Annotated in this window: 88 protein-coding genes and 2 riboswitches; of the genes, 55 read left to right on the top strand and 33 right to left on the bottom strand. The window is 63.6% G+C overall.

The window, feature by feature from the left end; all coding sequences use genetic code 11:
* The first annotated feature begins 205 nt into the window (after positions 1–205).
* On the top strand, positions 206–643 hold the full coding sequence (locus IAE33_RS15415) for a carboxymuconolactone decarboxylase family protein (RefSeq protein WP_201164142.1): 438 nt from the start codon (positions 206–208) through the stop codon (positions 641–643).
* 16 nt (positions 644–659) lie between these two features.
* Here IAE33_RS15415 and IAE33_RS15410 read toward each other — a convergent pair whose 3' ends face one another.
* Positions 660–1,670 (bottom strand): AraC family transcriptional regulator, encoded by a 1,011-nt coding sequence (locus tag IAE33_RS15410; protein WP_201164141.1) that lies wholly within the window; start codon positions 1,668–1,670, stop codon positions 660–662.
* Positions 1,671–1,838: 168 nt separating this feature from the next.
* On the opposite strand from IAE33_RS15410, the gene IAE33_RS15405 reads away from it, so the two are divergent.
* From IAE33_RS15405 to IAE33_RS15395, 3 genes are read left to right on the top strand one after another with little or no spacing between them, the layout of a single operon-like run.
* Positions 1,839–3,023 carry an acetyl-CoA C-acyltransferase family protein gene (locus tag IAE33_RS15405; RefSeq protein ID WP_201164140.1) on the top strand — a complete coding sequence of 395 codons (1,185 nt, stop codon included), beginning with the start codon at positions 1,839–1,841 and terminating at the stop codon, positions 3,021–3,023.
* A gap of 13 nt (positions 3,024–3,036) precedes the next feature.
* Positions 3,037–3,885 carry a 3-hydroxybutyryl-CoA dehydrogenase gene (locus tag IAE33_RS15400; RefSeq protein WP_201164139.1) on the top strand — a complete coding sequence of 283 codons (849 nt, stop codon included), beginning with the start codon at positions 3,037–3,039 and terminating at the stop codon, positions 3,883–3,885.
* 11 nt (positions 3,886–3,896) lie between these two features.
* Positions 3,897–4,478, top strand: a complete 582-nt coding sequence (locus IAE33_RS15395; RefSeq protein ID WP_201164138.1) for a TetR/AcrR family transcriptional regulator — start codon at positions 3,897–3,899, stop codon at positions 4,476–4,478.
* A 37-nt stretch (positions 4,479–4,515) separates the two neighbouring features.
* Here IAE33_RS15395 and IAE33_RS15390 read toward each other — a convergent pair whose 3' ends face one another.
* Genes IAE33_RS15390 through IAE33_RS15370 form a run of 5 tightly spaced genes read right to left on the bottom strand, consistent with a single transcriptional unit; the run spans position 4,516 to position 11,012 of the window.
* Positions 4,516–4,893 carry a response regulator gene (locus IAE33_RS15390; RefSeq protein ID WP_028634402.1) on the bottom strand — a complete coding sequence of 126 codons (378 nt, stop codon included), beginning with the start codon at positions 4,891–4,893 and terminating at the stop codon, positions 4,516–4,518.
* 44 nt (positions 4,894–4,937) lie between these two features.
* A complete protein-coding gene (locus IAE33_RS15385) occupies positions 4,938–6,164 on the bottom strand; it encodes a hybrid sensor histidine kinase/response regulator (RefSeq protein WP_201164137.1) in 1,227 nt (408 codons plus the stop codon).
* Positions 6,158–6,733 carry a chemotaxis protein CheB gene (locus IAE33_RS15380; RefSeq protein ID WP_201164136.1) on the bottom strand — a complete coding sequence of 192 codons (576 nt, stop codon included), beginning with the start codon at positions 6,731–6,733 and terminating at the stop codon, positions 6,158–6,160. Before IAE33_RS15380 ends, IAE33_RS15385 begins: the two co-directional genes overlap by 7 nt.
* Positions 6,730–7,551: a CheR family methyltransferase gene (locus IAE33_RS15375; protein WP_201164135.1), complete on the bottom strand. Its 822-nt coding sequence runs from the start codon at positions 7,549–7,551 to the stop codon at positions 6,730–6,732. Before IAE33_RS15375 ends, IAE33_RS15380 begins: the two co-directional genes overlap by 4 nt.
* Positions 7,548–11,012, bottom strand: coding sequence for a response regulator (locus IAE33_RS15370; protein ID WP_201164134.1), 3,465 nt, complete (start codon positions 11,010–11,012; stop codon positions 7,548–7,550). The genes IAE33_RS15375 and IAE33_RS15370 overlap by 4 nt, the downstream gene beginning before the upstream one ends.
* 236 nt (positions 11,013–11,248) lie before the next feature.
* On the opposite strand from IAE33_RS15370, the gene IAE33_RS15365 reads away from it, so the two are divergent.
* Entirely contained in the window at positions 11,249–11,614 is a 366-nt protein-coding gene (locus tag IAE33_RS15365; protein ID WP_060481248.1) for a response regulator, read from the top strand.
* A gap of 5 nt (positions 11,615–11,619) precedes the next feature.
* Here IAE33_RS15365 and cobF read toward each other — a convergent pair whose 3' ends face one another.
* Complete coding sequence (gene cobF / locus IAE33_RS15360) at positions 11,620–12,375, bottom strand: precorrin-6A synthase (deacetylating) (protein WP_201164133.1); 756 nt, start codon at positions 12,373–12,375, stop codon at positions 11,620–11,622.
* 308 nt (positions 12,376–12,683) lie between these two features.
* Here cobF and gloA point away from each other — a divergent pair, with 308 nt between their 5' ends.
* Both gloA and IAE33_RS15350 read left to right on the top strand, forming a co-directional pair.
* The gene (gene gloA / locus IAE33_RS15355) at positions 12,684–13,211 is read left to right on the top strand and encodes a lactoylglutathione lyase (RefSeq protein WP_028634409.1); all 528 of its coding nucleotides are present in this window, start codon (positions 12,684–12,686) and stop codon (positions 13,209–13,211) included.
* Positions 13,212–13,306: 95 nt separating this feature from the next.
* Positions 13,307–13,549, top strand: coding sequence for a hypothetical protein (locus IAE33_RS15350; protein WP_060481246.1), 243 nt, complete (start codon positions 13,307–13,309; stop codon positions 13,547–13,549).
* Between the two features lie 17 nt (positions 13,550–13,566).
* Here IAE33_RS15350 and IAE33_RS15345 read toward each other — a convergent pair whose 3' ends face one another.
* Positions 13,567–14,388 (bottom strand): shikimate 5-dehydrogenase, encoded by an 822-nt coding sequence (locus IAE33_RS15345; protein WP_201164132.1) that lies wholly within the window; start codon positions 14,386–14,388, stop codon positions 13,567–13,569.
* 158 nt (positions 14,389–14,546) lie between these two features.
* On the opposite strand from IAE33_RS15345, the gene IAE33_RS15340 reads away from it, so the two are divergent.
* The 4 genes from IAE33_RS15340 (at position 14,547) to pbpG (ending at position 17,568) form a co-directional block, all read left to right on the top strand.
* On the top strand, positions 14,547–14,885 hold the full coding sequence (locus IAE33_RS15340; RefSeq protein WP_060481244.1) for a hypothetical protein: 339 nt from the start codon (positions 14,547–14,549) through the stop codon (positions 14,883–14,885).
* A 93-nt stretch (positions 14,886–14,978) separates the two neighbouring features.
* Positions 14,979–15,161: a hypothetical protein gene (locus IAE33_RS15335; RefSeq protein WP_201164131.1), complete on the top strand. Its 183-nt coding sequence runs from the start codon at positions 14,979–14,981 to the stop codon at positions 15,159–15,161.
* Between the two features lie 187 nt (positions 15,162–15,348).
* The gene (locus IAE33_RS15330; protein WP_201164130.1) at positions 15,349–16,482 is read left to right on the top strand and encodes an HWE histidine kinase domain-containing protein; all 1,134 of its coding nucleotides are present in this window, start codon (positions 15,349–15,351) and stop codon (positions 16,480–16,482) included.
* A 156-nt stretch (positions 16,483–16,638) separates the two neighbouring features.
* The gene (gene pbpG, locus IAE33_RS15325; RefSeq protein WP_201164129.1) at positions 16,639–17,568 is read left to right on the top strand and encodes a D-alanyl-D-alanine endopeptidase; all 930 of its coding nucleotides are present in this window, start codon (positions 16,639–16,641) and stop codon (positions 17,566–17,568) included.
* A gap of 13 nt (positions 17,569–17,581) precedes the next feature.
* Here the strand turns inward: pbpG and IAE33_RS15320 are convergent, their stop codons facing one another.
* On the bottom strand, positions 17,582–18,013 hold the full coding sequence (locus tag IAE33_RS15320) for a hypothetical protein (RefSeq protein WP_201164128.1): 432 nt from the start codon (positions 18,011–18,013) through the stop codon (positions 17,582–17,584).
* A 153-nt stretch (positions 18,014–18,166) separates the two neighbouring features.
* Between IAE33_RS15320 and IAE33_RS15315 the strand changes: the two genes are divergently transcribed.
* From IAE33_RS15315 to IAE33_RS15275, 9 genes are all read left to right on the top strand, one after another.
* Positions 18,167–19,501 (top strand): lysine N(6)-hydroxylase/L-ornithine N(5)-oxygenase family protein, encoded by a 1,335-nt coding sequence (locus IAE33_RS15315; RefSeq protein WP_201164127.1) that lies wholly within the window; start codon positions 18,167–18,169, stop codon positions 19,499–19,501.
* Positions 19,502–19,667: 166 nt separating this feature from the next.
* Entirely contained in the window at positions 19,668–20,861 is a 1,194-nt protein-coding gene (locus IAE33_RS15310; protein ID WP_201164126.1) for a PepSY-associated TM helix domain-containing protein, read from the top strand.
* Positions 20,858–21,397, top strand: coding sequence for a thiamine pyrophosphate-binding protein (locus tag IAE33_RS15305; RefSeq protein WP_201164125.1), 540 nt, complete (start codon positions 20,858–20,860; stop codon positions 21,395–21,397). The genes IAE33_RS15310 and IAE33_RS15305 overlap by 4 nt, the downstream gene beginning before the upstream one ends.
* On the top strand, positions 21,394–21,714 hold the full coding sequence (locus IAE33_RS15300) for a hypothetical protein (RefSeq protein ID WP_060481237.1): 321 nt from the start codon (positions 21,394–21,396) through the stop codon (positions 21,712–21,714). The genes IAE33_RS15305 and IAE33_RS15300 overlap by 4 nt, the downstream gene beginning before the upstream one ends.
* Positions 21,711–22,280, top strand: a complete 570-nt coding sequence (locus IAE33_RS15295; RefSeq protein WP_201164124.1) for a DUF6162 family protein — start codon at positions 21,711–21,713, stop codon at positions 22,278–22,280. Before IAE33_RS15300 ends, IAE33_RS15295 begins: the two co-directional genes overlap by 4 nt.
* Before the next feature lie 17 nt (positions 22,281–22,297).
* The gene (locus IAE33_RS15290; protein ID WP_201164123.1) at positions 22,298–23,200 is read left to right on the top strand and encodes a metal ABC transporter substrate-binding protein; all 903 of its coding nucleotides are present in this window, start codon (positions 22,298–22,300) and stop codon (positions 23,198–23,200) included.
* A complete protein-coding gene (locus IAE33_RS15285; RefSeq protein ID WP_201164122.1) occupies positions 23,197–23,943 on the top strand; it encodes a metal ABC transporter ATP-binding protein in 747 nt (248 codons plus the stop codon). Before IAE33_RS15290 ends, IAE33_RS15285 begins: the two co-directional genes overlap by 4 nt.
* Complete coding sequence (locus tag IAE33_RS15280) at positions 23,943–24,842, top strand: metal ABC transporter permease (RefSeq protein ID WP_060481235.1); 900 nt, start codon at positions 23,943–23,945, stop codon at positions 24,840–24,842. Before IAE33_RS15285 ends, IAE33_RS15280 begins: the two co-directional genes overlap by 1 nt.
* Positions 24,839–25,702, top strand: a complete 864-nt coding sequence (locus IAE33_RS15275; RefSeq protein WP_201164121.1) for a metal ABC transporter solute-binding protein, Zn/Mn family — start codon at positions 24,839–24,841, stop codon at positions 25,700–25,702. Before IAE33_RS15280 ends, IAE33_RS15275 begins: the two co-directional genes overlap by 4 nt.
* A 73-nt stretch (positions 25,703–25,775) precedes the next feature.
* Here IAE33_RS15275 and IAE33_RS15270 read toward each other — a convergent pair whose 3' ends face one another.
* The 6 genes from IAE33_RS15270 to IAE33_RS15245 form a co-directional block, all read right to left on the bottom strand.
* Positions 25,776–26,840, bottom strand: coding sequence for a DUF1615 domain-containing protein (locus IAE33_RS15270; protein WP_201164120.1), 1,065 nt, complete (start codon positions 26,838–26,840; stop codon positions 25,776–25,778).
* Between the two features lie 14 nt (positions 26,841–26,854).
* Positions 26,855–27,406 carry a hydrolase gene (locus tag IAE33_RS15265; RefSeq protein WP_201164119.1) on the bottom strand — a complete coding sequence of 184 codons (552 nt, stop codon included), beginning with the start codon at positions 27,404–27,406 and terminating at the stop codon, positions 26,855–26,857.
* Positions 27,407–27,463: 57 nt separating this feature from the next.
* Positions 27,464–28,183 carry a thioesterase II family protein gene (locus IAE33_RS15260; protein ID WP_201164118.1) on the bottom strand — a complete coding sequence of 240 codons (720 nt, stop codon included), beginning with the start codon at positions 28,181–28,183 and terminating at the stop codon, positions 27,464–27,466.
* The gene (locus tag IAE33_RS15255; protein ID WP_016711157.1) at positions 28,180–28,401 is read right to left on the bottom strand and encodes an MbtH family protein; all 222 of its coding nucleotides are present in this window, start codon (positions 28,399–28,401) and stop codon (positions 28,180–28,182) included. The genes IAE33_RS15260 and IAE33_RS15255 overlap by 4 nt, the downstream gene beginning before the upstream one ends.
* A gap of 110 nt (positions 28,402–28,511) precedes the next feature.
* On the bottom strand, positions 28,512–28,913 hold the full coding sequence (locus IAE33_RS15250) for a hypothetical protein (RefSeq protein WP_028634430.1): 402 nt from the start codon (positions 28,911–28,913) through the stop codon (positions 28,512–28,514).
* 48 nt (positions 28,914–28,961) lie between these two features.
* On the bottom strand, positions 28,962–29,255 hold the full coding sequence (locus IAE33_RS15245; RefSeq protein ID WP_201164117.1) for a DUF1330 domain-containing protein: 294 nt from the start codon (positions 29,253–29,255) through the stop codon (positions 28,962–28,964).
* 77 nt (positions 29,256–29,332) lie between these two features.
* Between IAE33_RS15245 and ribBA the strand changes: the two genes are divergently transcribed.
* The 7 genes from ribBA (at position 29,333) to IAE33_RS15210 (ending at position 37,165) form a co-directional block, all read left to right on the top strand.
* The gene (gene ribBA / locus IAE33_RS15240) at positions 29,333–30,454 is read left to right on the top strand and encodes a bifunctional 3,4-dihydroxy-2-butanone-4-phosphate synthase/GTP cyclohydrolase II (RefSeq protein ID WP_201164116.1); all 1,122 of its coding nucleotides are present in this window, start codon (positions 29,333–29,335) and stop codon (positions 30,452–30,454) included.
* Positions 30,455–30,635: 181 nt separating this feature from the next.
* On the top strand, positions 30,636–31,661 hold the full coding sequence (locus tag IAE33_RS15235) for a polyamine ABC transporter substrate-binding protein (RefSeq protein ID WP_201164115.1): 1,026 nt from the start codon (positions 30,636–30,638) through the stop codon (positions 31,659–31,661).
* Positions 31,658–32,575, top strand: coding sequence for an ABC transporter permease (locus IAE33_RS15230; RefSeq protein WP_201164114.1), 918 nt, complete (start codon positions 31,658–31,660; stop codon positions 32,573–32,575). Before IAE33_RS15235 ends, IAE33_RS15230 begins: the two co-directional genes overlap by 4 nt.
* A gap of 6 nt (positions 32,576–32,581) precedes the next feature.
* Positions 32,582–33,391 (top strand): ABC transporter permease, encoded by an 810-nt coding sequence (locus IAE33_RS15225; RefSeq protein ID WP_028634435.1) that lies wholly within the window; start codon positions 32,582–32,584, stop codon positions 33,389–33,391.
* Positions 33,392–33,411: 20 nt separating this feature from the next.
* Entirely contained in the window at positions 33,412–34,560 is a 1,149-nt protein-coding gene (locus tag IAE33_RS15220) for an ABC transporter ATP-binding protein (protein ID WP_201164113.1), read from the top strand.
* Between the two features lie 110 nt (positions 34,561–34,670).
* Entirely contained in the window at positions 34,671–35,978 is a 1,308-nt protein-coding gene (locus IAE33_RS15215) for a substrate-binding domain-containing protein (RefSeq protein ID WP_201164112.1), read from the top strand.
* A gap of 155 nt (positions 35,979–36,133) precedes the next feature.
* Positions 36,134–37,165 carry a TerC family protein gene (locus IAE33_RS15210; RefSeq protein ID WP_201164111.1) on the top strand — a complete coding sequence of 344 codons (1,032 nt, stop codon included), beginning with the start codon at positions 36,134–36,136 and terminating at the stop codon, positions 37,163–37,165.
* On the opposite strand, the gene IAE33_RS24625 is transcribed toward IAE33_RS15210, so the two are convergent.
* The 3 genes from IAE33_RS24625 to IAE33_RS15200 all read right to left on the bottom strand — a co-directional run bounded on the left by IAE33_RS24625 (position 37,089) and on the right by IAE33_RS15200 (position 39,247).
* Positions 37,089–37,448, bottom strand: a complete 360-nt coding sequence (locus tag IAE33_RS24625) for a hypothetical protein (RefSeq protein WP_236406614.1) — start codon at positions 37,446–37,448, stop codon at positions 37,089–37,091. The genes IAE33_RS15210 and IAE33_RS24625 overlap by 77 nt on opposite strands.
* Complete coding sequence (locus tag IAE33_RS15205) at positions 37,448–37,816, bottom strand: histone-like nucleoid-structuring protein, MvaT/MvaU family (protein ID WP_201164110.1); 369 nt, start codon at positions 37,814–37,816, stop codon at positions 37,448–37,450. Before IAE33_RS15205 ends, IAE33_RS24625 begins: the two co-directional genes overlap by 1 nt.
* Before the next feature lie 210 nt (positions 37,817–38,026).
* Complete coding sequence (locus tag IAE33_RS15200; RefSeq protein WP_201164109.1) at positions 38,027–39,247, bottom strand: acyl-CoA dehydrogenase; 1,221 nt, start codon at positions 39,245–39,247, stop codon at positions 38,027–38,029.
* 139 nt (positions 39,248–39,386) lie between these two features.
* On the opposite strand from IAE33_RS15200, the gene IAE33_RS15195 reads away from it, so the two are divergent.
* Positions 39,387–40,310: a LysR family transcriptional regulator gene (locus IAE33_RS15195; RefSeq protein WP_201164108.1), complete on the top strand. Its 924-nt coding sequence runs from the start codon at positions 39,387–39,389 to the stop codon at positions 40,308–40,310.
* 190 nt (positions 40,311–40,500) lie between these two features.
* On the top strand, positions 40,501–41,655 hold the full coding sequence (locus tag IAE33_RS15190; RefSeq protein ID WP_201164107.1) for a cysteine desulfurase family protein: 1,155 nt from the start codon (positions 40,501–40,503) through the stop codon (positions 41,653–41,655).
* Between the two features lie 30 nt (positions 41,656–41,685).
* Here IAE33_RS15190 and IAE33_RS15185 read toward each other — a convergent pair whose 3' ends face one another.
* A complete protein-coding gene (locus IAE33_RS15185; protein ID WP_028634443.1) occupies positions 41,686–42,339 on the bottom strand; it encodes an oxygen-insensitive NAD(P)H-dependent nitroreductase NfsB in 654 nt (217 codons plus the stop codon).
* Between the two features lie 105 nt (positions 42,340–42,444).
* Here IAE33_RS15185 and IAE33_RS15180 point away from each other — a divergent pair, with 105 nt between their 5' ends.
* Genes IAE33_RS15180 through IAE33_RS15170 form a run of 3 tightly spaced genes read left to right on the top strand, consistent with a single transcriptional unit; the run spans position 42,445 to position 44,862 of the window.
* Complete coding sequence (locus IAE33_RS15180; RefSeq protein WP_201164106.1) at positions 42,445–43,353, top strand: LysR family transcriptional regulator; 909 nt, start codon at positions 42,445–42,447, stop codon at positions 43,351–43,353.
* Between the two features lie 48 nt (positions 43,354–43,401).
* Entirely contained in the window at positions 43,402–44,232 is an 831-nt protein-coding gene (locus tag IAE33_RS15175; protein ID WP_201164105.1) for an AraC family transcriptional regulator, read from the top strand.
* Between the two features lie 48 nt (positions 44,233–44,280).
* Positions 44,281–44,862, top strand: a complete 582-nt coding sequence (locus tag IAE33_RS15170) for a LysE family translocator (RefSeq protein ID WP_201164104.1) — start codon at positions 44,281–44,283, stop codon at positions 44,860–44,862.
* On the opposite strand, the gene IAE33_RS15165 is transcribed toward IAE33_RS15170, so the two are convergent.
* Positions 44,863–46,062 carry a sugar transporter gene (locus IAE33_RS15165; protein WP_201164103.1) on the bottom strand — a complete coding sequence of 400 codons (1,200 nt, stop codon included), beginning with the start codon at positions 46,060–46,062 and terminating at the stop codon, positions 44,863–44,865. It lies immediately after the preceding gene.
* A gap of 197 nt (positions 46,063–46,259) precedes the next feature.
* On the opposite strand from IAE33_RS15165, the gene IAE33_RS15160 reads away from it, so the two are divergent.
* Positions 46,260–47,576, top strand: coding sequence for a PQQ-like beta-propeller repeat protein (locus IAE33_RS15160; RefSeq protein WP_201164102.1), 1,317 nt, complete (start codon positions 46,260–46,262; stop codon positions 47,574–47,576).
* A gap of 42 nt (positions 47,577–47,618) precedes the next feature.
* On the opposite strand, the gene calA is transcribed toward IAE33_RS15160, so the two are convergent.
* Positions 47,619–48,671, bottom strand: coding sequence for a vanillin reductase (calA, locus tag IAE33_RS15155; protein ID WP_201164101.1), 1,053 nt, complete (start codon positions 48,669–48,671; stop codon positions 47,619–47,621).
* Positions 48,672–48,851: 180 nt separating this feature from the next.
* Here calA and IAE33_RS15150 point away from each other — a divergent pair, with 180 nt between their 5' ends.
* Positions 48,852–49,757, top strand: coding sequence for an AraC family transcriptional regulator (locus tag IAE33_RS15150; protein ID WP_028634450.1), 906 nt, complete (start codon positions 48,852–48,854; stop codon positions 49,755–49,757).
* A gap of 29 nt (positions 49,758–49,786) precedes the next feature.
* On the opposite strand, the gene thpR is transcribed toward IAE33_RS15150, so the two are convergent.
* The gene (gene thpR, locus IAE33_RS15145) at positions 49,787–50,332 is read right to left on the bottom strand and encodes an RNA 2',3'-cyclic phosphodiesterase (RefSeq protein WP_201164100.1); all 546 of its coding nucleotides are present in this window, start codon (positions 50,330–50,332) and stop codon (positions 49,787–49,789) included.
* A 157-nt stretch (positions 50,333–50,489) separates the two neighbouring features.
* On the opposite strand from thpR, the gene lpxO reads away from it, so the two are divergent.
* Both lpxO and IAE33_RS15135 read left to right on the top strand, forming a co-directional pair.
* On the top strand, positions 50,490–51,389 hold the full coding sequence (lpxO, locus tag IAE33_RS15140; RefSeq protein ID WP_028634452.1) for a lipid A hydroxylase LpxO: 900 nt from the start codon (positions 50,490–50,492) through the stop codon (positions 51,387–51,389).
* Positions 51,390–51,409: 20 nt separating this feature from the next.
* Positions 51,410–51,979: a GNAT family N-acetyltransferase gene (locus IAE33_RS15135; RefSeq protein ID WP_201164099.1), complete on the top strand. Its 570-nt coding sequence runs from the start codon at positions 51,410–51,412 to the stop codon at positions 51,977–51,979.
* A 51-nt stretch (positions 51,980–52,030) separates the two neighbouring features.
* Here IAE33_RS15135 and IAE33_RS15130 read toward each other — a convergent pair whose 3' ends face one another.
* Positions 52,031–52,777 (bottom strand): outer membrane beta-barrel protein, encoded by a 747-nt coding sequence (locus IAE33_RS15130; RefSeq protein ID WP_028634454.1) that lies wholly within the window; start codon positions 52,775–52,777, stop codon positions 52,031–52,033.
* 161 nt (positions 52,778–52,938) lie between these two features.
* Positions 52,939–53,145, top strand: a riboswitch (cobalamin riboswitch).
* A 107-nt stretch (positions 53,146–53,252) separates the two neighbouring features.
* On the opposite strand from IAE33_RS15130, the gene IAE33_RS15125 reads away from it, so the two are divergent.
* The 7 genes from IAE33_RS15125 (at position 53,253) to IAE33_RS15095 (ending at position 61,612) form a co-directional block, all read left to right on the top strand.
* Complete coding sequence (locus tag IAE33_RS15125; protein WP_201164098.1) at positions 53,253–55,379, top strand: TonB-dependent receptor; 2,127 nt, start codon at positions 53,253–53,255, stop codon at positions 55,377–55,379.
* 130 nt (positions 55,380–55,509) lie between these two features.
* Positions 55,510–56,676, top strand: coding sequence for a DUF1624 domain-containing protein (locus IAE33_RS15120; RefSeq protein ID WP_201164097.1), 1,167 nt, complete (start codon positions 55,510–55,512; stop codon positions 56,674–56,676).
* A gap of 26 nt (positions 56,677–56,702) precedes the next feature.
* Positions 56,703–56,901, top strand: a riboswitch (cobalamin riboswitch).
* Positions 56,902–57,014: 113 nt separating this feature from the next.
* Positions 57,015–58,025 carry an ABC transporter substrate-binding protein gene (locus IAE33_RS15115; protein ID WP_201164096.1) on the top strand — a complete coding sequence of 337 codons (1,011 nt, stop codon included), beginning with the start codon at positions 57,015–57,017 and terminating at the stop codon, positions 58,023–58,025.
* The gene (locus IAE33_RS15110) at positions 58,022–59,041 is read left to right on the top strand and encodes a FecCD family ABC transporter permease (protein WP_328804878.1); all 1,020 of its coding nucleotides are present in this window, start codon (positions 58,022–58,024) and stop codon (positions 59,039–59,041) included. The genes IAE33_RS15115 and IAE33_RS15110 overlap by 4 nt, the downstream gene beginning before the upstream one ends.
* A 5-nt stretch (positions 59,042–59,046) precedes the next feature.
* Positions 59,047–59,826 (top strand): ABC transporter ATP-binding protein, encoded by a 780-nt coding sequence (locus IAE33_RS15105; protein WP_201164095.1) that lies wholly within the window; start codon positions 59,047–59,049, stop codon positions 59,824–59,826.
* A gap of 17 nt (positions 59,827–59,843) precedes the next feature.
* Positions 59,844–60,278, top strand: coding sequence for a pseudoazurin (locus tag IAE33_RS15100; protein ID WP_201164094.1), 435 nt, complete (start codon positions 59,844–59,846; stop codon positions 60,276–60,278).
* Positions 60,275–61,612, top strand: coding sequence for an OprD family porin (locus tag IAE33_RS15095; RefSeq protein ID WP_201164093.1), 1,338 nt, complete (start codon positions 60,275–60,277; stop codon positions 61,610–61,612). Before IAE33_RS15100 ends, IAE33_RS15095 begins: the two co-directional genes overlap by 4 nt.
* Here the strand turns inward: IAE33_RS15095 and IAE33_RS15090 are convergent.
* A complete protein-coding gene (locus tag IAE33_RS15090; protein WP_042141463.1) occupies positions 61,607–61,888 on the bottom strand; it encodes a hypothetical protein in 282 nt (93 codons plus the stop codon). The genes IAE33_RS15095 and IAE33_RS15090 overlap by 6 nt on opposite strands.
* A gap of 122 nt (positions 61,889–62,010) precedes the next feature.
* Positions 62,011–62,508, bottom strand: a complete 498-nt coding sequence (locus IAE33_RS15085; RefSeq protein WP_201164092.1) for a GNAT family N-acetyltransferase — start codon at positions 62,506–62,508, stop codon at positions 62,011–62,013.
* A 128-nt stretch (positions 62,509–62,636) separates the two neighbouring features.
* Here IAE33_RS15085 and IAE33_RS15080 point away from each other — a divergent pair, with 128 nt between their 5' ends.
* From IAE33_RS15080 to IAE33_RS15060, 5 genes are all read left to right on the top strand, one after another.
* Positions 62,637–63,122 (top strand): hypothetical protein, encoded by a 486-nt coding sequence (locus IAE33_RS15080; RefSeq protein WP_201164091.1) that lies wholly within the window; start codon positions 62,637–62,639, stop codon positions 63,120–63,122.
* A 165-nt stretch (positions 63,123–63,287) separates the two neighbouring features.
* On the top strand, positions 63,288–64,838 hold the full coding sequence (locus tag IAE33_RS15075) for a sensor domain-containing diguanylate cyclase (protein ID WP_442967379.1): 1,551 nt from the start codon (positions 63,288–63,290) through the stop codon (positions 64,836–64,838).
* Between the two features lie 168 nt (positions 64,839–65,006).
* Complete coding sequence (locus IAE33_RS15070; RefSeq protein ID WP_201164089.1) at positions 65,007–66,344, top strand: MFS transporter; 1,338 nt, start codon at positions 65,007–65,009, stop codon at positions 66,342–66,344.
* Positions 66,345–66,476: 132 nt separating this feature from the next.
* Positions 66,477–66,926, top strand: a complete 450-nt coding sequence (aroQ, locus tag IAE33_RS15065) for a type II 3-dehydroquinate dehydratase (protein ID WP_028634466.1) — start codon at positions 66,477–66,479, stop codon at positions 66,924–66,926.
* Positions 66,923–67,771, top strand: a complete 849-nt coding sequence (locus IAE33_RS15060; protein WP_201164088.1) for a shikimate dehydrogenase — start codon at positions 66,923–66,925, stop codon at positions 67,769–67,771. The genes aroQ and IAE33_RS15060 overlap by 4 nt, the downstream gene beginning before the upstream one ends.
* A 34-nt stretch (positions 67,772–67,805) precedes the next feature.
* On the opposite strand, the gene IAE33_RS15055 is transcribed toward IAE33_RS15060, so the two are convergent.
* The 4 genes from IAE33_RS15055 to IAE33_RS15040 form a co-directional block, all read right to left on the bottom strand.
* Complete coding sequence (locus IAE33_RS15055; protein WP_028634468.1) at positions 67,806–68,366, bottom strand: DUF4174 domain-containing protein; 561 nt, start codon at positions 68,364–68,366, stop codon at positions 67,806–67,808.
* A gap of 224 nt (positions 68,367–68,590) precedes the next feature.
* On the bottom strand, positions 68,591–73,054 hold the full coding sequence (locus IAE33_RS15050; protein WP_201164087.1) for an NEL-type E3 ubiquitin ligase domain-containing protein: 4,464 nt from the start codon (positions 73,052–73,054) through the stop codon (positions 68,591–68,593).
* A 97-nt stretch (positions 73,055–73,151) separates the two neighbouring features.
* Positions 73,152–75,512, bottom strand: coding sequence for a DNA polymerase II (locus tag IAE33_RS15045; protein ID WP_201164086.1), 2,361 nt, complete (start codon positions 75,510–75,512; stop codon positions 73,152–73,154).
* Positions 75,513–75,586: 74 nt separating this feature from the next.
* Positions 75,587–76,507, bottom strand: coding sequence for a LysR substrate-binding domain-containing protein (locus tag IAE33_RS15040; protein WP_201164085.1), 921 nt, complete (start codon positions 76,505–76,507; stop codon positions 75,587–75,589).
* A 159-nt stretch (positions 76,508–76,666) separates the two neighbouring features.
* Here IAE33_RS15040 and IAE33_RS15035 point away from each other — a divergent pair, with 159 nt between their 5' ends.
* The 7 genes from IAE33_RS15035 to IAE33_RS15005 all read left to right on the top strand — a co-directional run bounded on the left by IAE33_RS15035 (position 76,667) and on the right by IAE33_RS15005 (position 81,254).
* Positions 76,667–77,455, top strand: coding sequence for a YqcI/YcgG family protein (locus IAE33_RS15035; RefSeq protein ID WP_201164084.1), 789 nt, complete (start codon positions 76,667–76,669; stop codon positions 77,453–77,455).
* A 2-nt stretch (positions 77,456–77,457) separates the two neighbouring features.
* Positions 77,458–78,084 (top strand): LysE family translocator, encoded by a 627-nt coding sequence (locus tag IAE33_RS15030; RefSeq protein ID WP_201164083.1) that lies wholly within the window; start codon positions 77,458–77,460, stop codon positions 78,082–78,084.
* A 256-nt stretch (positions 78,085–78,340) separates the two neighbouring features.
* A complete protein-coding gene (locus tag IAE33_RS15025; RefSeq protein ID WP_201164082.1) occupies positions 78,341–79,036 on the top strand; it encodes a sel1 repeat family protein in 696 nt (231 codons plus the stop codon).
* 84 nt (positions 79,037–79,120) lie between these two features.
* The gene (locus IAE33_RS15020) at positions 79,121–79,813 is read left to right on the top strand and encodes an AzlC family ABC transporter permease (protein ID WP_201164081.1); all 693 of its coding nucleotides are present in this window, start codon (positions 79,121–79,123) and stop codon (positions 79,811–79,813) included.
* Positions 79,810–80,124 (top strand): AzlD domain-containing protein, encoded by a 315-nt coding sequence (locus IAE33_RS15015; RefSeq protein WP_028634476.1) that lies wholly within the window; start codon positions 79,810–79,812, stop codon positions 80,122–80,124. Before IAE33_RS15020 ends, IAE33_RS15015 begins: the two co-directional genes overlap by 4 nt.
* Positions 80,121–80,954, top strand: coding sequence for a helix-turn-helix transcriptional regulator (locus IAE33_RS15010; RefSeq protein ID WP_201164080.1), 834 nt, complete (start codon positions 80,121–80,123; stop codon positions 80,952–80,954). The genes IAE33_RS15015 and IAE33_RS15010 overlap by 4 nt, the downstream gene beginning before the upstream one ends.
* 72 nt (positions 80,955–81,026) lie before the next feature.
* Positions 81,027–81,254: a hypothetical protein gene (locus IAE33_RS15005; protein ID WP_201164079.1), complete on the top strand. Its 228-nt coding sequence runs from the start codon at positions 81,027–81,029 to the stop codon at positions 81,252–81,254.
* A gap of 36 nt (positions 81,255–81,290) precedes the next feature.
* Here the strand turns inward: IAE33_RS15005 and IAE33_RS15000 are convergent, their stop codons facing one another.
* From IAE33_RS15000 to IAE33_RS14985, 4 genes are all read right to left on the bottom strand, one after another.
* Positions 81,291–81,773 (bottom strand): copper chaperone PCu(A)C, encoded by a 483-nt coding sequence (locus tag IAE33_RS15000; protein ID WP_201164078.1) that lies wholly within the window; start codon positions 81,771–81,773, stop codon positions 81,291–81,293.
* A complete protein-coding gene (locus IAE33_RS14995) occupies positions 81,774–82,382 on the bottom strand; it encodes an SCO family protein (protein WP_201164077.1) in 609 nt (202 codons plus the stop codon).
* A gap of 215 nt (positions 82,383–82,597) precedes the next feature.
* Positions 82,598–83,182: a Fe-S biogenesis protein NfuA gene (gene nfuA / locus IAE33_RS14990; RefSeq protein ID WP_028634481.1), complete on the bottom strand. Its 585-nt coding sequence runs from the start codon at positions 83,180–83,182 to the stop codon at positions 82,598–82,600.
* A gap of 58 nt (positions 83,183–83,240) precedes the next feature.
* The coding region (locus tag IAE33_RS14985) for an acyltransferase family protein (protein WP_201164076.1) at positions 83,241–84,201 on the bottom strand (961 nt) is incomplete at its 5' end.

Below are 84,201 nucleotides of genomic sequence, written 5' to 3'. Positions count from 1 at the left end.
TGGGAGCGGCTTCAGCCGCGAACACCGGCAAAGCCGGTGCCACACACCGCGGTGCTTGCTTCGCGGGTAAACCCGCTCCCACAGGATGGCTTTTTGCTACAGAGCGGTGGTGAATTGGCCTCTGGGTTATTGTCGGGATTGGCTATCGTGGGCCGTGTAGAGGGGCGTTAGTGTAGGCCCCTTCCACAGCCTCAGGAGGCCTACCGTGCACAACCGAATCGAATGGGCCAAACACGCGCCCGAAGCCCGTAAAGCCATGCTTGGCCTGGAGCAGGCCCTGGCCAGTAGTGGCCTGGAAAGCGACCTGCTGGAACTGATCCGCCTGCGCGCCTCGCAGATCAATGGCTGCGCCTACTGCGTCAACCTGCATGCCAACGACGCGCGCCAGGCGGGCGAAACCGAGGCGCGCCTGCAAACCTTGTGCGTGTGGCAGGAAACCGCCTACTTCACGCCACGCGAGCGGGCCGCCCTGGCCTGGGTGGAGAGCCTGACGCGGCTCCCGGAGCGCGGTGCGCCGCAGGCCGAATACGAAGCCCTGCACGACCATTTCGAGCCTGGCGAAGTGGTCAACCTGACTTTGGCCATTGCCACCATCAATGCCTGGAACAGGTTCGGCGTAGGCTTTGCGATGGTACCCGCCTGACCGCCCACCCGGTGCTTCAGTGCTGGGCGAGCAGCGCCCGGTAGCTGCCCGGGCTCTGCCCAGTCCACTTCTTGAAAGCGCGGTGGAACGCGCTGGGCTCCTGGAAGCCGGCCTGTTCGGCAATCTCGGCGATGCTCAGCACGCCCTCGCGCAAATGCTCAAAGGCCCTGGCGCGGCGCACTTCGTCCTTGATCTGCTGGTACGAACGGCCCTCACGCTCCAACTGACGGCGGAACGTGCTGGCGCTGATGCCTTGCGCTTGCGCCAGCACCGCCAGGGTAGGCCACTGCCCATGACGCCGGGCACGCAGATGGCGGTAAACCTTGGCGACCAGGCCATCATGGTTGCGAAAGCGGATCACCAGGCCCTGAGGTGCGCTGCGCAAAAAGGTTTTAAGGGCAGCCACGTTCTGCACCACGGGCAACTGCAGGTACCCACTGTCGAACTCCACTTCGGTGCGCCCGCTGCCCAGCCGCAGGTCCGGCCCCCACAACAGCAGGTCGTCCTCCTGAGCCGGGCGCCCGACGGCCAGTTCGGTGCGGTCGATGGCAATGCGCCGCCCGGCCAGCCAGCAGAGCATGCCAATCATCAGTACCAGGTAGGTTTCTTCGGCATAAACGCGGGTCAGAGGGTCCGGGATGCTCGATTGCACGCTTAGCAACGCCCTGCCACCGCGCACGCTCAGGCTGCCGCGCAGGTCACGCAGGAACAGGCCGAACCCTGCCAGGCACTGGCGCAGGGCTTTTTCCAGGTTGGGCTCCAGGATCAAGCCCCGGCAGATCAGGGCAAAGCTGCCCAACGGCATGCCATGGCTGTCCAGGCAGAAGAACTCGTCGTCCAGGTGCTGGATCAGGGCCAGCCACAGCCTGGCAACTGCCTTGGCCGGCACGCGCCCCTGCGGCTGCTGCAGCACGTGCGGGTCGATGCCCGCCGCCCGCAGGTATGAGTCGCGCACGGTGGGGTCGTTGCGCAGTGCGTGCAGCATGGGGCTGAGGAAGTACACGGCGACCGAATCGCTATCGCGCATGGTGGTGTTCGCTGTCTATGCTGAGTGGCAAAAAACGCCAAGGGTTCTGAACAGTTCCGGCATAGGCTGCAACGGTGCCTTTGCCTAGACTCGGACCCACTCCCGGGTCACCGGCCATTCTCGCAGAGGCTGGGCCGGTCCCGCCATGCTTTAGCTTCTGGAGCGCCCATGAGCAGCAAAGAAATCTACGTGGTCAGTGCCGTCCGTTCCGCCATCGGTGGCTTTGGCGGCGCACTGAAAGACTTGCCGTTGGCCGACCTCGCCAGCACGGTTACCCGGGCCGCCATCGAGCGCTCAGGTGTGGCAGCCGAACATATTGGCCATCTGGTGATGGGTACGGTCATCCCCACCGAACCGCGCGATGCCTACCTGGCGCGGGTGGCGGCCATCAACGCCGGCTTGCCGAAGGAAACCCCGGCGTTCAACGTCAACCGCTTGTGTGGTTCGGGCCTGCAGGCCATTGTTTCGGCAGCCCAGTGCCTGCTGTTGGGCGATGCCGAGGTGGCCGTGGCCGCTGGCGCCGAGTCCATGAGCCGCGGCCCTTACCTGTTGCCACAGGCCCGTTGGGGCGCGCGCATGGGGGACCTGAAAGGCATCGACTACACCATCGGGGTACTGCAGGACCCGTTCCAGCACTTCCACATGGGTATTACCGCCGAGAACGTCGCCACCCAGTGCGGCATCACCCGGCAGATGCAAGATGAACTCGCCCTGGTCAGCCAGCAGCGCGCAGCCCGCGCCATCGCCGAGGGCCGTTTTGCAGGCCAGATCGTGCCGCTGGAGCTGAAAACGCGTAAAGGCACGGTGCAGTTCAGCGTTGACGAGCACGTACGCGGGGATGTCACAGCTGAACAACTGGCGGGGATGAAACCCGTGTTCAAGCCAGACGGTTCGGTCACTGCGGGCAACGCCAGCGGCATCAACGATGGCGCTGCCGGCCTGGTACTGGCCAGTGGCGATGCGGTCAAGCGCCTGGGCCTTACGCCGCTGGCGCGTGTGGTGGGCTATGCCCACGCGGGTGTAGAGCCGGCGCTGATGGGGCTGGGGCCGATCCCGGCCACCCGCAATGTGCTGGCGCGCACGGGGCTCAAAGTGCAAGACCTGGATGTGATCGAGTCCAACGAGGCCTTTGCTGCCCAGGCCTGCGCCGTAGCCCGTGAGCTGGGCCTGGACCCGGACAAGGTCAACCCCAATGGCTCGGGCATTTCCCTGGGCCACCCCGTGGGCGCGACCGGGGCAATCATCGCCACCAAGGTCATCCATGAACTGCAACGCATCCAGGGGCGTTACGCCCTGGCCACCATGTGCATCGGCGGCGGCCAAGGCATCGCCGTCGTCTTCGAACGCGTCTGAACAGGGCTGCCCCATGAACATCGAACACATCGCCGTGATCGGCGCCGGCACCATGGGCAACGGGATCGCCCAGGTCTGCGCCATAGCGGGTTACCCGGTTTTGCTGGTGGATGTTGCTGACGCGGCGCTGGAGCGCGGTGTCGCCACCTTGAACAAAAACATGCAGCGCCAGGTGAGCAAAGGCACGCTGACGGCCGAGCAGGCAGCCGCCGCCAGCGCCCGTATCCGCACCACCACCGACTATGCCGGGCTTGGCACTGCGCAGCTGGTCATCGAGGCTGCCACCGAAAACCTGCAGCTCAAGCAGCGCATCCTCCAGCAAGTGGCGGCCAACGTTGCCACTGACTGCGTGATCGCCACCAACACCTCGTCGCTTTCGGTAACGCAGCTGGCCGCCAGTATCGAGCGCCCGGAGCGCTTTATCGGGGTGCACTTCTTCAACCCCGTGCCCATGATGGCGCTGGTGGAGATCATCCGCGGGTTGCAGACCAGCGACGGCACCTACGCCCAGGCGCTGCTGTTGACCGAAAAGCTCGGCAAGCGCCCGATCAGTGCCGGTAACCGCCCAGGCTTCGTGGTCAACCGTATTCTGGTACCGATGATCAACGAAGCCATCTTCGTGCGCCAGGAAGGCTTGGCCAGTGCTGAAGACATCGATACGGGCATGTGCCTGGGCTGTAATCAACCCATCGGCCCGTTGGCACTCGCTGACCTGATCGGCCTGGACACCTTGCTGGCGATCATGGAGGCCTTCCATGAGGGCTTCAACGACAGCAAGTACCGCCCTGCCCCCCTGTTAAGGGAAATGGTTGCGGCGGGCTGGCTCGGGCGCAAGAGCGGCCGCGGCTTCTTCACCTACTGAGGCGATACGCCATGCCCCCACTCGATGCCGCGCTGCGCTGTGCCAATTTTGAAGAGCGACGTGACCGGGCCATGGCGCTGTTCGCAGAAAAAGGCTTCGGCCAGGTCAGCATGCGCGAACTGGCCGCCCACATCGGGCTGAGCGCCGGCTCGCTGTATCATCACTTCCCCAGCAAACAGGACCTGCTGTTCGACCTGATCGAGGAGCTGTACGAAGAGCTGCATGCCACTCTTGGCCAAAGCCGCCAGGCGATGGCACGTGGGGCATCGGCGCTGAGTTGCCTGGTTGCGGCGCACTGGCAATTGCATGCCGAGCGGCCCTTGCAGTTCCGCCTGGCAGAGCGTGACCTGTGCTGCCTCAACGAGGCGCAGCAGGCACAGCTGGCGGCGTTGCGCTCACGGTATCAGGCGGAGTTGTTGCGGCTGATTGCACCGCAGGCCAGGCTGAACAAACAGGCATTGCTGGCCACCGCGCAGGTGTTGGCAACGTTGCTGAATCAGTTGCCAGGCATGCTCCAGGCATTGCCCGCGCGCGCGGGCCTGGCCCTCATGGAACGCATTGTACTGGGCGGGCTGGAGCGGGCCCTGGCTTAGGCACCCCACTTTTTGGCAACGTTACCCCCGCCCTGCATCAGCACAGCTGGTTCTGGATCTGATCGCGCAACGTATTCAGGTCGAATGGCTTGGCCAGAATCGGCGCCTTGCGCGCGATAGGGCTGCCAGACTCAAGGATTTCCGCCGGGTAGCCACTGATGAAGATCACCTTCAGGTCCGGGCGCAACTTTACCGCGGGCTCGGCGATGTCTACACCGGAAATGCCGCCAGGCAAGCGGAAGTCAGTCACCATCAAGTCGAGGTGCGGCTTACTCGCCAAAATGGCGAACGCCTGCTCGCCGTCTTCCGCCACCAGCACGTGGTAGCCCTCTCCGGCCAGGTAGTCCCGCAGAATCATGCGGATTGCCGGCTCGTCTTCCACCACCAGCACCACATCTTGCGCATCTTCACTCATATCGAAACCTTGAAATTCTTGCAGTTGGCCATCAGACCCCAGGCTCAGGCAGAGGTTGCCCGCACCTGATCGTTTTGTTGTTCTCGCTCACCGAGCGGTAATTGCAGGGTGAAGGTGGCACCTTCGCCCTCCTCGCTTTCCACCACTATACGCCCGCCATGGGCCTGTACGATCTGGTCGGAAATGTACAACCCCAACCCCAGCCCGCCTGTGGCCTGCTGCGTCGCCACCCGCTCGAACTGCTGGAAGATGCGCCGCTGGTTGGCGGCACCAATACCGATGCCGTGGTCCTGCACCTGGACGCACGCCATGTCGTCCGCCTGGAAAACCCGAACCTGCACAGGTTTGCGTTCGCCATAACGCAAAGCATTGGACAACAGGTTGGCCAGTACTTGTTCAATCCGAAATTCGTCCCACTCACCGTGCATATGCCCAGGGCACTGCAGCTCGATACACGTGTCCAGCGCAGCGGCCTGGGCAGCGAAGTTTTCCGCCAGCCCACGCACCAGCTGGCACAGGTCGAATGCCTTCGGGCGCAGGGACAGTTTGCCGGTGCGGATGCGCGAAACGTCGAGCATGTCTTCAATCAAGCGGATCAGGCTGTTGATCTGCCGTTCATCGCGCTCGACCATGGCCTGGAGCTTGTGGTGGCTGAAGGCATCGAGGTTGCCGCGCGCCAGGTGCAGCTTGCGCAGCTGGGTTTCCAGAATCAGGCCGTTGAGCGGAGTGCGTACTTCGTGGGATACGATCGACATGAAGTCGTCACGCATGCGCACGGCACGCTCAAGCTCCCCACGCGCAGCCTGCAACTGGCCGAGCAGCTGTTCCTGCTCCTGACGGCTGCGCTCCAGCGCCTGCAACTGCCGGTCCAGCACTTTGCGCTGGCGGTAAAGGTCGACGAACACCGAGACCTTGCTCTTCACCGCGAAGGTATCCAGCGGCTTGTAGAGAAAGTCCACTGCCCCGCTTTCATAGCCCTTGAAGGCATAGTCCATCTCGCGCCCGGCTGCGGTCACGAACACGATCGGAATGTTGCGGGTTTTCTCCGTGCCACGCATCAGTTCGGCCAGCTCGAACCCATTCATGCCGGGCATCTGCACATCCAGGATCGCCAGGGCGAACTCGTGCTCGAGCAACAGCGACAATGCGGCTTCGGCGGACTGTGCCTGGTGCACCTCACGGTCCTCGCCCTGGATCAGGGCGTCGAGGGCGAGCAGGTTCTCCGGCAAATCATCGACGATCAGCAATTTGGCGATGGTGTGGCTTAGCATACGCTGGGTTCCAGGGTTGCGAGCAACTGCTCGATGCCGCTCAGAGGAAGAATATGGTCAGGCCTGTGCAGGGCCAGGGCGGCCTCCGGCATCAGCGCAACCTGTGCGTCGCGGGGGTCCTGGACGATGGTCCGGCCGCCGCTGTTCTTGATGTAGGCCAGCCCTTCGGCGCCGTCTTCATTGGCACCGGTGAGCAGTATACCCAGCAGGCTTTCGCCATAGGCGTCCGCTGCCGACATGAAAAGGTAGTCGATGGAAGGCCTGGAAAAATGCCGCGGGGGCTCCTGGCTCAGCGACAGGGTCAGGTCACGCTCTACCGACAGGTGGTAGCCAGGGCCGGCCACGTAGATCGCCCCCGGCTGCACAGGCTGCTTGTCACGCGCTTCGCACACCGGCCGGCCCAGGCGGCGTTGCAACACATCGGCCAGGTGGCTTTCGCGGTTGTGCGGCAAGTGCAGCAGGCATAGGACCGACACTGCCATGTCGGCCGGCAGCCCGCCCAGCACCTTGAACAGCGCTGTCACGCCGCCTGCCGAGGCGCCAATTACCACAGCACGGATACCCTTCATAGCTTGCGGTAAATCCGTTCGGGCCGAACCCAGGGTTCGAAGCGCTGACCGTAGGCAGAAAAGTCGATCGACTCCTTGCTGCCCAGCACCAGAAAGCCGCGGTGGCACAACGATTCATGGAACAGGCCCAGGGCGCGGTCCTGCAACGCCTTGTCGAAATAGATCAGCACATTGCGGCACGAGACCAGGTGGGTTTCGGAAAACACGCTGTCGGTGGCCAGGCTGTGATCGGCAAAGGTCACCTGCTCGCGCAAGGTGCTGTCCATGATCGCGTTGCCATAGGCTGCCGTGTAGTACTCGGCGAAGTCCCGGCGCCCACCCGCCAGCCGGTAGTTCTCGGCGTATTCACGCATGCTCTGCATGGAATAGATGCCTTGCTTGGCTTTTTCCAGCGAACGGGGGTTGATGTCGGTGGCATAGATGATGGTGCGCTCCAGCAGGCCTTCCTCGCGCAGCAGGATGGCCATGGAATACACCTCTTCACCGGTGCTGCAACCCGCGATCCACACCTTGATCGATGGCCAGGTGTGCAGCAACGGCACCACCTCCTGGCGCAAGGCCAGGAAGTGGCCGGGGTCTCGGAACATCTCACTGACCGGGATCGTCAGGTACTGCAACAACTGCATGAACATGCTCGGGTCGTGCAGCACACGCTCCTGCAGTGCCGAGACGGTATGGCAGTCGAACTGGCGCAAGGCATGCAGGATCCTGCGCTTGATCGAAGCGCCGGAATAATTGCGGAAATCGTAGCTGTACTTGAGGTAAATCGCCTCGATCAGCAAACGGATTTCAATGTCGGTGTTACGTTCGCTACTCAAATTCGCTCCAGTTGCGGTAGCCATACGCGGATCAACGAGAACAGGCGGTCCAGGTCGATGGGTTTGGCCAGGTAGTCGTTGGCACCTGCCTGCAGGCAGCGGTGCTGGTCATCCTTCATGGCCTTGGCGGTCACGGCGATGATCGGCAGCTTGCGCCAGCGCGGTTGCTGGCGGATCAACCGGGTGGCCTCGAAGCCATCCATTTCCGGCATCATCACATCCATCAGCACCAGGTCGATGTCTTCATGCTGCTCAAGGCGCTCGATGGCTTCACGCCCGTTGCGGCCAATCTCGACGATGGCACCCTTGTGCTCCAGGGCGCTGGTCAGGGCGAAGATGTTGCGCACATCGTCGTCCACCAGCAGGATCTTGCGGCCTTCGAACACCTTGTCGCGGCTGCGCGCGGTCTTGAGCATGCGCTGGCGCTCATGGGAGAGCTGCGATTCGACCTTGTGCAGGAACAGCGTCACCTCGTCGAGCAAACGCTCCGGCGAGCGTGCGCCCTTGATGATGATCGAGCGCGAGTACTTGAGCAGGTCGGCCTCTTCCTCGCGGGTGAGGTTGCGGCCGGTGTAGACGATGACCGGCGGGAACGAGCGGATGTCTTCTGCCGTCATGCGCTTGAGCAGTTCGTTGCCCAACATGTCGGGCAGCTTGAGGTCGATGATCATGCAGTCGTAGATGTTCTCGCGCAGCAGTGCCAGCGCCTCCTGCGCCATGCCCACTGCAGTGATCTCGACATCGTCGTCGCCAATCAGGCGGGCGATGCTCTCGCGCTGCAGGTCGTCGTCTTCCACCAGCAGGATGTGCTTGAGTTTCTGGGTGAGCTTGGCCTCCAGCCGGGCGAACACTTCCTTGAGTTCCTCACGGCTGGTGGGTTTGACCGCATAGCCCACCGCGCCCATGTGCATGGCCGCCTCTACACGGTCCTCCACCGAAATGATGTGTACCGGGATGTGCCGGGTATTGGCCTGCTCCTTGAGGCGCTGCAGCACCGTGAGCCCAGAGTGGTCCGGCAGGCGCATGTCGAGCAGGATGGCGTCGGGGATGAACCGTGCGGCCAGCTCGAAGCCTTCGTCGGCGCCATGGGCCACCAGGCAGCTGTAGCCCAGTTCATGGGCCAGGTCGAACAGGATGCGCGCGAAATTCGGCTCATCTTCGATCACCAGGATGCAGCGGTTGGCGAACGGCGCACGCTCGCGGTCATCGGTGAAGGCCAGCGGCGGCGCCTTGGGCGCGAGGGCGGATGGCACGGGTGCCAGGGGTACTGGCTCTGCTGCCGGGCGCAGGCTCAGGGGCTGGAACTGCTGCTCAACGCCATCATGGTGCTCCGGCAGCGTCAGACTGAACACACTGCCCTTGCCGGGCGTGCTCTCGACGGTAATCTGCCCACCCAGCAGGTGGGCAAGGTCACGGGAAATCGACAGCCCGAGGCCCGTGCCGCCGTAGCGGCGGTTGCTGGTGCCATCCACCTGGTGGAATGCGCCGAAAATCGCCTGCTGCTGGTCGCCGGCGATGCCTATCCCGGTATCGCGCACGGTGAACGTGATGCCCGTGCCAGGCGTGTGGCCGATGTTCAGGCTGACCTGGCCGCGCTCGGTAAACTTGATGGCGTTGGACAGCAGGTTCTTGAGGATCTGCTCCAGGCGCTGGCGGTCCGTAAAGAGGGTGGCCGGGACCTGGGCGTCGGCGGTGACCTCGAACGCCAGGCCTTTCTGACCGGCCAGCGGCCTGAACATATCGCGCAAACCTTCGACCAGGCGCTCGACGTGGGTGGTTTCGGGTCGCACTTCGAGCTTGCCAGCCTCGACCTTGGCGATGTCGAGAATGTCGTTGATCAGGTTGAGCAGGTCATTGCCCGCCGAATAGATGGACTCGGCGAACTTGACCTGCTCCTGGCTGAGGTTTCCTTCACCGTTCTCTGCCAGCAGTTTGGCCAGAATCAGCGAACTGTTGAGCGGGGTGCGCAGTTCGTGGGACATGTTGGCCAGGAACTCGGACTTGTATTTGCTCGAGCGCTGCAACTCGTCGGCGCGGGCCTGCAACTCGGCCTGGGCACGGCTGAGTTCCTCGTTCTTGAGGTCCAGGGCGTCGGTGCGGTCGGACAACTGCTCGTTGGTTTGCTCAAGTTCCGCTTGCTGGGTTTCCAGGTAGGCCTGCGATTCCTTGAGCACGCGCGACTGTTCTTCGAGTTCTTCGTTGGCCGTTTTCAGCTCTTCCTGCTGCACTTGCAGTTCTTCGTTGAGCTGTTGGGTTTCGGCCAGTACTTCCTGCAGGCGCTGGCGGTAGCGGGCGGTTTCGATGGACATGCCCAGGTTGCCAGCCACGCGCTCGAGCATCTCGGCGTCACGCTCCTGGAGCGGCCGCAACAAGCCCAGCTCGATGACGCCGTTGACCAGGCCGTCCTCGGTAGCCGGCACGATCAGGCCACTGCGCGGCAGTCCACTGCCCAACCCTGAAGCGAGCCGGTAGTAATCCTGGGGCAGATCGTCCAGGCGGATGATGCGCTCTTCGCGCACCGCCTGCGCCAGCAGACCGTGATGGTCGCCCAGGCGCTGCTCACGCGCCTGCTCATCGGCGCCCAGGCCATAACTGGCGAACCGCACCAGCTTGCCGTGCTCGTCGCGCACATACACCGCACCCACCACGCTGCCCAGGTAGGAGGCGAAAAAGCGCAGGATGTTGTCACCCAGCATGGGCAGTGTCAGCTGCCCAAGCACCTGCTGAGCCAATTGCGTCTGGCCATTGCGCAACCACGCCTGATGCTCCAGCCGTTCAGCGGCGCGCTGCTGCGCACGCAGGTTCTGGTCGTAGCTGCTGGACAGCGCAATCAGGTCGCGGCGGCCGAGGTAGGCGAGCAGCGCGCTGAGCCCGACCAGCAAAATAATGAAGGCGGCAATGGAAGTGACGGTAATCGTGCTGACCGAGTCATTGCGTGTCACGCGCAGTTGCTGTTCTACGCCGATCAAGTCGTCGAACTCCCGGCGGATTTCATCGGTCAGGCGCTTGCCGCGGCCTTTGCCGATCATCTCGCGGTAGTCACCCTCGCTGCGCCGCAAGCTGATCATTTCGGCGCCAAAATCGTTCCAGGCCCGCTGCAGCGCGATCAGCCGATCAATCCGGGCGACTTGCAGCGGGTTGTCTTCCACAAGCCCGCGCAGCCCCTGCAGGCTGTTGAAGATACGCGGCTTGGCCACTTCGTATGGGTCCAGGAAACGCTCGTCACCACTGATCAGAAACCCGCGCATGCCGGTTTCCATGTCGATGGACAGCTTCAGTGTCTCGTTGGCGTCGCTGATCACCCGGTCGGTGTGCTCCACCCACTGCATGGCCGAGAGCAAATAATTGATCACGGCAACGAACGCCACGGCGCCCAGCAGGCCCAGGCCCAGTGGCAGGCCAATATTGCGGCTCAGCAGCCTGCGAAAGCTGCGTTGGTCCATCGAGGCTGCTTGAATCATGTGATAACGCCCGAGCAATTAACGTCCATGTAGGCCATGGCCGATCATTCGTTATTGTGAGCCACCGCCTGCGTGAAGCAAATCCTGCCTGGTCGGTCAGGGCGGGGCATTTAGCCAGTATTTGAAAGATGCCTGCGCCAATCGTTCCATCTAATTGATGAGAAAGGTATCCTCGGGAACTTCTGGGGCCCTTCAGCTTACAGATTAGAGACACTATTAACGACAGGATCCCAACCATGCCCCTTCTGGTAGTCGAAGACGACGACATCGTACGCATGCTGATGGTCGATGTGCTCGAAGAACTCGGCTACGAGATTATCGAGGCAGAAGACGCAACGTCTGCCCTGCGAGTACTCGAGGACGCTAACCAGCACCTGGACCTGATGATAACCGATGTGGGTTTGCCGGACATTCGGGGTGAAGAGCTGGCGGCCCGTGCGCGGGGCTTGCGCCCGGTACTCAACATCATGTTCGCCAGTGGCTATGCCGACAGCTTCGATCTGCCGGAGGGCATGCACCGGATCAGCAAGCCGTTCAGCATCGATCAGCTCCGGGACAAGGTGGCCGCGATCGTGGGCCCAGGTGCGGGGGACGAGGGTTAACAGGTTTAGCCCGCTGTTTCGCGTCGCAACAGGTAGGTGTCCATGATCCAGCCTTTGCGACGCCGCGCGCCGGCCCGCAGTTCAAGGATGCGCGATTTGACGGCCTCCAGAGGGCCGGCAACCAGCAATTCGTCTTCGGTGCCCAGGTAGGCGCCCCAGTAGATCGTAAGGGCCGGATCATTCAGCGTGGCGAATGCGCACTGGCCGTCAAGCATGACTACCACATTGTCAATTCGGCCGACCCCCGCTAATTGCCGCCCGGGCAGTATTACCAGAGGTTCGCCAATTCGGTTGAGGGTTATCTGATGACGCGCTGCCAATACTTGCACGCTGCTGATGCCAGGGATGACGTGCACCTGCAACTGCACGCCCTGCTCGCGCACCCGCGTTAAAATACGCAGCGTGCTGTCGTACAGGGTTGGCTCGCCCCACAGCAGGAAGGCGCCGCGCTCGCCCACAGCGATGTGTTGCTCGATCAACGTGGCATAGACGGTGGCACGCTCTCGGTGCCAATCACGCACGGCGCCCACGTAATCGGCTGGGTTGCCTTCCCGTGCAGGGTCGGGCATTTGTACCAGGCGGTAGCCGCCCTCTGGGCGGTAGCGTTCGAGGATGCGTTTGCGCAGGTGCAACAGGTCTTGCTTGTCAGGGCCTTTGTCCATGATGAAGAACACGCTGGCGCGGCGCAGAGCGGTGACTGCCTGGTAGGTGACCTGGGCGAGGTCGCCCGGGCCTATGCCGATGAGCAAGACTTCTTTCACACGTGTGCCTTCCAGAGTGTTTGATTCGCGGATTCGTAGGCGCGAGCATAGCGTGCGATGCGCAGGTGGTTTTGACAAATGATGATGAAACATGAACACCTGCTTCACACATTTTTCACACCGCCGGGGGCATCATCAACACAGCTAAAGGATTAGCGACCCCATCAAGCGCCCGCACACGCGGGCCTCTAATTCCAACGCCCTGCCCCGTGCAGGGCGTTTTATTTGCGCAATCGATTCACTGCCGTATCATGGGCAGCCTGTCCGTTTTGCCGGGGTACCACTCCCGGCCCGTCTCAGGAGTACACATGAGCCTGCACGATCTGCAAACCCTGCCGGGCGTGACCGCCCAACCCGATACTGCCACCGCCCAGTTCGTGTTCAACCACACCATGCTGCGGGTCAAGGACATCCAGAAATCGCTGGACTTCTACACCCGTGTGCTGGGCTTTCGCCTGGTGGACAAGCGCGATTTCCCCGAGGCCGAATTCAGCCTGTACTTCCTCGCCCTGGTAGATCCACAGCACATTCCCGAGGATGACCACGCACGCCACCAGTGGATGAAATCGATCCCGGGTGTACTCGAGCTCACTCACAACCACGGCACTGAAAGCGATGCCGGTTTTGCCTATCACGATGGCAATACCGACCCACGTGGTTTCGGCCATATCTGTGTCTCGGTACCGGATGTCCGTGTCGCCTGCGCACGCTTCGAAGCCCTGGGCGTACCCTTCCAGAAGCGCTTGCAGGATGGCCGCATGAACCACCTGGCCTTCATCAAGGACCCTGATGGCTACTGGGTTGAAGTGATCCAGCCCACCGACCTCAAGGGCTGAGGCCCTGCCGGGCTCGCTCGTCGGGCCGAGGCCCCCGGGCGCCCCGCTGTGGTATATGAAGTGAAGGCTTCACCTGCCACAGCGAGGTACTGACCATGCAATCCCTGCACTGTGAATACCGCCAGCACATCATCACCGCCAGTGTGATGCCCCACCCCGACTCGCCCCTGCCCTACAGCGCCGGCTGCCTGATTACTGCCCCTGATGGGCATATGAGCAGACGTCTGTCGATGCCGATGCAGTTTTTCTCCGACCTTGGCAATGCCCAGCACGTATCGCTGGCTCACGGTCGCGCACTGGTCGATCGCCAGCTGGACGATGGGCAGCAGGTGTTCTGAGGCATCGTGATCGGGCATCAGGCCTCCCTGGCGTAAGCCACCGCTGCCTGCACCTGGCTGTGCGTGGGCCTCACACCGGTGTACAGCACAAACTGCTCCAGCGCCTGCAGGGCGATCACCTCCAGGCCGGTAATGACCGGCTTGCCCAACGCTTGGGCGCGGCTGATGAGTGGCGTTTGCGCAGGCATCGCGACCACGTCGAAGACCCGCTCGGCCGCAGCGATGGCGTCTTCGCTGAATGCCAGCTGATGGGCCTCCGGGCCGCCGGCCATGCCCACCGGTGTAACGTTCACCAGCATCGGTGGGCACAGGTCGCCCAGTTCGGGCAGCCAGCGATAGCCGCAAACATCCGCCAACTGTCGGCCCGCCTGCTCGTTGCGGGCGACGATGATGCCTTCGGTAAAGCCTGCATCGCGCAGGGCGCTGGCCACTGCCTTGGCCATGCCGCCGCTGCCGCGCAAGGCAAACGCGGTACAAGGGTCGACCTGATGCTGGCTTAGCAACTGGCGCACGGCCATGTAATCGGTGTTGTAGGCCTTCAGGTGGCCGTCGGTGTTCACCAGCGTGTTGACCGACTCGATGGCGGCTGCGGAAGGGTCGATCTCATCCACGAGCGCCATGCAGGCTTCTTTGTAGGGCATGGAGACCCCACACCCGCGAATGCCCAGTGCGCGGATACCCGCCACCGCCGCTGGCAGGTCATCGGTGCGCATGGCCTTGTAGTAGAAGTCCAGGCCGAGCTGTTGATACAGGTGGTTATGAAAGCGCACACCAAAGGTGCCAGGGCGGCCTGCCAGGGAAATGCACAGTACGGTATCCCTGCTGGGGGTGGTGGACATGGCTGCTCCTCGGTCATTAGTAAAACGATTGAGCAGCGTACCAGAGCGCTCCATTTGTCGCCCCTTACACAACCTTTACCCTTCCCCCATACACAGCAGACCGGAGGCCGAGTCATAGTAAGCAGGCCCCGACTCGGGGTTTTCCACGAGGTTGCTCCATGAACCGTAATATTGCCGCAATCGCACTGCTGGCCGGCGCCTTGGCCATCAGCGGGCCCGCTGCTGCCCATGGTCGCGGTTGGGCCGGGCCCGGGCCCCTGCTGGGTGCCGCTGTGGTCGGTGCAGTGATCGGCGCAACGGCCTACGGCGGCCATGACCGCACCGTTTACGTCGAACGCCCGCCCGTGTACTACGCGCCGCCACCGGTTTACGTACAGCCACCGCCCCAGCCGGTCTACTACCAGCCTTACTACGCGCCCGCCCCGCCACCGCCGCCACCGGGCTACCGAGCCTACTATGGCCCGCCACCGGTCTATTACGGCCCACCCCGCTGGTAAGGTTGAAAGAACTGATAACGACTATTGAGCACGTTGATTTCTCATGCCACGCGCTGATGGCTAAGGTAGAGCCATGTTCCACAGGAGGCACCCATGGCCACTATCCAGATCATGTCCGTTGTCGGCAGCGCAGTGCCTACCCCGCTGCGGGAGCAGGGCCTGTTGGCCTGCTGGTACCTGATACGCAACGGCGAAGCGGTGAGTGGTCCGTTGCCTAGCCTGGCATCTGCCAAAGAGCTGGCCGAGCAGTTGCAACCCGGCACGTTGTTGGCATGACACCCCATTTCATGCGTTGCTCCCTCCCTTGTTGCCCGCCTTCGTGCGGGCTCTTTTTTTGCGGCTCGGTGCACGCCGTTTTCATCGCTACTGCGGCCAGTACCAAAAAGCGGTAACCTTCCAAGGCTGAGCATTCGTCCCTCCGCTGACGAACAGCGTTGGTATTTCCGGACGAGGCTTCCTGCATATGACCGCATTGGTCGATGATTTTCGTGATAGAGCCGTGGATGTCATGGCCAGGGGCGGTTCGATTCTGCCGCTGCTCGAAGCCTTGGTCATTGCCCTGGCTGCGGGTATTCCCGGCAGCCATGTGGGTGTCAACATCCTCGACAAGCCGGGTAAAACCTTTCGGTACTCGCTCTTCCCAAGCCTACCGGCCGACTTCAGCAAACAATTGGTGGGCAACCCGATTACCGGCAAGCGCGGCTCCTGCGGCCTGGCGATTTTAAGTGGCAAGGTCATAGAGGTGCCTGAAGTCGCCACCGATGCGCGTTTTTCTCCCGAATGGAAAAACCTGTTTCACCAGCACCGCTTGCTGGCGCTGGCCTCATTCCCTGCCTTGAGCAAAGAGGGCGATGTGCAGGGTACGCTGGCCGTCATCTACGACCCGCAGAGGCCACTCAATCCCGAGCAGCGCCACGCCATCACCTGCGCTTCACGGCTGTGTGCGCAACTGTGTGCCTACAGCCGCACCCAGGAGGCTAACCAGATACTTATCGCGGAACTCGATCACCGCATGAGAAACCTGTTCAGCACCATCGGTGCGGTCGCGGTGCTCACAGCGAGGCACTACCCGGAGTTCCCGCAGTTTCGTAGAACGCTGGACAACCGCTTGTTGATGATGCAGAAAGCTCACGCGTTGGCATTGGCCGACAAATCATCGCGCCTCACTGAGTTGCTGGCTGAAACCCTGGCCCCGTATATGGCAGAGACGGCAGGCTGCTACTCGGGCCCTGACATCATCCTGGCGCCCGAGGCTGCCTCCGCATTGGCGTTGGTTTTGCACGAACTGGCAACCAACGCCGCCAAGTACGGGGCATTCTCCCAGCCTGGGGGCGCGGCGACTATCCGCTGGCACCTGGAAGACCATGCCGAAGAAGGCTGCCAATTCAGGTTCGCATGGCAGGAACATAATGGCCCGCCGGTCAGCCCTCCCCAGCGCAAAGGGTACGGTTCGCTGATGATTCACGGCAGCTTGCGCAATGCGTTCGATGGGAAGGCGGAATTTGCCTACCACGTCGAAGGGTTGCGCTGCACCATCAGCGCCCCGTTCAGCGCACGCCTGGGCAAGGCGGCCGAGGGCGAGTGCGTAGTCATATGACTTGGGGCCGCCTTGCGGCCCGGATTAAATTCTCTTCACTTTGCGCCCTTTTGGAATAAGGCATTCGACAGCTGTTCAGCCATACTCCAGAATGCGCCGGTTCTGGGAAAAACCCTCGCACAGCCAACGACATACCAACCATTAGTGAGTCACAACGTGAAAACAACCCTGTCCATCCTCAGCCTGCTGCTGTTGCTCACAGGTACCGCAACCCACACGTCGATTGCTGCTGCCGCTCAGCCTCACGCCCAACTTCAGCGCGACCCTGCCAAACTGCACCTGGCATCGGGCAGCGCGTTGCTGATCGACCTGAACACCAACCAGGAACTGTATTCAAGCCGTCCAGACCGGGTGCTGCCCATCGCTTCGGTCACCAAGTTGATGACGGCAATGGTAGTGCTGGACGCGAAGCAGCCGATGGATGAAATGCTGACCATGACCATCGCCAACAACCCGGAGATGAGAGGCGTTTATTCACGGGTGCGGCTGGGCAGTGAACTGAACCGCCACGAAACCCTGCTGATTACCCTGATGTCATCGGAAAACCGTGCGGCCACCACCCTGGCCAACCACTACCCCGGTGGCTATCCGGCGTTCATCAAGGCAATGAATGCCAAGGCCCGCAGCCTGGGCATGACCCACACACGCTATGTGGAGCCTACCGGGCTGTCCACCCAGAACGTCTCCACTGCCCGGGACCTGACCAAGCTGCTGATGGCGTCGCGCAAGTACCCCATGCTCAGCAGCCTGTCGACCACGCGTGAAAAAACGGTGGCCTTCCGCAAGCCCAACTACACCCTGGGTTTCCGCAACACCGACCACCTGGTCAACAAGAGCAACTGGGACATCAAGCTGACCAAGACGGGGTTTACCAACGAGGCAGGGCACTGCCTGGTGCTGTTGACCCGCATGGACAACCGCCCTGTGGCGATGGTGATTCTCGATGCGTTTGGCAAGTACACCCACTTCGCCGATGCCAGCCGTATGCGCCAATGGCTGGAAACCGGTGCGACCAAACCGGCCCCGGCCGTGGCCATGCAGTACAAGGCCGATAGACACGGCAAGGGCCGAGTTGCGGCCGAGTAGCCCTCACCGCAGGTCAGGCCTCGGCGCTGAACGTGGCGCCGGCGCTGCTGCTGCCGCTGTCCTTCAATAGCTGCAGCAATTGCCCGGAGGCCGCCAAGATCTGCCCGCTGAGGTTGGCGATGCTGGCTTGCTTGGCCGCCACCGCAGCGGCCTTGGCGGTGTCCTCCATGTTGCTGGCCATCAGTGCTGCCAGCTGCTTCTGCTCCTCGGCCAGCTGCTTTTGCAGATCCTTGATCAATTGCCGCAGCTGCTTCACCGCTTCCGATTCACCCAGGTCGCTGGCCTCGGTGTTTTGCGTCTGGCTAGCCTTGGAAATCCGCATGCTGTCGCTGGGGATGGTCACAGCGCCGCCAGGGGTGGCGGCCTGAGCGGTAGCGGCGGCCTCACTCAGTGCCTGGGCCGAGACCCCATTGATCATCAGGTTGCCTGCGTTTATCCCTGCCATGTGGGCTCCCTTCAAAGGTTATGTTCGTCCTACCTCTGCCTATCGGCCGCCGTGGCCGGGTCTTTAGGCTGCTAAATTCCCTATCCCCTGGCTCGTTCCAAAACATGTATCAGCGCTGGCGCGCTCACATTCGACCTTCAGGGAATTGCAGCCATGACCCAGGCCTCACAGCAGGAAACTATCAAAGATCTGATCGGCGTGGGCTTTGGCCCCTCGAACCTCGCCCTGGCCATCGCCTTGGAGGAACTCGCCGAAGTGCAGGGCCATGCACTGGATGCACTGTTCATCGACAAACAGCAGGACTACCGCTGGCATGGCGAAACCCTGGCGACCCAGAGCGAGTTGCAGATCTCGTTCCTCAAGGACCTGGTGTCGCTGCGCAACCCCACCAGCCCCTACAGCTTCGTCAACTACCTGCACCAGAAGCAACGCCTGGCCGATTTCATCAACCTGGGCACCTTTTACCCGTGCCGCCTGGAGTACAACGATTACCTGCGCTGGGCTGCGGAGCACTTCGCCACCCAGGCCGTGTATGGCGAAGAAGTACTGCGCATCGAGCCCGAGGTTGTAGCCGGCCGCGTCGAACATTTGCGGCTGGTGTCGCGCGACGCCCAGGGCCGGGAATACAGCCGTCGTACCCGTTCGGTGGTGGTGGGCAGTGGTGGCACCCCGAAAATTCCGCAGAAATTTGGCGCGTTCAAGGATGACCCTCGGGTATTCCACCACTCCCAGTACCTCAGCAGCCTGAAGAAACTGCCTTGCACCGACGGCAAACCCATGCGCATTGCAGTGATCGGCTCGGGCCAGAGCGCCGCAGAGGCATTCATCGACCTGAATGACAGCTACCCGTCGGTCAAGGTGGACATGATCCTGCGTGCCACAGCCCTGAAGCCCGCAGACGACAGCCCGTTCGTGAACGAAATCTTTGCCCCGGACTACACCGACCTAGTCTTCAACGAGCCTGCCGAACAACGCAGCAAGTTGCTGGGTGAATACCACAACACCAACTACTCGGTCGTGGACCTGAACCTGATCGAACGCATCTACGGCGTGCTCTACAGGCAGAAGGTCGCCCACCAGCACCGTCACAACGTGCTGTGCAGGCGCCAGGTTGAAGCGGTGGTGGCCACCCGCGACGGGCTGGAGCTGACACTCAGTGACCTCGCCACCGGCCAGCAGCAGACGCACCGCTACGACGCCGTGATCCTGGCGACCGGCTACGAACGTCGCTCGCACCGCGAGCTGCTGGCGCCGCTGGCAGGTTACCTGGAGGATTTCAACGTCGACCGCAATTACCGGGTACTGGCCAGCCCTGACCTGCAGGCTGCGGTGTATCTGCAGGGGTTCTGTGAGAACAGCCATGGCCTGAGCGACACCCTGCTGTCTGTGCTGCCATCGCGTGCAGCAGAAATTGGCCGGGCCCTCTACCACGACCTGTCGCACCTGCAAGGCAAATCGCAACCTGCTGTAGCGCTGACCAGCGCCTGACCCACCTCTTCCAGGCCGGCCCATGGTTCCACCACGGGCCGGCTTCGGCCATCTGAAACATTTGCTTGCATTTAAAACGACGGTTTTTTGATTCTCATTCGTCCTTATCAGTACAGCCCTTTTTGGTTGGGCTCACGCTCGACTATCCCCTGTAGAAGACTGTCTGATGGCCAAAACACCGAAAAAATCCAAGTCCAGGTTGTGGTTCCTGGTCCACAGCTGGCTCGCCTTGCCGATCTGGTTCTTCGTGCTCATCGTTTGTTTCACTGGCATGCTCGCCGTGGTCAGCCAGGAGATCGTCTGGCTGGCCGACCCGGCGGTGCGGGCGAACAAGCCTGATGGCGACGTGCAGCGCATGACCTTCCAGCAGGTACTGGATGCCCTGCATGAAGCCAAGCCAGACATGATCGTGGGTGGCCTCAGCCAGCCAGATGGCTCGCATTTCGCCGTCAAGGCCAATGTCACCCTGCCAGACGGCACCAGCCCGACGCTTTATGTAAACCCCTACACCGGCGCCATCCAGGGCAAGACCCCGGACTTCAACTTCGAAGCCTTCACCCGCGCGCTGCACGGTTGGTGGCTGGTGCCCTTCACCAATGGCTATAGCTGGGGGTGGTACCTGGTCTCGATACTGGGCCTGCCCATGCTGGCTTCGCTGGTGACCGGGCTGGTGGTGTACAAGAAGTTCTGGAAGGGCTTCTTCAAACCGGTGCGAACCGGCCATGGCTCCCGGATTTTCTGGGGTGACCTGCACCGCCTGGCCGGAGTGTGGTCAATCTGGTTCATTGCAGTCATTTCCATTACCGGTACCTGGTTCCTGATCCAGGCGATCCTTTTTGACAATCACATCACCCTCTCAAGCGAGAAGGTCGTGCCTGTCATCGCCCGGGAGCAGGTCCCGCAAACCCAAGACGGTTCCCCAGCCCCGCGCATCGACCTGGACGAGGCTGTGCGCCTGGCAGGCCTGGCCATCCCCGGGCTGGAAGTCAGCTTCGTTTCACTGCCGTCTACCGCTTACAGCCACATCAACCTGGGCGGCCCAGGCTGGTACCCATTGATGCACCAGAGTGCGGCGGTAAACCCTTACACCCGCACGATCGACAGCCAGTTTCTGATCAGCGACAGGTCGGCGCTGGAGTTCGTCACCGAATCCATGCGCCCGCTGCACACGGGCGATTTTGGTGGCTTGCCGATCAAGCTGGTGTGGTTCTTCTTCGGGCTAGTACTGACCCTGATGGTGTTCAGCGGCCTGCTTATCTGGACCAAGCGTACCGCCCAGGCCACTGCGGCCGCGCTCAAGCGTGGTGAACGCGCCCCCCGCAACCTCCCGCGTGAAACCACTGTGGAGATCCACTCATGAGCCGGGCCCAGACCCTCACCGCCAGCCCGTTGAAACAAGCCTGGCTGAAATGGCGCTTTCACCTGAACATCCTGCTGATCCTCATTCCACTGGGCTTCATGCCCAAGTACTTCGCCGATGCCAAACTGTTCCGCGGCGACGCGGGCCTGGGCGCCAACATCGTGCGCGACATCCAAGTTGGCCCCTACAGCCTGGACCTGGCCGAGATGCGCGATGAGGCACCTTTGGCCGACGGCCCTGCCGGCTTTTTCAAAGTCTTCAACGCAGCACTGTGCAAGGCCTGCATCCAGGACGTGAAGGCGACCTACCTGCGTATCGGAAAACCACGCAGCCTGCGCGCTGCTGGCACCATTTTCTTCGGTGCGCCCTACAGCATGGCCACCTCATTGCCCATTCCCCCACGCACCAGCCCCGATGCCCAGATCTGGATCACCGTGGAAGGCTGGGACGGCAGCATGCACCAGGCTTCGGTCCCATTGGCCCAGGCATCCCCCGCTACCGTGGCGTGGCTCAAGAAACAAGGAGGCAAGAAATGAAACACCTGATGCGCACCTTCGCGCTACCGATGCTGCTACTGGCCGCCGCCCCGGCGATGGCCCACAACCCCATGTGCGAATGCGAGGAACTTGCCAGCGGCCAGGTCAAGTGCACGGGGGGCTTCTCCGATGGCAGCGGCGCCCCTGGCGTAACCCTTGACGTGATTGGTTACGACGAGCAGGTGCTGGTCGGCGGCAAGCTGGGGGAAGACTCGACCCTGACCTTCAAGCGCCCTGATGGCGAGTTCTATGTGCTGTTCGACGCCGGCCCCGGGCATGTGGTGGAAGTCGACTACGCCGACATCCCACAACCATGAGCCGCGCCCAGGTGATACGCCCGGCGGGTGCCGGGCACGAAACCCTGTACGTGCTGCTGTTCAGCGCACTGATCGTCTTGCTGGCAGCAGGGGTGGTGGCGCTGCGTGGCGAGCGTGAAGACGAGCAGGCCATCGAGCGCCACCAGCTCGATGCACGCCGTGACCTGACTGCAGCCGAACAGGGCCTGTATACCGACCTGAGGGTGGCCTTCGACGAAATCCAGATGCTGCGCGAAGAACGCCAGGCTGCCCCGGGTGTGCAGGCGCTGGCCGAAGACGGCCTGCCGCCTTTCGTCGATGACGCCGGCAGCCAGAGCCGCGGCAACCATCAGTGGACGTGGCTGCAGGCCGGCGCCTACCTCGGCCGCAGCCAGGCCCCGGACATCGCCGGCAGCCTGCTGCTGATCCTGCCCGCTGGCAACGACGGCCAACCGGATATCTGGCTACGCCGCGACAGCAGCCACATGCCACCTGACGACCTCGGCCAGGCAGCCTTGATTGCAGCGGGCTGGCGGCAGGTGGTCAGCCACTACGACGCCGGTGTCACCCGCGAACACCGCCACTGAACCCAAAAGGACTTCCCATGTTTCGCTCCGCCCTCGCCCTGCTTCTGGCCATCGCCCTGCCGGCCACGGCCCTGGCCGACAGTGGCAAGCCACTGCGCATCGGCATCACCCTGCACCCGTACTACAGCTATGTGAGCAATATCGTCGCAGACAAGGCAGAAGTGGTGCCGTTGATTCCTGCGGGTTTCAACCCCCACGCCTACGAGCCCCGGGCTGAGGACATCAAGCGCATCGGTACACTGGACGTGGTGGTGCTCAACGGTGTAGGCCATGACGATTTTGCCGACCGCATGATCGCCGCCAGCGAGAAGCCCGGCATCGCCACCATCGAGTCCAACCAGAACGTCCCCTTGCTCGCCGCCACAGGCATCGCCGCACGGGGTGCCGGCAAGGTCGTCAACCCCCATACCTTCCTGTCCATCAGCACCACCATTGCGCAGGTCAACAACATCGCCCGCGAGCTTGGCAAGCTGGACCCGGCAAACGCCAAGTTCTACACGCAGAACGCCCGCGCTTATGGCAAGCGCCTGCGCACCCTGCGGGCCGAGGCCTTGGCCAAGGTGACCGAGGCACCCAGCGCCACCTTCCGCGTGGCCACCATCCATGCCGCCTACGACTACCTGGTGCGCGACTTCGGCCTGGAAGTCACCGCCGTGGTGGAGCCGGCCCATGGCATCGAACCCAGCCCCGCCCAGTTGAAAAAGACCATCGACCAGTTGAAGGCGCTGGATGTGCGGGTGATCTTTTCAGAGATGGACTTCCCTTCCGCCTACGTGGAAACCATCCAGCGCGAGGCCGGCGTTCGCCTGTACCCACTGACCCACATCTCCTACGGGGAATACACCAAGGACAAGTATGAAGTGGAGATGAAGCGCAACCTCGATACCGTGGTGCGTGCCATCCAGGAGAACCGCGCATGACCGCCGCCGCCCACGTGCAGCCGGCTTGTGGCCCGGCCATCGAGTTCGGTGGCATCGACCTCACCCTGGGGCGCACGCGCATTCTTGAGCAGGTGACCTTCAGCGTCGCGCCCGGCACCGTGCACGCCATCGTCGGCCCCAATGGTGGCGGCAAGAGTTCGTTGATCAAGACACTGCTTGGGCAGATGCCGCATCAAGGTCAGTTAACCCTGCGCTGGCCGGGCGAGCGGGAGGTTATCGGCTATGTGCCACAGGCGCTGGAATTCGACCGTGGGCTGCCCATGACCGTCGATGACTTCATGGCCGCCATGTGCCAGAAACGCCCCGCGTTCCTGGGCTTGTCCCGACGGGTGCAGCCCGCCATCGACGCCGCGCTGGCGCGGGTCGGCATGCTGGATAAACGCAAGCGCCGCATGGGCGCGCTGTCGGGTGGTGAGCGCCAACGGGTGCTGCTGGCCCAGGGCCTGATCCCCGAGCCGCAATTGCTGGTGCTGGACGAGCCCATGTCGGCGCTGGACGAGGCAGGCATTCAGGTGTTCGAGCAGTTGCTGGCCGGTTGGCGCCAGGCCGGCACGACAGTGCTGTGGATCGAACACGACCTGGAGGCGGTGCTGCGCCTGGCAGACCGGGTAACCGGCTTGAGCCGCAAGGTGCTCTTTGACGCACCGCCCGCCCAGGCCCTCACGCCCGAGCGCCTGCTCGGCCTGTTCTCCGTTCACCCGCGCAGCGAGAGCCTTGCCTGATGAGTTTCGAATCCTTCCGTCAACTGGTCCAGCAGTGGGCCACACTGGGCTACCTGCCGGAGGCACTGGCCTACGGTTTTGTGGTCAACGCCTTGCTGGCGGGCCTGATGATCGGCCCGGTCCTGGGTGGGCTCGGCACCTTGGTGGTGGTCAAGCGCTTTGCGTTCTTCTCTGAAGCGGTCGGCCATGCGGCGCTCACCGGCGTGGCAATCGGCATCCTGCTGGGCGAGCCCTACACCGGTCCCTATGGCAGCCTGTTCGGCTACTGCCTGCTGTTCGGCATCCTGCTCAACTTCCTGCGCAACCGCACGGGGCTGTCGCCGGATACGCTGATCGGCGTGTTCCTGTCGGTGTCCCTGGCCCTCGGGGCAAGCCTGCTGTTGATGCTGGCCGGCAAGATCAACGTGCACATCCTGGAAAACGTGTTGTTCGGGTCGGTGTTGACCGTAAGCGGCCAGGACCTGGTCGTGCTGGGCATCGTCGCTGCGCTGGTGCTGGCCCTGGCCTTGCCGTTGTACAACCGGATCATGCTGGCCAGCTTCAATCCGCAGCTGGCTGCCGTGCGCGGCGTAGCAGTGAAAACCCTGGATTACCTGTTCGTGGTGCTGGTCACGCTGGTCACCGTGGCCTCGGTGAAAGTGATCGGGGCGATCCTGGTGGGTGCCCTGCTGGTGATCCCCGCTGCCGCCGCGCGTTTGGTCAGCCAGTCGCTCAAAGGCTTCTTCTTTTTGTCGGTGCTGATCGCCACGCTCAGCACCCTGCTCGGTATCTTGCTGCCCATCGTCTGCGACCTGCCGGTGCCTTCAGGCGCCGCGATCATCCTGGTTGCCGGCATCTGTTTCGCCCTCGCGGCACTGGCCCGCGCCCTCGTCCCACGCCTGCAAGGAAACCCGGCATGAACCTGAAACGCCTGACCCTGACAGTGGCCCTGGCCAGCCTGCCGTCGCTGTCGTTCGCCACCCAAGTACTGACCGCCCTGCCCGTGACCCATAGCCTGGCGAGCTCCCTGCTGGACGGCACCACGGTGGAGCTGAAACGGGCAGCACCGGCCAACCTGCCTGCCAGCCGGCAACCGTCGTACTTCAGCGGGCGCGGCGGCGCCAGTTTGCAGAAGGCGGCGCAGCAAGCCGACGCGGTGATCGGGCTGCGCTCCATATGGCGCGACGACCCGCTGTACCCGGTGGCCAGGCGCAGCAATATCCGCATCGTGGAAATTGACGCGGCGCGCCCCGTCGACGGCGCACTGCCGGGCATCGCGGTGAGCGGTGACGATGCCCATGCCGCCTACCCCTGGCTGAACCCCACCAACCTCGGGCGCATGGCGGATGTGATGGCCAATGACCTGGAGCGGCTTTCCCCACAGGACAAGACCAGGATCCAGGGCAACCTAGCGGGGTTCAAGCGCCAACTGCTGGAGCTGGCCGCCAGCAGCCAGATACGCCTGGCCAAGGTCGACAACCTGACAGTGGTGAGCCTGTCGGAGCGGCTGAGCTACCTGGCCAGCGGGTTGAACCTGGATGTGGTGGAGCAACCGCTGCCGAACGATTGGGATACCGCCGCGCTCGAGGCGCTGGGGGCAAACCTGAAGGCGCAGGATGTGGCCCTGGTGCTGGACCATCGGCAGCCGGAGGCTGCGGTGGCCGAGGTGATCAAGGCATCCGGGGCCAAGCTGGTGGTGGTGGAGAGTGACCCTGAGGATGCGCTGGGGGGGCTGAAGGCCAGTGTCGACCAGGTGATCAAGGCGCTGGGCGAAAGTTGATGCAGTGTGTGCCGGCTTCCGCTGGGGCCTGTGGGACCCAGCTTGCCGGCGATCGTAACCGAGAACCGCGTCGCTAACGCCGCATGCACCGCTGATACCGCTCATCCACCCGCCCGGCAAACCAGGCCGTGGTCAGTTTGCGCGTGATCTTGGGGCTTTTCAGCTCGATGCCGGGTAGCACCGCACGTGGCAGTGGCTTGCCAGCGGCGGTATCAGCCAACGCAAACACCCCCGCGTACAAACGGCTGTCTTCGAAGTCCAGCTGGCTGCCCTGCTCCAGCTGGCTGCGGACCTGCGGGTTGCGCAAGCCAAGCTTGGCGCCCAGCCTGCGCGCAGCCTGCTCTGTGGTACCTGGCATGATCGCACCAGGGGCTATCAGGTCACCGTCCAGTGCCAGTTGCACGCCCGTCACCTGGCTCAGCGCCGCCTGGAACGCAGCATTGCGGCTGGCGTACCAGCCTGCGTTGAAGTCGGCAAAACGGTACAGCTGGCGGTCGTAGCTGGCCGGGTAACCCAGCAGGTGGGCGATGCCGAAATACATCCCGCCACGGCGGCTGAACACCTCCTCGCGGATACTGCCAGCCTGGCTGTAGGGGTAGCCCTGTGCATGCCGTTCAGCGAAGGCGACGCTCACCTGCATCGGCCCACCGGTGCGCACCGGGTTCAGGCCGCCGAGCAAGGTCTTGCCCAACGGCACCCGGGCGATCACCTCATCATACAATTCGCTGAGTTGCCGCTCGCTGCGCACCGACAGCAGCCGCTGCTGGTAGCTCTGACCGTTGGCGGAGGAAGTTTTCAATGCGCCGTCGACCAGCAATCTGGGAATATACAGCCGTGCCGCACGGCGGTCGATTTCCTGTCGGGCGATACGCCCCAGGTTGGGTACCTGCGGGTCGGCGTTGAAGGTGGACTCCTGCTCGGTCACCGCGAGCACCGCACACAGGTTGCTCTGGCTGGGCTCAATGCCCTGGGCCTGAAACGCCGTCTGGATATCGTCAGCCCAGCCCGCCCGGTCGCGTGCCTGTGCCGGCAGCAGGCGCATGAGCTGCGCACGCACCTGCGCCGGGTCGGCCTGGGGGGTGGGTTCGCGGCGCCCGGCGCAGCCTTGCAGCAGCGCCAGGGCGATCACCACGCCCATTACCGCGCGCCGGTTCAGGGCTGTTCCCCCACCAGAAACGTCTTGCTGATATGGCGGAAAGACGGGTGGCTGGCACTGCCCATCAGCTCGAACACCACCATCTCGCGGGTCACCACCTGCGCCCCGGCACCGCGCATGCGCGCCAACCCGGCGGCCTTGTTGGCCTGGGTACGGCTGTCACAGGCGTCCTCCACCACGAACACCTGCTTGCCCAGCGCCAGCAGGCCAAGCACGGTTTGCAATACGCACACGTGGGTTTCCATGCCGCAGACGATGACCTGCTCACGCGCCATCAATTCGCTGGGCAGGCACTGGGCAGCGACGCAGGAGAAATGGTTTTTTTCCACCACCTTGGCCCCCGGCGCGGCTTCCAGCAACGGCCCGAGTGTAGGGCCAAGACCTTTGGGATATTGCTCCGAAATCACCGTCGGCAATTTCAGCTCTGCTGCCACCGCCAACAACCAGCGAGCGCGGGCCTGGGTGCCTTCAGGGTCGCTCATGGCGCCGATGAGTTTTTCCTGGATGTCGATGACCAGCAGCGTGGCCTTGTTCGCATCAATCAGCATTGCCTGCCCCTTGCCTGGGAAAAGCCCTAGCCTCTCCCAGGCAACCGGGGACGTCAATCAGGCGGACTGGCGCAACGGTTCCAGTGCGCTGGTCAGGGCAGCCAGTACGCGCTCTTCATGCTCGTGGATGAAGAAATGGCCACCGCTGAACATTTGCCTGGAGAAGGCACCGCGCGTCTCCAGCCGCCAGGCGTCGAGTTGCTCATCACTGGCGCGGTCGCTATCGCCGCCCAGCACATGCAACGGGCATTGCAACACAGGGCGCTGACGATAGGCGTAGGTGCCGCACAGCAGAAAGTCGGCCCGCAGAATGGGCAGCGTCAGGCTCATCAGCTCAGGGTTGGCCAGCACTTCTTCCGGCGTACCCTGCAGTGTGCGCAGTTCGTCGAGCAACTCGGGGTCGGTTTTGGGCTCGCGCCAGTTGTTGCCATCGTAGTCTTCACGGCGGGTGGGCGCCGCCGTACCGCAGGCGAACAGCGCCAGGGGTGGGGTGCACCCCAGCCCTGGCAACTCATGGGCAAGTTCGAACGCCAGCAGCGCACCCAGGCTGTGGCCAAGCAAGGCGTAAGGGGCGCTGGCCGCCAGGCGCTGCTCGGCCGCCAGTTGCCGGGCCAGGCCCTGCATGTCGGTGTGCAAGGGCTCTCCCAGGCGTGCGCCACGCCCGGGTAGCTCGACCGGGCGCACCTGCAACCAGGCGGGCAGCTTGCGCCGCCAGCGGCTATACACCATGGCGCTGGCGCCCGAGTACGGCAGGCACAGCAGGTTGACAGTAGTCACTGCGCAGCAGCTTCCGCCATTTTCTGGCGCAGGCTCAGCGGGCGCATGTCGGTCCACACCTCGTCGATGTAGGCCAGGCACTCCTTCTTCAGGCCGCTTTTGCCCACTGCGCGCCAGCCATTGGGGATAGCTTTGTAGTCGGGCCAGATCGAGTATTGCTCTTCGTGGTTGACCACGACCTGAAACTGGATGTCGTCACGGTCGAAAACGGAAGTCATTGCCTGTCTCCTTGAATGATGAGGGCCGCAGCGCCAGGGGCGCAGGTGGCTTTGAAGTAGACGTGGCAGGTTGTAAAAAAATTAGCCCCGCGTGGCAACGCTGCCCGGCATCAGGCATCGCGCAGCAAGTCATGGGTGTCGAGCAGGCGGAACGCCACCTGTGGGTTACGCTCCAGGCCCCGGCGGATGGCCGCCGGGATGGCCTGGCGAGTCTTGCGACACAGCCCCGGCTGATCGTCCAGTTCGATGACGATGCCGCGCATGGTGCGCACCTCATGGTGGCCGGGGGCGATGTGCAGCCGGATACCGAGGTTGTCGTACAAGCGTTGCTGCAAGCGGTACAGGTCTTCGAGGGACTGGAGGTTTTCCAGCCGCTCGAGCAGGCGCTTTTCTTCCTGCCGGTTAAGCAGAAGAATGCGCTGGGCGGCCTGTGCGTGAGTGGCCAGTTGTTCACGGCCGCAGTTACAGGCACCCGGCGGGCAAGGTTGGCGCAGGGGTGCAGGGCTGGTCATCGGCCAAGCATAGCCAGTTTTACCTGCACTGTGGCCCCTGCCTTGAGGTCAGCCCTCGACCCCCTCGACGATGATCACTTCGGCCCGAGCCACCCCCTGGCGATGACTACAGGCTTGCTGGTACTGGTCTGAGTGGTAGCAGGCCAGCGCCTGTTCGTAGGAGTCGAACTCGATGACCACGCTACGCTGAGGGGTGGCACGCCCTTCCACCGCCTCGCTGCGCCCACCGCGCGCCAGAAACCGCCCGCCAAATGCCTGAAACGCCGCCGGGGCACGCTGGGTGTATTGCAGGTACTGCTGAGGGTCGGTGACGTCCACATGGGCGATCCAGTAGGCCTTCATGCGTAACTCTCCTCTCGAAATGATTTTATGTATGATGGTATACCATAATAATCAACCAGCCACAGCGAGTGTGCAACATGGCTTTCAACACTGTCGATGAGATTCTCGAGGACTACCGCCAAGGCAAGATGGTGCTGTTGGTAGACGATGAAGACCGGGAAAATGAAGGCGACCTGCTGATTGCAGCCGAACGTTGCGATGCCCAGGCAATCAACTTCATGGCCCGCGAAGCCCGCGGGCTGATCTGCCTGACTCTGACCGACGAGCATTGCCAGCGCCTGGGCCTGGAGCAGATGGTCCCGGCCAATGGCAGCGTCTTCAGCACCGCGTTCACTGTTTCGATCGAAGCGGCTACCGGGGTAACGACCGGTATTTCTGCCGCCGACCGCGCCCGCACCGTGGCCGCCGCGATGGCCGCGGACGCGCGCCCGGAAGACCTGGTGCAGCCGGGCCATATCTTCCCCTTGCGTGCGCGTGAAGGCGGTGTGCTGAACCGCGCGGGGCATACCGAAGCGGGCTGCGATCTGGCGCGCCTGGCCGGTTTCAGCCCGGCGTCGGTGATCGTGGAAGTGCTCAACGACGACGGCACCATGGCGCGGCGCCCCGACCTGGAGGTATTCGCCGCACGCCATGGCATCAAGATCGGCACCATCGCCGACCTGATCCACTACCGCCTCAGCAACGAACAGACCGTCAAGCGCATCGGCGAACGTGAACTGCCAACCGTGCATGGCACCTTCCGCCTGGTCACCTATGAAGACCGCATCGAGGGCGGTGTGCACATGGCCATGGTGATGGGCGACATTCGCCGCGAACAACCGACCCTGGTGCGGGTGCATGTGATCGACCCGCTGCGCGACCTGGTGGGCGCCGAATACGCCGGCCCTGCCAACTGGACGTTGTGGGCCGCCTTGCAGAAAGTGGCCCAAGAAGGTGCCGGCGTGGTGGTTATCCTGGCCAACCATGAGTCTTCCCAGGCCTTGCTGGAGCGCGTGCCGCACCTTACGCAACCGCTGAGGCCCTACCAGCGCGGCCAGTCGAAGGTGTACTCGGAGGTGGGTACCGGCGCCCAGATTCTTCAGGACCTGGGCGTCGGCAAGCTACGCCACCTGGGGCCGCCGTTGAAATACGCAGGCCTTGCCGGCTATGAGCTGGAAGTGGTGCAAAGCATCCCCTTCGAACCCGGGATGCTGGGCTGAACCTGCGGCGCCGGGCAAAGCGCGGAGTGATGGCCGGTCGCCTCATGCCCCTTGCGAAAAGTTTGGAATACCATAATATGATATCCCGTAGACCTTGAATCTGCTGTAGCTGCTCCCCGAATACTGTTGGCGGGCGCACCACACCCCGCCTCGAATAACAAAAAGCAACGAGGGCGTAACCATGCTGTTGAGCAAACGTGTAACCGCAGTGCTGTCTGCAAGCCTGCTGACCCTGGCGTGCCAGGCTGCCCAGGCCGCCGAAAGCGTCAATTTCGTCAGCTGGGGCGGCACTACCCAGGACGCCCAGAAGGAAGCGTGGGCAGTGCCCTTCACCAAAGCCACCGACATCAAGGTGGTGCAGGACGGCCCGACTGACTACGGCAAGCTCAAGGCCATGGTGGAAAGCGTTAACGTGCAGTGGGACGTGGTCGACGTAGAAGCCGACTTTGCCCTGCGCGCCGCCAGCGAAGGCCTGCTCGAACCCCTCGACTTCACCCAGATCAAACGCGACAGGATCGACCCCCGGTTCGTCTCCGACCATGGTGTCGGCTCGTTCTTCTTCTCCTTCGTGCTCGGCTACAACGAGGGCAAGCTGGGCGCCAGCAAACCCACCGACTGGACCGCGCTGTTCGACACCAAGACCTACCCCGGCAAGCGTGCGCTGTATAAATGGCCAAGCCCGGGCGTGCTTGAACTGGCCCTGCTCGCCGATGGCGTCGCCCCCGACAAGCTGTACCCACTGGACCTGGACCGCGCCTTCAAGAAGCTCGATACCATCAAGAAGGACATCGTCTGGTGGGGCGGTGGCGCCCAGTCCCAGCAACTGCTGGCCTCGGGTGAAGCCTCCCTTGGCCAGTTCTGGAACGGCCGCGTGTACGCCCTGCAGCAAGATGGCGCACCGGTGGGTGTGAGCTGGAAGCAGAACCTGGTCATGGCCGATTTCCTGGTCATTCCCAAGGGTGCCAAGAACAAGGACGCGGCCATGAAATTCCTGGCCAACGCCAGCAGCGCCGAAGGCCAGGCCGAGTTCGCCAACAAGACCGCCTACGCCCCCGTCAACGTCGACAGCGTGGCCAAACTGGACAAGGCCCTGGCCCCGAACCTGCCAACCGCCTATGCCCAGGACCAGGTCACCCTGGACTTCGCCTACTGGGCAAAAAACGGCCAGGCCATTGCTGCCCGCTGGAATGAGTGGCTGGTCAAATGAAGGTTGCCATCAACGCCCTGCACAATGCCCAAGGTGCCCCCTCGGCCACCGGCGGCACCGCTGCGGCGCCACGGCGGGCCAGCCTTGGCCAGCGCTGGAAAGGCAGCCGCAACCTGCTGCCCGCCCTGCTGTTCCTCGGCCTGTTCTTCTTCGCCCCGCTGGTCGGCCTGTTGCTGCGTGGTGTACTGGAGCCAACCCCCGGGCTTGGCAACTATGAGCAGCTGTTCGCCAACTCCGCCTACGCCCGGGTGCTGTTCAACACCTTTTCGGTAGCCGGGCTGGTGACCCTGATCAGTGTGCTGCTGGGCTTCCCCCTGGCCTGGGCGATTACCCTGGTACCCAAAGGCTGGGGCCGCTGGCTGCTGAACATCGTGCTGTTGTCGATGTGGACCAGCCTGCTGGCGCGCACCTATTCCTGGCTGGTGCTGCTGCAGAGTTCAGGGGTGATCAACAAGGCGTTGATGGCCATGGGCATCATCGATGCCCCGCTGGAAATGGTGCATAACCTGACCGGTGTGGTGATCGGCATGAGCTACATCATGATCCCGTTCATCGTGCTGCCGCTGCAGGCCACCATGCATGCCATCGACCCGATGGTGCTGCAGGCGGGCTCGATCTGCGGCGCCAGCCCCTGGACCAACTTCTGGAAGGTGTTCCTGCCGCTGTGCCGCTCGGGGCTGTTCTCCGGCGCGCTGATGGTGTTCGTGATGTCGCTGGGTTACTACGTCACCCCGGCCCTGCTGGGCGGTGCGCAGAACATGATGCTGCCCGAGTTCATCATCCAGCAGGTGCAGTCGTTCCTCAACTGGGGCCTGGCCAGCGCCGCCGCCGCCTTGCTGGTGCTGATCACACTGGTGCTCTTTTACCTGTACCTGAAGCTGCAACCGGAATCCCCGGTTGGCAACGCGAGGTAAACCGCCATGCTCCTGTCTCCCAATGCCATGGGCCGCCCGCTGCGAACGGGCCTGTACCTGACCACCGGGGTGATTGCGGCCTTTCTGCTGCTGCCAGTGGTGTTCATCGTGTTGCTCTCGTTCGGCTCGTCCCAGTGGCTGGTGTTCCCACCGCCGGGCTGGACCTTCAAATGGTACGGCCAGTTCTTCTCCAACCCTGAGTGGATGGACGCGGCGCTGGCCAGCCTGAAAGTCGCCGTGCTGACCACCGTGGCGGCTGTGCTGCTAGGCCTGCCAACGGCCTTTGCGCTGGTGCGCGGCCGCTTCCCCGGGCGAGAAATGCTCTACGGCCTGTTCACCATGCCGATGATCGTACCGCTGGTGATCATTGCCGTGGCGGTGTATGCGCTGTTCCTCAAGCTGGGCTACACCGGCACGCTGTTCGCATTCGTGGTCAGCCACGTGATCGTGGCCCTGCCCTTCACCATCATCTCGATCATCAACTCGCTGAAGCTGTTCGACCAGTCCATCGAGGACGCTGCGGTGATCTGCGGGGCCTCGCGCCTGCAGGCCATCTTCAAGGTAACGTTCCCAGCCATCCGCCCGGGCATGATTGCAGGCGGCCTGTTTGCCTTCCTGGTGTCATGGGATGAAGTGGTGCTGAGCGTGATGATGGCAAGCCCTGAGTTGCAGACCCTGCCGGTGAAGATGTGGACCACCTTGCGCCAGGACCTCAGCCCGGTGATTGCGGTGGCCTCGACCCTGCTGATCGGCCTTTCGCTGCTTGTGATGTTCATTGCCGCCGCCTTGCGCCGGCGTACCGAAACAAACGCCTGAGCGCGCGGAGAAAAACAACAATGAGTGCAGTGATCAAAGACAACGCGCCAGGCAAGCCCCTGGTCAGCCTGCGGGGCCTGAACAAGCACTACGGTGACTTCACCGCCGTGGACAACCTTGACCTGGACATTCAGGACGGCGAGTTCCTGACCTTCCTGGGTTCCAGCGGCTCGGGCAAGTCCACTACCCTGTCGATGCTGGCCGGCTTCGAAACCCCCAGCAGTGGCGAGATCCTGGTGGATGGCCAGTCGCTGGTCAATGTGCCACCGCACAAGCGTGATATCGGCATGGTATTCCAGCGCTATTCGCTGTTCCCGCACCTGAACGTGCGCGACAACATCGCCTTCCCGCTGGCCATCCGCAAACTCGCCGCCGCTGAAACCAAAAAGCGCGTGGATGCCATGCTGAAGCTGGTGCAACTGGAACCGTTCGCCCACCGTAAACCGTCGCAGATGTCCGGCGGCCAACAGCAGCGCGTGGCCATTGCCCGGGCGCTGGTGTACGAGCCGCGCATCCTGCTGATGGACGAGCCACTCGGCGCGCTGGACAAGAAACTGCGCGAAGACCTGCAGGATGAGCTGCGCCAGCTGCACCGCCGGCTGGGCATCACCATCGTGTATGTCACCCATGACCAGGAAGAAGCCATGCGCCTGTCCCAGCGCATTGCCATTTTCAGCCATGGCAAGATCGTCGGCCTGGGCACCGGCTACGACCTGTATCAGAACCCGCCCAATGCGTTCGTGGCCTCGTTTCTGGGCAACTCCAACTTCCTGCGCATCAAGGCCACCGGCAACGGTGCCGGGCGCTTCGAGGGCCAGCCGGTGGCCATCCGCCTCACCCCGGGGCTGGTTGCCGAACAGGATGCGCTGGTGATGGTGCGGCCTGAAAAAGCCCTGGCCCTGACCGCCGAACAGGCCGCGGCACAACCCCTGCCTGCGGGCTGGAACGAAGTCAGCGCCAAGGTCGGCGAGGTGTTGTTCCTGGGTGAAAGCCAAACCTGCCACGTGATCACGGCGGGGGGGACCGAGCTGACCGTGAAGGCCTTGTCGGCTGCCGGCATGCCGATGCAGCCAGGGGATGCGGTGCACGTGCGCTGGGCGGTGGCCGATGCGTGCATCTACACCGAATGGGAAGAGAGCGACCTGAGCAAGTCGGCTGGAGCCCATTGAAGCCTTGAACGCGGCGGTGCCACTGCGGCGCCGCTGCGCCAGCGCAGTCATATAAACATCACGCAACTGTCGTAATCTGCCGGCCACCTCTGTGCCACGGGCCTTCCGGCATGCCTCGCCTGCTCATCCTGCTGTTCAACCTGCTCCCGCTGACAGCCCTGGCCGAGCCCGTGCACCTGCGCCTGGCCGGCTCCAATACCATGGGTGCGACCTTGCTGCCTGCACTTGTGGTCGGGCAACTGCAGGCGCAGCAGGCAACCGCGGTGCACACCCAGCCAGGCCAAACCGCCAATGAAACAGTGATCACTGCCGTCGACGCCTCCGGCAGCCCCATTCGGGTCGACATAGCCGCCCACGGCAGCAGCACCGGCTTTGTCGCCCTGGGCCGCGGTAACGCCGACCTGGCAGCAGCGTCGCGCCCCATCACCGAGCGCGAACAACGCGCGCTGCACGCGCTGGGCAACCTGCGCGAGGCCGACACCGAGCAGGTGATCGCCCTGGATGGCATTGCCGTGATCACCCACCCAGATAACCCACTGGCGCAACTCACCACCGATCAGCTCGCCCAGGTGTTCTGCGGCCAGGTGCATCACTGGGAGCAACTGGGTGTGCCCGGTGGTGCCATTCATCTCTATGCCCGGGACAACCGCTCGGGCACCTATGCCAGCTTCAAAGCGATGGTGCTGGCACCCCGTCAGTGCCAATTGGCGCACAACGCCCAACGTTTCGAAGCCAGCGAGCCCTTGGCCGCAGCGGTGGCCAACGACCGGCAGGCGATTGGCTTCAGCAGCCTGGCCGCCGTCCACCGGGCCAAGGTGTTGCCTGTGGCGGACGGCGATACCCCCGCCCTGCTACCCACGTCGGCGCAGGTCGCCAGTGAGGATTACCCGCTCTCCAGGCGTTTGTTCCTGTACCTGCCAGCCCACCCCAAACCGCAGGCCATGGCCTTGGCCGAGTTTGCCCAGAGCCCAGCCGGCCAGGCGATCGTCGCCCGGCAAGGCTTCGTTTCCCAGCAGATCGAAGCGCAACAGGTAAACACCCGGCCCACCATGCCGCCGCGCTATCGCAGCCTGGCGCAGCAGGCGCGGCGGTTGAGTGTGAGCTTGCGCTTCCAGCCAGGCAGCGCCGCGCTGGACAACAAAGCCCTGCGCGACATCCAGCGGGTCGCCCGCTACCTCGACCAGGCCGGCAAGCTGCAGCGCCGGGCGGTACTGGTGGGGTTCGGTGACCCCAAGGACACCCCAGGGCGCGCAGCGCTGCTGTCACGGCTGCGGGCGCAAGCGGTGCGGCGCGTGCTGGCCCGCGAGGGTGTCGAGGTGCTGGAACTGATCGGCCTGGGGGACGACCTGCCGGTTGCCGACAATGAGCGTGAGCAGGGCCGCCTGCGCAACCGTCGGGTAGAGGTGTGGGTGTACTGACAGGTGCCGGCAAAGAAATGTAACAGCTGGCCACCCTCCCCGCCGGTAACCTCGTCTAGCCTGAAACCCATGTGATACCGGGCCCCTCTGACGGCTGCCAAGCCGCCATGTCGGATCACTGTTGCCTTGCAACATCGACCATCAAGGAGGGGCTCATGACAGCTCTGCACACATTGCTCACCACCCCGTTTCTTGGCACCAGCACCTGGTTGTGGCTGGTTTTCATGGCGATCGTCATCGGCTTGCTGGTGCTCGACCTGGGCGTTCTGCATCGCCAGGACCGGGAAATTGAAATGCGCGAAAGCCTGTTGCTGTACTCAGGCTACTTCAGTGTCGGCCTGTTGTTCGGCGCCTGGGTGTGGTTCCAGCTGGGTGCCCAGTCGGCACTGGAGTTCTACACAGGCTTTCTGGTCGAACAATCGCTGTCCATGGACAACGTGTTCGTCATGGCCATGATCTTCGGTTATTTCGCCGTGCCCCGCCGCTACCAGCACCGGGTGCTGTTCTGGGGCATTTTGGGGGTGGTGTTCCTGCGGGCGATCATGATTGGCGTGGGCGCGGCGCTGGTGCAGAACTTTGCCTGGGTGCTGTACCTGTTCGGCGCCTTCCTGTTGTTCACCGGTATAAAAATGGCCTTGGCCAAGGATGACGACAAGCCTGACCTCGCCAACAACCCGATCTTGAAGTTCGTGCGCCGGCACATGCGCGTCACCGACGACATCCACGGCTCACGGTTTTTCGTGCAGCACACCCCGCCTGGGCACAGCAAGCCGCTACGCCACGCCACGCCTCTGTTCCTGGCGCTGGTACTGATCGAATTGGCCGACCTGGTATTCGCGGTGGACAGCGTACCAGCGATTTTCGCCATCACCCAGGACCCGTTCATCGTCTACACCTCGAACATCTTCGCCATCCTCGGCCTGCGCTCGCTGTACTTCGCCCTGTCGGCGCTGATGCACCGCTTCGTGTACCTCAAATACGCGCTGGCCCTGGTGCTGATTTTCATCGGCTGCAAGATCTTTTATCACGGCATGGTGGGCAAAGTGCCGGCACTGTTGTCACTGGGGGTGACGTTCGGTTTGCTGCTGGGCGGCGTGGTGATATCGCTGATCAAGACGCGGGGGCAGCAGTTGCCTGCGCAAGAGGCTGCTCAAGCGCGCGATACCACTGGGCATAAGGAGTGTTGACTGCCATGTGCCGGTTGAAGTCCGGGCTGCCGTCGGACCACCAAACCGGCCCGCGCTCGCCCAGGGCCTCCTTGGCCGCCTGCACCTGGGCGCGTGCTTGCTGGAGCAGGCTTGGGTCACTGTGCGCCCTGGCATGTTTCACGGCGCGCCGTGCCTGCATCAGCGCATGCACCCAAGTGCTGCGCTGCGCGTCTGACAATGAGGGGTTGGAGCAGCGCCACAGCCGCCCCCGGACCACGAAGTATCGGCCGTCCGGGGTGGTGGGGTAGCGCTTGCCAGACATTAGCGGGCCAGCCAGTTTTCCACTTCGTCGGCACCGTATTCGGCTTTCCACGACTTGAGCTTGGTGTGGTTGCCGCCTTTGGTCTCGATCACTTCACCGGTGTGCGGGTTCTTGTACTGTTTGACCTGCCGGGCACGGCGCGGCGCTTTTTGCCCAGCAGCGGGTGCGGCCTTGTGTTGCCCGGCCTGCGGGTCGAGCAAATTGACGATGTCGCGCAGGCTGTACTCATACTTGGCCAACAGGTTGCGCAGTTTGGTTTCAAACTCGATTTCTTTCTGCAGCTCCGGGCTGCCTTTCATGGCCTCCAGTTCAGCAAGTTGCGACGCCAGCTTTTGTTCAAGCTGGCGGAATTCGGCGAGACGGGACATGGGCATGGTTCCTTTTTCAAGACGGCCAGGTAATAACGCGTTATCAACTGCTTAGTGGCACCGAACAGTATATTGGTTCAACACGTTGTCGAACTTGCTCGGGCACCTTCAGCCTGTCGTACTCCCAGTTATAGACTGTCCCAACCCCTTTTGCCCAGCCACTCTCAATACACGCGCTGCCTTCTCAATGCGCACCCTCTGACTCGCTGCCTACTTCATCATCTGCACAGGCAGATACTTGCCCACCTCATACTTGCCAATCGCCGCACGGTGCACTTCGTCCGGCCCATCGGCCAGGCGCAAGGTGCGCTGCATGGCGTACATATACGCCAATGGGAAGTCCCCACTTACACCCGCGCCCCCGTGAAGCTGAATGGCACGATCAATGACCTTCAACGCCACATTCGGCGCGACAACTTTTATTTGGGCAATCTCGCTGCGGGCAATCTTGTTGCCCACGGTGTCCATCATGTACGCCGCTTTGAGCGTGAGCAGCCGCGCCATGTCAATTTCCATTCGTGAATCGGCAATGTTGTCCATATTGCCGCCCAGGCGCGCCAGCGGCTTGCCGAATGCCGTGCGCGACACGGCGCGCTTGCACATCAGTTCCAGTGCCCGTTCGGCCATGCCGATGGAACGCATGCAGTGGTGAATACGGCCGGGGCCAAGCCGCCCCTGGGCTATTTCAAAACCACGGCCCTCGCCTAGGATCACATGGTCGTAGGGCACCCGTACGTTTTCGAACAGCACTTCGGCATGGCCATGGGGGGCGTCGTCGTAGCCGAACACGGGCAACGGGCGTACCACCTTCACGCCCGGCGCATCCATGGGCACCAGCACCATCGAATGCTGCTGGTGGCGCGGGCCCTGTGGGTTGGAAAGGCCCATGAAGATCATCACCTTGCAGCGCGGGTCGCAGGCCCCGGAGGTCCACCACTTGCGGCCGTTGATCACCCATTCGTCACCCTCGCGCAACGCGGTGGCCGCCATGTTGGTGGCATCCGACGAAGCCACGTCCGGCTCGGTCATGGCAAACGCCGAGCGGATCTGGCCTTGCAGCAGCGGCTCCAGCCACTGGCGTTTCTGCGCCGGGGTGCCATAGCGCACCAGCACCTCCATGTTGCCGGTGTCAGGCGCTGAACAGTTGAAAGGTTCCGGCCCCAGCAGCGAGCGGCCCATGATCTCGGCCAGCGGTGCGTATTCAAGGTTGGTCAGCCCCGCGCCGTATTCCGATTCCGGCAGAAAGAGGTTCCACAAGCCCTCTGCGCGGGCTTTGGCCTTGAGGGCTTCCATGACTGCCGTGGGCTGCCAGCGGTCGCCTTCAGCAACCTGGCGCTCGAACACCGCTTCAGCGGGGTATACATGGGTGTCCATGAACGCGCTGACGCGCTCGCGCAGTGCCTGCACCTTGGGCGAATAGGCGAAATCCATCGGGGCTACCTTCATGGTCCGGGGTAAGTGAGCAGAGCCTAGAGCAGCCACGCGCCATCCACCTAGTCTATTTTCGCCGTGTATTAACATTCATAACCGATATATGATCGACGAATAATTCAAACAACGAGCGGCGCCCATGAACCTCAGCAAGGTCGATCTCAACCTGTTCATCGTGTTCGATGCGATCTACACCGAAGCCAACCTTACACGCGCCGGGCAGATCGTCGGCATTACCCAGCCGGCGGTGTCCAACGCCCTGTCGCGCCTGCGCGAAACCTTCAACGACCCACTGTTTGTGCGCACCGCCCAGGGCATGGTGCCCACCCCCATGGCGCAGAACATCATCGGCTCGGTGCGCAATGCCCTGGCGCTGCTGCGCACCTCGGTGCAGGAAAGCCGCACGTTCAACCCTCAGCAGGCCAACAAGACGTTTCGCATCAGCATGACCGACCTGACCGAGGCGGTGATATTGCCCCCGCTGTTTCAGCGCCTGCGGCGCCTGGCGCCCTCGGTGCTGATCGAGAGCTTTTTGTGCAAACGGCGCGAAACCACCAAGGAGCTGGCCGCCGGCCGCCTGGATTTCGCCATTGATGCCCCGCTCAACACCGACCCCCAAGTACGCCATGTCAAGCTCATGCAGGACCGCTATGTGTGCGCGTTGCGCCAGGGCCACCCGCTGGCAGACAGCACGCTCACCCTGGAAAGCTACCTGGGCATGACCCACATTCATATTTCCAGCCGGCGCAATGGCCTGGGTTACGTAGACCTGGCCCTCGGCAAAATGGGCGTGCAGCGCAAGGTTGCCCTGCGCTCGCAGCACTACCTGATGGCCTCTCAGGTGCTGCAACAGACTGACATGGCGATGACTGTGCCCGAGCGCTTCGCCCGTCGCCACCAGCTTTGCTACAAACCACTGCCGGTGGAGGTACCCGCACTGGAAACCCACCTGTACTGGCACGAGAGCACCGACCAGGACCCGGCCAACCGCTGGATGCGTGAGCAGATTACCGAGCTGTGCGAGTGTGTGGTGGCGCAAGAAGAGAGAACGATGCAGCCTTGAACGCGCGTATCAGATCAGTAATGAACCCTCTGGCGGCTTAACGTTAGAAAAAAATTCTCCTTATTCCCAACAGGGAGAATTTTTTCGCGAAATATTCTTAAAACAGGGCAACTAAAGGTAAAACCATCTTCCGGCGCCGGGTAATCTTGCTCAATCACTTGAAGCTTTCTGGCCACACACGGAATTGCCCATGCCTGACGCCCCGCTCTATTTCGACTACGCCGCCACTACGCCCGTTGATGAACGGGTGATCGAAACCATGCTCGCCAGCCTTGGGCGAGAGGCCCACTTCGGCAACCCTGCTTCCAGTGGTCACGCGTACGGCCAAGCCGCTCGCGCTGCCGTCGATCAGGCGCGCCAGCAGGTGGCAGAGCGGGTGGGCACCACGGCGGATGCGTTGGTGTGGACGTCTGGCGCAACCGAATCCAACAACCTGGCGCTCAAGGGCATCGCCCAGGGTCTGGGGCAACCTGCACACCTGATCACCAGCCAGCTGGAACACAAGGCCGTGCTGGACACGGTGGCAGAGCTTGAACGCCAGGGCTGGTCGGTCACGCGCCTGCCCCCTGACGCCGCCGGGCTGATTCAACCCGCTGCCGTGCAGGCTGCGCTGCGCGCAGACACCCGTCTGGTGTCGCTGATGGCGGTGAACAACGAACTGGGTACGGCCACCGACTTTGCCGCCATCGGCGAGCGGGTGCGTGCCCACGGCGCCTTGCTGCACGTGGATGCTGCCCAGGCCGTGGGTAAATTGCCCATCGACCTGGCAGTACAGGCGGTAGACCTGATGTCGTTCTCGGCGCACAAGGTGTACGGCCCCAAAGGCATTGGCGCGCTCTACGTGGGGCCGCGGGCACGCCCCCACTTGCGTGCGCAGATCCATGGCGGTGGGCATGAACAGGGGTTGCGTTCCGGTACCCTGGCGACCCACCAGATCGCCGGCATGGGCAGCGCCTTCGCCCTCGCAGGGCAGCCGGGGGGCAGCGAATACCAACGCCTGGAGCGGCTTGCCTGGCGCCTGCGCGATGGGCTGCTGGCACTGCCCGGCGTCAGCCTCAATGGCTGCGCCCGGCAACGCGTGCCGCACACCCTCAACCTGTGTATCGACAGTACAGGCTTCAACAGCGCCGCACTGGCGAACGAGCTGGCGCTGTCAACCACCTCGGCGTGCAACTCGGCAAGCAATGCGGCTTCGCATGTGCTGCTGGCGTTGGGGCTGGATGAGCGCAAGGCACGCAACAGCGTGCGCCTGAGTGTGGGCAGGTTTACCCGCGAGGCGGATGTGGAAACCGCGATTGCGGTATTCACCAGGGTGCTGACTGCATCCTCGGCCGCGCTCTGGTGAGGTTGCGGGGCCTGTGAGGCCCCAGCCACACTAGAGGAACGTGAACACCTGTTCGGCAGGCAAGCGGGACTTGCTCAGGCCGGCGTTGAAATCTGCCTCGCCGTGATAGCCCAGGCACAACATCACCACGCTGGTCAAACCACGCTCACGCAGCCCCAGTTCAGCGTCCAGGCGTTTGCTGTCGAAGCCTTCCATGGGCGTCGCATCCAGGCCGTAGGCCGCCGCGCCGAGCAGGGCCGTACCCAGGGCCAGGTAGGTCTGCTTTTCCATCCAGTGCTGAATGTCCTTGAGGTCATGGCGATGCAGGTCCACGTAGTGGCGCCGGCTGTTGTTCTGCGCTGCCCGTGCCTGCTCGTCGCGGAAGCGCCCGTCGGTGGCCTCCTGGGCCAACACAGCATCCAGGTGCGCCTCGGTCATGGTGGTACGGGCGCAGAAGACGATCACATGGGACGCATCACGTAGCTTCGGCGAGTTGTAGGCATAGTCGGCGTCGGTACTCTTGGCCAGACGGGCCTTGCCCTCATCGCTGCCGACAACCACAAAATGCCAGGGCTGGGAGTTGACCGAGGACGGGCTGTGGCGCAGTTGCTCGAGCAGCGCGTCAAGGGTGGCCTGGGGAATGCGACGCGATGCGTCGTAGGCCTTGGTGGTGTAGCGGCGCTTGGCCAGCGAAACGGTATCCATGGGGTAGCTCCAGGCATTTCAAGGGGGACAGGTGGGCCATATTATCTTTCCTGTAGCAAAGAAAAACCGGCACAATCGAGCAACACTTTTCTTACCGGAGTGAAAATGCTGCGCCTCGCTGACCTCGAACTGTTCGTGCGCAGCAGCGTATTGGGCAGCTTCACCGCAGCCGCCCTGGAAGCTGGGCTGCTGCCCGGCCAGGTGGCCGCCGCCATCAAGCGCCTGGAGCGCGACCTGGATGTGCGCCTGTTCGCCCGCACCACCCGCAGCCTGCGCCTTACCGCCGAAGGGGAGCGCTACCTGCCCACTGCCGTGACCGCGCTGGAGACCCTGCGCCAGGGCCATGAAGACCTGCACGGCAACCCAGGGTCGCTGCGCGGCACCCTGCAGGTGTCCGCGCCCTCGGACCTGGGCCGCAACATGTTGCTGCCCTGGCTCAGCGCGTTCCGCCGCGCGCACCCCGCCTTGCACCTGCGCTTTCTGTTGTCTGACCAGATTGCCGACCTCAACCGTGACCCGGTGGACGTTGCCATCCGCTACGGGCGCAATCAGGACGCCAACTACATCGCCCTGCCGCTGGCCGACTGGAACCGCCGGGTGCTGGTGGCCTCGCCCGCCTACCTGAACAGGCATGGCCGGCCGCAGACGCCCGATGCCCTGCAGCAACACGCCTGCCTGCTGTACATGCAATATGGTCGCGTGTATGACAAATGGCAGCTGGGTAACCGCACGGTGCAGGTGCGCGGGCCGCTGGTCAGCGACGACGCCGATGTGATTCGCCGGCTGGCGATTCTGGGGGAAGGTATCGTCTACAAGTCCTGGCTGGATGTGAGCAACGACCTGGCAAGCGGCGAGCTGGAAATCGTCCTGCCCGACCTTGCAGGCGAGCCGACCCCGGTCACGCTGGTATGCCCACACCGCAAGCAACTCACCCCCGCGGTCGGCCAGTTGCACCTGTGGTTGCGTGAACGGTTCGAGGCGCTGCGGGGCAGTTGCACAAACCTTCCAGACTGATGCGGGCAGCTGCGCTAAGGTAGCTGTTTACCCTGGGTGGAGACGGCCATGGGCAACTGGATCGACCTGAAAACGGACGCTGATACCGGCATTGAGTCGGTGCGCGCGCACTTTGTCGGGCATGCCTACGACCCCCACTGGCACGACAGCTTTCTGGTTGGCGTTACCGAGCAGGGCGTGCAGCAATTCAATTGCCGCCGGGTACGCCACCGCAGCACCCCCGGGCAGGTTTTTCTGCTGGAACCCGGTGACATTCACGATGGCCTGGCCCCGACCGAGGATGGGTTCACTTACTCGACGCTGTACCTGCAGCCTGCCTGGCTGGACCAGCAACTGCGTGCACTGTTCGAACACGTGCCCCACGACAGCCTGCCGAGCTTTGCCGATACCCTCAGCCACGACGTGCAGCTGGCCCAGGCCACCGCCCTCGCCTTCCAGACGGTGCACCAGCAGGACCTGCGCATCGTCCGGCAGAGCGCGACCGACGCATTGCTGGCCAGCCTTACCCGCCACCTGCACTGGCGCCGCCGCCAGAACCCCGACCCGCGCCTGCCGCTGACAGCGCAACGGGCACGGGACTACCTGCATGACAACCTGGAGCGCGATATCGGCCTGGAGGAGCTGGCGCTTGCCTGCGGCATCGACCGTTTCCGCCTCACCCGTGCATTCAAGGCAGCGTTCGGCCTGGCACCCCACGCCTACCTTATCCAGCTGCGCCTGGCCCATGCCCGCCGCCGGCTGGCGCTGGGCCAGCGCCCAGCCGACGTGGCGATTGCCCTGGGCTTTGCCGATCAAAGCCACCTGGGGCGCTGGTTCCGCCGCGCCTACCAGCTGACCCCGGCGCAGTACCGCAGGCTTTGCTCAAACCTTCCAGACTGACGCGCAGTAACCCGTGAGCATGGTGCTTCTTTGACAGGAGCCCATTCCATGACCCCTACCCTTTTGCCATTCATGCTATTTGCCCTGGTAGCCAGTATCAGCCCTGGCCCTACCAACCTGTTGATCCTTGCACGGGGCGCCAGCCTGGGCCTGCGGGCGACCCTGGCGCCCGTCATGGCCGCCTGCACCGCCGCGGCTGCCATCGTGCTGGTGGTTGGCCTTGGCATGGGGGAACTGTTGCTGCGCCATCCATTGGCCAGGCAACTGATGACCTGGGGTGGTGTGCTGTGGCTTACCTGGCTTGCCTGGCAACTGCTGCGCACTCCGGCAGGGGTTGACTCACGCGCTGGAGGGCGTGGGTTCGATGCGCTGAATGCCGCCGCCCTGCAGGTGATCAACCCCAAGGTATGGTTGATGGCCGTCGCCGTGATCGGGGTGTTTGCCACACCCTCGGTCGCAGTGTGGCAACTGGCGCTGCTGTTCTTGCTGATTGCCCTGCCGTGCATGGCCGCATGGGCGTTGCTGGGCGCCGGCAGCGCCAGGTGGCTGGCACCTCGGCGCATGCGCCTGTTCAACCAGGTTCTGGCCCTGGCATTGCTGGTTTCGGCCTGGGCAGCGGTGTTGCTCTGATCAGTGCACCAATGCCTGCCGGAAGCGTTTGCTGCTGCAAGAGGCCAGCACCAGCCCCACCAGCGCCACCGCGCCCCCTACCAGGCCTATGTTGGCCACGCTCATCTGGCTGCTGACGATACTGCCTAACAAGGCGCCGCCGCCAATGCCAATGTTGTAGATACCCGAGAACAGCGCCATGGCCACGTCCGTTGCGTCCGAAGCCAGCTTCAGGGTTTTGGACTGCAGTGCCAGGCTGAAGCTGAGGATGGCCACCCCCCAGAACATACTCAGTGCGGCAAAGGCGTAGAAGTTGCCGGCAAATGGCAGCAACAACAACAGGCAGGCGGCGAGCAGGCCAATCGAGCCCACCAGAAAACCTTGAGGGAAACGGTCGCTGTAGCGGCTGAACAGGAACGAACCGACCACACCGGCACCGCCGAACAGCAGCAGAAGCAGCGTGGTGCGTTCACCGCTGAGCTGCGCCACATGCAGGGCGAAGGGTTCGATGTAGCTGTAGGCGGTGAACTGTGCCGTAATCACCAGCGTGACCAAGAGGTAGGTAATGACCAGCGCCGGGCGTTTGAACAGGATGGGCAGGCTGCGCAGCGAGCCGGAATTCTGGCTGGGCAGCAACGGCAATGACTTCATCAGGCACAGCATGGTGGCCAGCGCTACCCCGGCAATGCTCAGGAAGGTGACCCGCCAGCCCAGCGCCTCGCCCACCACGCGCCCCAGAGGAATGCCCAGCACCATGGCCAGGGTGGTGCCGGTGGCCAGCAGGCCCAGCGCCTTGGCCTGCTGGCCAGGCGGCGCCACGCGCACCGCCAGTGATGCAGTAATGGCCCAGAACACAGCATGCGCCAGCGCGATGCCGATTCGGCTGACCAGCAGCATGGCAAAACTCTGCGACAACCATGACAGCAGGTGGCTGACGATGAACACCACGAACACGAACAGCAGTAGCCGACGCCGCTCCACGTTGCGGGTCAGCAGCATCATCGGCAATGAAGCCAGCGCCACCACCCAGGCATAGATGGTCAGCATCAGGCCCACCTGGGCGGTACTCATGTCGAAACTGCGGCCGATGTCACTCAGCAACGCCACCGGTACGAACTCGGTGGTGTTGAAGATGAAGGCGGCCAGCGCCAGGGCGATGACGCTCAACCAGCTGCCCGTACCTTCGGTGGGAGGCAGGTGGGTGGGGGTGGGTCCGTTCATGAAAAACCGGTTCTCCGCAGGCAAGGCAACACCACGCACGCCTGGCACCTGCTGGTCGCGGGAGGGGCGCACGTTTTGTTATTGAAAGGAATGCAGGCATGGTACGCGTCAAACCAGGGCCTCACAACCGCAGGGCCGAAGGAGTAACATGCGCGCATTCTCAGAAACGCGTGGGCAACAAGGAGTTCCATCCACTCATGGACAAGCAGCATCCCCAGCAGCAGTGGCAGCAGGCAGTCACGGCCTATGCTCAGGCCATCAACCAGTACGTTGCCCAAGGGCAGGCACAGGGCTGGGATCACCTCGAAGAGCCGCAGCCACCTGCCACTGAACACTTGCTCGACGCCTGGCTGGCGGCCCTGCAATCGGCCAATCGGCCAGGCGTGGATGAGCAGGCGCACCAGGCATTCCGCCAGGCCTGGCCACCGGCCCACCAGCCCCTGGTGCCGTTGCTCGATGAGCACGCCCAGGGGATCGCCACACTCCTGTTGTTGGACGACGGCAGCGTGCTGGCGCGCATCGGCATGCCCCATGAAAAAGGCCAGGTGGTGCGTATCGACGGCAACAGCGTCACACCGGTGATCGGCGTCGAGCACTTTGGCCGTTGCCCTGAACGCCGCTATTTCGCCCTGGCCAACGCCGAAGGTGTACGCGTGACCGATGGCTGGGGCGGCCCGCTGGTACAACGCCTGGCCTGGCCCAGCGGCCTTGAAGGGCTGCCCAAGGGCTACCCGTTCGAACCGTTTGAAATGCCACCTACACCAACCGTGCTGATCCCGTTTGCCAATGGCCAGCAGGTGCTGCTGGTCAGCGACGAGGGCATTTTCCTGCTGGCTGCCCACGGCGCAACACGCCTGCTACCGCAACAGCAGCAGGTGCTCGATGACCTGGCCGAGGGTATCGACCCCGACGATATCAACCTGGGGCTGAGCATGGCCCATGGCACGGTATCGGCCGACGGGCGCCTGATCGTGCTGGGCGACCAATGCAGCCGGCACCTGGTGCTGGACGACAACCTGCAGGTAGTGGCGCAGGTGGGCCCGGTGAGCGAGTACCCGCACTTTGCGCTGTTCAACGCCGCAGGTGACCAATTGCTGCTCAATGCCTGCCACTTCTACAGCGGTGCCACGCTGGCAGTGCGGGTGGCCGACCTGCCGGGGCTGGATACCGATTACTACAGCGAAGACCCGCGCACGCCCGTGATCCAGGAAGGCGCACGGGTGTATGCCGGGGTGGCGCGTGAGGGGGAGTACATCGTCGGCGACGCCTATGGCTATCTGCGGGCGTTCGCCGAAGACGGCAGTGAGCGCTGGCAGCACTTCATCGGGTCAACCCTGTGTGCCCTGGACATCAGCCGCGACGGGCGCACGGTGGTAGCCGGGACCTATGCCGGGTTCGTTGCGGTGATCGCGTTGGACACCGGGCGGCCTGACTGGCAGATCGGCACCGGCCCCCATGCTGAAACACAGCGCTGGCTGTTCTGGAAGGGCTGGGACAAACCGCTGCGCTGGTAGCACAGGTTGCCCGCACCCTGGCGGGTACGGGCAACCTGCAGGTCAACCCTGGAGGGTGGCCATGTCGATGACGAAGCGGTACTTCACGTCGCCAGCGATCATGCGCTCGTAGGCCTGGTTGATGTTGCGGATATCCAGCATCTCGATATCGCAACGGATGTCGTGCTTGGCGCAGAACTCCAGCACCTCCTGGGTTTCGGCAATGCCGCCGATCAACGAGCCGGCCAGTACCCGGCGTTTCAATACCAGGTTGGCTGCGTGCACGGCGGGGTCGATGGGCTCGATCAGGCCCACCAGAATGTGCACGCCATCGAACTTGAGGGTTTCCAGGTAGGGGTTGAGGTCGTGTTGCACGGGGATGGTGTCGAGCAGGAAGTCGAAGCGGCCGGCCGCCGCGCTCATCTGCTCGGTATCGCTCGACACGATCACATGGTCGGCGCCCTGGCGGCGAGCCTCGGCTGCCTTGGCCGCAGAGCGGGTGAACAGGGTCACTTCCGCACCCAAGGCCTTGGCCAGCTTGATGCCCATGTGCCCCAGGCCGCCCATCCCAAGGATGCCCACCTTGTGCCCGGGGCCTACGCCGTGGTGCTTGAGCGGCGAATAGGTGGTAATGCCAGCGCACAGGATGGGCGCTGCGCTGGGCAGGTCCATGCCGTCGGGGATGCGTACCACGAAGTGTTCGCTGACCACGATGCTGCTGGAGTAGCCGCCCATGGTATTGCTGCCGTCCACCCGGTCCGGGGTGGCGTAGGTCATGGTCGGGCCTTCGAGGCAGTATTGCTCCAGGTCCTTGGCGCAGGCCTCGCAGTGGCGGCAGGAATCGACCATGCAGCCCACACCCACCAGGTCACCCACCTTGTGCCCACTCACCTGGTCGCCCACCGCCGTGACACGGCCGATGATCTCGTGGCCAGGCATCAAGGGGTACACGGCAATCCCCCACTCGTTACGGGCCTGGTGAATATCGGAGTGGCAAACGCCGCAGTAGAGGATTTCGATGGCGACGTCATCCGGGCGCGGGCTGCGGCGCTCGAAGGTCATGGGTGCCAGTGGGCTGGTCGGGGTTTGGGCAGCGTAACCGATGGCTGTATACATACTGGGCCTCGCAGTGAAGTGAAACGATTCAGGCGAGCCATTTTGCTTGCTCGACGCCCCCTCGCCCACAGCTGATCCTCCGGCATGCATGCCTGATTCTCCGGGAATCCGGTTTTGCATGTGGCGCCGGGCTGTCAATCTGCGATCATCGTACTGTCCGATTCTCTGCCCTGGTGCTCCATGCAACTGACCCGCCACGTCGACGCCAATGCGCCGCTCTGCTCACTGATCCGCCGCCTGGCCACGCGCCCGGGGTTCGTCCCTACCCATTTGCCACAGGTGCAGGTGCTGAGCTGGGATCATTACGTTGCCAGCAGCCCGCAAATCTACGAACCCAGCCTGATGATCCTGGCCCAGGGCAGCAAGCTGGCTCGCCTGGGGCCGCGCACGCTGGAATATGGCGCCGGTCATTACCTGGTGCAGGCGCTGTCGGTACCGTTCATGTGCGAAACCTTCGCCACGCCTCAAGCGCCATTGCTGGGCGTGGCCGTGGACATCGACCGCTCGGTGCTCAGTGAACTGGTGCAGCGCATGGATTTGCCGGCGGGCGGTGTGGTGCAGGCCCAGACACCCCAGTCGATGACCTCAGCGGCGTTGGACGCGCCCATGCGCGACAGCGTGGAGCGCCTGCTGCACTGCCTGCAGGACCCGCTGGACGCCAAGGTGCTGGGCCCGGCGCGGGTCCGCGAGGTGCTGTACACCGCCCTGCGCGGCCCGCAGGCCGGGGTGTTGCGGGCTTTGGTGGAGCAGCAAGGGCACTTCGCGCGCATCGGTGCGGCGCTGGCTCACCTGCGCGAGCATTACAGCGAGCCTTTGAACGTCGAGACCCTCGCCGCACGGGCCAATATGAGCGTGTCGACGTTCCACGAGCATTTCAAGCGCTGCACCGACATGGCGCCCATGCAGTACCTGAAGCGCCTGCGGCTGCTCAAGGCGCAGCAGATGCTGATTGGCGAAGGGCTGGGGGTGGCGCAGACTGCGCATCGGGTGGGCTACCAGAGCACGTCGCAGTTCAGCCGCGAATACAAGCGCCAGTTCGAGCACAGCCCAGGGGAAGAGCTGCCGTACAAGAGCTTGCCGGTCTGACCTGCTGCACACACAGCACCCACCCGGGTTCACCCGGCCAACGACCACCGCGCCAACGGGGTGTAGGCCCCCTTTCGCGACTCGTAGAGCACAAACTCCCGCGCCAACAGGTAGAAATCCGGGGCGGTGGGCGCTTCCGGGGGCTGCCCCCGATAATCCCTGGACAACGTCAGGTGCGGGCGGTAATCCCGGCTGATCACCTGCAACCCCAATGGCAACAGGGCCTGCTGCAAGCCATACACCAGGTGCAACAGGGCCGGCGGGGTGCTCTGCGCTTCCAGCACCAGTGCGCCAGCCTTCTGCCACACCTGCAAGCGATCGAGCAGCAGCCTGGGCGCGCTGCCCGGGCGGGCGAGCTGGTCCACCGCTGCACAGATCGAGGGCACCAGGGCAGCGTCCACATCGCCCAGAAACAGCAGCGTCACATGGAAGTTGGCAGCCGGCACCGGCTTGCCGTTACGCAGGGCCAGACCGCGGCGCCAAGCGGCCAGATCGCGGCGCTGGGCGTCCCCCACCGGCACTGCAAAAAAGAGCCGCTTGAACGGGCTGCCACTAAGGCGGGTGTCCTGAGCCATACGATCTCCTTGACCTTCGGGGCGTGGGTAACACCCCCATCACTACACTTAAGTCGCCCGGCTGTTTCGTAACAATAAGTACAAACTGCCTTGGCGATTGTTTATGCTGGCGGGCTTATGCCATGGCGCATGGCCATTTTTCGACAAGTAAACGTCCATGAAAATTGCACTCGTACTTATCTTCGCCCTCTCGATCGCCTACGTTCACCTGCGGGGTCGGGTTCGTCACAAGCTGACGCGGCAGCTGGGCGACCATTCCAGCTTCCTGGCCCCCGTCAACAGCTTCCTGTACCTGTTCTCCAAGCATCCGGCCAGGCCCTACCTGCCCGTTGAAGCTTTCCCGGAGCTGCAGCCGCTGCAGGACCACTGGCAGGAGATCCGCGAGGAAGCCCAGCAGTTGCTGCAGGTTGGCGAGATCAAGAAGTCTGACAACTACGATGACGTGGGCTTCAATTCGTTCTTCAAGACCGGCTGGAAGCGCTTCTACCTTAAGTGGTACGGCGAGAGCCACCCGTCGGCAATGACCCTGTGCCCTCGCACCACTGAACTGCTGCAAGGCATCGGCACGGTCAAGGCCGCGATGTTCGCCACCCTGCCGCCAGGCGCCAAGCTTGTGCGCCATCGCGACCCGTATGCAGGCTCGTACCGCTACCACCTTGGCCTGGACACGCCCAACGATGACGGCTGCTACATCGACGTGGACGGCCAGAAGTACTCTTGGCGCGATGGCCAGGGTGTGGTCTTCGATGAAACCTATATCCATTACGCCGCCAACACCACCGAGCACAACCGCATCATCCTGTTCTGCGACGTCGAGCGCCCCCTCAAGTACCGCTGGGCTACTGCGTTCAACCGCTGGTTCAGCCGCAATGTGATGGCAGCGGCCGCCGCGCCGAACGATGCCGGTGACAAGACCGGTGGCATCAACCGCCTGTTCACCCGCATCTACAAGATCCGCGAGCGCGGCAAGGCGCTGAAAAAGCGTAACCGCACGCGCTACTACCTTGAAAAATGGGCTGTGGTCGCCGCGGTGGTGCTGGTGTTCATCTACATCTGAAGGCCGTTTGGAGTAACCGCATGATCCATATCCGCCCGATGACCGCAGACGACTTCGAGCGCTTCTGGCCCACCCTGCAGGCCACGGTGCGGGCCCGGGAAACCTATGCGCTTGACCCGCACATGAGCCCCGAGCAAGGCCGCCACTTATGGCTGGAGCTGCCCCTGCATACCTGGGTGGCAGAGGAAAACGGAGAACTGCTGGGCTCGTACTACCTCAAGGCAAACGCCGCAGGGCCCGGGGCGCACGTGGGCAACTGCGGCTATGTGGTCACGCCGCAGACGCGTGGCCGCGGAGTGGCGCGTACCATGTGCGAGCATTCGCAGAAACTGGCGCGCCAGGAGGGCTTTCTGGCCCTGCAGTTCAACTCGGTGGTCGCCAGCAACGAGGTGGCCGTTGCCCTGTGGCACAAGCTGGGTTTCGAAACGGTAGGCCGCTTGCCCAAGGCTTATCGCCATGCCCACCTGGGGCTGGTGGACTGCCTGGTGATGTACAAGTGGCTGGCCGATGAGCCAGTGGTGGAAACCCCGCCCCTGCTGATCGGGCGCAAGAACATCGAGGCGCGGGTGTCACGCAGACGCGGCCGGTAGCACCGCCAGCCGCGCCGGCCCCGCAACGTTCAGCGGGGCCGGGCACCTGGGTTAGAAGGCCAGGCCCACTTTTACACCGAACTCGTCACGCTTGAGCTTGGTGTTGTCGGCAACCGGCGAGTTATCGTCCAGCTTGTACTCGGTGCGGGTGTAGTACACACCGGCCTGCACCGGCATGGCGCCCTGCTGGTTCATCAGCATCGTGACTTCAGCATAGGGGTTGGTGCGGTCCTTCAGGTCAACCGTGTCGCTGCCGAAGTCATCCACTTTCAGCCGTGCGCGGCCGTCCAGGGTGTGACGGGCGCCCACTTCCACGCGCAGGGTCGAGGCGTCGAACTGGTGGTTGTAGCCCAGCGCGGCCTTGGCGAACGGCGACTTGAGGGTGAGCTTGGTGTCCAGGTCGTTGATCTCAGGTTCGTAGCGCGACCAGCTGTAGCCGCCGCCGACGGTCACGTCGACGAAGTTGCGCGCGTCCAGCGCCGCACGCCAGCCAAGGTCCAGATCAGCCTGAGCTTCCTTGAGCTTGTTGTCGTTCTTCTTGCCGTACTTGGCCTCTGCGCCGATCTGGTAGATGAAGCCGGATTCGGCAGTCATCTTGTTGCCGAAGGTGGCAAATACACCGCCCTGGCCCATGTGATCCTTGTCGGTTTCGCTGCCGCCTTCGAACTTGAACTTGTCGTAGGAGCCCAGCAGGCCCAGGGTGAACAGCGGGTCCGTGCTTGGCGCTGCGGTGGCAGCCAGCGGGGCAGCGACCAAGGCGAGCAGGCAGGTGTGGCGCAGCAGGTTACGAGCAGACATGCGAATAGTCTCCATGACGTATTGACGGGTTGTGCACGAGCGCTTCGAGCGCTGCCTGTTCAGAAAAGTTCGAAATAAAAACACCTGAAACGCGAACGCCGTTCAAAGGCCCTCTGAAGGCCCACAACCCGCGCATTTGACGCCCGCGCTGTTCAATGGTCAGATGCGCGCCAGTTTCAGGTGTCCTGCGCCGCCGTGCGCAGGGTGAAACGGGAAGCCGGTGCGTCGTGTATCCACGACAAGTCCGGCGCTGCCCCCGCAACGGTAAGCGAGCGAACCTTTCGACACACCACTGTGCACCTGCATGGGAAGGTGAAAGGTTCTTGCCCCTCGCAAGCCCGGAGACCGGCCTGAAGCTCCTTATGGCAACCCGCGGTGGGCGGGCGCAGGCCAGTGCCTGCGCGCGTCTGCGTGCCAGGTGCGCCTTTGCGTGTATTCCACCGGGATTCCTTCTTTCCTGCAGCAGTGGAACGACATGTCCCGTACTTTCAAGCTACACCCCTTGGCGGCCTGCCTGGCCGTCGCCGTGCCGGCCCAGGCCGACACGCTCCCGGCAGCGGCCCTGGCCCTGCCCTCCACGGCGGTCACAGGTGCCTATGACAGCGCGGCCGCCAACCTGGCAACGCCCAGCCAGGCAGGGTCGCGCCTTGGCCTCAGCCCGCTGGAAACCCCGGCCAGTACCAGCACCCTTGGCACCGCCGAGATCCAACAGCGCAACAATGCCACCGTGCAGGAGGCCGTCACGCGCTCGCCCGGCATCACCTTCATCGGCTCACCAGGCGATGGCGGCACGGGGCTGTCTGCCCGTGGTTTCACCGGCCACGGCTCGGTCATGACCTTGTTCGACGGCGCACGCCTGTACACCGGGGCGGGCACCCAGACCTTCCCGGTGGACCCGTGGATGGTCGAGCGCATCGAGGTGATCCGCGGCCCGGCATCCGTGCTGCACGGCGAAGGGGCGACCGGCGCGGTGGTCAACGTGATTCCCAAGAAACCCCTTGCCGGCGAGGTGCGCAACCACCTGCGTGTGGGGTATGGCTCCTGGGATCGCCAACAAGTGGGCCTGGACAGCGGTGGCAGCCTGAGCGAACGCCTGAGCTACCGGCTGAACCTGAACCAGCAAGCAGGCAACGGTTGGGTCGACCGCACCCCCTCCCGTAGCCAGGCCCTGAGCATGGCGCTGCGCTTCGACGCCAGTGAAGACCTCAGCTTCACCCTCGCCCACGACCGCGGTGACGCCAGGCCAGCCAATTACTACGGCACGCCGCTGATCGACGGCCACTACCGCAGCAGCCTGCGCAGCAAGAACTACAACGTGCAGAATGACCAGCAGCACTACGTGGACCAATGGACGCGGCTGACCAGCGAGTGGTCGCTGAACGATCATGTCGGCGCCAGCAACCAGCTGTACTACATCAACAGCCGTCGCCAGTGGCGCAACGCCGAGGACTACCGCTGGGCCCCCGAGCAAGGCCAGTTGCTGCGTGGCAGCTTCCTGCAGATCCGCCACAACCAGGAACAGTTCGGCGACCGCCAGACCTTCGATTTCGATCACGCCTTGTTTGGCCTGCCGAGCAAGACGGTGATCGGCGCCGAGTACAACAAGGTCCGGTTCAATGTGGACAGCAACGCGCCCTATGACGATATCGGCGGTGATTACATCGACCCGTGGCAGCCCCGCCCAGGGCCGTTCCAGAGTGCATCGCCGTTGCGGCCACAGACCCTTTCGACCACACACACCGTTGCCCTGTTTGCCGAGAACCGCCTGCAACTGACCGACAAGCTGGCACTGGTGACTGGCCTGAGGCGGGATCAGAACCACATTGACCGGAACAACCTGGTGGATGGCAGCCGTAGCGACCGCAGCTTGCAGGGCGGCAACTGGCGCGCGGGGCTGGTGTATGCACTCAGCGAGGAGGTAGCGGTATATGGCCAGTATTCCACCAGCCAGGACGGCGTCGACAACCTGATCAGCCTGCGCCCTTCGCAGATGCACTACGCCCTCACCGAAGCCCGGCAGGCCGAGGTGGGGTTGAAGCAACGGTTCTGGAACGGCCAGGGCGAATGGACGTTGGCGGCCTACCACATCGTCAAGAAGAAGCTGCTGGTGGATGACCCGCTCACCCACGAACAACAGCAGGCAGGCCAGCAGACCTCCGACGGGTTGGAAGCCACCCTGGAACTAGCGCTGGCGCACCAATGGCAGGTGTCGGCCAACGCCGCGTTGCTGCGGGCGCGCTATGACCAGTTCGACGAAAACGTCGGTGGGGTGAACCTGGACCGCTCGGGCAACCGCCCGGTCAACGTGCCCAGGCGCACCGCCAACCTGTGGCTGAGCAAAGGCCTGGGCCAGCAGGTACAGGCCGGCATCGGGGCGCGCTTTGTGGATGAACGCTATGCCAACAACGCCAACACCCAGAGCGCCCCGGGCTACACCGTAGTCGATGCCAACATTGCCTGGCAGGTACAGCCGGATGTGCGGCTGGGGCTGCAGTTGAACAACCTGTTCGACCGCCAGTACGTGGTGTCGGCATTCAGTGGCGAGCAGTGGCTGATGGGCACGCCCCGGTCGTTGTTCGCCACGGTGGACTACCGCTTCTGACAAACCCGCCGTCGCCATGCGGCGGCGCACTCCACCCATACCACGGCCGGCAGAAATGCCTACCGTGATGGCAGATATTAGTTATAAGATAACGTTTCATTTGACACACTCACCTCGCCAGCGAAATTTCATGACAAGCGCAAACGCCACTCCCACCCTGCTCACCCAGCGCCTGCAAAGCATCGATGCCCTGCGCGGGCTGGTGATGCTGTTCATGCTTCTGGACCATGTGCGCGAAACGTTCTTCCTGCACAAACAGGTCAGCGACCCGATGGCCATCGACACCACCGAGCCCGCGTTGTTCGTCAGCCGCACCCTCGCCCACCTGTGCGCCCCGGTGTTCGTCCTGCTCACCGGGCTGTCTGCCTGGCTGTACGGCGAGAAGCACCAAGGCCGTGCCGATGTCGCGGCCTTTTTGTTCAAGCGCGGGCTGTTTCTGGTGGTGCTGGAGTTCACGCTGGTCAACTTCGCCTGGACATTCCAGCTGCCGCCCACGGTCATCTACTTGCAGGTGATCTGGGCCATAGGCATCAGCATGATCGGCCTGTCGCTGCTGGTATGGCTGCCACGGGCCGCTTTGCTGGCGCTGGGCGCGCTCATCATTGCCGGGCACAACCTGCTGGACGGCGTGCACTTCGATGCAGGGTCCGCTCTGCATGTGCCTTGGGCGATCCTGCATGACCGTGGCTGGCTGGAGGTGTCGGAGCACCTGCGCCTGCGCACCTCCTACCCGGTGTTGCCGTGGGTAGGCGTGATCGCCCTTGGCTACGGCCTTGGGCCTTGGTTTGGCCGTGCCAGCCAACCTGCGCAGCGTCAGCAACGCCTGCTGCTGGCAGGCGCAGGCACGTTGCTGGGCTTTGTGTTGCTGCGCCTGCTCAACGGCTATGGCGAAGCACCCTGGGCGGCCTACCCGAATGTTGTGCAAACCCTCATGAGCCTGTTCAACATCACCAAATACCCCCCGTCGCTGTTGTTCCTGGCCTTGACGCTGGGCACCGGCCTGTTGCTGCTGCGCGGCTTCGAGCGCGCCGGCCAGGCCCGCTGGGTCGCTGCGCTGGCCGTGCTGGGGGCGGCGCCGATGTTCTTCTACCTGCTGCACCTGTACGTGCTCAAGGTGCTGTACCTGGCAGCGGTCGCTGTGCTTGGCCTGAATCAAGGCGCGTACTTCGGCTTCGACAGCATCGGCGCCGTATGGGTGGGGGCGGCATTGCTGGCCCTGTCGCTGTACCTGCCCACCCGCGGGTTCGCCCGCCTGAAGGCGCGCAGGCGGGACATTGCCTGGCTGAAGTACTTCTAAAAGCGTTTCACCCGGCGGCGTGATGGTCTACCATGCGTGCCGCCGGTTTCCATCACGGAATCAATAGGGAATCCCAGGCCCCGTTCCACAGGGCCAAACGGAACTGCCCCCGCAACTGTAAGTGCCGAGCCTGCTCCCTGCATGCCACTGGGTCACACACCCGGGAAGGTCGGAGCCAGGCCATGACGCACCAGTCAGGAGACCTGCCGGCACCTATACCACCAACCGGCGGGGTGTCCGGGATGGGCTTTGCGTTTTGCCTTCTGCTACCGGCAGGGGCTCGGCGATGCCTGCCCGCACGTTCCTTCCGTGAACTGCCCGATAGGAGATCGCCCCGCATGCTGCCCCGTATTGCCACCCTGCTCGTCGGCCTAGGCTTCGCCGGCCTGGCCCAGGCTGCCGCTACCCACTACCCGCTGACCCTCGACAACTGTGGCAAGCCGCAGACCTTCGACCACGCGCCGCAGCGGGCCGTGACCATCGGCCAGGCCGGCAGCGAGATGCTCTATGCACTGGGGCTGGGCGACAAGCTGGTGGGCACCTCGCTGTGGTTCAACGACGTGCTGCCTGAGTACCAGGCGCAGAACGCCAAGGTACCGCGCCTGGCCGACAACGACCCCAGCTTCGAAGCCGTGGTGGGCAAGCGCCCGCAACTGGTGGCTACCCAGTTCGAATGGATGATCGGCGCCCAGGGTGTGGTGGGTACCCGGGAACAGTTCGACGAGTTGCGCATACCGACCTACGTGATGCCGTCGGACTGTGAAGGCAAGGACAACCTGGTGGGGGCCGATGGCACGCGCCTGCAGGCCTTTCAGGTAGACAGCATCTACAAGACCGTCAGCCAGCTGGCCGAAATCTTCGATGTGCAAGAACGCGGCACTGCCCTGAACGCCGAGTTGAAAGGCCGGCTGAACAGCGCCCTGGGGCAACTGGCGGGCAAGGACCTGTCGCAGACCTCGGCGCTGTTCTGGTTCTCAAGCGCCGACCTGGACATCGACCCCTACGTGGCCGGTCGCCAGGGCGTGGCCGACTTCATGCTGCGCACCCTGGGGGTACGCAACGTGGTCGAATCCACTGAGGAATGGCCGACCGTAGGCTGGGAAACCCTGGCCAAGGCCAACCCGACCTGGTTGATCGTCGCACGCATGGACCGCCGCCGCTTCCCGGCAGACGATTACCAGAAAAAACTCGAATTCCTGCGTAACGACCCGGTCACCCGCAACATGGATGCGGTGAAAAACGGGCGCATCATCGTGCTGGATGCTGAGGCCATGCAAGCCGGCATCCGCCTGTTCCGTGGCCTGCAAACCTTGGCAACGGCGTTCGCCAGCGGTCACGCAGCCCAGTGACCAGCCGCCTGCCCCTCACCGTCGTGGCGGCCGTGGCCGCCCTGCTGACTGCCTTGCTGGCAGGCACCGCCATTGGTGAAAGCAACCTGTCGCCCAGCCTGGTTGGCCAGGTGCTGGCCAACCACCTGTGGCAGGCGGGCTACGCGGTGGACCCGATTGATGCCGGCATTGTCTGGAACTACCGCCTGACCCGTACCCTGGTGGCTGCAGCCTGCGGCGCTGGCCTGGCGACCTGCGGGGTGATTCTCCAGGCCCTGTTGCGCAACCCGTTGGCCGAGCCCTACCTGCTGGGCCTGTCGGCAGGTGCCTCCACCGGCGCAGTGCTGGTCGGCTTGCTGGGCCTGGGCAGCATGGCGTTGAGCATGTCGGCAGGGGCGTTCATCGGCGCTCTGGCGGCATTCGGCCTGGTGCTGGTACTGGCCCGGGCCGCCAGCCCGGCCGGCAACAACGCCCAGGTCATTCTGGCGGGCATTGCCGGCTCGCAGCTGTTCAACGCCCTCACCGCCTTCCTCATCACCAAGTCGGCCACCGCCGAGCAGGCGCGGGGCATTCTGTTCTGGTTGCTGGGTAACCTGAGCGGTGTGCGATGGCCGTCAGTGTGGCTGGCGGTACCGGTCGCAGTGCTGGGTTTGCTGGTATGCCTGTGGCACCGCCGGGCGCTGGATGCATTCACCTTCGGCGCCGATTCTGCGGCTTCACTGGGCATTCCGGTGCGGCGCACGCAGTTGCTGCTGATCAGCTGCGCGGCACTGGTAACGGCGGTGATGGTATCGATCGTGGGCGCCATCGGTTTCGTCGGCCTGGTCATCCCCCATGCCCTGCGTTTGCTGTTGGGCCCCGGTCACGGGCGCCTGCTGCCCGCCAGCGCACTGGGCGGCGCATTGTTCCTGGTAGCGGCCGACATTCTTTCGCGCACGTTGATTGCCGGGCAGGTCATCCCCGTGGGGGTGGTGACTGCGCTGATCGGCGCGCCGGTGTTCGCGCTGATCCTGGTCGCAAGACGGGGGCACTCGTGACAGCCATGGCCCCCGCGCACATCGCACCGCTGAGCTGCCAGGGCCTGGGGCTGGACCTGGCCGGCAACACCGTACTGGACGCCCTCGACCTGACCGTGCACGCCGGCGAGACCCTGGCTATCGTCGGGCCCAACGGCTCCGGCAAGTCCTCGCTGCTCAAGCTGCTGGCCGGGCTGCGCAAGCCCACCCGCGGCAGCGTACAGCTGATGGGCCAACCGTTGGCACAGGTGGCCAGGCGCCAGATCGCCCAGGCCCTGGCATTGGTGGAGCAACAGGCTGACACGCTTGATGCGATCCGCGTGTTCGATGCCGTTGCCCTGGGCCGCACGCCATGGTTGTCGGCGCTTGCACCGTTCTGCGCAAACGACCGTGCCATCGTCGAACAGGCGTTGGCCGACGTGGATGCCCTGCACCTGCGCGGCCGGCTGTGGGGCGCGTTGTCTGGTGGTGAACGCCAGCGCGTACACATCGCCCGAGCCCTGGCCCAACAGCCGCGCCTGCTGCTGCTGGACGAGCCCACCAACCACCTGGATATCCAGCACCAGCTAAGCCTGTTGCACCAGGTGCAAGCCTTGCAGGTCACCACCGTGGTGGCCCTGCATGACCTCAACCAGGCCCTCACCTGCCACCGCGTGGCGGTGCTCGACAAAGGCCGCCTGGTTGCCTTGGGCAAGCCGTTGGAGGTGCTCACGCCCCAGCGCCTGCTCGACACCTTCGGTGTGCAGGCCCACTACCTCACCGACCCCCACGACGGCGCGCGCATCCTGCGCTTTCGCGCCCCTTGAACCAGGAAGTTCTGCCCATGTCGTTGCGCCCTGTTGCCTTGCTGCTCGCCAGCGCCCTGCTCGCCCCCGCAGCACTGGCCGAGGTTCACGAAGTAAAAATGCTCAACCGCGGTGAGGCGGGGGCGATGGTCTATGAACCTGATCACCTGCGCATTGCACCGGGCGACACGGTGCGTTTCGTACCCACCCAGAGCGGGCACAACGCGGCCAGCGTGCCGGGTTTGATGCCAGAGGGCGCTACGGCTTTCAAGAGCAAGCTCAACCAGGTCTTCGAGCAGCGCTTTACCGTGCCGGGCTTGTACGGCGTGCAATGCATTCCGCACCTGGCAATGGGCATGGTCATGCTCATCCAGGTCGGTGACGTGACCGAGGCCGCGGTGCCGGCAAGCCTGCCGGCGAGGGCCAAGGCGCGCTTCGGGGCGCAACTGCAACAGCTGGTGGCCGGCCAGTGAGAAGGTTGTCAATGGCGCTGCCATTGGTGGCGATAGCCCCCTGGGCTCAGGCCGAGAATGCCCAATCCCACAGCCAGGGTTTTGTCCAGGACGCCAGCTGGAGCGTGCTCAACCGCAGTGTTTACGACCTGCGCGATTTCAAGCATGGCGGGCGCAACGGTGCCGCGCGCAATGCCTACAAGCCGCGCAACGAGCGTAACGGCAAGGCGGAAGAATGGGGCTACGGCCTGATGGGTACCTTCCAGTCTGGTTTCACCCAGGGGCTGGTGGGGGTGGGCGTGGATGCCCACGCTTACCTGGGCGTCAAGCTGGACAGCGGCGGCGGCCGGGCGGGCAAAGCGCGCCTGCTGGCCGTGGACAACGACGGGCACCCGCAATCTGATTACAGCCGCGCAGGCGCCGCCGTGAAGCTGCGCATCGCCAACACCGTGCTCACCTACGGCGAGCAGCGGGTGAAAACGCCGGTGTTCAGTGCCTCCGACAGCCGTCTGCTCCCGGAAACCTTTACCGGGTTCTTTCTGGCCAGTGAGGAACTGGAGGCGCTCAGGCTGGTGGCCGGGCATTTCACCGAAAACGCCGACCGCAATGCCTCCAGTCATGGCCGGGGCTTTGCAGTCAATTACTCCAATGGCCGCCAGGGTAACCAGGTCGACCTGGCCGGCGCCATCTGGTCAGCCAGCCCTGCCTTCAGCGCCAGCCTGTACACGTCGCGGTATGAAGACACCTGGAACCAGCACTACCTGGGCAGCACCCTGAGCCATGCCCTGGACGAGCAGCGCGGTGTCAGCCTGGACCTTAACCTGTACCGCACCACCGACACCGGCAAGGCACTGTCGGGGCGTATCGACAACACCACCTGGAGCCTGGTTTCGCGCTACGACCAGGGGCCTCACGGCTTCAGCCTGGGCTGGCAGCAGGTGCATGGGGACACACCGTTCGACTACGTCTCGCGGGGCGCCATCTACATCGCCAATGCGGTGCAGATGTCCGATTTCAACGGGCCAAACGAAAAGTCCTGGCAGGCGCGCTACGACCTGGACATGGGTGCCTACGGCATCCCGGGCCTGGCGCTGACGGCCCTGTACGTACACGGCTTCGGTATCGACGGCACCGGGGTAGACCCGGCAGGTGGCTATGCCTATCTGGGCTACGGCAAGGGCGGCAAGCACTGGGAGCGTGACCTTGAGGCCCGCTATGTAGTGCAGGGCGGCCGGGCCAAGGGCGTCACCTTCTCGGTCCGGCACAACGTGCACCGGGGTAACCAGGCGCAAGCCGAGCTGGATGTCGACCAGCTTCGGCTGGCGGTGGAATGGCCGTTGTCCGGGGGGTTATGACAGGGGTGGCTGGCTGTACGCCAGGTCGGCGAACGCGGCTTCGAGCTCCGCATCGACATGGCCAGCAGCCCTCACGCGGGTTTGCAGGTACTGCCTGACCGTGTTGGGCCAGCGCCCTTCCCGATGCGCCGCATTGATCAGGCTCCGGGCATCCTGCCGGGTGGCACCGCGCCACAGGTCCATCAGCCTGTTTTCAAAATCATCGGAGGTCCACCCCTCCAGGCGTGCTTCGAATTCGTCCAGCAACTTGAGCTTGTACAGGGCCATGTGCGGCATCGTCCTTCTCCCTCTGCAGCGATGAAAAATCCATGTCCTGGGAGGGTAAGCACGGCCTGGCAGGCAAGGAAATGAACGCGTGGATCACTACCGCCAGGCTTGTGTAGGGCAATTCCGTAGGTTCAGCGCAGGGGCAGCTGCATGTGGGTGGTCTGCCACACCGGGTCTTGTTCAACGTCCACCACGCTGAAACCCTGGCGCTCCCAGAAGCGGATGGCGCCCGGCAGAAATGGATGGGTGTGCAGGTACAGGCAGTTTACCCCTTGCGCCTGGGCCTGCAGACGCAACCTGGCGAACAGCGCTGCTGCCAGGCCGTGCCTGCGGTAGGCCGGCAAGACGAACAGCCGCACCACCTCGACCACCTGCTGGGCGCGGTAGCAGAGCTGGGCAAAGCGGTGATCGTAGGGCAGGTAGCCAACCACGGCCACCAGGCGCCCGCCGTCCCGCGCCTCCAGAAAACAGCCAGCGCCGTCCAGGTACGTGCTGGCGAAGTGCGCCAGATCATGGGGCAAGGGCGTGCCGGCGAGCATCGGGAACAATTCGCGGCGGGCCGCGTCAACGAACGCCACCACTTCATCAATGGCGTCGCGTGGAACAGGTTGCAGGATCAGGTCGGGCATGGGGCAGCCACCGGGCAATGGAGGCCAGGTTCTACCCCAGCCGCGCGGCCATGGCAAACGACAAGGCTCGTCGGCGTTGCGCAGACACCGTTATAATCGCCAGCCTCACAGCCCAACCAGGCCACGCCATGCCTTGCCTCAACAAGTTGCTGTTGCCCCTGCTGCTGGCCCTCGCCGTTACCGCCTGCGATCAGAAACCCACCCGAGAAGAGCAGATCCTCGCGCGGCTGCCGCTGCAGGAGGCCTATACCCATAACATCGAGCGCATGGCTGGCCTGCTCGGGCGCACCCACCCCCGGTTGACACAGGCAAGCATCGAGCAGGTGCTGCGCAAACACCTCACGGTCGAGGACCAGCGCCAGGACCTGTTTCGGCTTTACAGCGAGAAAAACTTCAGCGATGCAGAGTTCGACACGATCGTCACGGCGCTGCAGGACCCGGCCAAGGCACGGGCTCTCGAGGACTCGGAAAACGGCCGGCGCCTGAGCGAAAAACTCACGTCGCTGATGCGCGACACCGCTGGGGACCCCAACGTGCAAGCCTTGGCCAAACAACGCATGCAGCAGGTGGAAGACGAACTGCGGAAGCTGGACAACGCCAGCCCTGCTGGATAATAGGCCCGGAAGCGCTAATTGGGGCGCTTAGCGCCCCAACGCACCCGATGGTGGCCATCTTGACGTCAAGCAGTTCCCCAAAGCACCGATAACCTGTAGGGTTATCGCCCTTTTTGCCGCATCTGTTCGCCTTCGAGGTCAGGATTGCCAAACGCCAAGCAAGGAATGCGGCTCGATCTGCGCACACTTATTCTGGTGCTTTGCGCCCTTACCGCGCTGGTGATGCTGTGCGCCAGCTATTTCGCCAGCTACCGGGTGCAGCGCCAGTTGCTGATCGACCACGCCCTGGAAGCCAACCGGGTCTATGCAGCAAAGCTGGCAGCCATCACTGAAACCTATATCCGCAACGCACTGCAGCAACTGGCATTCAGCGCCGGCGTACAGCGCCAGCAACTGGCCGACAGCGCTGCGCTACGGGCCGAAACCGACCGGGTGCTGGGCCAGAGCATGGCCTTCAACTCTACCTTCGTGATCGACGCGAACGGTGTACTGCTGTCGGTATCGCCCGCACACCTGCGACACCTGATGGGCGGGCGCATGCAGTCCCCCGGCGTAGAAGAAGCCCTGCACGAACGCCGCCCGCTGGTTTCCACCCCCTATGTCTCGGCAGCCAACAACCTGGTCGTGACATTGTCACAACCGATCTTCGACGCCGATGGGCGTTACCTGGGCTACGTGGCGGGAAGCCTCTACCTGCACGAGCGCAACATCCTCAACAGCTTGCTGGGCGAGCACTTTTACAAGGACGGCTCCTACCTGTACGTGGTCGACAGCCAGCGCCGCCTGCTGTACCACCCCAACCCGCAGCGGGTTGGCACAGTGGTGCAGAGCAACCCGCTGATCAACCAGCTGGGCACCTTGCGCAACGGCACCCGCCAACTGAGCAACAGCCAGGGGGTGGAGATGCTGGCAGGTTTCGCCACCGTGCCAAGTGCCGGCTGGGGCGTGGTGGCCCAGCAGCCCCTGACACGCACACTGACACCACTGGGGGACCTCATCCTCAACGTGGTGGGTACATCGGCGCCGTTGGCCCTGGTGGGCTTCCTGCTGCTGTGGTGGCTGGCCCTGATCATCGCACAGCCGTTGTGGCAACTGGCTGCCGGGGCACGCACCATGGACAGCCCGGAAACCGCCGAGCGCCTGCGCCGGGTGCCTGCCTGGTACTTCGAGGCGGCCGAGCTCAAGCGCGCCCTGCTGTTCGGGCTGAACCTGCTGCAGGAACGCATTGGCCGGCTCAACCGCGACGCCCAGACCGACCCGCTCACAGGCCTTGTCAACCGTCGCGGCCTGGAGTTCAGCCTGGCACTGCTGCAGGCCGATGGCCGATCGTTTTCGGCCATCGTGCTGGACATCGACCATTTCAAACGGGTCAACGACAACCATGGCCATGAGGTGGGTGACCAGGTGCTGCGGCGCCTGGCAGAGCTTATGCGCGGCTGCTGCCGCGAGGGTGACCTGCTGTGCCGTACCGGCGGCGAGGAATTCCTCATGCTGTTGCCAGGCGCAGGCCTGGAGGTAGCGGCCAACGTGGCCGAGCGCCTGAGGCTGACGGTGCAGGATACTCCCGTGGAACCGGTAGGCGCGGTGACGGTGTCACTGGGCGTAGCGCGTTGGGATGCCAAGGGTGGCAATGAGCCTGCCGACGCGCTAGGTGCGGCTGACCGTGCGCTGTACCAGGCCAAGCAACAGGGGCGCAACCGGATGGTTCACGCCTGACCTCCTGGCAGGCCGCCGCACCTGCGGTCGTATCAGGTATCCGAAGGTCGCCCTCGACAAAGCGGCCTGTGGGCAACGGCGATCTACTGGCAGACACATAAAAATGATGGGGCGGCCCGATCGCCCCACGTTCTTCATGACTGCCAATGGAAACCGGAGAGCACCCGCATGTCCGCAACTCATGAGGTATCCCCCGCCACCCTGCGTCGCGTCATCGCCGCTTCCGCCATCGGCAACTTCGTCGAATGGTTCGATTTTGCGGTGTATGGCTTTCTCGCCACCCTGATCGCCAGCCAGTTCTTTGCCAGCGAAGATGCCAGCGTGGCCTTGCTCAAGACGTTCGCCGTGTTTGCGGTGGCCTTTGCCCTGCGCCCGCTGGGCGGTATCGTGTTCGGCGCGCTGGGCGACCGCCTTGGGCGCAAGCGCATCCTGTCGTTGACCATCCTGCTGATGGCGGGCTCCACGACGCTCATCGGCCTGCTGCCCACCTACGCCAGCATCGGCCTGGCGGCGCCGGCGCTGCTTACCCTGGCGCGCTGCCTGCAAGGGTTTTCTGCCGGTGGCGAGTATGCCGGTGCCTGCGCCTACCTGATGGAGCATGCGCCTGACGACAAGCGTGCGTTCTATGGCAGCTTCGTACCGGTGTCCACCTTCTCCGCCTTTGCCTGCGCCGCTGTGATCGCCTATGGCCTGGAGGCCAGCTTGTCTGCCGAAGCCATGAGCGCCTGGGGCTGGCGTGTCCCCTTTCTGATCGCCGCCCCGTTGGGCCTGGTGGGCCTGTACCTGCGCTGGCGCATGGAAGAAACCCCGGCGTTCCGCGAGGCGCTTGCCCAGGGCAAGGTCCACGAACACTCACCGCTCAAGGACACCTTGCGCCACCATGGCCGCACCATCCGCAACCTGGGTGCGTTCATCTCCCTGACCGCGCTGTCGTTCTACATGTTCACCACGTACTTCGCCACCTACCTGCAACTGGTGGGCAACCTGACCCGCGCCCAGTCGCTGCTGGTCACCACGGTGGCGCTGATCTTCGCCGCGGTGGGGTGTCCGCTGGCAGGGGCATTTTCCGACCGTGTGGGGCGGCGCAAGACCATTGGCTTTACCTGCCTGTGGGTGATGGCCTGCGTGTTCCCGGCCTATTGGCTGGCGAGCTCCGGTTCCATGCCCGGGGCACTGCTGGGGGTGATCCTGTTGGCGGTGGGCGCCCTGTGCAGCGGCGTGGTCACGGCAGCGCTGCTGTCCGAGAGCTTCCCTACCCGCACCCGGTATACCGCGTCGGCCATCACCTACAATGTGGCCTACACCCTGTTCGGCGGCACCGCTCCCCTGGTGGCGACGTGGCTGATCGGGCAGACCGGCAGCAGCCTGGCGCCGGCCTTCTACCTGGTGGCGATCGCGTTGGTGGCCTTGATTGGCGGGCTGGCACTGCCGGAAACCTCGCGCATTTCGCTGCATGACGAAGTGACGACCGACCCGGCAAGCAGCGGCGCGCGTCCTGCGGTTTGAGGCGAGGGGCCGCAGTGCGGCCCTGGTTCGTTAATCGCACACTTTCGCCAGGCCAGCGCTGGGTGCAATTGACTAAATTAACCGGCTGGTACAAAACTGGGGGCATTCAACAACAACAAAGCGATACTCCACATGAAGCCCCTTATTCTTGTGCTCAACGGCCCCAACCTGAACATGCTGGGTACCCGCGAACCCTCCCAGTACGGCTACGAGACACTGGCCGACCTGGCGCAGGGCTGTGCTGACACTGCCCAATCATTGAACCTGGACATCGAGTTCCGCCAGACCAACCACGAAGGCGAGCTGATCGACTGGATACATGCCGCCCGTGGCCGCTGCGCCGGCATCGTCATCAACCCTGGCGCCTGGACACACACCTCCGTGGCCATCCGCGATGCCCTGGTCGCCAGCGAAGTGCCGGTGATCGAGGTGCACCTGTCCAATGTGCACAAGCGTGAGCCGTTCAGGCACCTGTCGTTCATTTCATCCATCGCCGTCGGGGTCATCTGCGGCCTGGGCAGCCATGGCTATCGCATGGCCATCAGTCATTTCGGCGCGCTGTTGCAGGAGCGTGCGGCATGAGCCAGCAGGCAATCCTTGCCGGCCTCATCGGCCGTGGCATCCAACTGTCGCGCACCCCGGCGCTGCACGAGCACGAGGGGGATGCCCAAGCCTTGCGTTACCTGTATCGCCTGATTGATGCTGACCAGCTGCAGCTGGATGACAGCGCCCTGCCCAGCTTGCTCGACGGTGCGCAGCACACCGGCTTTACCGGCTTGAACATCACCTACCCCTTCAAACAGTCGATTCTTCCGCTGCTGGATGAGCTGTCCGAGGAAGCCAGGGGCATCGGCGCGGTCAACACCGTTGTGTTCAAGGATGGCAAACGCGTGGGCCACAACACCGACTGCCTGGGCTTTGCCGAGGGTCTGCGCCGGGGGCTGCCAGACGTATCACGGCGGGTGGTGGTGCAGTTGGGGGCTGGCGGTGCGGGCTCGGCGGTGGCACACGCCCTGCTGGCCGAAGGCGTTGGCCAATTGGTGCTGTTCGAAGTGGACGCTGCGCGGGCTCAGGCCCTCGTCGACAACCTCAATGCCCATTTCGGCGCCGAGCGCGCGGTATTGGGTACTGACCTGGCCCCTGCCCTGGCGGACGCAGACGGTTTGGTCAACACCACGCCGGTCGGCATGGCCAAGCTGCCCGGCACCCCATTGCAGGTGGAGCTGTTACACCCGGACCTGTGGGTAGCAGAAATCATTTACTTCCCGCTGGAAACCGAATTGCTGCGCGCCGCGAGGGCCATTGGCTGTCGCACGCTCGATGGCAGCAACATGGCCGTATTCCAAGCGGTGAAGGCATTCGAGCTGTTCAGCGGAAAGCAAGCTGACGCCGCGCGCATGCAAGCGCATTTCGCCAGCTTTGCCTGAAACAAAGGGCTGCGGCGCAACCCTTTGATGCGGTTCAATCGTCGAGGGGTTTTGGCGGGGCGGCGGGCTTCGCAGGTTTGGCTGGCTTGCCAGGCTTGCTTTCCTTGGCCCCCTCCTGCGGCGCCGCCGCTACCGGTTCTGGCGCCTTCACGGCTTTTTCAGTGGCGGGCAGATCGTCCACCGCCTTGAGAATCACCTGCGGGTCCAGCGCGTCACCGGTGTCATCATCCTTGAGCATGTGCCGCTCGCCGTCCTTGCCGACCAGAATCACCTTGGTGCCTTTGCTGGCACCGAGCTTCAACTCGCGGATCAGGGCCATGGTGGTCTGCTGCTCGAGGTTCTTGTCGTCACGCTTGCCCATCATCTGAGCCACGCTGAACAACACCAGGCCCCGTTCCTTGAAGGCCGCCTGGGTCGCTGGGTCTTCGAATGCCTTGTTGACCGCCCTCAGGGTCGGGTCGGCACTGCTGGGGGCGATGATGACCAACGGCCTTGCCTTGCCCAGTTCCTTGGCCAGCGGTGCATCGCTGTCTGCAGCGAACAACGGGCTGGCAACGGCGAGCAGGGTGGCGAGGGTCAGTGACCGGACGAGCATGCGCATCTCCTTATTCTCTCGATAAACCAAAGACTACAGATCCTGGAGAAAGATCCGACGCGGGAGCCTAAACCAACTGGGCTGGCAATGGGCCTGCGCAAAAGTAACCTGGCGTTTCTAGCCACCACCTGCAGATCAGGAAAAGCCCCCAACGCGTGCACCTGAGCATAGCCCAAACCCACGTCGTTGCCCTGCCCGCACAGGTGCAGGACACGCTTTCAACCTCAATCGACGGCCGTATCCAGGGCATGCCGGGTCAGCTCCAGCATCAGCGTGCGCTCCGCTGCCTGGCGCTGGTCAGCGATGACGGCGGTTTGCTCCAGGCGCTGCATCTCGCTGAGCCCTGGGGCTTCCTGTATGGCCTCCAGGCGCTCATGAAATGGGGCATTCAACGCCTCGAACCGCTCAGGGTAAGCACTGCGCAGGTGGCGACACCAGAACTCCCGCCCCAGCAACGACGTGGCCAGTTGCTCCGTGCTCTCGGCCCCCAGGACCCGACTGCGGGCCTGGCTGATGTGCCGCTCGGTAACACCGGCTACTTCGCGGAACGTCATGCCACGGGTATTGACGGGCAGGTCCAGGTCGTCACGCAACGCCAGGCGATAGGCCAACGCCACTTCGATCAGATCAGGGTCGGCACCGGAGCGCTGGCGCATCTGCATATCTTCCATCGCGATGTGGTCCACTTCATCCATGCGCCACAACTGCCTGCCCAAATGGAGCAGCATCTGCTGCTCGTCGCCATCCTGCGCGCCGGCTTCGGCGCGCCATACCAGCAGGCGCAGTTCCAGGTCGCTGAACCGCAGGGCCACGCTGTCCTGGCAAGTGAGTTGCTCGGCATCGCTGAACATCGCGTCCCGCAGTTCAGCTGAATCACGCATGGCCTGCAAGAGTGCCAGTACCCGAGAGGCCAGGTAGCGCGCACCGGTGCGGTTCTGGAAGTCGGCGGTGTCTGTCAGGCGCTGCAACAAATTGAAAAACTGCGCAGCGCCTTGCATTGCCTGCAGCGGCTCCCAACATGCACCCAGTTCTGTGCGCTGATCCATGCCGATGGCGTCCATCCAGCGCAGGCGGGCCAACGCCAAGGCGCGAGCATCGTCCAGCGAGGCCGCGGACTGCAGCGCCTCCTGCAGCCGCTCACGCTCGGCGTCGGTCAAGGGGTTGCCACTGAGGTGCACCTCGCCCTGCACCCACAAGGGCGACTCGTAGAACCCTTCGGGCAATTCGGTGATCTGGTTGTCCCGCAGGTCCAGTACCCTCAGCGAGGTGTTTTCCATCAACAGGTAAGGAAGGCTGCGCAGCTGGGTACCGGCCAACCGCAGCTCGTGCAGGTGGACCAGGCCATTGACCGCGAACGGCCTGCCCAGCGGGTTGCGCGACAGGTCGAGAAAACGCAGGTTGGCGCAACTGGCAAGGATGGTCGCCTGGCCCGGGTCCAGGCAGATGAGGTTGCAAGAAAGGTCGAGTGTCCAGAGGTTTTCCATCTGCAGCAATGCCTGTGGAACCCGCGGCAGACGGTTGTTGGGCATCTCCAGCGACCGCACACTGGAAAATGCCCGCAGAAAACTTTCGGGTAGCTGGTTGATGTGAGCGTCACGCAGGGTCAGCGAATACACATGGTCGAAGTTGGCCTGTTCAGGCAGCTCCGGGAAGGTTTCGGTATGAATGCCAATCATGTCCCAACGGTAAGCCTGGATCAGGTCGTTGCCATGGGTGCCCTGATCAAGCACATGCTGCCAGCAGTTCTGCAAGGCCTGCCGAAGCTCACGGCGTCGTTGCCGTTCTGCCCGTGTGGAGCCGCGGCTGGTCCACAGACGCAGTTGAGCATTGATCAGCTCGAACTCCTGCTCCACTTGATTCAGGCGTGCCTCCACGCCCCCTGGCGCCTCTTGCGCCTGCGCCAGCCAGGCATCGAGCTGACCATCGGTATAGGTTGGGTAGAGTAACCGCAGCCTGCGGTGATAGGGGTTGGGGCGCCGGCTTCTGCGCCCGCTCAACGGGTAGCCAACTCGGCCATCCGGCAGGCGAACCGGCATCCGCCAGGCACCAGGGTCGCTGCTGCCCAGCAAGCCCGGCAACGTCGTGCGGTTGGCCTCGGTCAGGCGCAGCACCCGGGCTTGCAAGTGCTCGGCGAATGGGGCTTCAAGCTGCAGGGTAGCGAGGTCTGCTTGGTCGCACACGCTGGCCATGACCTGGAACAACTCACCCGCTGGTGCCAGCACCCGCCCTTGTGCATCGAGCACGCTGAACAGGCCATCGTCGTACAGCACGTCCAGCACCCGCTGCCCCGACTGAGTATCAGCCAGCAGGGCACCCCTCGCCTGGCTGCTGAACAGCCGCCAGCGGATCCTTGCCGAGGCGCCTGCCAGGTGACGCAGCATACCGAACGCCAGCCGTGCCACATCAGTGCTCTGGGGAGTATCGAAGTACAGCGCTTCCAGTGCCCGGTCCAGGCGTATCTGCAGCGAGCGTACCCGTGCGGCCTCGGCCAACTGCAGCGGTACACGCCCCGTCAGCCTCAGCCGCTCCAGGTCTGCGTGGCTGGCACGGCGCAACAAGGCTTGCGCAGCGCTGCCATACAAGCGGGGGAAAACACGGCATAGCGCACGGCAGCCTTCATCATCCGGTTGCTGCAGCGCCTGGTACAAGCGCTGCAGCAATGGCCGCCGTTGCGCGTGCACCCAGTTTGCCAACTGTTCATGCGTGCGCCCTTGCTCGAATGGGGGCGCAATCACGTCATCAAACCACTGAAGGTCGTCGACAGGCCCACCGGCACGCAGCTGCGCAACCAGGCTGCGCACACGTTGCTCAAGCCCCGCCCGTAGCGCTGTATCGATCAGACCGGGGGCACAGGCATCCGCGCTCAGGTGCAATGCTCGCAGCCGTGCATCGTCCAGGCCGTGAATAGCCAGCACGTGGTCGATAGCGCTGTCGTCCAGTTCGGCCATCGGGCCGCCAAGGCGCCGGAACAGGTAGCGTGTACCTTGCCAGTCCATGGGCGACTCGCTCCACAGCCGCCAGGCACCGGCCCCATTGTGTTGCAGCAAAGGACCATACCCATCACGGGGCTGCAGTTGCCACTGCCCATCGGTGGGGCGTTGCTGCACGCGGTACGCCTGCCCGTCCATGCGTATCCAGGCATGCTCGTCGGTGCGGCTGACGCCTTGGGCATCGGTGACGGCATGCCTAGGTGGTTGTTCGCTGTGGAACGGGGCCAGGTCTCCCGCCCACAAGCGCTCGCCGCCGCCCTGGACGTTGGCCTGGACCAGGCTGTCTACCCAAGCGGAACGCTTCCAGGCCTGGCGTACGACGTGCACGCCGGCAGCGCCGGCCGCCACCAGTGCCAGGTCGGTGGCCACGTGGTCGAGGTGCTCCAAAGCCTGCTCGGCCTCACCCTCATGCCAGGCGTCCAGGGCATAGAAGGCCTCTTGCAACAGGCTCCACACCGTCACAGCCAACAGCACAGCACCGATGGCCGGCACCCACAGGCTGGCCAGCCCCAGCAATGTCCAGCCCTCAGCCGCAAGGCGCTGCTCGTGAGCCTGCTCGCGTTCGCGGTCCAGTTGCTGGACTGGCGGCAGCAATGTGGCTGCATCGGATTGGATCTGCGCGATGCGGGCGAGCGCAAGGCTCTCGAACAGCGGCCCGGGCAACGGATAGGCGCGGGGGTACAGGTCGGCGGTGGCCCATGCCGGGATATCGTGATAGAAGCGGGTGGCCAACTTGGCGAAGAACCCCTGGCTGTCACGACGGCGCACGAAACGGGCGAAGAATTGCTGGTAGGGCTTTTCACGCAGACGGGCGTTCAGCACCTTGCGGGCAAAACGCGCCAGGTTTTCTGCAGCGCTCCAGGCGCCCTGCGGGTCGCCAGGGATGTACACCAGTACACGCCGGCTGGACGTATAAAACGGTGCCAGAGACTCGTCTCGCACGTCCAACACCACAATCTGCTGCAACGGGCAGCCCAGCACTTCAAGGTTTTTCGCAACCACGCGATCGCCCTGCAGGTGCCCCAACCGACCATCACGCCACAGGTTGATCAGCAAACCCAGTTCCGCCTCGGTCAATACGCCACGCGCACGGGCCTTGAATGCGTCGATCAGCATCTCGTGCCGGGTCAGTTCCCCCAGCACCGCCACCGTGGCCGCAGGGGCAAGGTGCGCCTGCAGATGCGCCTGATAGCGCGCTCCAAGGTCCAGCTCGCGAACCAGGCGGGCGAACTGGGCAGCGTGAGGTTCACGCAAACGCTGCCCTGCCCCGTCGTGCAATCCGGCCCCGGGCGCGAGGATGCCTGGCGTGGCTTCGTCAGCGGTAAAATTGCGCAGCACAGCTTCCAGCAGCGGGATCTGGTAATACACCCGTTGAGTCAGCGGGACGCGAATCGGGGCGTAGGTCAGCAAGGGCACCTGGTAGGCGTTGCGAAACCATAACTGCTCCACCGGCACACTCACCCCATGGCGCTGGGCGAGGGCCGCTTGCAGGAGGGGTGTGATGAAGTGATCGATGCCCTCGATGGCCGCCCAGCGCACACTGAGCCGCTGCCGGCAGGCCAGGCTGCTGCGCAGCGCCTGGCACACGGCCGGCATGTGCTGATGGCTGACAGCCTTGAGCCAGGTGGGCAGTTGCGCGGCGAGAAGCCGGTCCTGGCCCGCTTGCTCGAGCAGGTTGGGTTGAGTGGTGGTGTCCATCCGGTGCTCCCGCAGTGTCGATACGGGTGCCAGGGTATGCAAACGTCGCCCCATTGAAGTGACGACCTACTACCACCCACACGGGTCACGCGCCGCCCTAGAACAACAGCATCTGGTGATCAACCAACGCCGCAAAACTGTCGCCCACAAAAGGCAGAATCGCGTCAGCGACCGGTTGCAACTGACGCGTCAGGTAATGCTCGTAGTCGATCGGTGCCCTGCGGTTTTCCAGCGGCTCAGGCCCGGACGTGGTCATCACATAGCTGATCCAGCCACCGCGCTGATACTGCAAGCTACGGCCCAGTTGGCGATTGTAGTCATCGGCAAGGCGTGCGGCACGGACATGGGGCGGCACGTTGCGCTGGTAGTCCGCCAGCGGCCGACGCAAGCGCTTGCGGTAGACCAGCAGTTCGTCCTGCTCGCCGGCGAGGGTGCGCGCCACATACCCGCGCACGTAATCACGGTAGGGCTCACCACGGAAGATGCGGCCATACAATTGCTGCTGGAACGCCCTGGCCAACGGCGACCAGTCGGTGCGCACCGACTCGAGCCCTTTGTAGACCATGTCTTCGGTACCATCGGCACGCTGCACCAACCCGGCATAGCGTTTTTTGCTGCCTTCATCGGTGCCGCGGATGGTCGGCATCAGAAAACGCCGGTAATGGGTTTCGAACTGCAGTTCCAGAGCGCTCTCAATGCCCAATGCCTGTTGCAGGTGCCCTCGCCACCATTGGTTGACCTCGGCCACCAGGGCCTTGCCGATGTGCGCGGCAGCCGCCTCATCGTGGGCCGTTTTTAGCCACACGAACGTGGAGTCGGTGTCGCCGTAGATCACATCAAACCCTCGCGCTTCGATCAACGCGCGGGTTTGGCGCATGATCTGGTGGCCACGCAGGGTAATCGAGGATGCCAACCGCGCGTCGAAGAAGCGGCAGCCACTGGAGCCCAGCACGCCGTAAAAGGCGTTCATGATGATTTTCAGGGCTTGCGACAACGGCGCATTGCCGACCTGCTTGGCCTGCTCCCTGCCCTGCCACACGCGCTCGACGATGGCCGGCAGGCAATGGCGGGTTCGCGAGAAGCGCGCCCCCTTGAAGCCCTCCACCGCGTGCTGGTCATCGGGCTGGTCAAGCCCCTCGACCAGCCCGACCGGGTCGATCAGGAACGTGCGAATGATCGAGGGGTACAGGCTCTTGTAGTCCAGCACCAGCACCGAGTGATACAACCCTGGCCGCGAATCCATGACAAAACCGCCCGGGCTGGCCTCTTCCGGGCGGCTGCCCAGGTTGGGCGCGACATACCCGAGGCGGTGCATGTGGGGCATGTACAAGTGGCAGAACGCAGCCACCGATCCCCCGCTGCGATCGGCTGCAAGCCCGGTCACCGAGGCGCGCTCCAGTAGAAATTCCAGCAATCGGGTATGGGCAAAGATGCGTGTGACCAGTTCGCAGTCCTTGAGGTTGTAGCGCGCCAGGGCCGGCTTGTCCTCGGCGAACATACGGTTGATTTCATCCATGCGCTGGTAGGGCGTGCTGATCGCCTTGCCATCGCCCAGCAGGGTCTGGGCAACGTTCTCCAGGCTGAACGACGGAAAGCTCCAGGTGGCCGACCGCAGCGCCTCGATCCCGTCGATCAGCAGGCGCCCCGGCACCTCGGCAAACACGTGCCCGCCCTTGGCGTGGGCGCGCAGTGTCATGGGTGCACCGCCCCGGCCCAGCGCCAGGGGCACCTGCAGGCGCCCGGCGTGTTCGTGCAGCAGGCGCAGGTCGAACTGCACGACGTTCCAGCCGATGATCGCGTCCGGGTCGTGGCGGGCCACCCACTGGTTCAGGCAATGCAGCAAGGCGGCCCTGTCGGTGCAGTAGTGCAGGTCAAAATCTACCTGCGCCGCATCGCCGTTGGCCGGGCCAAGCATGTACACCTGGCGCTGGCCGCAACCTTCCAGGGCGATGCTGTACAACTCGCCGCGTTCGGTGGTTTCGATATCCAGCGACACCAGCCGTAGCGGCGGCCGGTACTCGGCGACCGGTTTGAGCTGGGCTTCGCACACCACGCCTTGGGCATCGACCTGGCCTGCGAACTGCACAGGGGCGGTGATGAAGCGCTCCATCAAGTAGCGTTCCGGTGGCCGTATGTCGGCCTCGAACACGTCGATACCCGCCGTGCGCAGGCGCTGCTCAAGCTGCAGCAACTGCCGATACTGGCGGCAATACAACCCCAGCACCGGGCGCTGGTCGAAGGCCTTGAGCCCAAGCGGGCGCAGCTCCACGCCCGGCTCGTCGGCCAGCAGCACCCGGGCAAGGGCCTGTTGCGCCTGAGGGATGAACGCCACCGACACCTGAGGCGCCAGGCGCAGCAATCGTGGCCCGTGGTCGGTGGCCAGCCAGAACTCCACGCAGGTACCTTCAGGCGTGTCGTACCAGTGCCGGGTCAGCACGAAGCCCTGCTGCAACTCCACCACATTGCCCTCTGAATCACTTGTCGGACGCCAATTGTACCCGTGCGGCCAACAGCCCACACCCCGCGAAGGGGTCAACCGTACAGGTAGTTGATGTCCTTCAGGGCCAACGGCGGCACCTGCCCCAGCAGAAAGTCACGCAGCTTGTGCATCTGCCGGGCCTTGGGGCTGGCTTTGAGCCAGGTCATGTAGTAACCGTCACCGGTGGCCACGGCGTGCTTGAAAGGCGTCACCAGGCGACCTGCGGCGAGGTCTGCGCTGGCCAGTACCAGGTCGACCACCGAGATACCCAACCCCTGCTGAGCGGCGGAAATACCCTGGTCCAGCGTGTCGAACACCTGCCCCTGGTCGATGCTGATGTCCAGCGCATCCATGCGCGCCAGCCAGCGCCGCCAGTCCCTGCGGTCGGGGGACGGGTGCAGGAACTCACAGTGGTTCAGGTCGGCCAGTGCGGGCTGTGCCTGCGCCATGTAGTCGGGGTGGCACACCGGGATCAGCCATTCATCGAACAGCCGGAAACTCTCGATATCGGCCGGGAAACGGCCGCTGGCCAGCAAGATCGCGCAGTCGTAAGGCTCGGAGTAGAAGTCCACGGTGTCGATGTCCATCCACACGCTGGACAACTGCACGCTGCAGGTGTCCTCGTGCTTCTTGAAGCCGTCGAGCGCCCGCAGCAGCCAGCGCACGGTCAATGTGGAGGGGGCCTTCAGGCGCAGCCCGTAGCGGTCCTGGCGCAGCAATGCACAGGCGTTCTCGATGATCTTGAACCCGACTTTGAGCTCCTGGGCCAGCAGACGCCCGTGCTCGGTGAGGCTCAGCTTGGGGCCGCGTCGCTCGAACAGGTCGCAGCCGAACATGGCTTCCAGCGTCTTGATGTGATGGCTGACGGCGCCCTGGGTCAGGGCCAGCTCTTCCGCGGCGCGGGTGAAAGAACCATACCGAGAGGCCACCTCGAAGGCACGCAGGGCGTGCAAGGCCTGAATCCGTTCCGACATGTGTAGGTCCCAAGCATGAGCAAGACTAATAGTAGGTCATAGTTCCACACGTTTTACAACGTGAAGCGGGTTTCGGAAAATGCAGTTAATTTACAAATATAACCAAGATCCTGCCTGCAAATGTGTGGAACGTTCATCTAATTTACATCTGGGGAAATCATGTTTACGGGATATGGACACTGCTATCGCCTGGATGCGCTGGAGCTGACCGCCGAACATGGAAGCAACAAGCAACACTGGACTCACTCAACCTTGGAGCACTTTCGCAACATCCTCGCCAACCCCGACTTCCCCTGCCTGTTTGGCCGCAAGGCAGTCAACGGCCAAACCTGCCATGTTCTATTCGCCCGCGCCGAGCAACTGGCTGATGACGTCGCCCAGGGGCTTGCGGACTACGTGCGTCATGTCAGCCCCATCAAACCCAAGCAGCGCATCGGCAGCCCACTGGTGGTGTTTCTCGAAACGGCCACCGACAGCACCTTGGCCCAACAGCAGGCGCTGGCCTGGAAGGTACTGCGTGGCGTGCATGCGCGAGACCCTCATCCCTGGCCACAAGGGGTACCGACCGACCCCGATGACACGAACTGGTCATTCTGCTACGCCGGCATGCCGCTGTTCATCAACATGAACTTCCCCGGCCACCAGGCCATGAAAAGCCGCAACCTGGGCCCGCACATCACCCTGGTCATCAACCCCCGGGAGAACTTCGACGAAGTCGCCAATGCCGGCACCGAGAGTGGCAAGCGCATCCGTGAGCGGATCCGCGAGCGCGTGCACCACTACAACGACGGCGTGATGCCCGATACCCTCGGCTTTTTCGGCGATGCCGACAACTACGAATGGAAGCAATATCAGTTGCAGGAGGCGGGCTCACTGAACCCGCCACGTTGCCCTTTTCATGCCCACGCCGCCACCCAGGCAGTACCTGACATCCTTACCGAGAACTGAACGTGAATACCGCCCTGACCGCCACCTACGCCCTCACCGTGCTGCTGCTGATCGCCACCCCTGGGCCAGTCGTGGCATTGATCGTCAACACTGCCGCTGCATCCGGCTCGCGCAAGGCCATCTTCACGGCCCTGGGGACCAACTGGGCGTCACTGGTGCTGATTGCTGCGGCTGCCTGGATCATCCTCACCAGTGCGGCCATCGACAAGGCCTGGCTCAGCACCATGAGCCTGCTGGGCTGCCTGTTCATCGGGTACATCGCAGTGGGCACGCTCAAGGAGGCCCTCCAGGCGCCAGCAACGGACGTGGCGGACGACACCGTGAAACCTGGCCGTGGCGGCCTGTGGCAGGGCTTCATGGTGGGCATTTCCAACCCCAAGGACATCATTTTTTTCATCGCCTTCTTTCCACAGTTCATCCAGATCACCGAGTCGTTCGGCAAGAGCATGGTGGTGCTGTCGTTGCTGTGGGTCATCATCGACTTCGCGGTACTCAGCTTGTACATCTTCGCCATCGGCAAGATTGCCTCTCAGCGCAGCAACCGCTTCATCAGCCTGGCTTCGGGTGTGGCGCTGCTGCTGATCGCCATCGGTGGCCTGCTGTACAACGTCAGGGAACTGGCTGCCTGACGGCAGCGCCGGAGCATCCACCACGCCCTCCAAAGCCCCCTGTTCATTGACCGCCTGCATCAGAAGGGTCTAGGCAATAACGCCCTGGCCACAACGAGCGGCGGCACGGCTTGCCTGACAATCGTCGGTTGGCCTTTCGGCAAGCCCCATTCGGTGGCTAGAATACAAAGTCGTTCCGATTTGCCAGAGGCGCACGCTTGACTGCCATGATTACCGAAGCCGTCCATCACCGCCTGGCAACCTGCGGGGCAAGCCTATGAGGCCGCTGCACCGTCTACCGGTGCTGCTGGTTGCCCTTGCGCCTGTGCTTGCCCAGGCGCTGGAGGTGCACATCGACCCCCACGCCGACCTGCTGTATCGCCAGGCCTTGCCGCTGCTGGAACAGGCGGACAACCAGGACGACAGCCCGGGCAGTTTGCGCACGGCACTGGGTGACGACGCGGAGCTGAGCCGCCAGGGCCAAGCCATGGCCCACACCCTGCCCACCGCTGTGGCATTACTGAAAAAGTCGGTGGAGCTTGGCCACCCGGTGGCGCAGTACCGCCTGGCGCTGTACTACATGACCTACCTGCCCTCCGCGCAAATTTCCGATGCTGCCTGCCCATTGCTCGAAGCCAGCCTGAGCCAGGGCTTTGCCGCACCAGCGCCCGCCATTGCCACCTGGTGCCCACCCTACAATGCCAGTGCCGATTACCGCGCGGCACTGGAAGCCATCCCCAGCATGGCCACCCTGTATGCGGCCTATTACCCGCAACCTGCCACGCGGCTTGCCTGTAACCGCAACCAGCCCCAGGGCCTGTCCATGCTGTGGGGCCGCCAGCGTGACTATCAGGCTGAGGTGTACCGACTGCTCAGCGACCTTGACCCGCAGCACCGCCCGACGCTGCTGCAAAAGGCGGTGGATACCAACGGCTGTGTCACTGCCCAGCAACACCTGACCAGCCGCCCCTAGGGCAAGCGGACAGCAAGAACGTTCAAGCCAGGCCCTGCCGTGTCTGGCATGCTGGCCTGCCTTACATCCTATGCGCCAGCCATCATGCCCCAGCTCGCCCGCCACGCCTTCCTGCACGGCGCCATCGCCATTGTGCCGCTGTCCGTGGCGGTTGCCCCCTGGGGCCTGCTGGCCGGTTCCATGGCCATCGAAGCCAACCTCAGCGCGCTGCAAGGCCAAGGGCTGTCGGCCATTGTCTTCGCCGGCGCCGCGCAACTGGTGGCGATCGGCATGCTCAAAGGCGGCGCCAACCTGGCCTCTATCCTGCTCACCACCTTGTTGCTGACCTCGCAGCACCTGCTATACGGTCTGTCGATGCGCCCGGTGCTGTCACCACTGCCACTGCGCTGGCGCCTGGGCCTGGGCTTCCTTCTGACCGACGAGTTTTTCGCCCTGACCAGCCGCTACGACCAGCAGCAGTTCAACCGCTGGTATGCGCTGGGGGTTGGGCTGACCTTCTACGTTGCCTGGAACCTGTTCACCCTGGTTGGCATCATCGTGGGGCAGAACATTCCACACCTCGACCAGTTGGGCCTGGACTTTTCCATCGTCGCCACCTTCGTCGCCCTGATCACGCCACTGGTGCGCAACCTGCCCACGGTGGTGTGTGTGGCGGTGTCGTTGTTCACCTCGGTGCTGTTTACCCATTGGCACTGGGAAACCGCACTGGTTGCCGCTGGCCTGCTGGGCATGGGTGCGGGCTTCGTGTGCCAGAAGCTGGCAGGGGGCCGTTCATGATCTGGCTGCTGATCGCCGGGATGGGCACCCTGGTGTTCCTGAACCGTTATGCGTTTCTGGAACCGCGCCTGCCCCTGCGCCTGGGCTCCAACGCCCGACAGTTTCTGGGCTTTGCCGTCCCCGGCATGCTCACGGCCATCTGTGGCCCGATCATCTTTATGCCCGACCACCAGCTTGACCTGAGCCTGTTGAACCCCTACCTGCTCGGCTCACTGGTGGCCATCGCCCTGGTGCTGTTGACCCGCCGCGTGTTGCTGAGCATGCTGGTGAGCATGTTGATCTTCTTTCTTCTGCGCAGCTGGCTGGCATGAGCACGCCCCTGCGCGAGCAGACTCACCTGTGGCAGGCGCCAGCGCTGGGCGACGTGGAGATGCTGCACGCCCGCTACGTTCAGCAGCGCTTTGCCCCGCATGTGCATGAAGGGTATGTGTTCACGGTGATCGAGTCCGGCGCGCAACGTTTCTGGCACCGTGGCAGCGAGCACCTGGCGCCTGTGGGCAGCATGGTGCTGATCAACCCTGATGAGCTGCATACCGGGGCCAAAGCCCATGAGGCTGGCTGGCAATACCGCGGCTTTTACCCGGAACACCAACGCGTAACCGGCGTGCTCGAAGAACTGGAACTGAGCCGGCAAGGCATGCCGCGCTTCAGGGACAGCGTGATTGTCGACCCGGCCCTGGCAGCGGCCTTCAGCCAACTGCACCGGTTGTCCGAAAGCAGTGCCAGCGCGTTGCAGCAGCAGACGGCCTGGCGCCAGGCGGTGCTGGCACTGGTGCAGCGCCACGGGCAAGGCGCAGAGCCATCCGCCCCTGGCCAGGAGCCGCTGGCGGTAGCCCGTGCGCGGGAAATGCTGGAACCGCACCTGGCCGAACCGCCCTCGCTGGAAGCGCTGGCCGCTGCAGTCAATTTGTCGCCCTTTCACTTTGCCCGGGTGTTCCGCCAGGCCACAGGCCTGCCGCCCCACGCGTGGTTGAAGCAGCGACGCTTGTCGCGGGCCAGGGAAATGCTCAGGCGCGGCCTGGCGGCATCGGACGTGGCCTTCACCCTGGGCTTTGCCGACCAGAGCCACCTGAACCGGCAGTTCAAGCAGGCCTACGGGGTTACGCCGGGGGCCTATCGCAGCGCCTGTCGCTACGCCTGAACTGCGTCAAGGCGCCCCAGGCGCTTCCCCCATCCGCTGCTACACTCTAGTGGCTGAATGGAGGATGCGGCCATGTCCGAAAAAGAGATCACCACCCTTTTGTCACTGATGAACCAACGCCAGTCCTGCCTGGGCAATGCGTTCAAGGAAATTGCCGACTGGATCGACCGCCAGGGCGATGTGCCTGCGGCTGGGAAGATTCGTGCAACCCTCAGGGCGCTGGAGGCTGACGAGGCGCGGGTACGCAAGACGCTGACGTCGCTGACCCTGGACAGGCCGCTGCCCAGGTTCCGCAGTTGAGCTGCCAGGGCCGCCGCGCGGCCCCGGCTCAACCGGTCAGTGGCTCATGTGCATGTGGTCGTGCCCACTGCCGGCCTCGGCGGTGAGCGGGCGTACCTCTGCCTGTACCTCTACGGTTTCCTTCACGCCCTTGGCGGTTTCCACGGTGAGGGTCAGCGGCACTTTCTCGCCTTCCTTTACCTGACCATTCAAGCCCATCAGCATTACATGCAGCCCATTGGGATCCAGGGTCACGGCTTTGCCAGCAGGCAACTCGACCGCATTGACCTCGCGCATGCCCATGACGTCGCCATTCATGGTCATCTCATGAACCTGCACGGTCTTGGCCACTGGCGAGGCCACGCTCACCAGCTTGCTGTCAGCATCGGCCGCGAGCGTCATGAACGCACCGGTGGACTGCTGGTGCGGCACGCTGGCGCGCACCCACGCATCGCTCACGGTGGTCTGGGCCAGTGCCGGCAAGCCCAGGCTCATGAGAAAAAGGGCCGCCAGGCCATGCTTGACTGGTTGCATCGACATTCAGCAGATCTCCATCAGGGTAACCAGGTCCTCGGCACATTCCTTGGCGTTCAGGGAATGGCCCAGGCTCAGGCGCAGGGTGCCACGCGTGTCGTAAACGTAGCTGGTGGACGAATGGGAAATGGTATAGGTGTCGCCGGCCGGGACTTTCTCGTAGAACACCTTGAACTCCCGAGCCACGGCGTCGATCTCTTCAGGCGTACCGGTCAGCGCCGTGAAAGTGGGGTCGAATGCCTTGACGTAGGCATCGAGCACTTCGGGCGTATCGCGCTCAGGGTCCAGGGTAATGAACACCACCTGGAACAGGTCGCGGTCACGCCCCCGCAGCAACTTGCGAATTTGTGCGGCACGCGCCAGCGTGGTGGGGCAAATGGCCGGGCACTGGGTGAAGCCGAAGAAGATCATCGGCATGCTGCCATAGAAGCTCGACAGGGTGCGCACGTTGCCTTGAGGGTCCTTGAGGCTGAACTTGCGCCCCAGGATCTCGTTGCTCATGTTCTTGCCGTATTTGAACTCGAGCCCCCGGGCCGGGCTGCAGCCCGCCAGCAAACCGAGCCCGAGAACACCCATGCCGGCGACAACCGAGCGCCGGGTCAGAAGATCAGTCATGAAACCATCCTTTACAGGGAAGGTGCCGGCCCTCGGGACGGGCCAGCCAAAAACCGGGGCATTCTGGCATGCCCCCTGGGGGTGTTCTACCCGGGCCAGGCAGGAACGGCGCACAGCCCTTTGAATACGGGCTGCGGCCTGTTGTCGCAGGGGTTGAAACCGTAACACTTTGTTGCTAAGCGCACGTGTCAGGCCAACCTTTGACGCTGACGACGTCAGTAGTAGGCGTTCTCTTTCTGGCTGTGGTCGGTCACGTCGCGCACGCCTTTGAGCTCGGGTACGCGCTCCAGCAACGTACGCTCGATGCCGTCCTTCAAGGTCACATCGGCTTGGCCACAGCCCTGGCAACCGCCGCCGAACTGCAGTACAGCGATACCGTCGTCAACCACATCCACCAGGCTGACCTGGCCGCCGTGGCTGGCAAGACCGGGGTTGATCTCGGTCTGCAGGTAATAGTTGATGCGCTCGTTGATCGGGCTGTCTTCGTTCACCATCGGCACCTTGGCGTTAGGCGCCTTGATGGTCAGCTGGCCACCCATGCGGTCGGTGGCGTAGTCCACCAGCGCATCTTCCAGAAACGGCACGCTTACCGCATCCAGGTAGGCCGTGAAGCTCTTCAGGCCCACGGCCGTGTCATCAGGCTTTTCTTCGCCCGGCTTGCAGTAGGCAATGCACGTCTCTGCGTACTGGGTGCCCGGCTGAGTGATGAAAACGCGGATGCCGATGCCAGGCGTATTCTGCTTGGAGAGCAGATCGGCCAGGTAGTCATGGGCGGCGTCGGTAATGGTTATAGCGCTCATGTAGGTTCCTCACAGACTTGCGACCAAGTGTACGCCAAGCCGGCCCTCTAACAAAGTCCTAGTATTTGACTCGGGAAAGGGCATAGGGCTGGCCCGCCTCCTGCGGTGCGGCCAGCCACGCACGCATGCGTCGGTACAGGCCGCGTTCCAGCCACTGGTAACTGAACCACGACAGCAGCGCGATGGAAGGCACGCACAGGGCAAATACCAGGTAAGGGTTGAGCTGCAGGCGCTGGCTGGCGAACCACCCGGCATAGAGCACCAGCACGTGGATCAGGTACACGGAATACGAGCAATCACCCAGCGCCTTGAGCACGCGATTGCCCGCAAACAGCGGCTCCAGCGCGATGAACGCGAGCACGATGAGCGCGCTGGGTATGCCCCAATGCAACAGGCGCTGGGAAGCATCCAGGTGGTAGATGGCGAGTACTGCAGCCGTCAGCAGCACCAGTGGCAGCCAGCGGCCCTGGCGGATCAGCCCATGGCGGTACATCACCCCCAGGCCGATGCCCAGCAGGAACTCATAGATGATGTCATTGTTGTAGAAGCGGCTCAGCACGCCCATCCGGCCCAGCACTTCGCTGACTAGCAGCAATACCGCAGTGACCAGCAATAGGTGGTGCCGCTGGCGCACGAAAAAGGCCAGGCCGAACAACAGGTAGAACAGCATCTCGAAGTTCAGCGTCCAGCCCACGTTCAGCGTCGGGTACAGCCCATACCCGCCGGGGTTCTCTGCCGGTATGAACAGCATCGACAGCAGCAGGTGATGCCAGCTGAACTCCTGGTGCGGCATCCATTGGCTGAACGCCAGCAGCAGTGCGGCCATCAGCGCCGTGTAGAACCAGTAGGCGGGCACGATGCGCAGTATTCGGTTAAGCAGGAACTCGCGCGGCGCTACGGTTTTATCCCGGGTTGACAGGTAAATGACCAGGCCGCTGATGACGAAGAAGATGTCCACGCCCACGGCGCCGCGGGGGGGCCGCCACAGGGCGGCCCGGCCCCGGGGCGTGTAAAAGAAG

It is taken from the genome of Pseudomonas sp. S60, assembly GCF_016647865.1.
In the GTDB taxonomy this organism is placed as follows: Bacteria; Pseudomonadota; Gammaproteobacteria; order Pseudomonadales; family Pseudomonadaceae; genus Aquipseudomonas; species Aquipseudomonas parafulva.
The sequence above is the reverse complement of the archived record's forward strand: the minus strand, read 5'-3'. Positions and strand labels throughout refer to the sequence as shown.

Coding starts and splice junctions, on each gene's coding strand:
- IAE33_RS15410 (WP_201164141.1), bottom strand. CDS start 1,670: ATGCGCGATAGCGATTCGGTCGCCGTGTACTTCCTCAGCCCCATGCTG.
- IAE33_RS14995 (WP_201164077.1), bottom strand. CDS start 82,382: ATGACTGATCTTCTGACCCGGCGCTCGGTTGTCGCCGGCATGGGTGTT.
- IAE33_RS15020 (WP_201164081.1), top strand. CDS start 79,121: ATGCCCCAGCTCGCCCGCCACGCCTTCCTGCACGGCGCCATCGCCATT.
- IAE33_RS15385 (WP_201164137.1), bottom strand. CDS start 6,164: ATGCTAAGCCACACCATCGCCAAATTGCTGATCGTCGATGATTTGCCG.
- IAE33_RS15405 (WP_201164140.1), top strand. CDS start 1,839: ATGAGCAGCAAAGAAATCTACGTGGTCAGTGCCGTCCGTTCCGCCATC.
- IAE33_RS15115 (WP_201164096.1), top strand. CDS start 57,015: ATGCTGCCCCGTATTGCCACCCTGCTCGTCGGCCTAGGCTTCGCCGGC.
- IAE33_RS15310 (WP_201164126.1), top strand. CDS start 19,668: ATGGCCAAAACACCGAAAAAATCCAAGTCCAGGTTGTGGTTCCTGGTC.
- IAE33_RS15170 (WP_201164104.1), top strand. CDS start 44,281: ATGACCCCTACCCTTTTGCCATTCATGCTATTTGCCCTGGTAGCCAGT.
- ribBA (WP_201164116.1), top strand. CDS start 29,333: ATGGCTTTCAACACTGTCGATGAGATTCTCGAGGACTACCGCCAAGGC.
- IAE33_RS15180 (WP_201164106.1), top strand. CDS start 42,445: ATGCTGCGCCTCGCTGACCTCGAACTGTTCGTGCGCAGCAGCGTATTG.
- IAE33_RS15320 (WP_201164128.1), bottom strand. CDS start 18,013: ATGGCAGGGATAAACGCAGGCAACCTGATGATCAATGGGGTCTCGGCC.
- IAE33_RS15160 (WP_201164102.1), top strand. CDS start 46,260: ATGGACAAGCAGCATCCCCAGCAGCAGTGGCAGCAGGCAGTCACGGCC.
- IAE33_RS15275 (WP_201164121.1), top strand. CDS start 24,839: ATGAACCTGAAACGCCTGACCCTGACAGTGGCCCTGGCCAGCCTGCCG.
- IAE33_RS15205 (WP_201164110.1), bottom strand. CDS start 37,816: ATGTCCCGTCTCGCCGAATTCCGCCAGCTTGAACAAAAGCTGGCGTCG.
- IAE33_RS15350 (WP_060481246.1), top strand. CDS start 13,307: ATGCAATCCCTGCACTGTGAATACCGCCAGCACATCATCACCGCCAGT.
- IAE33_RS15335 (WP_201164131.1), top strand. CDS start 14,979: ATGGCCACTATCCAGATCATGTCCGTTGTCGGCAGCGCAGTGCCTACC.
- IAE33_RS15400 (WP_201164139.1), top strand. CDS start 3,037: ATGAACATCGAACACATCGCCGTGATCGGCGCCGGCACCATGGGCAAC.
- IAE33_RS15340 (WP_060481244.1), top strand. CDS start 14,547: ATGAACCGTAATATTGCCGCAATCGCACTGCTGGCCGGCGCCTTGGCC.
- IAE33_RS15345 (WP_201164132.1), bottom strand. CDS start 14,388: ATGTCCACCACCCCCAGCAGGGATACCGTACTGTGCATTTCCCTGGCA.
- IAE33_RS15235 (WP_201164115.1), top strand. CDS start 30,636: ATGCTGTTGAGCAAACGTGTAACCGCAGTGCTGTCTGCAAGCCTGCTG.
- IAE33_RS15185 (WP_028634443.1), bottom strand. CDS start 42,339: ATGGATACCGTTTCGCTGGCCAAGCGCCGCTACACCACCAAGGCCTAC.
- lpxO (WP_028634452.1), top strand. CDS start 50,490: ATGAAAATTGCACTCGTACTTATCTTCGCCCTCTCGATCGCCTACGTT.
- IAE33_RS15220 (WP_201164113.1), top strand. CDS start 33,412: ATGAGTGCAGTGATCAAAGACAACGCGCCAGGCAAGCCCCTGGTCAGC.
- IAE33_RS15175 (WP_201164105.1), top strand. CDS start 43,402: ATGGGCAACTGGATCGACCTGAAAACGGACGCTGATACCGGCATTGAG.
- IAE33_RS15190 (WP_201164107.1), top strand. CDS start 40,501: ATGCCTGACGCCCCGCTCTATTTCGACTACGCCGCCACTACGCCCGTT.
- IAE33_RS15300 (WP_060481237.1), top strand. CDS start 21,394: ATGAAACACCTGATGCGCACCTTCGCGCTACCGATGCTGCTACTGGCC.
- IAE33_RS15380 (WP_201164136.1), bottom strand. CDS start 6,733: ATGAAGGGTATCCGTGCTGTGGTAATTGGCGCCTCGGCAGGCGGCGTG.
- aroQ (WP_028634466.1), top strand. CDS start 66,477: ATGAAGCCCCTTATTCTTGTGCTCAACGGCCCCAACCTGAACATGCTG.
- IAE33_RS15285 (WP_201164122.1), top strand. CDS start 23,197: ATGACCGCCGCCGCCCACGTGCAGCCGGCTTGTGGCCCGGCCATCGAG.
- IAE33_RS15315 (WP_201164127.1), top strand. CDS start 18,167: ATGACCCAGGCCTCACAGCAGGAAACTATCAAAGATCTGATCGGCGTG.
- IAE33_RS15070 (WP_201164089.1), top strand. CDS start 65,007: ATGTCCGCAACTCATGAGGTATCCCCCGCCACCCTGCGTCGCGTCATC.
- IAE33_RS15295 (WP_201164124.1), top strand. CDS start 21,711: ATGAGCCGCGCCCAGGTGATACGCCCGGCGGGTGCCGGGCACGAAACC.
- IAE33_RS15200 (WP_201164109.1), bottom strand. CDS start 39,247: ATGGATTTCGCCTATTCGCCCAAGGTGCAGGCACTGCGCGAGCGCGTC.
- IAE33_RS15250 (WP_028634430.1), bottom strand. CDS start 28,913: ATGACCAGCCCTGCACCCCTGCGCCAACCTTGCCCGCCGGGTGCCTGT.
- IAE33_RS15150 (WP_028634450.1), top strand. CDS start 48,852: ATGCAACTGACCCGCCACGTCGACGCCAATGCGCCGCTCTGCTCACTG.
- IAE33_RS15010 (WP_201164080.1), top strand. CDS start 80,121: ATGAGCACGCCCCTGCGCGAGCAGACTCACCTGTGGCAGGCGCCAGCG.
- nfuA (WP_028634481.1), bottom strand. CDS start 83,182: ATGAGCGCTATAACCATTACCGACGCCGCCCATGACTACCTGGCCGAT.
- IAE33_RS15005 (WP_201164079.1), top strand. CDS start 81,027: ATGTCCGAAAAAGAGATCACCACCCTTTTGTCACTGATGAACCAACGC.
- IAE33_RS15390 (WP_028634402.1), bottom strand. CDS start 4,893: ATGAGTGAAGATGCGCAAGATGTGGTGCTGGTGGTGGAAGACGAGCCG.
- IAE33_RS15370 (WP_201164134.1), bottom strand. CDS start 11,012: ATGATTCAAGCAGCCTCGATGGACCAACGCAGCTTTCGCAGGCTGCTG.
- IAE33_RS15245 (WP_201164117.1), bottom strand. CDS start 29,255: ATGAAGGCCTACTGGATCGCCCATGTGGACGTCACCGACCCTCAGCAG.
- IAE33_RS15080 (WP_201164091.1), top strand. CDS start 62,637: ATGCCTTGCCTCAACAAGTTGCTGTTGCCCCTGCTGCTGGCCCTCGCC.
- IAE33_RS15085 (WP_201164092.1), bottom strand. CDS start 62,508: ATGCCCGACCTGATCCTGCAACCTGTTCCACGCGACGCCATTGATGAA.
- IAE33_RS15075 (WP_442967379.1), top strand. CDS start 63,288: ATGCGGCTCGATCTGCGCACACTTATTCTGGTGCTTTGCGCCCTTACC.
- IAE33_RS15195 (WP_201164108.1), top strand. CDS start 39,387: ATGAACCTCAGCAAGGTCGATCTCAACCTGTTCATCGTGTTCGATGCG.
- IAE33_RS15015 (WP_028634476.1), top strand. CDS start 79,810: ATGATCTGGCTGCTGATCGCCGGGATGGGCACCCTGGTGTTCCTGAAC.
- IAE33_RS15100 (WP_201164094.1), top strand. CDS start 59,844: ATGTCGTTGCGCCCTGTTGCCTTGCTGCTCGCCAGCGCCCTGCTCGCC.
- IAE33_RS15365 (WP_060481248.1), top strand. CDS start 11,249: ATGCCCCTTCTGGTAGTCGAAGACGACGACATCGTACGCATGCTGATG.
- IAE33_RS15215 (WP_201164112.1), top strand. CDS start 34,671: ATGCCTCGCCTGCTCATCCTGCTGTTCAACCTGCTCCCGCTGACAGCC.
- IAE33_RS15280 (WP_060481235.1), top strand. CDS start 23,943: ATGAGTTTCGAATCCTTCCGTCAACTGGTCCAGCAGTGGGCCACACTG.
- IAE33_RS15305 (WP_201164125.1), top strand. CDS start 20,858: ATGAGCCGGGCCCAGACCCTCACCGCCAGCCCGTTGAAACAAGCCTGG.
- IAE33_RS15040 (WP_201164085.1), bottom strand. CDS start 76,507: ATGTCGGAACGGATTCAGGCCTTGCACGCCCTGCGTGCCTTCGAGGTG.
- IAE33_RS15050 (WP_201164087.1), bottom strand. CDS start 73,054: ATGGACACCACCACTCAACCCAACCTGCTCGAGCAAGCGGGCCAGGAC.
- IAE33_RS15105 (WP_201164095.1), top strand. CDS start 59,047: ATGGCCCCCGCGCACATCGCACCGCTGAGCTGCCAGGGCCTGGGGCTG.
- IAE33_RS15090 (WP_042141463.1), bottom strand. CDS start 61,888: ATGCCGCACATGGCCCTGTACAAGCTCAAGTTGCTGGACGAATTCGAA.
- IAE33_RS15265 (WP_201164119.1), bottom strand. CDS start 27,406: ATGCTGATTGATGCGAACAAGGCCACGCTGCTGGTCATCGACATCCAG.
- IAE33_RS15290 (WP_201164123.1), top strand. CDS start 22,298: ATGTTTCGCTCCGCCCTCGCCCTGCTTCTGGCCATCGCCCTGCCGGCC.
- IAE33_RS15125 (WP_201164098.1), top strand. CDS start 53,253: ATGTCCCGTACTTTCAAGCTACACCCCTTGGCGGCCTGCCTGGCCGTC.
- IAE33_RS15130 (WP_028634454.1), bottom strand. CDS start 52,777: ATGTCTGCTCGTAACCTGCTGCGCCACACCTGCCTGCTCGCCTTGGTC.
- IAE33_RS15270 (WP_201164120.1), bottom strand. CDS start 26,840: ATGGGCGTGGTGATCGCCCTGGCGCTGCTGCAAGGCTGCGCCGGGCGC.
- IAE33_RS15395 (WP_201164138.1), top strand. CDS start 3,897: ATGCCCCCACTCGATGCCGCGCTGCGCTGTGCCAATTTTGAAGAGCGA.
- IAE33_RS15330 (WP_201164130.1), top strand. CDS start 15,349: ATGACCGCATTGGTCGATGATTTTCGTGATAGAGCCGTGGATGTCATG.
- IAE33_RS15025 (WP_201164082.1), top strand. CDS start 78,341: ATGAGGCCGCTGCACCGTCTACCGGTGCTGCTGGTTGCCCTTGCGCCT.
- IAE33_RS15165 (WP_201164103.1), bottom strand. CDS start 46,062: ATGAACGGACCCACCCCCACCCACCTGCCTCCCACCGAAGGTACGGGC.
- IAE33_RS15225 (WP_028634435.1), top strand. CDS start 32,582: ATGCTCCTGTCTCCCAATGCCATGGGCCGCCCGCTGCGAACGGGCCTG.
- thpR (WP_201164100.1), bottom strand. CDS start 50,332: ATGGCTCAGGACACCCGCCTTAGTGGCAGCCCGTTCAAGCGGCTCTTT.
- calA (WP_201164101.1), bottom strand. CDS start 48,671: ATGTATACAGCCATCGGTTACGCTGCCCAAACCCCGACCAGCCCACTG.
- IAE33_RS15000 (WP_201164078.1), bottom strand. CDS start 81,773: ATGTCGATGCAACCAGTCAAGCATGGCCTGGCGGCCCTTTTTCTCATG.
- IAE33_RS15035 (WP_201164084.1), top strand. CDS start 76,667: ATGTTTACGGGATATGGACACTGCTATCGCCTGGATGCGCTGGAGCTG.
- IAE33_RS24625 (WP_236406614.1), bottom strand. CDS start 37,448: ATGTCTGGCAAGCGCTACCCCACCACCCCGGACGGCCGATACTTCGTG.
- IAE33_RS15120 (WP_201164097.1), top strand. CDS start 55,510: ATGACAAGCGCAAACGCCACTCCCACCCTGCTCACCCAGCGCCTGCAA.
- IAE33_RS15210 (WP_201164111.1), top strand. CDS start 36,134: ATGACAGCTCTGCACACATTGCTCACCACCCCGTTTCTTGGCACCAGC.
- IAE33_RS15135 (WP_201164099.1), top strand. CDS start 51,410: ATGATCCATATCCGCCCGATGACCGCAGACGACTTCGAGCGCTTCTGG.
- IAE33_RS15055 (WP_028634468.1), bottom strand. CDS start 68,366: ATGCTCGTCCGGTCACTGACCCTCGCCACCCTGCTCGCCGTTGCCAGC.
- IAE33_RS15230 (WP_201164114.1), top strand. CDS start 31,658: ATGAAGGTTGCCATCAACGCCCTGCACAATGCCCAAGGTGCCCCCTCG.
- IAE33_RS15060 (WP_201164088.1), top strand. CDS start 66,923: ATGAGCCAGCAGGCAATCCTTGCCGGCCTCATCGGCCGTGGCATCCAA.
- IAE33_RS15255 (WP_016711157.1), bottom strand. CDS start 28,401: ATGACTTCCGTTTTCGACCGTGACGACATCCAGTTTCAGGTCGTGGTC.
- gloA (WP_028634409.1), top strand. CDS start 12,684: ATGAGCCTGCACGATCTGCAAACCCTGCCGGGCGTGACCGCCCAACCC.